At 50.0% G+C, this 115,343-nt stretch carries 91 protein-coding genes and 1 tRNA gene (1 of these 92 cut by a window edge); 46 read left to right on the top strand and 46 right to left on the bottom strand.

The genetic code is table 11. The annotated features are described in order from the left end of the window. On the top strand, window positions 1-235 hold the end of the coding sequence (locus AAA857_RS04745) for an NAD-dependent deacylase (protein ID WP_338173652.1). It extends 479 nt beyond the left edge of the window; the window shows 235 of its 714 coding nt (coding positions 480-714); the start codon falls outside the window, past its left edge; the stop codon is at window positions 233-235. Between the two features lie 4 nt (window positions 236-239). On the opposite strand, the gene pyrG is transcribed toward AAA857_RS04745, so the two are convergent. Continuing rightward, window positions 240-1,877 carry a CTP synthase (glutamine hydrolyzing) gene (pyrG, locus tag AAA857_RS04740; protein WP_338173650.1) on the bottom strand — a complete coding sequence of 546 codons (1,638 nt, stop codon included), beginning with the start codon at window positions 1,875-1,877 and terminating at the stop codon, window positions 240-242. Window positions 1,878-2,027: 150 nt separating this feature from the next. Here pyrG and AAA857_RS04735 point away from each other — a divergent pair, with 150 nt between their 5' ends. Next, the gene (locus tag AAA857_RS04735) at window positions 2,028-3,083 is read left to right on the top strand and encodes an alcohol dehydrogenase catalytic domain-containing protein (protein WP_338173648.1); all 1,056 of its coding nucleotides are present in this window, start codon (window positions 2,028-2,030) and stop codon (window positions 3,081-3,083) included. On the opposite strand, the gene AAA857_RS04730 is transcribed toward AAA857_RS04735, so the two are convergent. The 7 genes from AAA857_RS04730 to AAA857_RS04700 all read right to left on the bottom strand — a co-directional run bounded on the left by AAA857_RS04730 (window position 3,080) and on the right by AAA857_RS04700 (window position 12,554). Beyond that, window positions 3,080-4,651: a hydroxymethylglutaryl-CoA synthase gene (locus tag AAA857_RS04730; RefSeq protein WP_338173646.1), complete on the bottom strand. Its 1,572-nt coding sequence runs from the start codon at window positions 4,649-4,651 to the stop codon at window positions 3,080-3,082. The two genes, AAA857_RS04735 and AAA857_RS04730, sit on opposite strands and share 4 nt — an antisense overlap. Before the next feature lie 66 nt (window positions 4,652-4,717). Continuing rightward, window positions 4,718-6,310 carry a thermosome subunit alpha gene (thsA, locus tag AAA857_RS04725; RefSeq protein ID WP_338173643.1) on the bottom strand — a complete coding sequence of 531 codons (1,593 nt, stop codon included), beginning with the start codon at window positions 6,308-6,310 and terminating at the stop codon, window positions 4,718-4,720. A gap of 59 nt (window positions 6,311-6,369) precedes the next feature. Then, a complete protein-coding gene (gene dnaK, locus AAA857_RS04720; protein WP_338171025.1) occupies window positions 6,370-8,253 on the bottom strand; it encodes a molecular chaperone DnaK in 1,884 nt (627 codons plus the stop codon). A 19-nt stretch (window positions 8,254-8,272) separates the two neighbouring features. Beyond that, the gene (locus AAA857_RS04715; protein WP_338173640.1) at window positions 8,273-8,968 is read right to left on the bottom strand and encodes a hypothetical protein; all 696 of its coding nucleotides are present in this window, start codon (window positions 8,966-8,968) and stop codon (window positions 8,273-8,275) included. Window positions 8,969-9,121: 153 nt separating this feature from the next. Further along, window positions 9,122-10,615: a leucyl aminopeptidase gene (locus tag AAA857_RS04710; RefSeq protein WP_338173637.1), complete on the bottom strand. Its 1,494-nt coding sequence runs from the start codon at window positions 10,613-10,615 to the stop codon at window positions 9,122-9,124. A gap of 108 nt (window positions 10,616-10,723) precedes the next feature. After that, complete coding sequence (locus AAA857_RS04705) at window positions 10,724-12,094, bottom strand: M14 family metallopeptidase (protein WP_338173635.1); 1,371 nt, start codon at window positions 12,092-12,094, stop codon at window positions 10,724-10,726. A 43-nt stretch (window positions 12,095-12,137) separates the two neighbouring features. After that, window positions 12,138-12,554 carry a DUF6015 family protein gene (locus tag AAA857_RS04700; RefSeq protein ID WP_338173633.1) on the bottom strand — a complete coding sequence of 139 codons (417 nt, stop codon included), beginning with the start codon at window positions 12,552-12,554 and terminating at the stop codon, window positions 12,138-12,140. Window positions 12,555-12,739: 185 nt separating this feature from the next. On the opposite strand from AAA857_RS04700, the gene AAA857_RS04695 reads away from it, so the two are divergent. The 5 genes from AAA857_RS04695 to AAA857_RS04675 all read left to right on the top strand — a co-directional run bounded on the left by AAA857_RS04695 (window position 12,740) and on the right by AAA857_RS04675 (window position 20,148). Then, window positions 12,740-13,756, top strand: coding sequence for an arginase family protein (locus tag AAA857_RS04695; protein ID WP_338173631.1), 1,017 nt, complete (start codon window positions 12,740-12,742; stop codon window positions 13,754-13,756). A 36-nt stretch (window positions 13,757-13,792) separates the two neighbouring features. Then, window positions 13,793-14,179 carry an S-adenosylmethionine decarboxylase gene (locus tag AAA857_RS04690; protein ID WP_338173629.1) on the top strand — a complete coding sequence of 129 codons (387 nt, stop codon included), beginning with the start codon at window positions 13,793-13,795 and terminating at the stop codon, window positions 14,177-14,179. A 4-nt stretch (window positions 14,180-14,183) separates the two neighbouring features. Then, a complete protein-coding gene (locus AAA857_RS04685; RefSeq protein ID WP_338173627.1) occupies window positions 14,184-15,140 on the top strand; it encodes a deoxyhypusine synthase family protein in 957 nt (318 codons plus the stop codon). Between the two features lie 50 nt (window positions 15,141-15,190). After that, the gene (locus tag AAA857_RS04680; RefSeq protein WP_338173625.1) at window positions 15,191-18,289 is read left to right on the top strand and encodes a choice-of-anchor X domain-containing protein; all 3,099 of its coding nucleotides are present in this window, start codon (window positions 15,191-15,193) and stop codon (window positions 18,287-18,289) included. Between the two features lie 101 nt (window positions 18,290-18,390). Further along, window positions 18,391-20,148: a hypothetical protein gene (locus AAA857_RS04675; protein WP_338173623.1), complete on the top strand. Its 1,758-nt coding sequence runs from the start codon at window positions 18,391-18,393 to the stop codon at window positions 20,146-20,148. A 58-nt stretch (window positions 20,149-20,206) separates the two neighbouring features. Here AAA857_RS04675 and AAA857_RS04670 read toward each other — a convergent pair whose 3' ends face one another. Both AAA857_RS04670 and AAA857_RS04665 read right to left on the bottom strand, forming a co-directional pair. Then, window positions 20,207-20,677 (bottom strand): deaminase, encoded by a 471-nt coding sequence (locus AAA857_RS04670; protein ID WP_338173621.1) that lies wholly within the window; start codon window positions 20,675-20,677, stop codon window positions 20,207-20,209. Window positions 20,678-20,712: 35 nt separating this feature from the next. Beyond that, on the bottom strand, window positions 20,713-21,996 hold the full coding sequence (locus AAA857_RS04665) for a Mur ligase family protein (RefSeq protein WP_338173619.1): 1,284 nt from the start codon (window positions 21,994-21,996) through the stop codon (window positions 20,713-20,715). Between the two features lie 98 nt (window positions 21,997-22,094). Between AAA857_RS04665 and AAA857_RS04660 the strand changes: the two genes are divergently transcribed. Genes AAA857_RS04660 through AAA857_RS04650 form a run of 3 tightly spaced genes read left to right on the top strand, consistent with a single transcriptional unit; the run spans window position 22,095 to window position 26,939 of the window. Beyond that, on the top strand, window positions 22,095-24,284 hold the full coding sequence (locus AAA857_RS04660) for a presenilin family intramembrane aspartyl protease PSH (RefSeq protein ID WP_338173617.1): 2,190 nt from the start codon (window positions 22,095-22,097) through the stop codon (window positions 24,282-24,284). 14 nt (window positions 24,285-24,298) lie between these two features. Continuing rightward, a complete protein-coding gene (gene serS, locus AAA857_RS04655; RefSeq protein ID WP_338173615.1) occupies window positions 24,299-25,582 on the top strand; it encodes a serine--tRNA ligase in 1,284 nt (427 codons plus the stop codon). Window positions 25,583-25,586: 4 nt separating this feature from the next. Beyond that, a complete protein-coding gene (locus AAA857_RS04650; protein WP_338173613.1) occupies window positions 25,587-26,939 on the top strand; it encodes a M28 family peptidase in 1,353 nt (450 codons plus the stop codon). Here AAA857_RS04650 and AAA857_RS04645 read toward each other — a convergent pair whose 3' ends face one another. The 4 genes from AAA857_RS04645 to AAA857_RS04630 are packed head-to-tail and all read right to left on the bottom strand — an operon-like array spanning window position 26,940 to window position 31,370. Beyond that, complete coding sequence (locus AAA857_RS04645) at window positions 26,940-27,380, bottom strand: ABA4-like family protein (RefSeq protein ID WP_338173611.1); 441 nt, start codon at window positions 27,378-27,380, stop codon at window positions 26,940-26,942. Next, window positions 27,377-28,003, bottom strand: a complete 627-nt coding sequence (locus AAA857_RS04640; protein WP_338173608.1) for a hypothetical protein — start codon at window positions 28,001-28,003, stop codon at window positions 27,377-27,379. The genes AAA857_RS04645 and AAA857_RS04640 overlap by 4 nt, the downstream gene beginning before the upstream one ends. Before the next feature lie 38 nt (window positions 28,004-28,041). Further along, complete coding sequence (locus AAA857_RS04635) at window positions 28,042-28,584, bottom strand: hypothetical protein (RefSeq protein ID WP_338173605.1); 543 nt, start codon at window positions 28,582-28,584, stop codon at window positions 28,042-28,044. Next, window positions 28,581-31,370 carry an MMPL family transporter gene (locus AAA857_RS04630; RefSeq protein WP_338173603.1) on the bottom strand — a complete coding sequence of 930 codons (2,790 nt, stop codon included), beginning with the start codon at window positions 31,368-31,370 and terminating at the stop codon, window positions 28,581-28,583. The genes AAA857_RS04635 and AAA857_RS04630 overlap by 4 nt, the downstream gene beginning before the upstream one ends. Window positions 31,371-31,487: 117 nt before the next feature. On the opposite strand from AAA857_RS04630, the gene AAA857_RS04625 reads away from it, so the two are divergent. Then, window positions 31,488-32,360, top strand: coding sequence for a gamma-glutamylcyclotransferase (locus tag AAA857_RS04625; RefSeq protein ID WP_338173601.1), 873 nt, complete (start codon window positions 31,488-31,490; stop codon window positions 32,358-32,360). Window positions 32,361-32,365: 5 nt separating this feature from the next. Here the strand turns inward: AAA857_RS04625 and AAA857_RS04620 are convergent, their stop codons facing one another. The 8 genes from AAA857_RS04620 to AAA857_RS04585 all read right to left on the bottom strand — a co-directional run bounded on the left by AAA857_RS04620 (window position 32,366) and on the right by AAA857_RS04585 (window position 43,123). Next, window positions 32,366-32,773 (bottom strand): biotin/lipoyl-containing protein, encoded by a 408-nt coding sequence (locus AAA857_RS04620; RefSeq protein ID WP_338173599.1) that lies wholly within the window; start codon window positions 32,771-32,773, stop codon window positions 32,366-32,368. Window positions 32,774-32,826: 53 nt separating this feature from the next. Further along, window positions 32,827-34,335: a biotin carboxylase N-terminal domain-containing protein gene (locus tag AAA857_RS04615; protein WP_338173597.1), complete on the bottom strand. Its 1,509-nt coding sequence runs from the start codon at window positions 34,333-34,335 to the stop codon at window positions 32,827-32,829. A 9-nt stretch (window positions 34,336-34,344) separates the two neighbouring features. Then, entirely contained in the window at window positions 34,345-35,202 is an 858-nt protein-coding gene (locus AAA857_RS04610; RefSeq protein ID WP_338173595.1) for an enoyl-CoA hydratase-related protein, read from the bottom strand. Window positions 35,203-35,253: 51 nt separating this feature from the next. Further along, window positions 35,254-36,864 carry a carboxyl transferase domain-containing protein gene (locus tag AAA857_RS04605; protein WP_338173592.1) on the bottom strand — a complete coding sequence of 537 codons (1,611 nt, stop codon included), beginning with the start codon at window positions 36,862-36,864 and terminating at the stop codon, window positions 35,254-35,256. 80 nt (window positions 36,865-36,944) lie between these two features. Then, entirely contained in the window at window positions 36,945-38,330 is a 1,386-nt protein-coding gene (locus tag AAA857_RS04600; RefSeq protein ID WP_338173590.1) for a DUF63 family protein, read from the bottom strand. A gap of 37 nt (window positions 38,331-38,367) precedes the next feature. After that, window positions 38,368-39,258, bottom strand: coding sequence for a peptidylprolyl isomerase (locus AAA857_RS04595; RefSeq protein WP_338173588.1), 891 nt, complete (start codon window positions 39,256-39,258; stop codon window positions 38,368-38,370). A 64-nt stretch (window positions 39,259-39,322) separates the two neighbouring features. Beyond that, window positions 39,323-41,851, bottom strand: coding sequence for a cytochrome c biogenesis protein CcsA (gene ccsA, locus AAA857_RS04590; protein WP_338173586.1), 2,529 nt, complete (start codon window positions 41,849-41,851; stop codon window positions 39,323-39,325). Window positions 41,852-41,911: 60 nt separating this feature from the next. After that, the gene (locus tag AAA857_RS04585) at window positions 41,912-43,123 is read right to left on the bottom strand and encodes an NAD(P)/FAD-dependent oxidoreductase (RefSeq protein ID WP_338173584.1); all 1,212 of its coding nucleotides are present in this window, start codon (window positions 43,121-43,123) and stop codon (window positions 41,912-41,914) included. A gap of 150 nt (window positions 43,124-43,273) precedes the next feature. On the opposite strand from AAA857_RS04585, the gene AAA857_RS04580 reads away from it, so the two are divergent. Beyond that, complete coding sequence (locus tag AAA857_RS04580; protein ID WP_338173582.1) at window positions 43,274-45,226, top strand: UbiD family decarboxylase; 1,953 nt, start codon at window positions 43,274-43,276, stop codon at window positions 45,224-45,226. Then, the gene (locus AAA857_RS04575) at window positions 45,226-46,140 is read left to right on the top strand and encodes a 4-hydroxybenzoate octaprenyltransferase (protein ID WP_338173580.1); all 915 of its coding nucleotides are present in this window, start codon (window positions 45,226-45,228) and stop codon (window positions 46,138-46,140) included. Before AAA857_RS04580 ends, AAA857_RS04575 begins: the two co-directional genes overlap by 1 nt. 113 nt (window positions 46,141-46,253) lie before the next feature. Here the strand turns inward: AAA857_RS04575 and AAA857_RS04570 are convergent, their stop codons facing one another. Further along, entirely contained in the window at window positions 46,254-46,631 is a 378-nt protein-coding gene (locus AAA857_RS04570; RefSeq protein WP_338173578.1) for a hypothetical protein, read from the bottom strand. A gap of 1,330 nt (window positions 46,632-47,961) precedes the next feature. Here AAA857_RS04570 and AAA857_RS04565 point away from each other — a divergent pair. From AAA857_RS04565 to AAA857_RS04540, 6 genes are all read left to right on the top strand, one after another. Next, window positions 47,962-48,255 (top strand): hypothetical protein, encoded by a 294-nt coding sequence (locus AAA857_RS04565; protein WP_338173576.1) that lies wholly within the window; start codon window positions 47,962-47,964, stop codon window positions 48,253-48,255. Between the two features lie 66 nt (window positions 48,256-48,321). Next, window positions 48,322-48,690, top strand: coding sequence for a hypothetical protein (locus AAA857_RS04560; protein ID WP_338173574.1), 369 nt, complete (start codon window positions 48,322-48,324; stop codon window positions 48,688-48,690). Between the two features lie 348 nt (window positions 48,691-49,038). Beyond that, window positions 49,039-49,425, top strand: coding sequence for a nucleoside triphosphate pyrophosphohydrolase family protein (locus tag AAA857_RS04555; protein WP_338173572.1), 387 nt, complete (start codon window positions 49,039-49,041; stop codon window positions 49,423-49,425). Window positions 49,426-49,470: 45 nt separating this feature from the next. Continuing rightward, window positions 49,471-50,202: an SDR family oxidoreductase gene (locus AAA857_RS04550; RefSeq protein ID WP_338173570.1), complete on the top strand. Its 732-nt coding sequence runs from the start codon at window positions 49,471-49,473 to the stop codon at window positions 50,200-50,202. A 22-nt stretch (window positions 50,203-50,224) separates the two neighbouring features. Continuing rightward, a complete protein-coding gene (locus AAA857_RS04545) occupies window positions 50,225-52,657 on the top strand; it encodes a helicase-related protein (protein WP_338173568.1) in 2,433 nt (810 codons plus the stop codon). 52 nt (window positions 52,658-52,709) lie between these two features. Next, window positions 52,710-53,729, top strand: a complete 1,020-nt coding sequence (locus AAA857_RS04540; RefSeq protein WP_338173566.1) for a deoxyhypusine synthase — start codon at window positions 52,710-52,712, stop codon at window positions 53,727-53,729. On the opposite strand, the gene AAA857_RS04535 is transcribed toward AAA857_RS04540, so the two are convergent. Beyond that, window positions 53,726-54,532, bottom strand: a complete 807-nt coding sequence (locus tag AAA857_RS04535) for a hypothetical protein (protein ID WP_338173564.1) — start codon at window positions 54,530-54,532, stop codon at window positions 53,726-53,728. The two genes, AAA857_RS04540 and AAA857_RS04535, sit on opposite strands and share 4 nt — an antisense overlap. Before the next feature lie 411 nt (window positions 54,533-54,943). Here AAA857_RS04535 and AAA857_RS04530 point away from each other — a divergent pair, with 411 nt between their 5' ends. From AAA857_RS04530 to AAA857_RS04475, 12 genes are all read left to right on the top strand, one after another. Then, on the top strand, window positions 54,944-55,528 hold the full coding sequence (locus AAA857_RS04530) for a hypothetical protein (RefSeq protein ID WP_338173562.1): 585 nt from the start codon (window positions 54,944-54,946) through the stop codon (window positions 55,526-55,528). Window positions 55,529-55,612: 84 nt separating this feature from the next. After that, window positions 55,613-55,689: transfer RNA gene (locus AAA857_RS04525), tRNA-Ile, on the top strand. A gap of 83 nt (window positions 55,690-55,772) precedes the next feature. After that, window positions 55,773-56,720, top strand: a complete 948-nt coding sequence (gene prs, locus AAA857_RS04520; RefSeq protein WP_338173560.1) for a ribose-phosphate diphosphokinase — start codon at window positions 55,773-55,775, stop codon at window positions 56,718-56,720. 129 nt (window positions 56,721-56,849) lie between these two features. Next, window positions 56,850-57,221 (top strand): ribosomal L7Ae/L30e/S12e/Gadd45 family protein, encoded by a 372-nt coding sequence (locus AAA857_RS04515; RefSeq protein WP_338173558.1) that lies wholly within the window; start codon window positions 56,850-56,852, stop codon window positions 57,219-57,221. 22 nt (window positions 57,222-57,243) lie between these two features. After that, a complete protein-coding gene (locus AAA857_RS04510) occupies window positions 57,244-57,468 on the top strand; it encodes a 30S ribosomal protein S28e (RefSeq protein WP_338173230.1) in 225 nt (74 codons plus the stop codon). 6 nt (window positions 57,469-57,474) lie between these two features. Beyond that, the gene (locus tag AAA857_RS04505) at window positions 57,475-57,666 is read left to right on the top strand and encodes a 50S ribosomal protein L24e (protein WP_338173556.1); all 192 of its coding nucleotides are present in this window, start codon (window positions 57,475-57,477) and stop codon (window positions 57,664-57,666) included. Window positions 57,667-57,749: 83 nt separating this feature from the next. Beyond that, window positions 57,750-58,196: a nucleoside-diphosphate kinase gene (ndk, locus tag AAA857_RS04500; RefSeq protein WP_338173706.1), complete on the top strand. Its 447-nt coding sequence runs from the start codon at window positions 57,750-57,752 to the stop codon at window positions 58,194-58,196. A gap of 31 nt (window positions 58,197-58,227) precedes the next feature. Next, entirely contained in the window at window positions 58,228-60,162 is a 1,935-nt protein-coding gene (locus AAA857_RS04495; RefSeq protein WP_338173554.1) for a GTP-binding protein, read from the top strand. A gap of 102 nt (window positions 60,163-60,264) precedes the next feature. Further along, window positions 60,265-61,266, top strand: a complete 1,002-nt coding sequence (locus AAA857_RS04490) for a MoxR family ATPase (protein ID WP_338173552.1) — start codon at window positions 60,265-60,267, stop codon at window positions 61,264-61,266. A 54-nt stretch (window positions 61,267-61,320) separates the two neighbouring features. Further along, entirely contained in the window at window positions 61,321-62,298 is a 978-nt protein-coding gene (locus AAA857_RS04485) for an AAA family ATPase (protein ID WP_338173550.1), read from the top strand. Window positions 62,299-62,405: 107 nt separating this feature from the next. Further along, window positions 62,406-62,648, top strand: a complete 243-nt coding sequence (locus tag AAA857_RS04480; RefSeq protein ID WP_338173548.1) for a hypothetical protein — start codon at window positions 62,406-62,408, stop codon at window positions 62,646-62,648. A 5-nt stretch (window positions 62,649-62,653) separates the two neighbouring features. Further along, window positions 62,654-62,908: a hypothetical protein gene (locus AAA857_RS04475; RefSeq protein WP_338173546.1), complete on the top strand. Its 255-nt coding sequence runs from the start codon at window positions 62,654-62,656 to the stop codon at window positions 62,906-62,908. Here the strand turns inward: AAA857_RS04475 and AAA857_RS04470 are convergent. From AAA857_RS04470 to AAA857_RS04450, 5 genes are all read right to left on the bottom strand, one after another. Next, window positions 62,905-65,337 carry a hypothetical protein gene (locus AAA857_RS04470; RefSeq protein WP_338173543.1) on the bottom strand — a complete coding sequence of 811 codons (2,433 nt, stop codon included), beginning with the start codon at window positions 65,335-65,337 and terminating at the stop codon, window positions 62,905-62,907. The genes AAA857_RS04475 and AAA857_RS04470 overlap by 4 nt on opposite strands. 63 nt (window positions 65,338-65,400) lie before the next feature. Continuing rightward, window positions 65,401-67,986 carry a hypothetical protein gene (locus tag AAA857_RS04465; protein ID WP_338173541.1) on the bottom strand — a complete coding sequence of 862 codons (2,586 nt, stop codon included), beginning with the start codon at window positions 67,984-67,986 and terminating at the stop codon, window positions 65,401-65,403. A gap of 117 nt (window positions 67,987-68,103) precedes the next feature. Further along, window positions 68,104-68,496: a hypothetical protein gene (locus AAA857_RS04460; RefSeq protein WP_338173539.1), complete on the bottom strand. Its 393-nt coding sequence runs from the start codon at window positions 68,494-68,496 to the stop codon at window positions 68,104-68,106. A 16-nt stretch (window positions 68,497-68,512) separates the two neighbouring features. Next, on the bottom strand, window positions 68,513-69,022 hold the full coding sequence (locus tag AAA857_RS04455) for a helix-turn-helix domain-containing protein (protein ID WP_338173537.1): 510 nt from the start codon (window positions 69,020-69,022) through the stop codon (window positions 68,513-68,515). 52 nt (window positions 69,023-69,074) lie between these two features. Next, a complete protein-coding gene (locus tag AAA857_RS04450; protein WP_338173535.1) occupies window positions 69,075-71,777 on the bottom strand; it encodes a heavy metal translocating P-type ATPase in 2,703 nt (900 codons plus the stop codon). 104 nt (window positions 71,778-71,881) lie between these two features. On the opposite strand from AAA857_RS04450, the gene AAA857_RS04445 reads away from it, so the two are divergent. Next, entirely contained in the window at window positions 71,882-72,613 is a 732-nt protein-coding gene (locus tag AAA857_RS04445; RefSeq protein ID WP_338173533.1) for a phosphoglycolate phosphatase, read from the top strand. Window positions 72,614-72,617: 4 nt separating this feature from the next. Continuing rightward, complete coding sequence (locus AAA857_RS04440) at window positions 72,618-73,376, top strand: ROK family protein (RefSeq protein ID WP_338173531.1); 759 nt, start codon at window positions 72,618-72,620, stop codon at window positions 73,374-73,376. Here AAA857_RS04440 and AAA857_RS04435 read toward each other — a convergent pair. From AAA857_RS04435 to AAA857_RS04425, 3 genes are read right to left on the bottom strand one after another with little or no spacing between them, the layout of a single operon-like run. Further along, the gene (locus tag AAA857_RS04435; RefSeq protein ID WP_338173529.1) at window positions 73,365-74,258 is read right to left on the bottom strand and encodes a hypothetical protein; all 894 of its coding nucleotides are present in this window, start codon (window positions 74,256-74,258) and stop codon (window positions 73,365-73,367) included. The two genes, AAA857_RS04440 and AAA857_RS04435, sit on opposite strands and share 12 nt — an antisense overlap. Before the next feature lie 46 nt (window positions 74,259-74,304). Then, entirely contained in the window at window positions 74,305-75,351 is a 1,047-nt protein-coding gene (locus AAA857_RS04430; protein ID WP_338171167.1) for a 2-oxoacid:ferredoxin oxidoreductase subunit beta, read from the bottom strand. Continuing rightward, window positions 75,348-77,138 (bottom strand): 2-oxoacid:acceptor oxidoreductase subunit alpha, encoded by a 1,791-nt coding sequence (locus AAA857_RS04425; protein ID WP_338173527.1) that lies wholly within the window; start codon window positions 77,136-77,138, stop codon window positions 75,348-75,350. Before AAA857_RS04425 ends, AAA857_RS04430 begins: the two co-directional genes overlap by 4 nt. 174 nt (window positions 77,139-77,312) lie before the next feature. Between AAA857_RS04425 and AAA857_RS04420 the strand changes: the two genes are divergently transcribed. The 4 genes from AAA857_RS04420 to AAA857_RS04405 all read left to right on the top strand — a co-directional run bounded on the left by AAA857_RS04420 (window position 77,313) and on the right by AAA857_RS04405 (window position 88,693). Then, window positions 77,313-78,362: a peptidylprolyl isomerase gene (locus AAA857_RS04420; RefSeq protein WP_338173525.1), complete on the top strand. Its 1,050-nt coding sequence runs from the start codon at window positions 77,313-77,315 to the stop codon at window positions 78,360-78,362. A 77-nt stretch (window positions 78,363-78,439) separates the two neighbouring features. After that, window positions 78,440-81,109, top strand: a complete 2,670-nt coding sequence (acnA, locus tag AAA857_RS04415; RefSeq protein ID WP_338173523.1) for an aconitate hydratase AcnA — start codon at window positions 78,440-78,442, stop codon at window positions 81,107-81,109. 41 nt (window positions 81,110-81,150) lie between these two features. Next, a complete protein-coding gene (locus AAA857_RS04410; protein WP_338173521.1) occupies window positions 81,151-81,828 on the top strand; it encodes a hypothetical protein in 678 nt (225 codons plus the stop codon). A gap of 190 nt (window positions 81,829-82,018) precedes the next feature. Then, window positions 82,019-88,693, top strand: coding sequence for a VCBS repeat-containing protein (locus tag AAA857_RS04405; RefSeq protein ID WP_338173519.1), 6,675 nt, complete (start codon window positions 82,019-82,021; stop codon window positions 88,691-88,693). A 469-nt stretch (window positions 88,694-89,162) separates the two neighbouring features. Here AAA857_RS04405 and AAA857_RS04400 read toward each other — a convergent pair whose 3' ends face one another. The 5 genes from AAA857_RS04400 to AAA857_RS04380 are packed head-to-tail and all read right to left on the bottom strand — an operon-like array spanning window position 89,163 to window position 95,368. After that, a complete protein-coding gene (locus AAA857_RS04400; RefSeq protein ID WP_338173517.1) occupies window positions 89,163-90,200 on the bottom strand; it encodes a hypothetical protein in 1,038 nt (345 codons plus the stop codon). Window positions 90,201-90,215: 15 nt separating this feature from the next. Then, on the bottom strand, window positions 90,216-91,475 hold the full coding sequence (locus tag AAA857_RS04395) for a zinc finger protein (RefSeq protein ID WP_338173515.1): 1,260 nt from the start codon (window positions 91,473-91,475) through the stop codon (window positions 90,216-90,218). Window positions 91,476-91,523: 48 nt separating this feature from the next. After that, window positions 91,524-93,473, bottom strand: a complete 1,950-nt coding sequence (locus AAA857_RS04390; protein WP_338173513.1) for a hypothetical protein — start codon at window positions 93,471-93,473, stop codon at window positions 91,524-91,526. Between the two features lie 46 nt (window positions 93,474-93,519). Beyond that, window positions 93,520-94,350, bottom strand: coding sequence for an ABC transporter permease subunit (locus tag AAA857_RS04385; protein WP_338173512.1), 831 nt, complete (start codon window positions 94,348-94,350; stop codon window positions 93,520-93,522). Beyond that, on the bottom strand, window positions 94,343-95,368 hold the full coding sequence (locus AAA857_RS04380; RefSeq protein WP_338173510.1) for an ABC transporter ATP-binding protein: 1,026 nt from the start codon (window positions 95,366-95,368) through the stop codon (window positions 94,343-94,345). Before AAA857_RS04380 ends, AAA857_RS04385 begins: the two co-directional genes overlap by 8 nt. Before the next feature lie 85 nt (window positions 95,369-95,453). On the opposite strand from AAA857_RS04380, the gene AAA857_RS04375 reads away from it, so the two are divergent. The 6 genes from AAA857_RS04375 (at window position 95,454) to AAA857_RS04350 (ending at window position 102,566) form a co-directional block, all read left to right on the top strand. Beyond that, window positions 95,454-96,326, top strand: coding sequence for a hypothetical protein (locus AAA857_RS04375; protein WP_338173508.1), 873 nt, complete (start codon window positions 95,454-95,456; stop codon window positions 96,324-96,326). A 239-nt stretch (window positions 96,327-96,565) separates the two neighbouring features. Continuing rightward, complete coding sequence (locus AAA857_RS04370) at window positions 96,566-97,438, top strand: hypothetical protein (RefSeq protein WP_338173506.1); 873 nt, start codon at window positions 96,566-96,568, stop codon at window positions 97,436-97,438. A gap of 369 nt (window positions 97,439-97,807) precedes the next feature. Further along, on the top strand, window positions 97,808-99,919 hold the full coding sequence (locus AAA857_RS04365) for a hypothetical protein (protein WP_338173504.1): 2,112 nt from the start codon (window positions 97,808-97,810) through the stop codon (window positions 99,917-99,919). A gap of 267 nt (window positions 99,920-100,186) precedes the next feature. Beyond that, window positions 100,187-101,020: a hypothetical protein gene (locus AAA857_RS04360; protein WP_338173502.1), complete on the top strand. Its 834-nt coding sequence runs from the start codon at window positions 100,187-100,189 to the stop codon at window positions 101,018-101,020. A gap of 201 nt (window positions 101,021-101,221) precedes the next feature. Beyond that, complete coding sequence (locus tag AAA857_RS04355) at window positions 101,222-101,833, top strand: hypothetical protein (protein WP_338173500.1); 612 nt, start codon at window positions 101,222-101,224, stop codon at window positions 101,831-101,833. Between the two features lie 205 nt (window positions 101,834-102,038). Next, window positions 102,039-102,566, top strand: a complete 528-nt coding sequence (locus tag AAA857_RS04350) for a hypothetical protein (RefSeq protein WP_338173498.1) — start codon at window positions 102,039-102,041, stop codon at window positions 102,564-102,566. Between the two features lie 216 nt (window positions 102,567-102,782). Here the strand turns inward: AAA857_RS04350 and AAA857_RS04345 are convergent, their stop codons facing one another. Further along, entirely contained in the window at window positions 102,783-103,073 is a 291-nt protein-coding gene (locus AAA857_RS04345) for an MGMT family protein (protein WP_338173495.1), read from the bottom strand. 149 nt (window positions 103,074-103,222) lie between these two features. On the opposite strand from AAA857_RS04345, the gene AAA857_RS04340 reads away from it, so the two are divergent. Both AAA857_RS04340 and AAA857_RS04335 read left to right on the top strand, forming a co-directional pair. Beyond that, window positions 103,223-103,480: a hypothetical protein gene (locus AAA857_RS04340; protein WP_338173493.1), complete on the top strand. Its 258-nt coding sequence runs from the start codon at window positions 103,223-103,225 to the stop codon at window positions 103,478-103,480. Between the two features lie 4 nt (window positions 103,481-103,484). After that, window positions 103,485-105,923: a DNA polymerase domain-containing protein gene (locus AAA857_RS04335; protein WP_338173491.1), complete on the top strand. Its 2,439-nt coding sequence runs from the start codon at window positions 103,485-103,487 to the stop codon at window positions 105,921-105,923. Here the strand turns inward: AAA857_RS04335 and AAA857_RS04330 are convergent. The 3 genes from AAA857_RS04330 to AAA857_RS04320 form a co-directional block, all read right to left on the bottom strand. Next, window positions 105,907-106,665, bottom strand: a complete 759-nt coding sequence (locus tag AAA857_RS04330) for a hypothetical protein (protein ID WP_338173489.1) — start codon at window positions 106,663-106,665, stop codon at window positions 105,907-105,909. The two genes, AAA857_RS04335 and AAA857_RS04330, sit on opposite strands and share 17 nt — an antisense overlap. A gap of 87 nt (window positions 106,666-106,752) precedes the next feature. After that, on the bottom strand, window positions 106,753-107,454 hold the full coding sequence (locus tag AAA857_RS04325; RefSeq protein ID WP_338173487.1) for a histidine phosphatase family protein: 702 nt from the start codon (window positions 107,452-107,454) through the stop codon (window positions 106,753-106,755). 48 nt (window positions 107,455-107,502) lie between these two features. Then, window positions 107,503-108,324 (bottom strand): hypothetical protein, encoded by an 822-nt coding sequence (locus tag AAA857_RS04320; protein WP_338173485.1) that lies wholly within the window; start codon window positions 108,322-108,324, stop codon window positions 107,503-107,505. A gap of 118 nt (window positions 108,325-108,442) precedes the next feature. On the opposite strand from AAA857_RS04320, the gene AAA857_RS04315 reads away from it, so the two are divergent. Further along, window positions 108,443-108,805 carry a cupin domain-containing protein gene (locus AAA857_RS04315; RefSeq protein ID WP_338173483.1) on the top strand — a complete coding sequence of 121 codons (363 nt, stop codon included), beginning with the start codon at window positions 108,443-108,445 and terminating at the stop codon, window positions 108,803-108,805. Window positions 108,806-108,835: 30 nt separating this feature from the next. Here AAA857_RS04315 and AAA857_RS04310 read toward each other — a convergent pair whose 3' ends face one another. Genes AAA857_RS04310 through AAA857_RS04290 form a run of 5 tightly spaced genes read right to left on the bottom strand, consistent with a single transcriptional unit; the run spans window position 108,836 to window position 115,265 of the window. Beyond that, window positions 108,836-109,120 carry a DUF3817 domain-containing protein gene (locus AAA857_RS04310; protein WP_338173481.1) on the bottom strand — a complete coding sequence of 95 codons (285 nt, stop codon included), beginning with the start codon at window positions 109,118-109,120 and terminating at the stop codon, window positions 108,836-108,838. Beyond that, window positions 109,117-110,103: an ABC transporter ATP-binding protein gene (locus AAA857_RS04305; protein ID WP_338173479.1), complete on the bottom strand. Its 987-nt coding sequence runs from the start codon at window positions 110,101-110,103 to the stop codon at window positions 109,117-109,119. Before AAA857_RS04305 ends, AAA857_RS04310 begins: the two co-directional genes overlap by 4 nt. Then, window positions 110,100-113,750, bottom strand: coding sequence for an FtsX-like permease family protein (locus AAA857_RS04300; RefSeq protein WP_338173477.1), 3,651 nt, complete (start codon window positions 113,748-113,750; stop codon window positions 110,100-110,102). The genes AAA857_RS04305 and AAA857_RS04300 overlap by 4 nt, the downstream gene beginning before the upstream one ends. Next, a complete protein-coding gene (locus AAA857_RS04295) occupies window positions 113,747-114,565 on the bottom strand; it encodes an ABC transporter ATP-binding protein (protein WP_338173475.1) in 819 nt (272 codons plus the stop codon). The genes AAA857_RS04300 and AAA857_RS04295 overlap by 4 nt, the downstream gene beginning before the upstream one ends. A 55-nt stretch (window positions 114,566-114,620) precedes the next feature. Then, complete coding sequence (locus AAA857_RS04290) at window positions 114,621-115,265, bottom strand: TetR/AcrR family transcriptional regulator (protein WP_338173473.1); 645 nt, start codon at window positions 115,263-115,265, stop codon at window positions 114,621-114,623. Window positions 115,266-115,343: the final 78 nt, after the last annotated feature.

The following is a 115,343-nucleotide window of genomic DNA, read 5'->3' as shown; positions in this document are numbered from 1 at the left end:
GGAAGCGATCATGAATGCAGTAAATACGTGTGACATTTTCCTTGTTGTTGGAAGTTCGGGCCATGTGTATCCAGCTGCGGGCCTTGTTGACCAGGCAAATAACGCCGGCGCTCGCACCATTTTAGTGAATCTAGAAGCCCCAGTAAATGCATCAGCATTTGATGAAATTCATCTCGGTCCTGCTGGAGAATTGCTCCCTGGACTCGTAACCAGGCTGCTCAACAACAACGGTTGAGGTTTCAAGTCCGTTTTGCTGCTGCTTGGAGAAGCCCCAAGAACGGTGGACTGGGACGGTTAGGTCGGGACTTGAATTCCGGATGGTACTGAACACCGACGTAATATGGATGACCCGTGAGTTCAAAGATTTCACAACGTTGACCGGATTCATCTTTTCCAACAAAGACCAAGCCTGCGGCTTCAATTCGCTCAATTAAGTCAGGGTTGACCTCATACCGGTGACGATGTCGTTCATCAACAGCATCTCCTGGGCCGTAGAGGCTTCGAATGGCGCATTCCTCGACCTGCCAGAGTGTAGGGCGGCTTCCTAGCCTCATGGTACCCCCGAGGTGTGTTTTCGAAATCTCTGGCATAAAAACTACAGCGGCATGCTCGGGGTTGTCTTCAAACTCCGTTGAGTTGGCCCCTTCCAATGAAAGGACATTGCGACAAAATTCAATGGTTGCAACCTGCAGACCAAGGCAAATTCCAAGATAGGGTATCTCTTTGGTACGAGCGTGATGAGCAGCGAGGATTTTGCCTTCTACACCTCGGTCACCAAACCCACCGGGTACAAGAATGCCGTGAGCACCCTTGAGCAAATCCCATGCTGCACTGTGTTCTTCTGAGGATTCTTTGGCCCATGAAGATTCAAGATGACTCGCTTCGATCCAATCAATGACCAATTTACGGTTAACCGCCATTGAAGCATGTTGCAGACTCTTGATTACGGAGAGATAAGCATCTGAGAGGTCGGTGTATTTCCCAACCATTGCAATGTGTACTTCTTCTGAAAGGGTGTCAACATGATGAGCCATTTGGCTCCATTCACTCAACAGATTTGTTTTCTTGCAATCAACACCGAGGATTTCGCAAAGTCCCTGCTCTTGAAGCATGAGCGGAACGTGGTAGATGTTGGGGACATCATGAGTCGACATGACTGCTTCAGGCTTCACATGGCAGAAGGCAGCAAGTTTGTTACGGGTTTCGTCGTTCAAGGGTTGTGAAGAACGGCACACCAAGATGTCGGGGGTGATCCCGAGGCCACGAAGCTCCTTCACCGTGTGTTGTGTAGGTTTTGTCTTTTGTTCGCCAACAGGGCCGAGAACGGGAACCAACGAAACGTGGACGAAACTAACGTTTTCTCGACCGACACGAAATTGGAATTGGCGCAGAGCCTCTACGTATGGGGCTGATTCAATGTCGCCAACGGTTCCGCCCAATTCGATAATGCAAGCATCTGGAACGTCCCCACTACCGTCTGAAGGGCGCGATGCAACGTCCTCGATCCAGTCTTGTACAGCATCGGTCACATGGGGAATAACTTGGACTGTTTTGCCGAGGTAATCGCCGCGCCGTTCGGCTTCGATGACCTTGGAATAGATTTTTCCAGTGGTGAGGTTGTTATCTTTTGAGAGGTTGATGTCAAGGAACCGTTCATAATTCCCGAGGTCCAGGTCCACTTCGCCGCCATCATTGAGGACGAAAACTTCGCCGTGTTCAAACGGTGACATGGTGCCAGCATCGCTGTTGAGATAGGGGTCAATCTTGATGGAAGTGACCTTGAGGCCTGCGCTTTTGAGCAGAACACCGATGCTGCTTGCGGTAACGCCCTTTCCTAATCCAGAAAGCACACCTCCGCTAACAACTACGTATTTCATGCACCATCAACGGGCTTTTAGGCCGTCGCGCCTCCCTAATCAACATACCTCTACATCGGCGTTGTTTTGCAATCCGGGTGAAGATTTGTGGAAAACCGTTTGAGCGAAGGATGAAAAGGTGTCCGATGTAAACAGAAACGAGGGCGAGACATGAATCTTCTACCGGATACCATGGTCGCCTGGACAAAAACTCAAGATGAGGTCGGTGGATTTTCCCTTGAAGAGCACCCTGTGCCCGCTCCCGCAGCTGGGGAAGTTTTGGTGAAGACCCTGTCGACCTCAGTTTGTGGAACCGACCTCCACATCTGGAAATGGGATGCTTGGAGCAGGGACAACGTCCCTCTAGGAACGGTAACAGGCCATGAGACGAGTGGAACCGTCGTTGCTTTGGGTGAAGGCGTGACAACACATGCTCTAGGTGACAATGTAGCCATTGAATGCCATCTGGCCTGCTGGAATTGCCCCCGTTGTGATGAAGGGAATGCTCATATTTGTGAAAACGGCTCAATTTTCGGCGTCCATGGGAATGGGGCATTTGCACCGTATTTCACCGTACCAGCGGTCAATGCACGTCATGTTCCTGCTGGACTTGACCCGGGCCACGCATCCATCCAAGACCCTTTGGGAAATGCCATTCACACACTCACAGGAGGACCTATCGAGGGTGCGACGGTTGCGGTTCACGGCCTTGGTCCGATTGGGCTCTTTGCAGTTAATGCAGCCAAAGCAATGGGAGCAGCCATGGTCATTGGTATTGATTGGGACAACCAATACCGCATGAATCTCGCAAAGGAACTGGGGGCAGATTTGGTGCTTGGTAAGGACGACGATGTAGTAAAAACGATTCTTGCGGCCACGGATGGCCGAGGTGTGGACAACTCATGCGAGTTTTCAGGCTCGCCTGCTGCTTTATCCAATGCCATTCATTCAACCAGAATGGGTGGGTACGTGAACATCCTCTCCGTTTACGGGCACACAATGACAGAGATTCCAATGAATGAAGTTGTCTTCCGCTACCTCCACTTAAAGGGAATCAACGGCAGAAAAATGTGGTCTACCTGGGACAAAATGCATGTTCTTCTGGAACAGGGCAGCATTGATGTTGACCGAATCCTTACTCATCGCATGCCTGTTTCTGATTTTAAGCAGGGAATTGCACTGGCCCTTTCGGGAGAATGCGGCAAAGTGGTATTGGATTTTGATTAAGCCCCGATCCACCGGTATCTTCGGACGCCTTCATCAATACCTTCGTCCCCGATTTCAACCAAAGCGAATTCACCCTGTGGTTCAACAACGCTGTTGTCTTGAACGCCTTTGTGGAGGTTTTCATAGGTCGTATGGTCGATGGCAATTCTGCCAGCAAGGCGTTCAAAAAGATGCCAGCGTGAAACAACTTCCCTCCATCTTGGATTGACGGTTCCTCCAAATACCTTGGCTTTAGCACCAGAACCGTAACCACACAAACCGAATTTGGTATTGTCCAAGTTACAATTTTCTTCCAAGTCGGATTCAAAGGTTGACATCAAAGCAAGGAAAATTGAACCCGTATATTGATTCCCAATCAAACTGCTCGCACGTTGACCCTTTTCGATTCTACTCGCATGGAATTCAATGTATTCCGGTGTTTTGGAGATTGCACGACGGTAAGCGTCCATTTCTTGCTCCCAATTCGCAACGATGGCCTCTTCGTCAGACTGGGGCAATTCGGGTGTGAGTCCAATCTTTTCTGTAATATTAGCCCACATCTCGCTGTCTTGGCGGTCATGGCGGAAGACATCTGGGAACATTCGCTTAGCTTGGAAAGCATAGGGGAGATGCATGATAATCCGCGACCACTGTTCGGTCAGTTTTTCGTCCTTTTCAGGGTCAAAGTCTCCTTGACGGGTTGCTTTCTTGGCATAATCATGGAAGGCTTGTCGAACGGCAGTTTGGTAGCATCGATTGGAGAACTGGCCATCAAAAATCGGGTCATCTCGATGGACGCTAACGGATTCCTCACCGTGAGCAAAGATACCCAGTTTTCTTACGGTGGATTCTGGAAGATGACGAATCATGCGTTCAATGAGCCCTTTCTTCACGGATTGACCGGTTTCTTGAGCCAATTGAAGGACGTTTGTGATCACCGAACGAAGGGTTACCTTGCGACGAGGCTTGAAGAAATCGTGTACGGGAGTGGTAGAAACACCGATGCAATCAGGAATCTCCAGCAAGCGAGGGTTTCTGCGAATCAAGAGAGCGCCGCCTCCAGCACCTTGCGTGTACTCACCTGAAGATTCCAAAGCATACTTAGCATTGTCAGAGAAGATGACGACGCCCAAACGCTCATCGCTTTCATTGGAGCGAGCGACCCAATCAAGTGTGGTATGCATCGCATCAACGGCACCAATGCATGCAAAGGTCATATCAACGACGTCACAGGTTTGAAAACAATCTTTTCCAAATCGTTCCGAATACCGTTGAGTCAGCATGTCGAGAATGTATGTAGCCGTTGGTTTGGCTCCATCAAGAGCGGATTCAGTTCCAAGATACATCCGACCGATGTCCCTTGGATTAATCCCATTACGGTCGATCAATTGCATTACAGCCATCGCTCCCATTGTAGCGGTATCTTCGTGAGCATCAGGTATGGCCATGGCCTCAAGTCCGAGTCCTTTACTCAATTTGCCATAATCGGCACCTCGTAAAGTTGCGAAGTCCTTCATGTCCATGTACAGACGAGGAAAGTGAATGGCAATGTCATCAATGCCCACCGGTGGCTCACTGCTGTGTTCCATGTTGGTCCGGCTTCAGTAGGCTATTTGAAAGGGTGGACTGTATACCCAAACAACGGCTCTATTTGTTCATTCACCGTCCAAACCATCTGGGATGGTTGGATCTTGTTTTGCCCAAAGTACATCGTCAATACGGAGGACGGAGAGCGCCGCCTCTGTTGCTCCAGCAAGCACCTGTCGTGTAATTCGTAAAGGCTCAACAACGCCTGCTTCTTTCATGTTTGCAGGGCCACGGGCAATCACGTCTAAGCCAATACAATGAGCCTCTTTTGATGTCGAAGTGCTTTGCTCCGCTACGACTCGTAGCAAGGTATCAAGCGGGTCTAATCCAGCGTTTTCGGCAAGAACTCGGGGGATGACTTCCAGTGCATCTGCAAAGGCTTCGACCGCAAGTTGTTCTCGACCAGGGATGGTCTCAGCGTGGCGGCGAAGGAAACGGGCGAGAGCAATTTGCGTTGCCCCACCACCGGCAAGCAGTTCGGGCTCCTCAAGAAGTTGACAGGCGACGCCCAAAGCGTCTGCAAAACAGCGTTCTACTTCGCCAACAGCTTCGTTAGTCGAGCCTTTTGCAATGAAGGTAGCACCGCCTTCTTCGGTGTCAACAATCCAGTGCATTACGCCGTTCCATCGCTCGTTTCGGCTCTCGATAAAAACACCTAAATCGTTCTTTTGCAAGCCCTTGATATTGTAACCCAAAACGGCACCTGTCCCACGAGCGAGCAAGTCCAAATCCGAACTTGACACTCTGCGATATGCTTGGATTCCTGCATCGCTTAGCGCTTGATGCATGTCGTCGTCAATTCCTTCCTTGCAGGCGAGTAGGGTCACGCCAAGGTCAACAAGAAGGTCAACTTGGGCGTCCAGCATTTCCTTTTCTTTAGCCCTAAACGATTCAAGAACGCCTGGACCACTGACTTTCAAACTGACATCACTCATCATGTTTCGGCGTTCCAATCCGCCATCAACAAGGGCGACCTTTCCCGCCTTGAGCAATTTCGGCATGCTGTCAATTGCTCTCTTCTTCGCCAAAACCAAGCCAGTTACGAGGTGAGAGTCGGTCATGCTGCCTCCTGTTTTGGTCAAAATCTTCACACGGGTTGGGTCGGCAATCACGCCGTCTGAACCCGTTGATACAATCGCTTTTGCCGCCTCTATGGCTAAGCCTGCAAGATGGACCTGCATGGCTTCGTGAACTTTTCCGGCGAGCGAGGTAACAGCAGCTTGGTGCTGCATGGCCTCGGTCGCATGCAGTGTTAACGAAGAAAAATGACCTCGGCAAGCATCTTCTGCAAACCGATAGCCACGCGCAATGGCGGAGGGGTGTACTCCTTGCAGCACGAGCTCCCATGCGTTCTGAAGCAACTCTGCTGAAAAGAGAACTGCACTCGTGGTACCGTCCCGAGCGATGCGGTCTTGCGTTGTTGATGCGTTGATCAGCATCTTTGCAACCGGATGCTCAACCTTAGCCGATTCAAGAACAGTCACTCCGTCATTGGTAACCATTGTACGACCTTCGTCGTCGATAAGGAGCTTGTCTTGACCCCGAGGGCCTAACGTGGTGCGGACTGCGCCCGCAAGAGCCAAGGCTGCCGTGATGTTGTTCCTGAGGGCTTCACGGCCAGTAGTGCGAGTCGTTTCCTGAAGGATAGGAACTTCGCTCATGCACTGGCCACCTGCCTCTTACCCATAAGCCAAACGCATGGTGCGAGGTTCAGTAGGTTTCAGTCTTCGTCTTCAACGACTTCGAAGTCGGCGTCAACAACACCGTCGTCAACGCTGATGTCTCCATCTTCACCGCTCTCTTGTTGGGCCATCTCTGCGGCTGCTGCTTCGTAAAGTTTGGTTGAAACAGCATGCATGGCTTCTTCAATTTCCTTGACCTTGGCCTGAATTGCTGCATCGTCCATTGCGTCGATGTCAATGGGTTTCCCATCTTCATCCTGAACCATGGTTTCCAACTCATCCAAGTGAGCCTTCACGGGATCGACCTCGCTGTCGTCCAACTTGTCGGCAGACTCGTCAAGGGTACGGCGTGTTTGGTAAACGACTTGGTCAGCCATGTTACGCAACTCAACCTTGCCCTTTCGGCGTTGATCTTCTTCAGCGAATTTTTCTGCTTCAGCAATCTTGCCTTGGATTTCGTCTTCGGTTAGAGATGTTGCTGATTCAATCTTGATGGACTGTTCTTTTCCAGTCCCCATGTCCTTTGCACTGACGTTGACAATTCCATTTGCGTCAATGTCGAAGGTGACTTCAATCTGGGGGATGCCTCGTGGTGCTGGAGGAATTCCAACCAATTGGAACTGTCCAAGGGTCACGTTGTCTTTAGCAAACTCACGCTCACCCTGCAACACATGGATTTCAACCGCTGGTTGATTGTCGGTCGCCGTGGAGTAGATTTCTGAGCGTCGGGATGGAATGGTGGTGTTTCGTTCAATCATTGTCGTCATGACGCCACCGAGGGTTTCAATTCCCAAGGTAAGAGGCGTAACATCGAGAAGAAGGATGTCTGAAACACCTTCGTCTCCGGCAATAATTCCTGCTTGAAGTGCAGCGCCGAGAGCAACTGCCTCATCGGGGTTAATCCCCTTGTAGGGAGGCTTTCCTGCTTCTTTTTCCACAGCGTCCTGAACTGCAGGAACTCGGGTTGAACCACCAACAAGAATCACCTTGTCAACATCGCCCTTCTTGATGCCGGCATCCTTCATGGCTTGGCGGGTAGGGACCATTGTTTTCTCAACGAGTTTTGCAATGAGGTCTTCGAACTTTGCCCGGCTCATGGACATGTCCATGTGCACGGGTTGACCGTCTGCCATTGAGATGAAAGGAAGATTGATCTGTGTTTGTTGTGTTCCAGAAAGTTCAATCTTAGCCTTCTCAGCCGCTTCTTTCAATCGGGACATGGCTTGTTTGTCTTTGGACAAATCAATACCGGTCTCTTTCTTGAACTCGGCGACCATCCATGCGATGATTTTCTCGTCAAAGTCGTCTCCACCAAGCTTGTTGTTTCCGGCTGTGGCCTTGACTTCAATCTGAGGTTGACCGTCAACTTCGTAAATTTCAAGGATGGACACGTCGAATGTTCCTCCACCCAAATCGTAAACCAGGATGGTTTGGTCTTGGGTCTTATCAACACCGTAGGCTAGAGCCGCAGCGGTTGGTTCGTTGATGATTCGGAGAACTTCAAGCCCTGCGATTCGGCCAGCATCCTTGGTGGCTTTTCGCTGTGCATCGGTGAAGTATGCGGGGCAAGTAATGACCGCTTGGGTGACTTCGTGCCCGAGGTATGCTTCTGCTTCGGCCTTGAGCTTTTGGAGAATGAAGGCTGAAACTTCTTGAGGGGTATATTCAGTTCCATCGACTTCTGTTTTCCAGGAAGTGCCCATGTGTCGCTTCACTGAAATCATGGTTCGGTCGGTGTTGGTCACAGCTTGTCGCTTTGCAGTAACACCGATGAGGCGTTCTCCACCGTCTTTGGCAAAAGCCACGACGGAAGGTGTTGTTCGGGCGCCTTCTGCGTTCGGGATGACAACGGGTTCTCCGTTTTCGATTGTTGCTACACAGCTGTTTGTTGTTCCTAGGTCAATTCCAATTACTTTACTCATGTTTTTTCACTTCCTTTTTTCAAAAGATGGGGATCCCACCATCATCCTCGTCGTCATCATCGCTGTTGTCTCCAACGTCAATGTTGACTTCGCTTACAGTGGGAATATCATCGTCATCCAAGGATGACTCAAGGGCTTTCCCTTGGGGGGTAAGTTTGAGCGTGATGTCAAGAATACCGTTGTTTAACGTCCAATCCACAACATCATCACAAGGGTGGGGCAACTGGACCAAAGCCAATGGGGCCGGTTGTGTTGAGCGCATGATTTCAATTTGAGAGCCCTCTTTGATGAGTTCAATTTCCAACTGCTCGGTTTCAAGGTCGCCCTTGAGTGTGAAGTCAATGGTTACGGACATGTTCCATCCGTCGAGGTAAATGTCTTCAGTAGGGAGTTTGAGCGTTTCTTCCGTACTCTCAAGAGCGCTTGGGTCGAGTTCAACCGGCGTTGCATCCACTCGGACATCAACACCAAAATTCTTGAGCATGTCTTCCAATGAGCCTCCGGAAGTAAACAGTTTTGCGATATCAGACATGTCGAGATTGAAATTTGCATCACCTTTGGCGAGCTGTTCAGGGTCCAAGCCAAGAGCCTCAACCTGGTCACGAATTTGGTTCAAAAGACCTCGCAGTTGGTCTCGCTTGAAGGGTATCCCCATGCTTGAAAGCATCTCCTCGAGTTTGTTGAGCAAGTCTTCTTCCCACTTGTCGTCTGCCATTCACTTCACCACTACTTAACCATCGGTTGTATAGTGTCCACTTTGGCACTCCATATAAATCTAATGAAAACAAAATCCTTCAAAACAGCCAGGCTCAAGCCCATATCCATTCAATTTAGAACCCGTTATCAGGGATTCTTTAACCAAGTCCGTTCATTCGCCAGTGATGAATTTCACCAGTGTTCGCACGTGAACTCCGGTAGCGCCGTGGTTGACCATCTTGTTGGTCTTAGCACCCCAATACGTACCTGCAATGTCCATGTGAGCCCATGGAATGTCCTCTGCGTCGTCGCCTTCGCCACGTTGAGGGACGAATTGCTTGAGGAATGCCGCAGCAGTGTTTGCGCCCCCGTAGCGTCCTGCTCCGAGGTTACGAGTATCGGCAATCTTAGAATTGGTCATTTCCTTTTCAAACGCAGGTAGAAGAGGCATGGGCCAAGCAAGTTCGCCAACTTCCTTACTGGTTTCGTGGATCCGAGTTCGGAAGTCATCATCGTTTGACCATAGGCCGGTCGCTTCATGTCCAAGCGCAACGACACATGCCCCTGTGAGGGTTGCAAAGTCGATGATGTATTCAGCATCGAAGTCCGTCCCTGCCTTCCAAAGTCCATCTGAAAGAACAAGACGGCCTTCGGCATCGGTGTTGAGAATTTCAATGGTTTTCCCCGATAGCGTTTTGATGACGTCTCCTGGGCGTTGAGCATTGGCGGCAGGCATGTTTTCAGCCATGCAAGTGATTCCAACGACCTTCTTGTCGTACGCTATGGCTGCAAGGGCTTGCATGGTTCCAAATACGGTTGCGGAGCCGCCCATATCGTACTTCATTTCGTCCATGTTTGCACCAGGCTTGAGGGAGATTCCTCCGGTGTCAAAGGTAATTCCCTTTCCAACCAACACGGGGTGCCGACCTTTCTGGTCCCCATTGAGAGTGAAGATGACCATGCACGGTTTACGGGACGAACCCATACCAACGGCAACAAGTCCACCCATTCCGTGGCGCTTTGCCGTTTCGTAATCAATGACTTCGACCTTGACATTATCGTATTCATCAGCCCACTTCTCCGCCATTTCAGCGAAGGCCATAGGATACATATCGTTTGGAGGGCAGTTTCCTAAGTCACGGGAAAGGTGAACTCCGGACACGACAGCGCTAGCACGATCAATGGCGAGAGAGAGTGCGGATGCGTCCCCTTCATTGCAGTTAATTCGGGCAGTCAAAGGTGTTTTTTCGTCATCTTCATCGGTCTTCTTGTACACGTCGTACTTGTAATCCCTCATCATCATTCCTTCTGAGAAGGCGATGATTTCGGTTGCATCAGAGGCATGAAACACAACAGTCAGCTCCGAATCGTGAGATTTCTTGTGCTGTGCGACGACGGTAGCGCCGGCGTCTCTGTAGGTTTGAGATGTGCTCTTATCTTCCTTTCCTAGGCCAACGAGAATGGCTTTTCCGCCTTCGGTACCGTACAACGACATGAGGCTGTTTGCTTTACCTTTGAAATCGCCTTGGCTCAGCACGCGGTTGATTTGGCTCTTGAGGTCTGCTGGGACGCCTTCTGCGTTATCCGTAATCGTTTCTGCGCCCTCAAAAAGAGGAAGAACAAGGGTGCCGTTGATGTTGTTTCCTGAACTCACTGTTACTTGCATGGTGTTCACCTAAAACTCCGACTCTCTTTTCCCTCTTGAAACCTCGTCCTCAATTCAATGAAGATTCCGTCGCAAGAGGAGGCCTTCAATGGGTGAAAACAGAGGACATCAACCGATTTCATTCGTTTCGGTTTTCTTATGGGACTCCGATGGGCGTTGATTGAGAACATTCGCCACGGCAATGAATCCGACGATGATGCTGAGCGGATGGAAGATCCCGTATCCAATCAAGAAGGAGCCTTCCTCTTCCCCTGGGAGAAGAAGTGAGTTCGGAGTAATGGTTTCATTCACCCATTGAGATGATTCAATGATTCGTTTTTGATAATTGAAATTCCATTTCCCGTCCTTGGAGAAATCAATGCCTTTCACATCAAAGGTCTGGACGGTACTGTTGGTTGCATTGACGCTGAATAATGGAGAAGCCCATACCATGTCCCCATTACTGTCTAAATATTGCAAACTTGCATTGTTGGTAGTGGCGTGGCCATGATTCTGAACATCGACGGTCAGTTGACTATCAGACACATCAATACTACGAACATCCAGTCGCGCCCTCCAATACCATACGTTCGAGATGAGATATTCCATAACGTCCAGTTCTTCTCCAAGACGGCTGGAAAGTTGTTCTACTGTGCCGAGAAGCCATTGTTCATCGTCGGTTTCAAAGGTAAAGGTTGGGAATCCCATGATTCCATAGCCGTAGTCTCGGCTGGTACCCGAGTTTGGATACAATCCCTGATTTGCATTACGAATGGGAATTTCAGAAATGTTGGTATTGACATCCTCACGGATGTGATGAAACAATTCCCAGTCGATGGGTTGGTCAGGAATATAGCCCCATGGATAGAGCATAATCCACACACCTGTGTGCATCGTCACATAGAGGTCTGCGTCAGGGACAACGGTGTTCATGTAAATCGAATTAGCAAGTGTTTCGGCTTCACTGAACGGGCCACTTCCAGGTTGTGTCTCATCCTGTTCGTTCCAGTGATGGTCATAATTACGGTTCAAGTCAACTTGGTTAATGTTCCAACGCGTGTCCAAATCGTTACCGTCGGCATTGAGCATGATGAGAATATGAAGTTCAGTATTGGTGAGGACATTCACAACTTCTTCGTCGCCTTCAACCCAGCCCTCAATGTAGTGTTCAGCCGTCAAAAAGGCTAATTCTGTTCCGAGATGTTCGTTCCCGTGATGACCACCGTCAATGTATACCACTTCTTTCGCAGAGCCATCGGGTTTGGTTTCGTTACTCCAGTCCGAAATTCGTACGACCCAGAGGTTCTTGCCCAATTCGGTTTGACCAGCAACGGTCAAGTCAACAATTTCGGGATGGTCGTCCGCCCATGCATTGACGTCGACGGTGAGCGTTGCATAGGAGTGGTACCAGTGCTCTTGAACAAGGTCAGGTTGCTGTGCAGCCGCCAACGGAACGAAACTTCCTGCAAGGAAAAGGACACAAAGACCCCACACTCGCATAGCCTACCCTCGTCCCCGTGATTCAAGTAGTTAACCAAAATTATCAATCGGATGTGAATGCGTTGGGATTTGAAATCCTCTCCGCCTCACGAGTCCAGATGCTCGGTCCGTCAGTACTGTAAATATCAGCGAATGGATCGATGTCTTCTTCCTGAAGATTGCGTTGCATGTAAGCTTCCACACGCTCTCGAAGGTCGGGTTTGAACTTCCAGTAGTGAATCCTCCATTCTCGGCCATCCCACAGGGTTGTTTCTTCGGATTCGGTAGTGAGTAGGTCGTAGTCTTGGAACATGTAAAACAGGTTACGGTCGGTAGGCTCAAGGGCATTGTCGATAATACGATTGTAGAAGCCAAAGAAGCCGAGGGCGTGTTCAGCCATCCCTTGGGCCACCTCTGTATCCATATCCAAATCGATATGTTGTTGAATTGCTTTTGTTAATTCTGGTAATGTCATTCCCATATTTTCACCCCGCCCGAGGAGCCTTAAGCGGCCCACACAGTACTCCCCGTTGCTATTTAATATTGTACTCCGACCCATATTAAATGTTCTACTCATATTCATGAAAACTGGATTTTCAACAGGCAAACCCGTAGATGTTGCTGAATCGGCAACATCATGAAGGTGTCGTTTCCCCCTCGGGTTCAATGGATGAAGTCTTTGTGGAGGGGCAATTCCTTGGTTTGCCTCCAACCGACGAGGAGGCGGACGTCGTAATCCTCCCATTGGCTTTTGAACTTACCACGTCGTACGGCACGGGAACCGCAGAAGGCCCTCTGGCATGCATAGAAGCAAGCGGGCAGGTGGAATTGTACGACCCCTTGCTTTCCACTGATTTACCGGCAGGCGTCATCATCCGCACAGAGGGTGCATGGGAAGGAACTGCTGGGAACTTGATGGGCCAGTTGGACGAATTGGTTGACCATGCGAAACCATGGTTCTCCGGACACCATTTTCCGCTGTTTTTAGGTGGAGAGCACGGCATCTTGCCTCCAATCGTACAGGCTGCACGGCACCACCCGTTGGTCAACGGAGACCTGAGTAAACTGACCATCGTCCAAATTGACGCCCATGCCGACCTGCGTGAATCGCTGGATGGAGAGCCGTTTTCACATGCGTGTGCGGCATCTCGCAGCCTGGACCTTGGTGTTGGGGCTCTCCTCCAAGCAGGAATTCGGGCCTGTTCCCGCCAAGAAATCGCTTTGATCAATTCTGATGAGCGCATCACCACGTTTTTCGCCAAAGACACCCAACACCCACACACCGGTGCCGCATCTTGGAAAAAATGGCTTGATTCCCTGAACGACCTCTCGGGGCCGGTTCACCTCACTCTGGACATTGATGGATTGGATGGATCACTGGTCCCTGCAACAGGAACTCCCGTCCCAGGTGGGCTTTCATTCTGGCAGGTTATCGAAACGATCGAGGCGGTTTTTGCAGCACCAAACGCTACGGTCATCAGTGCTGACGTCAACGAAATCGTTGCTCAAGAAGATACGCCTCTTACGCAATTTACCGCTGCCTGTTTGGCTACCAAAGCGGTTGCAAGCCACATTCTCGCACGGCAAGAAGGACGCTGGACGCCATCAAATGGTGAACCACAAGAGCATTTTAAATCTACATTTTTCAAGGATTGGAGTAAAACCCTTCCTTCATCAAATTGAAGAACGGAAGGCCGGAGCACACACAAGGTGGGACCGATGGAAGAGCACGAGTCCCATGGAACCCATGTCTTCCTCGACTACACGGGCTATGCATACGATGAACCGGAGCAAGGAGGGTGGATGCTTCGTCTCTTACAAGACGCCGTAGCCAAAGCCGACGCAAGGGAGGTTCATGCCCATGTGGCTCCTTTTGATGGGAGCGTATCCCCTCTTGGATTTGCAGCAGTAGTCCTCGTTGACGAAAGCCATGTGACTGCGCACTGTTACTCTGACCGCGGTTGGCTCGCCATCGATTGTTTCACATGTGGCGAAAGCGATCCCAATGTCATGGCCGATTACATCCATGAACGGTTGGCTGAAGCTATGCCTAACCTTGAACTCAAGCAGCGAAATGAAGTTCGGCGATTTTTACACGGAGCCTGATGTTATGTCAGTCCGAGCATTTGTTGACGAACATTTTCACCATTTTAACGCAGGTATTTTGCAACGAACATCCCATTCACTCACCCAATTCCTGCATCAGGGCGGCAGCATGTTCCTCACGCTCGCCGGAGCCATGAGTACCGCTGAAATTGGACGGAGCCTGGCTCAGATGATCCGTCAAGGGAACGTGGCTGCAATCTCGTGTACGGGGGCCAACTTGGAGGAAGATGTCTTCCATCTCGTTGCACGTTCACACTACGAGCGCATTGAAAACGTTGACAATTTGAGCCCCGAGGATGAAGTTAACCTTCACGAGCGCCACTTGAACCGCGTTACTGACACGTGCATACCTGAAGAACAAGCGATTCGAAACATCGAGCACCATGTCCTCGCCTTGTGGAAGGAAGCAAGTCAGGAGGGGACTTCTCGACTTCCCCATGAATACCTCTATGAATTGCTCAACAGCGGTTGCTTGGAGGAAGTTTACGACGCAAACCCAAGCCATTCTTGGCTGCTAGCTGCTGCAGAGGTCAACTTACCACTCTTCGTACCCGGTTGGGAGGATTCAACGCTTGGAAACATCTTCGCTGCACGATGCACCGAAGGAATCGTCAAGGCTTCGGCCGTGCAAAGCGGCATTGAATACATGACAAAACTGATTGAATTCTACCGCTCCACAGCAACCCCGCTGGCCTTCCTACAAGTTGGCGGAGGAATCGCTGGTGACTTCCCCATTTGTGTCGTACCCCTCTTGAATCAAGATTTACAAGAGGCTGTGCCACTGTGGTCTTGGTTTGCACAAATTACCGATGCGTCTCCTTCCTATGGAGGATACTCGGGCGCCCCCCCAAATGAGAAGATTACTTGGGGCAAACTCGGGCCGGAAACTCCCCGCTTCAACATCAAGAGCGATGCTACAATCGTACTTCCATTGATTTTTGGATACGTCTTGGACCTTTGACCAAACAAAGGTCCCAAAGTTTTGAAGAGGAGCAGCACTCCGTTTTGACCATGAACCGGAATCGGCGCAGCCTCTCCATCGGTATGTTGCTTCTGTTTTTATTCTCAACGGTGCCCATACAAGCTCAGGCTCCAATGGCGCCTTCGGTCACCATCGCAACCCATTGGATAGAGGGGGGGTCGGAAGCAAACGACCATGCGTATTTGTTGACATTTTCCGACAACGGCTCGTATGACTTCCAACTCGATATCGAGCATGAGCGAAACGATTCTCTCTTGGAGGTTAGTTGGTCACTTGAGTGGGGGTATGAGAGCGATCAACGAACAGCCTTGGTCGAATTGAATACGTCGGTTGAATGGGCAGATATCATCGGTTTGACAGTGAGCATCACCGAACACAACGGCCAAACGCTCGTCCAGCCAATTTCTGTAGAACGGCAGTTTGAGGTCGGTATTTGGAACCAACCGATGGACGACCATGAAATCATGCTGTCTACAACGTGGGGTCTCGATCAAGCCTACGAAAACGATGAGGGTGAACAACGCTTCATGCTCACGTTTGATGGACAAGGATGGCAGGAGCGCTCTGGCCAGCAACTTGAATCCTGGGAACTTGGTAACGGAACCTTCAGAACCTTAGAATCTTCAGATGGGACTCAAACGGACCTTGACCTTGTTTTCACCCAATTGTGGAAGAATGAAACCGTTGTTGGAGGCATATTGACGCACCAACTTTTCGATGCGCAGGGATACGGGAAACTGAACATTACAACCGAGGACGATGGAACCGTTACCCAAGTTCGTGCTAACGTGTCGAAAGCCCACCTCAACCGTTCCCTAACGATGGGAATTGTCGAAGAAATTCTCTCTGTGGAGGCTACCGGGTCCCTTGACATCATGGAAGAAGACGATGAGAATTCATCGCTTGACATCACCGGTGAACTTTCTGTATTCTTCTTTGAATACCACGATGTTGATGGAATTCGAGTCTTACAACATAACCAACTGGAAGCCATGGCTGATTTTGTATTGATTGATGAAGGCACTCGCATGGATGTATCCTTGGACGGGTTCGTCCAAGTTGAGCGATGGGAAGAAGGCATCCGTGTTCTCCAAAAAGAAGAGTTGTGGGGCTCGGGTACGTTCGGGTTTGATGATGCTGAAGAAAATTCAACGCTTGTTGTCAACGGTACCATTCTTGAAATTCGCTCAAAGGTAGTCAACGGAACAACACTGACCGATAACCTCCACGTGGACGGAACCCTCTCTGGTGATGTCCAAGGAACATTCGGTATCGTCCGAGGCATTGAAGAAACGGGAGAACAAGCCAATGCAAGTGGACAACTTTTCCCTGTGAATGTCATTCATCAGGATTCCTGGTTCAACATCACCGGCGTCAACGGTGGTAATTTCTTTGACGGTGCCGGCGTTGGAGCAACTCATAACGAGACTTGGGATTATCAAGTCGTCCACTCCGAATGGGACAACAAGACCGTTCGTTTTGTCTGGAGAGAGACCGGCCCTGACCCTTCTGAAGGGGATGAACGACCCGAACGTAGCCCTCAACAGGTCAATGCGACCGCTCCCGTTGCAGAAAGTGGCCTTGGTGACTTAACCGTAGGGAGAGAAACCGGGTTCATGCCGATTCCACTTCAACCAGGGGACGTGCTGCGCTTGAACGGCCAAGAGGGGCTGCCGATGATCCTGACAGCAGGATCGACCAGGATAGATGTCCGGGACGGGCACAATTTGACCGTCATCGATTGGACGGGAGTCTACGGCGATGATGGGTCGTTGGGAACTGCTCAGGGAGCACTCGTTTCGGCCGGCCCCCTGCAAGGTTTGGTTTCCAGCGTGTCTCGCTCCCTCGCCATTCCATTTGGAGAATCGGGAGAAGTGGCGTTCATGAACGAAACGCAATATCTCGAGCGTGTTCTCTCTCCTGAAATCGTCAGTGAAGACGACAACACTCCCCCCAACATCGGCACACTGGAGCTCCGAGAAGGCCTGGTTTTAGGCGAAGGTGGAAGCACTGCCCACATTGAAATTCCAGTCCCAGATGCAGAATGGAACGTCATCTCAGTTCATGTTGACCTAACGCCTCTTGGAGGCGCCATTACAGAACTCAACGACCGTGGACTCAACGGAGATTCTAACATTGGTGATGATGTTTACACCGCTTCGTTCAATGTTCCAGGATTGGAAACGGGGTTGCATGAAGTGAACATCACCGCTGAAGACAGCTTTGGAGCCGTGAGTCAAGCGACGGGACAGATCATGGTCGCTAATCAAGCACCTCGGCTCACCCAAGTCGAAATTGCCCCATCCAGCCTTCAACGAGGGCAATCCGTTGTGATCAATGTCCAAGCCTACGACGGACATGGAGTTACCTCAGTGCAACTGGACCTCCGGGAATACGGAGGGGAACTCACTCTTCTCACGCTCTCTGAACCTGCTCAATCAGGAAGTTGGGCTGGGATGTTCGTTATGCCAGATGGAATGACGCCAGGGGAACGATCCCTCCTCTTCCGATCAAATGATACCTTGGGGGCAATCGCTCAACACCGTGTTTGGACCCCTGTTGATGGCTCTGTCGGCCATCCCGTATTTGGCCCGCACTACGTTCAATCAACCTCATCCATACCCATTGCCGTTACGATTCAAAACGATCGGCCAACCATAACAACTCAGTCAGCAATAATCGAGAAGAACGGCGTGGAGCAAATTCCCTATTCCGTTCAAATTTACGACCCAGACGGCATTGAGAGGGTCCAAATTGACATGGGGGTGTTTTCTCCGGTGGGCGAAACTTCTTGGATACGGATGTACGATGACGGAACCAACGGTGGCGATGAGGTTGCAAACGACGGGGTGTTCACAGCCCTTCTATCGGTTCGCACAGGAACGCCTCTCGGAACCCATGAAGTCCAACTTCGTGCCATTGACCAATTCGGAGAATTGAACACAACATCGTCAGCGATCGTCCTCAATGAGGCCAACGCTGGAACAGACGCCTCAGAAGGACTGAGTACAACGGTACTCACGGCTCTTGGCGCGACACTCTTACTCGGCGCAGGACTGGTTCTGTTCTTCATGACGAAAAATCAAGGGAAAGACGGTGACAAAGAAGACCGATTCGGCATGCAATAACAACCTAAGAAATAAGTCTCTGTAACTAATTACTTTCATTTAATATCAAACTCGTGGAACAGAGGCAGAGTGCTTATACCTTTCACAAAATAGGGCTCATCATGTCACTTGCACCAACCGATTATGACTTCGGCGACGCGTCGAATTATTTCTTTGCAACAACCATTACCTGCGCCAATGAAGAAGCACGGGCCATGTACGTCCGAGGTCATGGGCACATGCTCAATTACAACCATGAACAAGCGATTGCATGCTTCATGAACGTTACCGAACTCGACCCGACCTGCGCTATGGGATGGTGGGGAATTGCCTACTGCCTGTCTTCCAGTTACAATTGGAGCCCCGGGCTTGGGTCCGGCCACGACCCAATTCAACAAGCAGTCGCCCTCAAAGGAAACTGTACTGAACTTGAGCAAGACCTCATTGATGCATTGGCCCAGCGCCACTCAGCCGAAGCTCGTGATGCTGCAGATCCAACCGTCCTCAACATGGGCAACAGCCCTGAACTCAATGCTGCCTTTGCAGAAGCAATGGAGCCCCTGTACCGAAAGTACAACGGGAATCTGGACGTCGCTGCAGTTTACGTTGAAGCCCTCATGAATTTGAAGGCGTGGCAGCTGTGGGACAAGAACACCACCACGGGAGAAATCACTCCTGCTGACGACAACACACTGCTGTTGATCAAGGTCATGGAAGATTCGTTTGAAAACATAGAAGGAGCCAAACAACACATTGCTTTGTGCCACCTCTACTGCCACGCATTGGAACTCTCTCCATTCCCAGAGCGCGCCCTCCCTGCAGCAGATGTATTGCGCACCGCCATGCCTGGAATGGGCCATCTCGTCCACATGCCCTCTCACATCGATGCTTGGGTCGGACAGTGGAAAGAGGCTGTAGAATGCAACATTGCAGCGGTTGAAGCCGATGACCGTTATGTTGAACTGAGTGGAAATGAATCTCAATTCTACAAGTTCTACCGAATGCACAACCACCACTTTGTGGTTTGGTGTGCCATGTTTGAGGGGCAATACGAAGTGGCCATGAAATATGCACGTAAGGCAGTGGATACGCTACCTGCTGGCGATGAGAACTCTGGCGTGCAGTTCATGCTCGCTGGCGTCATTCCAATGGGCGCCATATTCCTCGAGTCCTATGTCACCATGCCTTGGCACGTGATGATTCGCTTCGGAAAGTGGGACGAAATCCTTGCTGAACCAATGTACAGCGACAAGGGTGTTTTCCCAGCCACTATTGCAACCCAGCATTATGCAAGAGGCGTTGCCTATGCATCCAAAGGAATGGTTCCCGAGGCAGAAGCAGAACAGGTCCTCTTTGATGAGGCTCTTCAGAACCCTGCCCTTGCTGGACGTGTACTTCACAACAATTTGATGTACCAAGATCCAAGCGATGGGCCTTGTATTCTGCTTGTAAATGCAGCTGTATTGGCTGGTGAAATCGAATACCGCAAACAATTCCTCGCAAAAGAACGTGGAGAAGATTCCGACTTTACCGTAGCCTTTGACCACCTTCGCCGTGGCGTTGACCTTTCACTCAACCTTGCCTACAACGAACCTTGGGGCCAAATGCAACCTGTGCGACATATTCTTGGTGCACTCCTGCACGAACAAGGTGAGTTTGAAGAAGCTGAAGCGGTTTATCGTGCTGACATTAAACTCTGGAAAGACAACATGTGGGGCCTCTTGGGCCTCAAACTCTGTCTGGAAGCACGCGGCGATGCTCCCGAAGAACTCGCTGAGGTCACTGCATTGTTCAACGAACGCAGTTCTCGTGCTGACATCGTTCCTGCAAAGACCTGTTTCTGCGCCCAAAACAGCATCGAAAAGAGCTGCTGTGACTGAACCAACATTCGTTGTTTACAAAACGAACCGTGTCAGCATATGCTTGGCTGGTTGACGATTAAGCACGTGGGTCTTGAGGTCCTTCTGTTCGTTGGATGACGACGCCATGGTCTTCCAGATACCCGACCCCGTTCTCACCCATGAAACCGCCATCGACAATAACGACCTGAGAAATTCCTGCATGATGGATCAGTTTTGCGCACATCATACAAGGTTCACCTGTTACGATAAGCCATGCCTTGTTGGTTGAAACACCGTTAGCAGCAGCATTGCAAATCAAATTCATTTCAGCATGATGGCATCCAATCTCAACCCGAGTACCCGATGTGATGTTCATGGTGTCGCGTAAACATTCTTCGCCACCGCACAAGCGCCCACCGCCACGAGGGCCGCCGTTGTACCCGTCCATGAGAACGACGTTGCGCTCAGGGTCAACCAACAGAGCACCAAAGGTACGCCGAGGGCAATTTGAGGCTTCAGCAAGGGCAAGACATTGTTGAATTCTAATAGCTAGATGCTTGTCCTTCATTGGCTCACCAACTCCTCACACCAGCCGCACTTCTATCAGTGCTTCGCTACAAAACTCAAGTCCTCGTTTGTGTCCACACCCAAGGAGGTCAAGACGTTCCCTTGCATGTAAAGCGACCCAATCGAAACCACCAGAATCGATTGATCATATACCGCTTGAGCATGCTCTACCGCATCCTTGGGCATCGGATGCAACGACGGTTGAATTCCAAGGGAAGAAAACAAACTGTTGAGTTCAATCACCGGAACTGCAGGGTAGCGTCCCCCTTGAGGTTCGCTTAGAATAATGCCTGAAGGTGGATTTGATGTGCAAAGTTGAATGATGTGTGATACTGCCTCTTCCAAATCAACCTGTGGAGAGGTGCCAAACAAAAGAACCCAATCTCCCCTTTGAATTTCAGGCCGGTGATGGAGTTCTTCTACAGCTCGCTCCAGACCGCTTGGATTATGCGCTCCATCAAGGAGAAAATGGGGTTCAAAGGAACGTTGTGATTCAACAAACTGCATTCGAGCAGGCCAAATGCAATTGCTGGTATCCGGCTCCAACTGGGTGTTGACGCCGGCGAGGCAGGGCCAAACGGCATTGACCAGTAGTTTTGCTTCCTCACGATACGTCGTCCCTGTTGGAATGTTGACCATAACGAGGTCGGCAGGGCCGACTTCTTCGCCAAGAAGTTTCATTCCAGCATTTGACGCTGTTTCCTCTATGGCTTCCAAAACCTCTTGATCGTCTGGGGCGCGAACAACCAAGGGTCGGAAGGCCCGAGCGATTGCAGCCTTTTCACGAGCAATCTTGGTTGGTTGGCTTCCGAGAATATCGGTATGTTCCAGAGCGATTGAGGTCAAGATGCAAACATCGGCCTTGGAAACACGCGTTGCGTCCAAGCGGCCGCCTAAGCCAGTTTCAAGAATCATCATCTCAACTCCCGCTTCATTTGCAATAACCAGGGAGGCAAGAAAAGTCACCTCAAAGAAGGTGACTGTGATGTTGTTTGCCGAAGTTGCCCTCCTGACTGCTTCAAGAGCGCGATTCATGACATCGGCGTGAATCGGAACACCGTTCAATCGAATCCGTTCTTCAACACGAACCAAGTGCGGGGATGAGAACAAAAGATTCGAAACCCCTTGATTGGTAAGCGCAGTACAAAGCATTGCACAAGTGGTCCCTTTGCCGTTGCTTCCTGCGACGTGAACCGTCGTGAATGAAGATGCTGGGAGTTGAAGCGCTTCAACAGCCTTCGCCGTATTGGTTAAGCCAAGAGCCATTCCGAGATGTTTGGTTTCTTCAAGCCAAATCCGAACTGGTTTTTGGCCCACCATGGTCCTTGCAGCCGGTTGTCTTCCATAGCCTCTTTCCTTCGCATTCTTGAGTGTCCTACAAACGCGAGGCTGATATGAGAGAGAGCACTCGCAGAGGCATGACCGATGAGGCTAACGTGAAAGGCACGCCTCGCCAAAACGACCGGTTCGCTCAAGTTGAGGACGAACTCAGAAGGGAAGATACCCTCGTTGAACTCCTCAAAGAGCAGTGGGTTGGAATGACCGCAATGGCGGGTATGTTCGTTGTAACCATCGCCCTGGCCAGCTTCATGCGACCGTATTATGACGTTGGTGAACTCAAGGCATTTGGCTCATCTGGAGCAAGCCAAGTTCGTTATGTCGCCATCGAACTCTTCGCAATTTTCATGTTCACAGCACTCATCATCTTGCTTGCCAAATACAAGAAGGATTACATCATCAAATACGGTATGATGGTTGTTTTAACGCTTGCTTTGTTGTACAGCACCATTCCTCTCGCTCACGTTGCACTTCTCGATTTTGACCCTGAGCCTTTCGAGATGGACCGACAGGGTTCCATCGAAGGAGATTATCTCGGAGCTTGGGGTGATGACGGGTTCATCACCTCCGTAACCGTCTTCGGAGAAGACCGCATCAATGCTACTGTATCTGCATGGAGTGCCTCGTCGGGCATGGAAGAGCCCGTATGGACGATGACACACAACCACTCCTTCAGCGAGCCAGATTCCAGAGTCAGAATGGCAACATCAGGCGGAATACTCACCTTCACCAGCGGCCCTTGGGCCTGGACCGTTGATTCCCTAACAGGTGAACTCATACAGTCCTATGCTTGCTTTGAGGCTGGAGAAGGCGGAATGGAACAACCCCTCTCAACATTGATCACGGGGTGCGCCCTTGCAGTGAAAACAGACGAAGCATTGTATTTGTTTAACACAGCATCTGAAATGGTACGCTACAACACCTTCGACGATTATCCGGGAAACCTGACATTCCAAGCCAAATGGGCCGTCCCATACATCGATTTCAAAGATGGAATATTGCATGCGGAACTTCTCAATGACACCTTGCTGTTCCTCGCCACGCCATCGGCCTCGGGTGTCCTCCATCTGGACGAATATGGCTCGGTCAACGACCCACTTGCACCTCGCCTTGATGGAGAAGTACGAATGGCCTACCTCCAAAACAGCACTTCAGCATTCACATCAACTGCTGTTGGAATCTCTCCATTTGCTACCTCAAACGCTTCATCACTGCCTGATGACCAACGCATGCTCCTGCTCGGAGAGGAGAGTGGAGACATTACTGGGATTGAATGGAACGGTTCTGCTGCCTACAGCGAGAAATTTACCGTTCAAAACAGGATGATGCTCGATACCTTGGTCGAGACCGTATCGTCGGTTCAAATCATCGACTGGGACGGTAACGGTTACTCTGACTTGGTGGTTACAGGAGAAAGCGAGGCTTACCTCCTCTACGGAACCTCTCTGGCCAATGTGGGTTCGTTCCCGGTTGTTGCTGACTCTACCTTGACCTTGCTCAGCGTAGAGGGCAACTCCGATCAATTGCTCTCCATCAAATTGGACGTTACAACATTGATGATCGACCTACAATCCGGCTCGTTGGAAGAAGACATGTTCCCGTTAATTGGCCTTCAATTGAGAACTGGCCCGACCATGATTGGACTCGCCGTAACCGCAATCCTCATGATTTTACTTTACGTCCACAGTGAATGGTACGTGGTCAATACCACTGGTGTCCTCTTGGGAGCTGGTGTTTGTGCTTTGCTTGGTGTCAGTTTCGAGCCACCAATGGCCATACTTTTCATGATTCTTGCAGCCGTTTACGATGCATGGGCGGTTTACAAGTCCAAACACATGCTCGACCTTGCAGATACGATGATCGGCTTGCGTTTGCCGATTCTTCTCGTCGCACCTCAAGATACCAACTACTCGTTGATTGAAGAAACAGAAAACGCTCCAACGAAGCGGGTACTCTCGGATAAGGTTCAGGCCAAGCGCAAGAAAAAGCCTTCAACAGAAGCTATGTTTATGGGTCTTGGAGACATTATTTTCCCAGGTATGCTCGTTCTTTCAGCACTGCAATACCTGGCCCCTAGTGCAGCAACTCAAGTTGCAGTATCAACCCTCATCGGGGGCTTACTCGGCTACTTCGCTCTGATGACCTATGTTGCTCGTGGGAAAGCCCAAGCTGGACTTCCACTGCTCAACGGTGGAGCCATTCTCGGTTACTTCGTAGGCGGCTTCCTGTTTTTGGGTAGTGAAATTCTTCAATTCAATATCTCCTGGTGATCAACATGTTGGACATGCAACTCTTTCGCGAACATCCGGAACGAATCCGAGCAGACCACACCAAGCGAGGAATTCCACAAGACAACATCGACAAAGTCATTCAACTCGACCAAGAATGGCGAAACGCTCTTCACGAAACCGACCAGTTACGCAGAGAGAAAAATGAAGCAGCCCGTGGGATCGGTGCGGCAAAAAAAGCAGGAGATAATGAGGCTGCTCAAGCGATTCTTGCTCAAGTAGCGGATTTGGGCAGCAGGATTGCCGCAATGGAAGCCAAAACAAACGAGGCCATGGCCCAGCGTGACAATATCCGAATGTCAATTCCCAACATTCTCCACACTGACGTACCCGAGGGAGCCGATGAGTCAGGCAACACAGTTCACGCTGTCCACGGTACGAAGCCTGAGTTTGATTTCGACGTCCGAACCCATAATGAGCTGATTGAGATGAACCGTTGGGTGGACCTCAAACGGGCGGCAAAAATCACAGGAAGCCGTTTCTTTTTCCTCAAGGGAGACCTTGCCCGACTGGAGTTTGCCCTCCAGCATTATGCTGTGGAATTCTTACAGCAACGTGACTTCACCTTCGTTCAACCTCCCGTAATGATGAACCGTGAAGCCTACGAAGGGGTCACGGACCTCGCAGATTTTGAAACCGTGATGTATGGCGTCGAGCCCGACCAATTCTACATGATCGCAACTTCTGAGCACCCGCTCACCGCTATGTACATGGACGAAACCATCCACGAGGACATGCTTCCGTTGCGCATGGTGGGAGTTTCATCCTGCTTCCGAAGAGAAGTCGGAAGTCACGGCCAATCCGACCTCGGTATATGGAGAGTTCATCAATTCACAAAAATTGAACAAGTCATCATCGCAAAGCCCGAAGACTCTTGGGCCCTCCACGAAGAACTGCTCACCAATTGTGTTGACTTATGGAACAGTTTGGACATTCATTATGAAATCGTCAACATCTGTACTGGAGATATGGGTACAGTGGCTGCAAAGAAATACGATTTGGAGGCATGGATTCCAGGAGCAGACCAGTACAAAGAAATCGTCTCTTGCTCGAATTGCACCGATTATCAAGCCAACCGCTTGTCCATTCGTTACGGGCAACCTGGGCATCCAAATCAACCGGTTGCTCACACGCTTAATTCAACCGCAGTCGCAACATCTCGTGCATTGGTGGCCATCATGGAACAAAATCAACTTGAAGACGGCAGGGTGCGTATACCTGAAGTTCTCCAACCCTTTATGGGAGGCCAAACGGTTTTGGAGCCGTGCACATGGGGCTGAACCAATGAAACAATCAATTCAAATCTTTTTTGTCCTAACGTTGTTCCTTCTTGCACCGCTTTCGGGTTGTTTTGGTGAAGACGGCGATGCAAAGGTCGTTGCAACATTAGAAATTGATGACACGCAATCCATGACGGCTGCAAGAGGACAATTCTACACTCTATCCGTTGACAGTACCGTTGATTGGACCATCAGTCGTTCTCCTGGAGCATTTTTCCAGGATGAGTTTGGGGTGCTGAGAGATGATGTGAACTACACGCTTCCTGCCTCCCAAACCGAAATCACCATGCTGATTCTGGACTCCGAAAGGGATACTGTCGAACTGAATATTTCCGCAGGCGACCAAGCATGGAACGCGACTCTTGTGCTAGAAGACAGTCAAGAGTTGATGTTGGTTGATGGGCGCAGGGCCTATGACACCATCGACATGCTCACTTCATCTTACAACAACCGTTGGTGTGGCTCAGCTTCAGTTCACGAAGGAGGCGCAGCATACGAAGCCGCAGCAGAAGCCATGGCCGAAAACATGAGAGGAATGGGCTTTGACTTTGTTGAAGTAACACGCTACGATGACGACCCTGACCAACTCAACGTTGTTGGATACAACTGGGGACGCGTTAATCCAGACGAGTACATTGTCGTAGGGGGGCATTTTGACATCGCCTACATGTTCACTCCTCCAGGCGGTGGAACCAATGAAGGGGCCAACGACGATACCTCAGGCTCTACCGTTTCTCTTGAGATGGCCCAAGCCCTTGCACAGATGGAATTTGACCACACTGTGGTTGCCGGACTCTGGGCTTGTGAAGAAGAGGGCCTCTTGGGCTCCCTTGCTTATGTAGCCCACCTGCCCGAGAACGTCTCGGTCAAAGCATACATGAATTTTGACATGGTTTCTCTCAACTATCCAATCGTACCCCGAACCGAACCTCTCATTGGACCTGGAGGGGAAATATTCTCAGCAACTCGGTACGATTGGAGCATCGATATTGCTGGGGCAAGTGACGAGAACATGAATCGGATGCATGATTGGGTTGGACAGACCATTGAGGACGACCTCGCCTATGAACCAACTGAAGGGAATCCGATCATGTGGAACATTGCTGAATCGTGTGCCTCAGACCACTGTGCATTCTTCTCCGAAGGTTACCCCACCTTCAATTTCTTCAGCCCAGGTGGGGAAATCTCATTCTGGCAGGAGTGGCACTCTCCATCTGACACCCTTGAATTCATGACGGCTAAAGCAGGCGGTGAAGAGGAAATGGCGAGCGGATTTAACAGCCTTGTATGGTCATCGCTGGACCTCTTCATTCGGGTTGACAATGCAGAAGATTTCCACGGTACGTGGAAGGAATAATCATTCCGTTGTTATCGCAACACGGTTGACAAAGAGCCCGACTAAACAACCTAACGGTGCGACCATCATGCTGAGGAACAAGACGGGCATGCTTACAAAAATTGGTTGCTTTGCCTCCACCAAACGCTCCCATGTCCATCGCCCTGCCAGCAGGTCAAAGGCAAGAAAGTGAAGCCATCCGATGAGGATGACTCTTTCGTCGGAGAACATATCAATCACTGATTCAGGAGTCGGCATTTCGCTGCTCAAAGCCAAGAGAATGGATGGGAGGTTTGGTATGACGGCTATCGTGTATGCGAGCAAAAGGGGAGCCAAAAAGAGCCACTCGTTGCTCATCATCTGTTTCGTTCGCTCATGTTGAGGAGCAAACCACATCATCAGCCAAAACGGCAGTATATACAGGCTGGAAAACCAAAAAAGGGCGTTGATCATTGTCGTCATTGTATCCCTTCTTGTTGGGCCATGATGTTCAATGCTTCCTCTAATACGGTGGTGTTGGCCCAGTATTTACTGGATGTCCATGCGATTCCGCCTTCACTGTCAATGACTTGCAAGGTTGGGGTCACCGGCTCCCCAAAGGCGGTGACCAGACCAACGTCCGTCATGCGCCCGGTTTCGCGGTCGATCACCGTGGTTGAAGCGTCTGGAAGAAGCACTGGCCATGGAGCATAATGTTCGCTGGAGTCGTTCCCGTACCGAAGCTCCATGTCTTCCTTCGTTTCAAACTCAGGATAACGATGGACAGAAATGATGGTGGTTGTGTTTGAAATGTTTCCAGCGTTCATTTCACTGCGTATGAGGTCTGTCCAGTCGTGACATCCACTGCATCCGGATGCTACCCATAGCATCAGAATGGGTCCATCAAAACTGTTGCGTAAATCATGCTGACTTCCGAGGTCTTCTGCTCGGTCCAACGTTGGTGCAATAAACGATAATTTTGAGGGGATTGGGGTGGATTCTTCTGATTCTGTGGACTCCATTGCATCGATTTCTACAGGAGCAGTACAACCCGCAAGAACGATGATGCTGACCACACATAGAACTAGGACAACGAGGTTCTTCATGGGTCTAACTCGGTCATTGACTATTTGAATCGCTGTTCTCACCAGGGAAACATGACGACCCAATAGATTCCGTCCCAAAAGGTGCATTGAATCGAGAGCATAACAGAACCAATGACCACACGGTTAGCATGGGGCAGAGTCTCCCGAGACGACCAAGCAAGGACTCCGAATCCAACGGATGCTACGCCTGCAGTAAGGAGCAGACCAATGGTCACAACCGTCAACAGAAGACTTGGTCCCTCAAGGTGCATTCGGGTCGCATCGATCCAAAGCATGGATGGTATGAGAAATGCTGCATAGAGCAAGAACAACCGTTGCGCTCCCTTTCCATCAACTTCTCGTCCAGGCCACTGTAGGCTTGCTGCTTCGTCTTCAGTCCAGCCAAAGAAGAACTGGTACCACATCAGAAGGTACCCCACGGCTGCTACAAACATCCACGGCACGATGAATTGCTGCATTGAGGGAGATACACCTCCCCAGTAGTCCAGTGGGTCATTGACAGCATTAACTCCGCGAATGTAGGAGAGTAAGATCAGCGGCCCCACAAAAAATGAAAACCAAAACACATTTTTTCGGTTCATTCTTCACTGGCTCCTTGATGTTGTGCGGACAGTGCGGCGGTCCGGCGGAGGAAGGGGCTGTAAAGAGCGGGTAGGATGAGCAAGCTCGTAAGCAATGCAAGGGTGATGGCGACCACGAAGGCTTGGCCAAACAAACGCAAGGGCAGCAAGGCAGACAAGTTGAGAACTGCAAATCCTCCCGCGGTCGTCAAGGCAGCGCCTCCCATGGCGCGCCCTGTCGTGGCGGTTGACCGAGCGACCCATTCGTGGGGTGTACCAAACGGAGCATGTGCGGCTTCTTCCTCTAACCGAGTCGTGAAGTGAACTGCATAATCTACTCCAAGACCGAGCGATAAAGCGCCGATGGTAACGGTTTGAGAATTGATGTTGTAGCCTGTATAGCCCATTAAGCCGTACACCCAAACAACGACCATCATCAAAGGAATCCAAGAGACGAACCCTCGTTGCATACCCTCCTTGAGGTTGTTCTGGTTACGAACGGTGTGAATTCCTGTGAGCATCAGAAGAATAACCACCGCAACGATTGCAGTAGACTGAATCGAAGCATTCGCCACATCAGAAGTGGTTTGAGCATTGATGAGGCTGCGTCCACTCAGGCGCAATGTGAAACTCTCATCGATATCTCCCGACATCACGACGAGGGCTGCTTCCATTCGTTCAGCAAAGGCAACTGTTGCAGCCCAATCCAGGGTTTCAGCTTGGAAGGAGATGACGGTTTGGCCCCCGTCCCGTGCGAGAAGGCTCTTTGTCATCTCAATGCCGGTAGTATTTTCCAGGGCCCATGTTTCAAGAGCCAGCCATGCATTATCGTTACCGTCGTCGATTGATGTGAGAAGACTGTCGAGGCCACTGTCCTGCAATCTTGCTTGTTCAAGAACATCCCACAACCCGTTGGGAACGCCGTTAACGTCTGGATTTGAACTGAGATCTTCCGAAGCGACCCGCCAGGCATTCCTGCCTGATTCGGACATAATATCGCCATCAAGAACGATGTAAAGCGGTGAACGGCTTGTCCCAAATTCGTCACTAATCAGCAAAAAGTCACCCACTACCGGAACGGAGGTGTCGAGTTGGTCCCGTTGTTCGAAGGCTACTTCCAATTGCTGGAAGCCAAAGAACATCGGAACAAGCAAAATGACGGCGATCACTCCGACCATTTTGGGTCGTTGAGAAAGGGTTGCAATATTGTTGCTGATAGGCCCGATTTTTACCTTGCTGGCTTTGGTGAGAGGAAGCCGCTTTGGAGGCAAAATAAGCATCAAAGCAGGGAGTGCTGATATGCTCAAGAGATAGATGAAAAATAGACCGATAGCGATGACTGTTCCAAACACTTGCAAAAATGCTAGGCTGGATAGCCGGAAGGAAAGGAAACCTACGATATCGGTAAAGATAGCAATAAGAAGGGCAATGGATGTGAGAATGGTCCCCTGACGAATGGCTTTTTGGCGAATGGCGAAATCAAAATCCCTGAGGGTTTCACGACCCATGGGGTTTCGCTGTTCTTCATCGTGGAGTTCCTCTCGAATCCGTATAACGACGTGGAGGCCGTAATCCACACCGATGGCAAGCAGCAGTACTGGTATGGAATTCATGGCGGCATTGAACGTCATTGGAACGCCCGCAAACTGCAGCCATCCGGACAACCCATAGGTGGCGAGGATGGCCGTCACTGTAAGGCTTAGAACATAGGCGGTTTCACGTACGCTGCGGAAATTGAACCAGAGAATAATACCCAAAAGCAGCAGTGCAGCGCTGGTAAGAATACCGATTTCCTTCCCTACTGTTGCAGAGGAGTTCTCAGCAAATTGTGCAAACGAAAAGGTACGTAATTCCTCATCTCCAGTCTCCTCAGCGAGGGTGATTTCGAGAGCTTCTGCCCATGCGGTAAGGTCGGTTTGAACGTTATCAAGCACGTCGTAGCCAAAGTCAGCAGGTTCGCTGGAAACCACCAACGTAACGAGAATTGGTCCGTCGCTCACCCACGGGTTGCTCGAATCCTCACCGGGCAGGGAGGATAGGATACCGGTCCGGAAGTCAACGCTCTGAAGGCCCAAGAGCGGTCCAATTTGTCCTTGAATGGGTCCGATGACTGCCATTATTTGTCCTGTTTCAGCAGATTCCCGTCCGACAGATGCGCTCTGCAGTTGGCCCGTCAAAAGTCCCAATTCATCGGAGAGGTTAGCACCTGAGTCAAGTCGAGGGAGCCATTCAGCCGGTGTTCCTGCATCCCAATCGGTGAGCCGTTGGGCAGTTACAGGCTCAACAGCAGGTATGTTAAGGGCTGAGGCGGAGAGGTTGGAAAGTGCTGCTGTGAGGTTCTCTTGTCCCTGTGCGCTGAGAACCTCAACAATGGCATTTTGGAGCGGTACCAACCATTCTGATGCGGTAGTTTCGTCTTGAAGCATCTGCCATTGCATGGCGTTGCTTGCTGGGCCGTTGTTCGCCTGAGTGCCGAACAGCGGGAAATGATAGGGCTGGAAATTTGTATCGTTCAACATGATCGCTTCGATCGCAGCGAGATGCGTCCACGTATCCCCTACCAGGAGGTCGTTTTCCTCAATTTCATCAATGACACGGATGAAATCAATGTTTGAGCGGTATTCGCCCTCGACTTCGTTGAGCAGGTCAACGCTTGGATCGTCGGGGAAAAAACCGTCTTCACTGTTATCAAATTGAAGGTGCATTGCACCTGAGGCAAGCAGGAAAACGGCCAGCATAATGGCTCCAAAGGCCTTCTTTGGATGTTCGACACTGACTTCGGTTAACATCATGAAAGGATTTCGCATGATTTTCGCACATCTTCTTTCCTTATAACCGCCTGTTTGAAACTTCTACACATCGGGTTGAATGTCCAAGTCATCAAGATGCCGTGGGTTGAAATATCGTCATCGTAATAACGGATTATGAGCAACAAACAACTGTACTTTGGCTACGGGTCAAACATGGACCGCAAGGATTGGGTGCGATGGTGCTCAGATCACGGCGCTGAACCTTCAGGATTGATTGAACTCGGAACCGCTTGGCTTCCCGACTATACGCTTCAATTTCATTATTTTTCCACAAGCAGAAAGGCGGGTGCTGCAGATGTTGTTCCGGCTGGACGTGGTTCGGTTGTACCTGGATTGTTGTTTGAAGTGGACGAAAAAACCCTCACTGCAATCGATGAAAAGGAAGGGCTGCCCTACGCCTACGAGCGAAGAAACGTGACCGTGGTTGATGGTAGCGGTAGATTGAGACAAGCAATTACCTACACCGTTCAGAAACACCGATGTTCTGAGGATTATGAACAACCTGATGCCTCGTATGTTGAGTTGATACAACGGAATTTATCAAGGAATAAATTACCAATTGAACATTTAAATTATGCAATTGATGATATGCATGATAAAAAGTTTCTGAATGGAGTGTTTGTCTACGGTACGCTCCGCCAAGGAGAATCCCGTTCAAGCATCATGGCTGAGGCTGCGGATGGTAACATGGAACCTGCTACTGTTCGCGGCACACTCTATGACCATGGAGCATACCCTGGATTACGGGTGCAAGGAAAAGGAAACGTCGTTGGAGAGTTCTACCGTTGTAAAGACATCGCTAACACGCTGAAACGACTCGATGAAATCGAAGGATTCGCGTCGTATGACGACCATGAGGGGCTGTATCATCGTGCGGTGTTGAGCATCACGACCGAGGGAGGAGAGCGATGGGCATGGGCGTACATCACCAACCTCCCAACCTCAGAAGAAATCATTATCGAGAGCGGCGATTGGAGAAACCGTTGAGGCATTTACTCGTTAAGTTCCAACAAAACAGCACCTTGAGTCACCTGATCTCCTGCTTCAAAGTGAATTGCGGCAACAACTCCGTCTTTTGCTGCAACGATACGATGCTCCATTTTCATCGCTTCGAGAACCATCAAGGGAGTACCTGCTTGAACTTCTTGACCTGTTTTCACAAGAACGTCCAGGACTTTCCCCGGCATGGGGGCTACCAAACCGCCTTCGTGTTGCGAAGAGGTTGAGCCCGGTTCTATCCGCTCCCAACGATAGGTCTGGCCGGCGAGGTGGACCCACCACACGTCCCCGACTTTAGCCACGTGTGCGTATGCGGTTCGGCCATCGGATAGGCGAATCTTTAGACGCCCATCTCCCGTTGGTTCAAGAGTGTGACCAGCGAGTGAAAAGCCGGAATCCATGCGAGTTAAGGTCACCTCTATTGGACCGTTTGAAGAGGAGAACTGATGTTGCATCAAGGATACCTCCGATTCAAGGTTGAAAATGGGCTCGGCAAACCTTGTGATTCGCCATCAAGGCTGGAGGTGCTTGTTCGGTGCAAACCCATGGTCTCTCCTGCCGCAGCTGCTAGCAAAGATGCGTCTTCAAGGAGGGAGGCGACGGCTGGAGTCCACCCGTTAGGCCAATGTTCGTCGATGGTCGTTGTTGTGGTCGTCCCGTCGACAATGGGTTGGGCATCACACAGTTCCCGAAGGAAGCGCACGTTTGTGGTCGTGCCTAAAATGACAAAATCGTCCAAAGCGCGGCGCATCCGTTGCAGTGCCTCTTCACGCGATGGTGCCCAAACGATGAGTTTTGCGAGCATTGGGTCGTAATTTGGCGTTACGTTATCTCCTTCTCGAACACCGGTATCAAGGCGTATTCCTGGCCCTTCAGGAGGCCTAAATACTGCAAGAGGGCCAATGGATGGTAGGAAATTATTGGCTGCATCTTCCGCATAAAGTCGAACCTCAATAGCGTGCCCTCGAATGCTCAAGTCTCCGCACGACATGGGTAGCCCTGAAGCAATTCTCAACTGTTCTCGTACAATGTCGGTTCCTGTGACGAGTTCCGTTACCGGATGTTCCACCTGAATCCTTGTGTTCATCTCCAAAAAGAAAAACTCACCGGAGGGTGCTAAGAGGAATTCCACTGTTCCTGCCCCCTCATAGGAGACGGCTTGCGCTGCCTGAATGGCAGCTTGCCCCATCGCCTCTCTTAGTTCGCCTGTCATCGTGGGCCCAGGGGCCTCTTCAAACACCTTTTGATGGCGGCGTTGAACGCTGCATTCTCGTTCCCCAAGATGGATTGTTCTGCCGTGGCGGTCAGCGAGAACCTGAATCTCAATGTGCTTTGAGCCGTTCAAAAGCCGCTCAATGTAAATTCGGCCGTCACCAAATGCAGCCAAGGCCTCACGACGCGCCCCTTCTGCGGATTGGAGGAAATCGGAGGGGTCGTAAACAGCACGCATACCCTTTCCTCCGCCGCCGCTTGATGCTTTGAGTAGCAGTGGATAACCAACCCGTTCTGAAGCTTCGAGAAGAGCGTCCATGGCTTCATTTTCATCCTCGCTTTCAACTTCTTCACCTGGAATCACAGGGACGCCAGCACTACGCATTGTTTGGCGTGCAGTCATTTTGTCGCCCATCTGTTCAATGGCTTCGGGTGAGGGTCCAATCCAAATGATACCGGACTGTTTGACCGAACGTGCAAACGGTGCTCGTTCGGAAAGGAATCCGAATCCAGGATGTATGGCGTCCGAGCCGGTTGAAAGCGCAGCTTGGATGATTTGTTCTTGGTCAAGATAGGTCGTGGCGATGGTGTCCCCATCCAACACAACAAGTTCATCAGCCATTTCGGTGAATAAAGTTCCTTGGTCGTTTGGAGCGCAAACCGCTACGGTTTGAATTCCAGCTTCTCGGCATGCCCGAAGAATACGGCACGCAATTTCACCTCGGTTGGCGACGAGAACTTTGGCGATCATGGTCAAACCTCATTCGTTTTCTTCAGGCTTCCAGTTAGGTTGGCGCTTTTCAAGGAATGAAGACAAGCCTTCTTGTCCTTCATGTGAGCCACGCATTTTACTGGTGAAATCAAGGGTGTAATCGCGTAATCCGTCGTCACTTCCAGTCCATCGGTCGAAGTTTAGCGTCAGTTCTTTGGCCAGAGAAACTGCACATGGGCCAGTGGAAAGTACTTCTTTGGCCAGACTGTCAATTGCTGCAGGCAACGCATCGGTGTCGTCAACAACTTGTTCGATGAAACCAGTGCGCAACGCTTCTTCTGAACCAATTCGACTTGCCTGCATGGCTAGGCGCCGAAAGCAGGCAGAACCCAGGCGACGGTAGACATAGGGGCCAATAACTGCTGGGAGAATTCCGAGTTTACCCTCTGAAAGTGCTATTTTGACATTTGAAGTGGCGATGACATGGTCAAGGCAGGCAACAAGACCAGCCCCTCCGCCAAGAGCCACGCCTTGCACGGCTCCGATGGTAAAGCATGGATGAGCCCAAAGTCCGTTGAACAAGCGATCCAACCGTTCTGAATCCCTACGATTCTCTTCGGCGGTATTTGCTCCCGCATCTCGCATCATGTTGATGTCTGCACCAGCGCAGAAATGGCGCCCAGCGCCTGACAGGACGATGATGCGTAAGAAGGGGTTCCCGTTGCTATCGTGCAAGTCGCCCTGACGCCCAACGCTTCGTTCCGCAGTCCAATCAAACAAGGTACAAAGTTCGGTAATGAGTTGAACGTTGAGGGCGTTAAATTTCGCCTCACGATTGAGTTTTAAGTGACAAATGGCCTCATTGATTTCGATTGATACCAATTCGGTTTCGGGGGGTTGTTCCATTGAAATCATCTAAAATTCTCCAATTGCATTTTTGAATATTATATTGAAAACTTACATCCTGAAAATCCCGTACCGGTTGTCGGGGAGGGGGGCATTACGGGCAGAAGCCAAGCAGAGCCCGAGTACGTCTCGTGTATCCCTTGGATCAATGATGCCATCGTCCCAAAGACGGGCGGTTGAATAATACGGGCTGCCTTCGGTTTCGTATTTGTCGAGAATGGGTTGGCGGAATGCTTGGAGTTCATCGCCCTCCAGTGGAGGCAATCCTTCTCGCTGCCGTTGGTCTTGTTTGACCGTGGCGAGGACATCGGCTGCTTGAGGTCCGCCCATAACGGAGATTCGGCTGTTGGGCCACATAAAGAGGAAACGTGGGTCATAAGCCCGGCCGCACATACCGTAATTTCCAGCGCCGTGAGAACCACCGATGATGACGGTGAATTTGGGTACGCTCACGCAGGATACTGCAGTAACGAGTTTAGCACCATCTTTTGCAATTCCTCCAGCCTCATACGCTTGGCCAACCATGAAACCGGTGATGTTCTGAAGGAAGATGAGAGGGATGCCTCTTTGTCCGCACAATTCAACAAAATGCGCTCCTTTGAGGGATGACTCGGAGAAGAGAATGCCGTTGTTGGCGACAATACCAACCTTGTGGCCGTGAATGTGTGCGAATCCACAGACCAATGTGGTCCCGTACCGTGCCTTAAATTCATGGAATCGCGAACCATCAACGATTCGAGCGATGAGTTCACGAATATCAACTGGAGTTCTGTTGTCCGATGGAATCAACCCCAGGAGGTCTTCAACATCATGTGCCGGTTCCTCGGGCTCGCTGCTGGCTGCAGCAGCAAGGGAACGAGGGCCAAGGTTTTCAACAACGTTTCGAACCATGCGTAAGGCCTCATCCTCATCCTCAGCAAAATGGTCAGCAACACCGGATTGAACCGTGTGAACCTCTGCGCCTCCGAGGTCTTCAGCAGTAACTTCCTCCCCGGTAGCGGCTTTGACCAGAGGGGGGCCTGCAAGAAAAATAGTTCCGTTTCCTTTGACGATGATGGATTCATCCGACATAGCAGGGACATAAGCCCCACCTGCCGTACACGAGCCCAAGACGGCTGCAACCTGAGGAATCCCATCCCCTGACATGCGAGCCTGGTTGCGGAAAATGCGTCCGAAATGACCAATATCAGGAAATACCTCGTCTTGCATGGGCAAAAAGGCACCGCCAGAGTCAACGAGGTAGATGCAGGGCAGGTTGTTCTCGTGAGCTACGGTTTGTGCTCGGATGTGTTTCTTGACCGTCATTGGATAATATGAGCCGCCTTTGACGGTTGCATCGTTGGCTACGAAGAGGCACTCACGTCCGTGAACCATTCCAATACCCGTCACGATGCCCGCAGAGTGGGCTCTACCGTCGTAAAGTTCGTGAGCCGCAAGGGGAGAGAGTTCCAAAAATGCCGTTCCTGGGTCAATGATACGCTCGATTCGCTCCCTCGGCAGATGTTTCCCCCGTGAACGATGTCGATCGACGTATTTCCCACCGCCTCCGTTCGAAGCGGTAGCAAGGCGTTCACGCAATTGAGCAATCAACGCTTCATTGTGCTTCTTGCGTTCGGAAAATTCAGGGTCTGCACGATTCACCCGACTTGGTAAACGGTCCATCTCAACGCCTCACTTTCAGCCAAGGCAGTGTCGCATTTAATTGCATGGAATCCAATTGAAGCGGAGAGAACACCCTGAGTTCAAACCCCAAGCATCAACCGACCAATGTCTCTGAGGCCTGGAGCCAACCCGACAATCAACACTGCAAGGACGATTAAGAGTCTGAAATGTTGTTGTCGCTGTTCAACCCGCATCTGGACGAAAAGCCAGACGATAAGACCGACCAAAACGCCCTTTATGATGGCAAAGAACCAGGCTCCTTCGCCCCATGAGATTCCAATCACGTCATTGATTCGCCCACCGAATTGTATCACTGCATCACTCACTGGGTGCTTTTCTCCGTATCCAAAGAAATCAATCCCCATCATCGTAGCAAACCCATCGGACAATTGCCCAAAGACCATACCGAGGACCATTGGGTGTGCAAGAAGCGCTTTGTTTGACAGAAATTCAACGGGATGTGATGCCCACTTTTCGGGTTGACTTTCCCATTCTTTCAGGCCAATGCCTTGTGGGAGTACACCCGCAGTATACCCGGTTAACTTGAGTTGGAGCGCATCTTCCCTCCCTGCCCGATACATGAACCAGCAAATCAAGGCAGGTAGCCCCAGCACGATGAAAACAGGCCACAACGTGACATCATTGGAAACACGACCGCTCTCCTGTGCCCAAGGTGTCGATATGAATTGACCCCAATGGCCAAGCCCGAGGACAATCGCTCCAACTGCAAAGGACAACATCCCTCGTGTGATGGCTTCCCATCCACGCGTTTGTGCCATCGTGAACCACATCATCAAACAGGCAACAATCAGTCCTGCGAGTGCGACGGAAAAGGAAGATTCTGGATGGTCAAGGTATGCAGGCCTGTAAAGCCAATACCACTGTACCATCAGCGCAAGGAAGAGGAACCCAAGAATAAGCGTTGATTGACGTTCTTCAGCCTCGTCCCCATGGACGCCGTTCCAAGCCCGCCCCAGCAAATGACTGATCACCGCAATACCAACCAACCATCCTGCTAAATGAAGATGAATCAGAGGTGAAATGAACAGCACGTCTTGGGAAGAGGAAAAGAAGTCTGCATCTTCCAACACACGCATGACTGGTGCAAGACAGACCCATGCAATGAGGGCAAGCGTCATCTTCTCGTCACTGGGCAGGTTCCATTTTCGGAACATCGCCTGCAGTAAGACGACCGATGAAAGCATGCTCAGGGTGTAAATGGCCGTATTTTGTGGGGTATATCCCGCATCCCCCGCAACACCAGCATCTTTGACAACGGGGTCCCAAATGATCGGCTTTAGGGTATCCGTCCACACGGTGTCGAATGCGAGAATCAGGCCAGCCATGGCAATGAGGCCAATTCCAATCGCACCCCAAATGACAACTTTCTCGCCCGGAGAATACTCATTATCGGGCAGTGGAGCATCCCAAACAACATCTTCGTATTCGTCTTCATCAACGTCCATTGTCCGACCTCTGTAACCATGGGGGAATCGTACCCCCCTATCGTTGTAACTCTAAGGAGAACTGATCAGCATTCATTCCTCTTCTTGCGAGAGGCGAGCGATCAAGTCTGCTTTCTTTCCACCAACTGGAAGTCCTGCAGCCTTGAGGCGTTCTTTGAGTTCTGCAACGGAAAGCTTGGACAGGTCTTCGCTGTGAGTCGTGGTCGTGGTCGTGGTCGTGGTCGTGGTCGTCTTCGTCCTCAACACCAAATCCACGGGGTTCGTGAACTTCAATGAATGAGACCTTGCCACATTCGACTGCATCACGAATAATGGTGACCAATCGGAACTTGAGCATGGCTGCGTTGGTGTCAAACAGCATGGTTTGAGGGATGACGATATTCAAATCATCTCCATCAAAGGAGACCTTGAATTCGCTGTGTCCAGTGTTGGCTTCAAGAAGAGCCATGACTTGGTCTTCCTTTCCTTCAACGACCTTGACAATCTTGAACGTGTACTTGAGGGTCTTACCAGCCATAGGGTGGTTGTAATCGATTCGAGCACGTCCAGCAGCAAGGTAAGACAAGTGTCCTTGTTTGTTGTTGATGTTGACGGGGGCGCCGATGTAAAGTGAATTTGGGTCTTGAACAGCACGGATGAGTTTGTCGATGCTGATGGTTTCAATCTGGGTGATGTCTTTCTCTCCATAGGCTTCAGCAGGAGCGATAAGAACCTCAATTTCCTTGTTGGCTTTTGCTTCTCCCAATGCGGCTTCAAAGCCAGGGATGAGCTGACCGCCACCGACGACACAGACCATTGGTTGGTAGGTTCGACTTTCTTGGTGTGATTCGTGCTCTTTTGCAACTTTTTCACGAGTGGTTTCGATGAGTTCACCGGTTTCACCGTTATACAATTCATAATCAACGTGGACAATAGTTCCTTCTTCCATGGTAATGCCTCCAAAGGGGATGTTTCGGCGACCGACCTCCCCTTCATAATTCCATTGGAAGAATTCATTCTTCTTCTGAAGGGATTAATTCGCCATTATTGGTTGTCAGTGTATCGTTTTTGCCCTGTGAAAGAGCGACCAATGTCATGCCTCCAATCATCAGGCCCCAGCCCGCCCAAACAGCATGGGAGTGGGGGAGGACGTAAATGGTGACCCGCACCAACTCGACGGATTCAAGTCCGTCTTGTTGAACCGTCTGCATCAACGCATTGGACTGACTGCCGTCAAAAATAAACACAATATCGCCGGTTAATCGAGTCAATGTATCAACCTCAGAACGCGGGAGGTCTTGAGCGTCAAACCGGAGCATTCCCGGCCGAACTTCACCGATTTCCTTTGCCGTACCATCGGAAAGGATGTCATAGATTCGGATGTTAACACCAACAAAGCCGTCACCAACTTCCAACCCTTCATCTTCCAATAGAAGTTCAGTAAACTCATACCCTATCCCTTCATGGACAATCATTTCGTTCTTGACCAAAGATAGACGGTGACTCGCGTCTCCTCGGTCAACCAATGTCGTGGTTGAAAGATGACCGAGGAGCAACAGAAGCAATCCGAAGTGGACAATATGAGCGCCTAATGGAATTCTCCGGAGCGTCCCTTTTTTCTTGGCCACTGCGATTTGCCGAACCACTTCTCGTCCAACAGGCGCCCCAGCAAGCAGTAAGAATGGGAGGCTGAACCAGACGATATGGCCACGTTGAAGTTGTTGGGAAATCGGAGTGCTTGAATCTGCACCGAGTGAATCGGGGAAGAGAAGGGCGCCGATTAAAGCGACTGCTGTTGCACCACCAAGGAGGTACAAATTTTGAGTGGAGTCATCTTTTCTTCTCATGTACAAGAATAAACAAACACCGATGGCCGTCAGAAATGGAGCCCCGTAGAGTTCATGCGCATCAAAATTGATGGCGTCAATGCTTGAGATCAGCAAAACCCAGGTCAGTACCAAATAGAGGTTGACGACGAGAACGCTGCCCCACAAGGCCAATTTTAATTGCACCTTGCGACTGTTCATCGAAGGTGAATCTTGTTCATCGGTTGGAGCCAGTAACCACGGCAGGACGAACGTGACGAGCATCAGTGCTGCAACAGGCAACTCCAACATTTGCGACCAAGCGAGCGATAATCCCATCACCACGCCTGCAGCCGCCCACGGCCAAGCCACCAAAGCAGAGGGAGCGTAATACAACGGCAAGAAAAGAGCTGCAAAAATCATGATGATGAAGACGTCCTCTGTCAAAGCAAAGAACAAAACCGTGAGAATCGCATGCAATGGCAGCGATGTGAGGGTGGTGTAGGACCAAGCTTCCGTATCCATTGCATCGGGTTTGGAAGCCCTCTTTTGATATGCTAACCCCATGGGAAGCAAGAGAAGTCCTACGAAAAGGGCATCCGGGACCAACGCCCACGTCATTCCATCCAAATCTGAAAAGAAGAGAGCGCCAATCAGCGCAACACAGGCAGGCACAGCAGAAACCCAAACAGCAGATTCTCGAAGGGGTTGATTGCGATATTGCCCCCTCTGTACTGCAAACCAACAACCGATTAAAATCATCATCCAAGCGGTGTAGGTCATGATCTCCGTGGCCGCAGGATTCTCTTTGAGAACCATTAGACGTCCAAACACGTTTTCGGGTAGCGTCCCAGAATCGTCAGTAACAAAGGTGTGAATTGATGATGCCCAAACTCCTCCGGCTCGGGTTACCGTTGTAGCAAAAATGGCTAAGACGCCCGTTAGAATTGCTCCACCGGACCAAATTGAAGGGTGAATGCTCCCCGGTCGGGTCCGCAAGTGTACCAGCCCAACCAATGCCAGCCATGGAAGAAGCGAACCCGTTTCAACGGGGTCCCAGGCCCAGTAACCCCCCCAATCAAGAATGAGATAGGCCCAAAGGCCACCAAGTCCAATTCCAACGGTGGCGATGATGAGAGCCGGTCGGGCTACGGTTAAGGTTCGTTCCTGAAGTGACTCGTTGTTGTTGAGATACGCACTGGAGAGGCCAATGCTGGTTAATTGGAAACAGAGCGCATAGGTCAAGAAGATGAGAGGTGGATGTATCACCATCAAATCGGTTTGCAGCAGAGGGTTCAGTCCACCACCAAAAAACAACTGCGGCGTGGGCTTGAAGGGGTCCAATGAAAAGGAAATGAGCAACAAGGCTAAGGTTGAGATGTGGGAGATTCGAAGTCGGGTGTGGTAAAGTTTGAAATCTCCTTCTTCGCCTTTGAGTGGACGCCTCAAAAGCCACGATAAAAGCCCCATCCAGCCCACCCACATCAGAAGTGGACCTTCCCGAGCGGCCCACGTTGCGGCAAAACGATATTTGAGAGGAAGGGCCTCTCCGCCGAATGCAGCAACATGGTAAATTGAGACGTCATTAACGATGAACAAGCCTGCTAGAACGAAAAACGGCATTCCGAGGAGAAGGTGCAAAGCGGTGGATAACCCAGGGCTGCGTTCGTGAAGCGCTGGGCGCCATATCAGGACACAAAGTGAGATGAGAGACAGCCAAAGTGTCGCCCCCCACATGATACAAGGTGGAAGCCCGCCCCTCATTTGCTTTGCTTATCTGTCACGAAGCGCGGGAATTTACCATCCGAAGAATTTTGCACGAGAATATCCAAAGGAAAGGAGGACCGGTATGACCCGCTTGGTGAACAAAATCGGTTTCCTAACCAAGATTCGTAACCCAATGACCACCTTATCCAAAGGACTCATGTTTCCAAGTTCTTCTGGGAGGCACCGAGCCATGGTTGACATCTCCTCATCGGTCAAATCGTAAAGGGCTGTTTTTCCTTTCAGAATTTTATGGTAAGGAGGAAAACGTTTCTTCCAAGCCTGCTCATACATCATCAAGCGTTTGTTGCTTAGATCGTCTTCTTTAATCGCAGCAGCGATGGTTTGAGCTGCCTCTCTCCCGGACCAAAGCGCAAGGTGGGTGCCTCCTTCAAACAACGGAGAGGTGAACCCTGCAGCATCTCCTACGAGAATAATTCCTTCACCCACCGTCGTTTTACGGGGTCCCGATATTGGAATGGTTCCCCCAAACGGACGGATTTTGATGCCCTCTGCACGCCAGGGGGGATTTGCAGTAGGTTTGTCTGCAAGGTAGGTGTCTTCTATGAACGAGTTGAGGTACTTAATGGCCCCTTTCTTATCGGTCGTAACCAGCCCAACATTGGCCCGTCCGCCCTCTTTCGGAATCATCCAAACGTACCCGTGCGGCGAATACTTTGGCCAGAGGTAGAAATCAAGATACCCGTCGTTGGGAACATCAAGCATCTCGTATTGGAATCCTGCGATGACTTCCACCTCCCCGCCCATGTCCAAGAGTTTTGATGCTGCGCCAGAAACGCCTGAACCGTCAATAACGGCTCGGCATTCGATAGGAAACTCGTCTCCTTTTCCGTCAATTTTCCAATTAGTAAATTGATTTTCGCTATTGTAAACCCTCTCCATTGAGGTCACACGGTGGTGAAGAAGGAGTTCAGCGCCTTGTTTGCTGGCCTCGTCACACAACCAACGCTCAAAAAGATGCTTTTCCAGCACATAACCTTGTTCGGTGAGGAGCTTTTCAGTACCATCGGGGAAAATCACTCGGATTCCTTTGACGTCCAAAGCCTTGACATGATCGGGCAATTCAAGGTCAAGGTTTTGCACCGCTAACTCGGAGAGGCATTCACCGCAATGAACAGGGGTACCAACCTCAGGGTCAGCTTCCAAAATCAGAGTGGAAAGTCCAGCCCTAGCAGCATGTAATGCAGCAGAACCGCCCCCTGGACCAGCGCCAATCACGACCACGTCACACGCTCTCATCCGACCCCTCTGTGTGAGAGAGAGCAGGGGAGGCACATGAAGAAAACGGTTGCTTCCAACGGAGGCGGCTCAACCCTCATCAGCACCATTAGCGCGAATACGGAGGTTCAAAGCCAAGAACGACCACGCAGGTTTGTGGCATGGAGAACCCTCAAGCGTTGGATGACTCACCTCGAAGACCGAGGAGAGTTAATTCGCATTAATCGGCCCGTTGATGTGGTTTACGAAGCCGGCGCCATCGCCGACCTCCTCGTGAAGAACGACGGCCCTGCAGTGGTGTTTGAACAACCACGACTGGCCAACGGAACGATATCAACCATGCCTCTAGCCATGAACCTCTTTGGCTCGCACGACCGGACCCTTCGAGCACTTGGGGCAAAACATGAAACCTCAATTGGAGACCGAATGGTAGCCATGATGAAACCCGATATCGGGGCCATGACCAAACGACCGTGGACGGCCCTACCCCTCGCAAGAGACGCCTTCGCAATGCCTCCCAAAAAGAAAAGAAAGGGCGCAAGTCAGCGTGTCCGCCTTCCTCTTGACCTCACAGCCCTACCCATACCCAAGACATGGCCGATGGACGGAGGGCATTTCGTCACCCTTCCTCTTGTCGTCACCAAAGACCCAACCTCGGGCGAACACAACCTTGGTATGTACAGAGCCCAAGTGTTTGGACCAAAGGAACTCGGTCTTCACTGGCAGATACACAAACATGCTGCTGACCACGCAGCGGCCTTAGGTCCAAAGGGGAAAATGCCGGTTGCCGTCTGCATTGGAGGACCGCCAGAACTGATTTTTTCAGCCATATCGCCACTGCCTGACAACCTTTCAGAGTATCAATTTGCAGGAATTTTAGGTCGCAAGTCGCTTCCGATTACGAAAGCCTTGACCCAAGACCTCATGGTGCCGGCAGAAGCCGACGTCGTCATTGAGGGCTACTGTATTCCCGGAGAAACTCGTACAGAAGGGCCGTTTGGGGATCACTTCGGTTTCTACTCCCTCACAGGACAATATCCCGTGCTCCATGTCACCGCAATTACGTGCCGAAAAGACGCTGTCCTCCCCGCCACCATCGTAGGGCTGCCTCCAATGGAAGACGGCTATCTTGGCGAAGCGATCGGCGGACAGTTCTCGCCAGTACTGCAATTCCAACATCGGGATGTTCGCTCCGTTCACCTGCCTCTCGAGACAGGATTTCACAACCTTGCCATCGCTGCCTCAAAACAGCGCTACCCGAGGCAGGCCAGGAAAACTGGGCTTGGGCTTCTTGGAGCAGGACAAATGATGTTTCTGAAAATCATGGCCATGGTGGACGAACATTCAAACACCAAAGATCTCGAATCATTCTTGGACGCCTTGAATGATAAAGTGGACATCTCGACCGATATCACTGTCCTCGATGGCATGGTAGCCGATTCCCTCGAAGCCGCAAGTCCGTATGAAAATGTACATTCCAAACTCCTCATCGATGCAACGACGCTGGCAGCCGCGGACCCAAGAAGTACACATCAACCTCTTGAGGGCTCTTTTTCTGAAGAAGCACCGGCTTGGAGGCAGGGTTCGGAACAGCCCCCCTCCTTCACGAACATAGAAGCGGTCCGAGCGCTACCAGAAGTCGTACAGGCACGCATGCTCCGAGGAAGCATGCTCGTTGTCACCACCAATGTTGTCGGGACCCCCTCCCCTGAACTCGGCTCAAGCGACTCAGACGATGAGGCAGAAGGTAAACGCAGAGACAAGGTAGCGCAATTGAAAGAATCAATCTGGCAATTGGAAAGTTCTAACAACTTGCGCTGGTTGTTCATCACCAACAGCGATGTTGACTTGGATGGGCCAAAGGCTCGTAGACGGCTGCTTTGGCAGTTGACCTCTCGTTTTGATGTGGGCCGAGGACTGTCATTTGACGCAGCCCGCCAACGGCTCTGCTGGGACGCAACCACTCCGATTCCCTCGTCTGCGTTCGGCGTGCGCAGATGGCCTGCTATCACCCTACACTCCCCTGAGACATTGGAAAAGGTGGCACAGCATCCTGAATTAGAATCATATGAGTGGCCCCCTCACCTTTCCTTTGGGGGACCTGAGTGATGGACGTCAAACAAATCATGACCTTCATCAAAATCGAACATACCTTGTTCTCCCTGCCGTTTGTACTCATTGGATATTTTATCGCCCACGACCAATTCAACAGCTCTCCCGGCATTGACCTTCTGTGGATACTTCTCGCTGCAGTGGGTGCCCGTGGTCTTGCGATGGCACTGAACCGAATCATTGACCGAGACATCGATGCAGCAAACCCCAGGACGCAGGGGCGCCATTTGGCCTCAGGCTCAATGAGCCTACGGACAGCGTGGGGCCTCGCTGGGGGATTCCTTGTTTTGCTGCTTGTAAGCGCAGGCATGCTCAACCAGGTGGCCCTCATGATGGCGTGGTTGCCCGTCCTGACCTTTGTCGTCTATCCGTACATGAAACGGTACACGTGGTTGTGTCACTTTTGGCTCGGCCTGTGTTTGGGTCTTGCCCCTGCAGGTGCTTGGGTCGCCGTTGCAGCGGATGTACACGGGTGGGCTGCCATAACTGGGATGTTTTCTACGGGTACAGAATACCTTTGGGCTCCAACGATCCTACCGATTTCAATTGGAGTGATGCTCTGGATTACAGCCTTTGACATCAATTACGCCCGAATGGATGTTGAGAGCGACCGGGAACAAGGCATTCATTCGTTTCCATCTACCTTTGATGAAGAAGCCACCACTCGTACAACCGTTCAACTCACCTTACTCTGGTTTGCTTGCTTTGCGATCTCCGACCCGATGGACGGGATATGGTTCCTTGGGGCTGCAGGCATCATGGCCGTTGTGAACATCTGGGTCGTGCTGGCCCGTGAGAGGTTTGTTGATTTTCAAACCGTCTTGTTCCGTGCGTCCATGCTTACCGGATGGGTCTTGCTTGGAGCTTTATTGCTTGGCTTCGCTGTTGATGTTCCGGTGGGCACCGATTGAACAAGAAAGTAAGCTGAATTCATTCTGTTTGATTTGCAAAGAGCCCCTTTGCTCACACGGGTAAGCAGACGGTACCGTGACGATTGCGGGTAATCGTAAGGGGGCCCTGACGATTAGACTCTCAAGAGCCTTTGTTTACGGATATCTTTTTGCTTTCCTACAATCCTTACATCGCGCTCTCGGTTTGCTATTTTTCCAGCCGAAACTCTCTGATATGTCACTTCCAACAGCAACATAGTCACAAACTGAACAACGGGCGTGGAAACCCAATTTTCTGCCTGAATCATAACCTCCATCATCATCATCATCATTATCGTCATCATAATCGCCATCGTCATCATTAGGTTCGTCGTGTACAGAACATCCTTGACAACAATTTCCACATTCGTTATTATCACACCGATTGGACCCTTGATTGCCACAATGACACCACAGTGCTTCACCCCTATATTCCGGGCAATCAGTGTTGGCACATCGCCAATTTTTATCATCTGAAGTGTCTAAGATATGTTTACAAGAACGGCAAATCGGGTCCGCATTTCTGAGAGGCCCATCTCGGAATTTTTTATCAAGAAAATTTTTCTGATTCAGAAATTTCTTGACCCCTTTATCACTTGTGTCTTTCTTCCTCCTCGACAACTCCTTCCAACCGGGCCGACCAAATTTTTCATGATCACTATGTCGTAAGCACCTCTCGCCATCGCAGCATTGACCACACATTCCCTTAAAGCAGAGAGGAGTAGGTTGATTTCTACATCTACTGCGAGGATGAAATGCACAATTGCTTGAACATATACATGCACCCTCCTGTCGTTCATCTTCCTCTTCCTCGTCATGTTCACAGTTATCAGTTACACAACTTCCGTTTTCGTCTATGTGGTGCCCACATGTAGAGCAGAACCACTCATCATCTTCATCTGGGCCAATAGTATCCAATGTCCTACAATGCTTGCATTCGATGTGCTTGTTAGCATCTAATTGAGTAGTCGGTGCATTCCAGTCGATGGGTGCGTTCTCATCAATTAATCCCATCCCTGTACTGCCTAGTCTAATTGACCCCCCATACTTGTGATGGCATGCACTGCACAAAGCAACAACAGGTGTTCCACCAAGGCCGAAAATATGTTTCAACACTTCGTTTGTCCAAGAAACTCTGAGATGACATCCCTCAAATTGATGAGTGATTGAGGTGTTTTCACATCCTGAAGCTGGACATGTTATTGTGAAGTCTTTGAGTGGATCTCCATCATCAACCAACCCATGTGCAATTCGGATTTCCTTTATCCACGAATATCTTGAGGTGCTATCAGAAGAGCCCTCATGGTGTTTGTAAACACCTGGATCTGCCTCCCATGCATCATAAGCCATAATTATCGTAAATGTATCACAGATATAGCATTAAAGGGCGTTCTAGAAAATGGAGTAATCCATATTTTTTCCTTTATGTAGTGATTCAAAGGATTCTGCCATAACACCCACGCGCTCACAATTGCTGAATCAATGGGCTCGCAGTGGGCTGCCTCAGACGCTACCGTTAGTATGGATGGTTATGCAAAGGGATTTTTATTATATTTAGAAAGTCTGATTTCTTCTTTCATCCTAAGTGGCGCGTCAAGTATGTCCTCTACATGAGTATAGAATATAGTGAAGTATCAATTTTACAAAGATAGAATACATTCTATCGTCACACGTGGCCCAACCATGACAGAGATTGTCCATTCTATGGCATTGACTGTTGAACTTTTGATTTCTGGACTCCTGATGTTTTGGGGATACAGAATGATGAAGGAAGGTTGGATTAGACAAAGGAAGTTGATTTAAATGGAAACAATGCCTACTTACACAAGGTCTTGGACGGAAATTGAGTGGATGTTAGCAGAAGCTCAAGAACAAGTGCTGGAGCAAAAAGCCAAGTTCAAACATCGCAAACGAGTTCGAGACAAGGAGGGTTGTCGTAGAGCGGCTGCTAAATTTGCCCGTGCCAAAGGTATGGTCGATGTATTGACTTGGGTTATTGGAGGAAAAGCCGCTCCAGATCCAATGGCTGGGTTCGAAGAAGTCGGTGAGAGCCTGTTTCTTGGAGATAGGTTTCGTTCCTACATGGACAGAATCTGATTCCCAAATGCCAACATGCGGCTACGTACGGGTGATTGGAAGGGCCTCATTTGCATAGGGAGAGTTATGATGGTGAAACTTGTGGGCATTATCATGACAAAGACTCCCGAGGAATACTGGTCGAGGTTCGTTCCTGCTGCTGAAGATGCAATTGATAATCAAACTCAGGTTCCATCGCCTTCGGGAAGAGCGACATATCGAATTTGGAAATACAATCACCAAGAAGAGAGGCTTTTCATCGAAAATGAGAACACTGGTAGGAAGAATTCCTCGTTAGGAAAACAAGAGTTTCTTAATTCAATAACAAGATTGTTGGATGCCGGTGGAGTTGTTGATTGTGGAGGTATGAATTCTGTTGGAATACATGAGGCAGTAATGGCAGCAATTCATCCATGGTTGGATACAGACGGAGAAGTAATCCGTTCAACGGTCTAATCTACTAACAAATCAATTCGGATGAGTTGGAAGGGGTTATCCCAAACCACTCTGCATGACTGTTAGCAGTTGGAAGGGTCACAGTTGGCCAGTCGGAACGGTACCTTCTGACAAGACGGCTGAGCAAACAGTCCCGTTGAAAATCAAGTTCTTGAATTTGAAACAACGAATGTACTGTAGCACCGAGAAAGGTGATTAATCCGATGATTTCTGCCCAAGATGCAGCGGTAGAGAGGCCCTTACCTGTAAAAAAAAATATGGGGGTTTAGAATTGCATCCGAGAATATGTTCTGAAAAAGCAAGAAATGGGAGTGGAATGTTCATGTGCTGAACCGTGAACCCAAAAACATGAACCCTATCGTGAAATCTCTACTGGAATTTAATGAAGCCTTTGACATTCCAAAACTTGAATCTCCGGCCTTAGGCCCGAACGAGTTGATTGAACTTCGCATCAAACTTCTAGAAGAAGAAGTCAGAGAATATGCAGAAGCAGCCCGTTCAGGCGATTTAGTTGAGGTTCTCGATGCGCTTGCTGACATTGGATACATTCTTGCTGGAACCATCATCAATCATGGCATGCAACACATTTACGACGATGCTTTCAATGAAGTTCACCGCTCAAACATGGCCAAACTGGTGGATGGAAAGGTCCTACGAAGGGAAGATGGCAAAGTCATGAAACCCGAAGGGTGGCAGCCACCACAACTTGCTCAGTTCCTTCCTTCAGATGACTGAGAAGGTTCACATGGTTTCATGAAAGATGAGGTTCTCGTCTGCGCTATGACGCGACCTGTTGCATTGGTTACTGGCGGAGGCCGCGGCATAGGTGCTGCGATTTCCGATCGGCTCGCTGCAGATGGATACGATGTTTTGTTGACATACAATCAATCCTCAAAACCAGCTGAAATGATCGTTGATGCCATCCGTGAACGTGGAGATGATGCACTCGCAGTCAAGGTTGATTGTGCTGATTCAGGGGAAGTTGGACTTCTCGGACAACATCCGTGGATGGCCCGTAAAATCGAAGTGTTGGTGCTCAATCACGGCATCTACAACCGTATTGAAGGACATAAAATGACCATGGACGACTTGGATAATACGATGAAAACCAATTTCGAAGGTGCAGTAGCAGTTTGGAAGGCGGTCCAGCCCCATCTTTCCGATGACGCTAGAATGGTTGTTGTTGGCTCTCAACTTAGCATTCGAGGCTCCCCTCACGGCGCAGATTACTCTGCGTCAAAGGCGGCTCTTTCAGCGTGGGCACGCTCATTGGCCCAGTCTGTGGGACCAGAAGGGAAGCGAGTGAATATCCTAGCACCCGGATACGTTGACACCGATTTATTGAGTGGCGACTCACGTGAAAAGCGATCGCAACGAGAAGGTGAAGTGCCGCTGCAGCGAGTAGGGACTGCTGAAGATATGGCCTCAACTGTTTCGTTCCTTGTAGGTCCTGATTCATCGTACATCACCGGAGCAATTCTTCATGTTAACGGTGGACTTTATCTCCCCTAATCGTGCCATAAGAGGGATTGCTATGGCTGAACAATGGGACGATGCAGGTGCATTTGAGGATGAGGCTGACCGCTTAGTTGGCGAGGTTGACCTGATCGAACGTAATCCCTTCGACCTTTCAAAAGCACTTGAAGGGGCGGCCTTGGATGAACTAAACCCGTCAGTGAAGAAGTTTGAGTTGCATGCTGAATTCTCGCCCGATGGCGACCAGCCAAAAGCAATTGAAAATTTGATTTCTCAATTGGAAAATGGCCAAGAAAGATGTGTTCTTCTCGGCGTGACCGGTAGCGGCAAAACCTTTGCAATGGCTCACGTCATTCAGAAACTTAACATCCCCACCCTCATCATGAGCCATAACAAAACGCTGGCACGGCAGCTCCATCAAGAGATGGTTGGATATTTTCCCAAGAATGCCGTTGAGTATTTTGTCTCCCACTATGATTACTATCAACCGGAAGCATACCTTGCAAAACGTGATCTTTACATCGACAAAGAATTAAGCATCAACGAGCGAATTGAGCAGGAGCGCTTTGCTGCCGTGGCTTCATTGGTGACCCGCCCTGATTGCGTCGTTGTATCTTCTGTCTCTTGCATTTATGGACTCAATCCCCCGGAAACGTTCCTCGAATATCACGTCCGATGTGCAGTAGGGCAGTTGATTGAGACCAGTGACTTACTAAGAGAACTGATTGAACTTCAATACCGGAGGACGACAACCGATCTCAACCGTGGCGAATGCAGAGTTCGGGGCGAGGTCATCGATGTATGGATGCCAAGCCGAGATGACCCGTTGCGGATTGTGTTTGATTTTGACGGAATAAAGAGCATCCAAATTTGTGACCCCGTCACCTGGGACGTCTTGGATGAGTTGGATGAAGCCTGGATTCATCCAAAGGAATTCTTCATGACGAGCCCAGAACGTTTCGAAGCCGCGCTTGAATCCATTGAAACCGAACTGAATGCTCGCAGTAAATTCTACGCACGAGAAGGGAGAGAACTTGAGCGCTACCGCATTGAACAACGCACTGAATACGACCTTGAAATGCTGCGTGAAATTGGACACTGCCAAGCGATCGAGAATTATTCCCTTCACTTCGACGGGCGAGAACGTGGCCAACGCCCCTACTGCTTGCTGGATTTCTTTGCGGCATGTGCAAATCAATTTCATGGAAACCCCGAAAAGTTTCTTGTGATCATGGACGAATCTCACGTGAGCCTCCCTCAAGTCGGAGGCATGTACCACGGAGACCGCTCAAGAAAGGAGAGCCTCATAGAACACGGATTCCGTTTGCCAACAGCCGCAGACAATCGGCCCCTCAAAATACCCGAGTTCCAAAGTCTCGTCCCACAGATGGTATACGTCTCAGCCACGCCCGGAGAACGTGAACTCCGCCATCTCTGTGAGATTACAGGCCAGTCTCTTCCAAAGGGCCTAGAGCACGCTACAAGTCGGGGAGGAGCAGGACCTGCAGACCGGGATAAAAAACATCCAGAAGCTGAATCAATGTACGATATGCTTCAATCCATTGAGGGAATCGCCAAAATGGAACTGAGACCAACGGGATTGTTGGATCCTGAGATCGAAGTGCGCCCAACTGCCGGTCAGATCAATGACTTGCTCACGGAAATTAATGCTCGAATTGACCGGTCCCAGCGAACCCTTGTAACGGTCCTTACCATCAAATTCGCAGAGGAAGTCGCTGCCTACCTCAATCGCATGGGAGTTAAGGCACATCACCTGCATTCGGAAATTGACACGATTGAGCGTACAGAGATCATCAATGCTCTTCGCCATGGACACATCGATGTTATTGTTGGAATCAATCTCCTTCGTGAGGGTTTGGACATCCCTGAAGTGAGCCTTGTCGCCATCTTTGATGCTGACCGCCAAGGCTTCTTACGAAACGAAAGGAGTTTGCTGCAAACTATTGGACGTGCAGCACGAAACCAAGAAGGGAAAGTGCTTCTCTATGCCGATGGTTTTTCTCCCGCTATGGAGGCAGCCATACGGCAAACTCTGGAACGGAGGCAACGGCAACATGCCAACAACCTAGCCCTAGGGATTACGCCACGGACCATTGTCAAGGCCCTACCCGCCATGGGTGATACGACGGATGAACTCATCGCTGGAACAACCACTGGGGGAGATGGTTCTCGTCGACTCATAGCCAAAAAAGGTGGTCGGAAAGATGGGGATTGGGCACAACGATTGAATTTGGGCGCAGGGTCTTGGGCTTCGGCTAATGAACCTAATAATTCCTCAATAGAAAAATCAAATTTCCAATTGAAATCCTCTGATGACGGCCAATCTCCACCCACGCTATCCCCAAGCGAGCGGTCCGAATTGCTCACTGAACTGCGAGCGGAAATGGAGACGGCAGCGAAGTCCCTCGATTTCGAGCAGGCTGCTCGCCTTCGAGACCGAATTTATGAAATCGAACGCATGAACGAATGAGGCGTAAGTACAGCGTGAACACCTTCATGAAGCGGAGCCGCGAGGTCGGCCCATGGCGATTGACCCCCAGGACTTCGACACCCCTGTTGTAGATTATGACTTCTCCAAGGCCACTACGCCTCAGGAATTGATTCAGCAAATGGCCTCTGCAGGCGGGTTTACCGCTACTAAATTTGCAACGGCAAGGGAAATCCTGTCCCAAATGAAAACAGAGATTGACGCCGTGGATGCTGATCCAGAGCGAGTAACAAACTGGCTTTCATTCCCTGCCTGCCTGTGCGCTACGGGTACGCGCGGGTTCTTTGTTGAGGCCATTAAGCGAAAAATGTTCAACGTTGTTTCAACGACCTGTGGAACGCTGGACCATGATATTGCAAGGGCTTACAAAGACTACTACCACGGTTCGTTTGACTTGGATGATGTTGAACTTGGGGAACATTCCCTCATGCGCCTCGGTAACGTCATCGTCCCCAATGCATCTTATGGAGAGATCATAGAATCTGTAGTTATGCCTGTGCTCGAGGACATCTACAACGACCGCCTTGCATCTACCGGAAAGACCGGGGCAGACGCATGGTTAGGTTTTGGCTCAATTCACCTGGTATGGGAACTTGGTAAGCGCATAGGGACGCCGGACTCACTGATCTATTGGGCTGCTAAAAACAAGATTCCAGTGTGCATCCCCGGCATTACCGACGGCTCCATCGGAGCACAGTTGTTCATGTTCCGACAAAAACATCGCGATTTTCACCTTGATACTCTCGCCGACGAGCAAGTCATGAGTGACCTCACCTGGGACGTCGAGGCATCAAACGCCCTCATGGTTGGGGGAGGAATTTCCAAACATCACGTCATTTGGTGGAATCAATACCGAGGCGGACTTGACAGTGCGGTTTACATCACCACCGCTCCAGAACATGATGGAAGCCTGTCAGGCGCTCGCCTGAGAGAAGCGATTTCATGGGGCAAGATGAGACCAGAGGCACCTCATGTTTGTGTCGAAGGAGATGCGAGTTTGCTCCTCCCCCTTCTCGGTGCTGACCTTTTTAGCCAAGCATTTACCGAAAACTAGCTCATTTCGTAATCACGAGCGAGTTCGGCTACCAGGAGCATGAGGCTTTGCCGAAACGGTGTTCTTGGATTCCAACCCTCATTACTAACCGTTTCAAGGGATTCATGGAGCCTGTCGAGAGATGGACGGGGAAGGCGTTCTTGTGGGGACGCCAGGTCTTCAACTTCAACAACAGGTCCTTCGTCAGCCCTAAGGTGGGACAGATTGAATTGACCTTCACGACCGGCAATCGTTCGAGATACCAACATTTCAAATTCTGTCCACGTTGCCTCCATGGACCAATATCTACGGCCACAGACATTCATGGAACCTCCAACGGGGAATCCGCCTTTTATCAGGCGCAGAAGGCCTTCAGCGGCATCATCACAAGAGCACCAATAAGCGCCATCCAAACCGAGGTTTGGAGTCTCGCCATGAGTTGCACATTCCCACCATTGATGGAACATGGCCCCAGCTTGAGTCGAGGCGTCAGTTGTCAAGAGGTCAAGGATGTGAACTTGAAGGGAATCCCCCTGCATCAAAACATTGCGTGGCGTGAGATGGACGACGGGTACGCCTGTCTGATCATAAGAGCTGAGATCTGTCTGTTGGTCTGTAACATGTACCGATACAGACGCTGAGTCGTTCAATGGGCGTATGGCTCCAGGGAACTGCTCGAGAGCAGAAGCATGCTCTTTACGAACACGTGCAAGGTCAGATTCAGGGACCGAGAATTGGTGAAACTGTGGGATTCCACGCTCCATGAGCGTCCTAGCCAGTGGATGAGCGGCAGCATGAACTGCTATTCTCGCCTCATCGCCCATGCATTCCCCACATGATTCCCGTTCATGAAGGATTCCTTCACCATAATTTTAGCATAATAAATCACTTTCCAATATAAAATTAGTAAATTAAAAACAGATTTTATATTGAAAAAGGGCTCAATTGCATCAACCACTTACTCCATGTTTTCACACCGTTCACTGCCATTCAAATTATGTTAGGTTCAATAAGAAAACAGAACCTTTTTGATTTTCAGTTTTGAATTATTCATATTGGAAATACGCGCGTTATGCGACATTGAAAATTGAATTAAATTCTATATTTCAATTGGTTGAATGTAGTATTATGCGACAAATGCAATTGGAAAAGATATTTTTTTCGGGGAAGAGTATAATAGGCGTCGGTACTGAGCAATGGGTAAGCCGAACAAAATCGGCATGGAGATGGGAAATATGAGAAATACAGAATTTGACATTCAGGAGTTACTCCAACGTGATGTCTATGTGAACGAAAAGAAAGTAGGTACAATCGTTGGTGAGCGCCACCATCCGAATGAAGCACGAGTTCAATCGATGCGAATTCAAGTGGCACCAGAAGTCGCAGATGAATACATGCGGAAGCCAGCCGAACTTGCACCACTACCGAAGGAACTGGTGCACAGCATTCGTGGCGACGGAACCGTGAAACTTTCAAAGTCAATGCGAGAATTGCAACGACGATGGAGAAACACGGTTCGAATTGATGAGAAGCTCTACGCACCTGACGAAATGTTGGATCGTGCAGTCTTGGACAATCAAGGAGAAGAGATAGGCGTCATCACCCGGTTGTTCCGAGTAAAGCGCACTTACAAGGGAGTCATTGTTACAACAAGAATGCGTATCCAAAAGGAATTCGGCGTTGAATCGGAAATCCGTATTCCAATCACAGCATTGGCCCGAACACGAGAACGTTTGGATGAAGTCGTTCTTTCTCGAACCTTTGAGAAAGTCCTTCAGTTGCCGTCATTTGCAGCCATCAACTCGATGGAAGAAGAGTGAAACCAGAACAATCTGACGTTAACGTCTGTTGATTCTTTAGCCGTCATGCTTATGACGGGGGGTCCGGTCGGCGGGTTTACTATTGCGCGGGTGGCTTAGTCGGTTAGAGCACCCGGCTGATAACCGGGAGGTCGCAGGTTCAAGTCCTGCCTCGCGCACCAAACCTCTTCCGGAGATATTTCAATACGTTCTCCCTCGCAAAGAACATGAAGGGTCAGCGTACAGCACGACTTGAGGGGAGCATATGGTCGTTGTATCCGGCAGTAATTCAGGCCCTCTGGCGAGCCAACTTGCTGAATCACTTGGTTGGGAACACCATGTGTTGGAGACTCGACGATTTCCGGATACCGAGGGATACACTCGGATACCCACTGAAACGATCGAAGCCGTTCGGAAGGGTCCCGTTGTCTTGGTATCAAATACCTTCCCGGATTCGGGAATTGTTGAGACACTGCTTATGCTTGAATCTCTAAACGATGTACGGAGAGGCGAATTGCATAATTTGCGAGAAATCGGCCCTCAGACCCTACCAAACGTCGGAAAAGGCATTATTCTTGCAATTCCTTATTTCGGCTATTCCAGGCAAGATAAACGATTCAAACCGGGTGAGGCGATTTCAGCTCGTGCAATAGCCCACCTGCTCGCCACCAAGTGTGATGGAATGGTGGTCTTGGACATACACGCACCTGAAGTGTTGCAAGACCTCCCTGTGCCCATCTCGTTCACATCGGCTATGCCGGAACTTTCTGAACGATTGCAAGGGACGGTTGCTCCAGACTTCATCCTCTCCCCGGACAAAGGCGCCATTGACCGCGCAAGTCAGGTCGCATCGCTGATTGGTTGCGAATTTTCATATCTCGAGAAAACAAGAATTGATGCACACACCATCGTTCACAAAGCAAAGAATCTCGATGTCGCCGGCAAGAAGGTCGCCATCGTGGACGACATGATCGCCACGGGCGGCACCATCTGTCGAGCTGCAGAAGCACTGCGTAACCAAGGAGCCACCCAAGTTCACGCTGCATGTTCCCACGGATTGTTCACCGGAGGGGCGATTGCTCGGCTCCTGAGGTACGTTGATGGAGTCCATGCAACGGGCTCCTTATCCAACGCTGTGGACTCGATTCCAGGTGGCCCGGCTTTGTCTCGGGGCGTTCATGAAATATTGGACACGCTTGGCCTCAAACCATAACAGAACGGTTGACTGCTCACTGTTTCCTTCTATTGTTCAACAACACCGAGACCGATGCGACCTCCGTTGCGTTTATATCCGCGTGGTTCTGCGCATGGTTGCCCTTAACATGAGGAAGGAGATATTCCAATGAGTGTACATATAGCATTTGAAACCCCAGAAGACGTTGCTGACAAGATTTACGAGATGATCCAATCGAACACGAATGGACGCGTCAAGAAAGGCAGTAACGAAGTCACGAAAGCCGCAGAGCGAGGTACCGCCCAATTCATCATTCTTGCAGAAGATGTGAACCCTCCAGAATTGTTGGCTCACCTTCCATTGATTTGTGAAGAAAAAGGAATCCCATACGGATACGTCCCAAGCCAAGAATTCTTGGCTAAGGAAGCCGGACTCGCAAACGGTGTCAAGGCTGCTTCCATCGCAGTGATGGAAATCAACAAAGGCGCCCAAGAAAAATTCAACGAAGTTGTCGAACTCATCAAAGGCCTCAAGGCTTGAGATTTAATCGGAGATGAAGATTATGAGTGAAGAACTCGGTGGATGGCCAGCAGAAGTGGTCGAAATTGTAGGCCGAACCGGTATGACCGGAGAAGCTACTCAAGTCAAGGTGCGTGTTAACGACGCACCCAACCCAAGAGACGTGGGACGTATCATCAGCCGCAACGTGGTAGGACCAGTGCGAGTCGGTGACATTCTCATGCTCAAGGACACGGGACGAGAGGCCCGAAAGTTGAACGCACGGTGATGAACAATGCCAGAACGAAGAATATGCAGTTTTTCCGGAGAGGAAATCGAACCTGGAACCGGCATGATGTTTGTACGCAAGGATGGAAGCATCCTTTGGTTCAAGAGCAGTAAGGCTCGCAAGAACCAACTTCAACTGAAGCGTAACTCTCGCCGAGTGAAGTGGACCCGCCATTACGTCAAAGGCGGAATCCAGTGAACCCCTTCTGGGACCACGACTTCTCTCTTGCCGCACAGCAACGCCCTTAAACAGGTCACTTTTGGGTAGGTTTGGTGAACACCATGCAAACTACCTATGTGATGATTAAACCCGACGGCGTACAACGTGGACTTGTCGGAGAAATATTTGGACGATTTGAACGAAAAGGATTGAAACTCGTCGGTATGAAATCGATGGTTCCAACCGAAGAAATCGCCCGAACGCATTACGATGTTCACAAGGAACGACCCTTTTTCCCAGGCCTCATTAAATTCGTAACTTCCGGGCCCGTCGTCTGCATGGCATGGCAAGGAAAGGATGCTATTTCTGTTGCCCGTAAACTCATTGGAGCAACCAACGGACGAGAAGCTGACCCAGGTACAATACGAGGAGATTTCGGCATGGACATGGGTTACAACATGATCCACGGCTCCGATGCCCCAGAAACCGCAGAGTTTGAACTTGGACTTTGGTTCCCCGAAGGACTCATGGAATGGAACAACACCATGGGCACCTGGGTCTACGAGTGAACTCTCCTCCAATTGAGAGGCGGTGAAACCGATGTCTGACGCAGAAGAACCTGTGGAACATTCGGTTGAGGCTGACGAGGAACCGACTCGAGGCCATAACCGTCAGCCAATTGTTTCTGTCCTTGGTCATGTTGACCACGGTAAGACCAGTGTTTTGGACATGGTGCGGTCTGTTGGAAGTGAGCGACAAGCAAGCGTCATGGACAGAGAAGCCGGCGGTATTACACAACACATCGGCGCTACAGAAGTCCCCGCTGATGTGCTCAACGAAACATGTGCTGCAATGTTGGGCGGCAAGGCCTTCAAATCTCCGGGATTGCTGTTTATTGACACGCCTGGCCATCACTCCTTTGCATCATTACGCAACCGTGGTGGTTCGGTCTCAGATATTGCCGTCTTGGTGGTTGACATCATGGAAGGCCTCCAACCTCAAACGATTGAATCCCTCAATATTTTGAAAGAAACTCGGACGCCTTTCGTGATCGCTGGAAACAAGGTCGATCGCTTGCATGGATGGCGAACCGAACGTGGGCGCTCGTTCATTGAATCCTTTAGCGCACAAAGGGAAGACGTGCAGGCGCTTTTTGAAGACCGATACTGGAAAATCGTTGGACAGTTTTCAGAACATGGATTCAATCTTGAGCGATATGACAAGATCAGTGACTTTCGGCAAAATGTTGCTCTTGTACCCATGTCAGCGAAGGACGGTGAAGGACTTCAAGACCTTCTCGCCGTCACCGTCGGCCTTGCTGAACGTTTCTTGGAAGACCGATTGACCGACACATTGGGTTCTGCCCAAGGAACGGTACTGGAGATGCGAGATGAAGTCGGCATGGGGAAAACCATTGACGTCATCCTCTACCGAGGCCAACTCAAGATTGGTGATTCGATCATGCTCGCTGGTATTGACGGAGCCTTCACCACCCACATCAAGGGACTAAAGCGGCCACAAGGCATGGCGGAAATGAGGGATGCTGGGAAACGATGGGTCAATTTCGATTCTGTCGAGGCTGCATGCGGTGTGAAAATAGTTGCACCGAAACTGGAAGCAACCATTGCTGGTACAACGTTGCATCTTGCAAATACTGCTGAAGAACGCACAATTGCTGAAGAAGCGATACGTGGCGAATGGAGAAATATCTTCGATGCAATGCCAGTTATGTGTTCTTCGTGCAAAGAAATTTTCGCCCGTAAATCATTTCCAGACCATACGTCTACCGGAGAATGCCTTGGAGCAGAAGAAGAACGAAGTGGAGTTGTCATCAAGGCAGACACCGTTGGAGGGTTAGAGGCATTGGCTTTTGAGCTCCATCAACGAAACATACCCGTTCGGCAGGCAACCGTTGGCCCTGTAAACAAAAAGGATATTCTCATGGCCAAATCGGCCAATGACCCGCTTCAAAAGGTCATCCTCGGATTTTCAACCAAAGCTAACAGCGAAGTTTCTCAACAGTTGGACCAAGATGATTCTGAAGTGAAATTCATCGCCGGCCCCATCATCTATCATATTCTCGACGCATTCGAGGCTTGGGTTGAAGAGACCAAGAAGGCCATTGAGGAAGAGCAACGTGAAACCCTCGTATATCCTGGGCGTGTGTTGTATCTCAAAGACCACACGTTCCGGGCGAAAGGCCCTGCCATTGTCGGAATGCGTGTTCTGGGTGGACGGGTCCATCTTGGCCAACGCCTCATCAAATTAGACGGCACACCGGTTGGCCAAATCAAGAGTCTTAGAACTCGTGCGTCTGAAGAGGTCAAAGAAGCCATGCAAGGCGATGAAGTCGCAATGGCCATTCATGGGCCAACTGTCGGACGACACATCGAAGAATTGGATGAATTCTATGTTGATGTTCCTGAGCGCCATGTCAAGCGACTGAAGAAAGCTGATTTAACACCCATTGAAGAAGAAATTCTTGATGAAATCGTGAATTTACATCGTAAAGAGAACCACTTTTGGGGACGTTGAGCGGATTTATCAATAATTTCCTGATGAGCATTTTTGAAGACTGGAGCGCACACATTCATATAAGAAATGAAAAAGTATACAATTATCACTGGAGGTATTCTAATGGAAGCAGGAATTCAAGCAGGCGCTCAGGGAGTACGAACCCAAGATTTGATTGCAACTGTATCATCAATCTCACACAGTTTGATGAATGAAGTGAGCAAAGTGATCATCGGTAAGAACGAAAACCTCCGGAGAGTGACCGTAGGGATTCTTTCCAACGGAAACATGCTCTTGGAAGATTTCCCTGGACTCGCCAAGACCCTTCTCGCCAATACTTTTGCACGAGCACTCGGTTGTAAGTTCAAGCGTGTCCAATTCACCCCGGACTTGCTGCCCTCCGACATCATGGGGACGTACATGTACGACCAAAAGTCAGGAGAATTCAAACTTCGTGCTGGTCCTTTGTTTTCAAACATCCTACTTGCCGACGAGATCAACCGTGCCCCTCCAAAGACACAAGCAGCACTGCTTGAAGCGATGGAAGAAAAACAGGTCACCATCGAAGGAATAACCCACAAGCTTCCAGCGCCTTTCGTTGTTATCGCAACTCAAAACCCAATCGAGCAAGAAGGAACCTATCCACTTCCAGAAGCGCAAATGGACCGCTTCTTGATGAAGATGAGCATGGGATATCCTGACCGTGCTGAAGAAAAGGCCATTCTCGCCCGACGTAAACTTCGAGGAAAGGACGAGCACGAAGTGGAACAAATCACCTCACCAAAGAAAGTAGTCGCCATGCAGAAAGCACTGGAAACGGTTCACGTTGACCCAGCAATTCTATCCTACATCATTGAAATCGTTCAGCGAACTCGTGAGGACCACCGTGTCACAAACGGAGCCTCGCCCCGTGCAAGTCAAGCCCTGTTCAAAACCGGGCGTGCTGCTGCAGCGGTTGCTGGCCGAAATTATGTCATCCCCGATGATATCAAAGGAATCGCCTTACAGATTATTTCCCACCGTATCAACATGAAGCCTGAGGCAAAAATCCGAGGGATTACTGGAATGCACATCGTCCGTAAGATCCTCTCGGAAGTTCCAGTTCCTGTGATTCAACCAGCCTGATACTTGCCTCCTCAGGGCTTGCATTGAAAGAGGAGGGCTTGCCTAGGGTTTACTATGGGAGGTGACCGTGTGATGAACCCTTACAAGATGGTGATGGCTGTCGCCAATCAAAAAGGCGGTTGTGCAAAGACAACGACTGCTGTTAACATCGCAGCAGCCCTCGCTAAAGGGTCCCGTCGTCAAGGACTTCCTCCGGCTAAGGTGCTTCTCATCGACCTTGACCCACAGGGCAACTGTGCGACATCATTTGGCCTGGAGAAGAAGAAAATTAAGAAAACTGTTTATGATTTACTCGCCAACGATTCCGGTGAAGAACTTCCCTTGATGGAAGAATACCTTATTCCGCCTGAAGAGATTACTCGATCGATGAGGGAGGCTTGGTCCAATCGAAACGGGGGCAAAAAAATTCCCGACTCCATCAATGCAGGCCACCTATGGCTCTTGCCAAGCGACATCCATCTCTCTGGCGCAGAAATTGAATTGTCCCACAAGATTGGAAGAGAAACCCGTTTACAAGAAGCCCTTCTCCCAATCGTTGACGATTTTGATTACATTATCATTGATACTCCCCCGTCGCTTGGTCTGCTTTCAATTAACGCCATGTGTGCTGCAAACTGGGTCATGGTCCCCGTTCAAGCCGAGTATTACGCGTTGGAAGGCTTCAGTATGTTGATGAATTCAATCAAGATGATTCAACGGAGAATCAATCGAAATCTGAAAATATTTGGAATCGTCATGACCATGGTCGATGCGCGCTCTAAATTGAGCACATACGTGTGTGACCAAGTGAATAAGAAGATGCCCAATAAGCTGTTCAATACCACGGTTCGTCGCTTGGCAAAGGTTGCAGAAGCACCTTGGAGTGGAGCGCCCACCGTTATTCTCAACAAACCTACAAACTCGGGTGCCGGTGCTGGAAGTTTAGAATATTGGACCCTTGCAAAAGAAGTTCATCAGCGAGTCCAATCCATGCGACGAGAATTCGGGGTTGTTGAGGAATCCCGGCTTCGTCAAGAACGTAGCCTTCGTTAATCTTCTGCTCGACGCAAAGAAAATGCCGCCCAAATCACGCTTGTACCCTTCCATGCCTTCGCACAGGTTAAGTAGGCAGCCAAGTCAAGGGTTCATTGGGTATCTGTATGACAGGCGAAGGGATGACTTCAGTCAGTGTGAGCTATGAGATTCGTAGGCAATTGAACACCATACGAACGACAGGAGGACACCGTAGTGTTAACGAACTCCTTAACGAGATGATTCGGACGCATAAAATGCTCAAGATGAAGGGTGAAATTGACACGCTGCGAGAACGAATGAAGATGGCGGTTGATGTCGATGTGGACCACCTAGCTGAACGTTTGAACTTGGCTCCCTACAAGGTGTGATCTCCATGATGCTATGGCGCCCACCTGGTTATCGCTTTACGGCGAAAGAATTGGTTAAAGGCCTCTGTGGTGAAGATACTGACGAATCTAAATTACTGATGGCAGCCATCTATGGAAAAGTCGAGTTGTTCGCTGACTCTACTGCATGGAATGGATTTCTCTGGCTCGTTATGAGCACGTTCAAGGTTGATGGCAAGCCAATTTATTCTGGCGCTGAACTGGGTTCATTGAAGGAAAGTCTACCCATTGTCTGGGTCTAATTATCCCCGTACTTTGCTAACCACTCGTGACCGTACCAACGCCATTGGTCAGCAGTCCAACCGTCCGGCAGCCCACCCTCCGGGAGAGGAGGGGCTTCGTCGGGAATGGTTGCGTCCGGTGTTGCTTCAGGTTCAGATGGAGCGACTTGAGAAGGCATACCTGCAATGGATTCGATGCTTTCTTCATCGTAGGTCATGCTCGATGGCTCTGCAGCGTTGTCGCCGCCCTTGAGTTCCATATCATCAAAGCCATTCTTTTCAGGTTGGAAGTCAAGTTGTTTAACATCGTCATCCCAGATATCATCTGATATGATTCCGCCATCTGCAGACATTCCACCTTTCCCTTCGAGAGCCTCTTTGGAAGCATTTGTTGATTGAGAAGCGGTAACACCTCCGTACACCTTCTGTGTGCTGGTTTGCTTTCGCTTGTTAACGAGGAACGCAACGAGAAGAATGATTGCAGTTAATCCACCGAACACAGCAAGGCCGATTTTGATCACTTGATTCAAGGTATCCTCATCAACATCCAGGGGGGAATCGCCACGTGCTTCATCTTGTAGCGAGGCGTTCCATGCATAGAATCCGAGGGCTGTTTCGTTAACTAAGCCGTTCCTGTATGCTTGGTATGCAGGATTGTTCCAGCCAATGCATCCTTCAGAGGTGTCGTTTTTATTGTTCAAGCAGTAATCTTGCTCTGTTGCAATGTTTGGACTTGTATCGTCGTAATCGGCATTTGAACCGACTCCATCACCGTCTCCATCATAATGCTCGTTTGGATCTTTATCCATAAGGGGAGATTCTGTACGGTCAACCCATCCATCTCCGTCGACATCCAGGCATCCATAGGATGGAGTCTCAACGTAACCAATGGTACTGTTAGCATCAATTTCCCAAGCCTTCGTTGAAGTCCCATATTCCCAAGGACATGTATCAGGGGCTTCACCATCTGCATTATCCCCATACCCGTCACCGTCTTGGTCTTCCCATTGAGTTGCTTGTGATGGCAGGGCGTCTGCTCCGTCGATGGCTACCCAATCTGTATCTGGGTCGGAATAACCATCGAAATCCCCGTCAGGACAACCGAAGCGGTCTATGGTGGAGAAACCATTCACCGTCGGGCAACTGTCAGGTCTAAATCCCTCTGGATTGTCACCGTAATTGTCGAGGTCTGTATCGTTCCATTGAGTTGCTTCCTCTGGGAAAACATCTCCCTCTTGGCCGTTTGAATTGTCACCGTAACCATCTCCGTCCAAATCGCTCCATTGGTCTACGTTATTTGGGAACAGATCCGGGTTTGTTCCCGTGGGGTTGTCACCGTATCCATCACCATCAACGTCCTCCCATTGCGTAGCATCAGCAGGGAATGTATCCGGATTGAAGCCGTTGGCGTTGTCTCCATAACCGTCTCCATCGGCATCACTGGATTGAGTGGAGTCGTTTGGAAAATCATCGTTGAGGTCGTTGACTCCGTCCAGATCAGAATCCAAGTCATAGAACCGGATGGCAGAAGAGGTTGGAGAAGTTCCGGCGATGAAGAGTTGGCCAGAAAAGGTGCCTTTGAAACCGATAACATCACCAGTTCCAACATAGGTTTCCAATTCCGTGAATTCGGTAGAATTTACCAACGAGAATTGACCCTGTTTAGCGCCAATAGCAAACATTTCCCCATATACTCCCATGAACGTAATTTGCTTGGTATGGGGAAGATTGAGCGTGTCAACACTCCATGAATCGGTATCGAATTTGTAGACAGTCCCTCCAGTTGTTCCAGCAAGAAGCGTGCCGTTCGAAGTTTCTACAAGCGAGGAGATAATTCCCGTTGAATCCGTGATGGTATTGAGGAGGGCGCCCCCATTATCGTGAATGTAGATTTTCTTATCGTAAGATGCAATGGCAAGGCGTCCATCTGTTAAAATTTCGAACGCACTGATTCCAGATGAAATGGTTGTAGAACCGATACCGGTTGCCATGGACGCAGTATATTCCTCTGCTTTTCTTTTTCCAGCATATTGAGCGATCCATAAGTCACCTTGATGGTCCCATTCAACATCGTTAACGGGGTCTGGGAGGGTGATGTTTTCTGTAATTGATTCCGTACTCAACTGAACAACGTAAGCTCCTCCTTGGTGGGCAATTGCGACGAGCTCTTTAGCGTCATCAAGACGGGCATTCTGCGCATCTACCTCAAGGAAAAGTGTCCACTGCGCTGAAAGTATTCCATTGTTAAGGGCATTGATGCTGACGTTGCCATACGCATCAACGGTCAAGATTTTACCGTCATCAAGGACAGACCACAAGACCAATGCGCGGTCGAGTTCGTCGGTTTCGCCAGCATCAGTAATGTTGGGTAACTCAGCGCTTGCAAGGCCCATCGTTGCACTTTGAAGGCACAAAATTAAGATTGCAACCACAGTATATGCGCGCTTCATGATGTTACGGAAGTCACCGTATGATATGAAAAGCGCGTATGATTGTGAACGCCTCGGATGAGGTCATTCCTCATCTTCATCGTCTTTTGGGACCATTTTCTTTACCGGTTTTTTGGTAACCGGTGTCAATGTTCCTTTGACTGGACGCAATGCTGCAGTAGGTCGCCCTACCGATGAAGAAGGTGGCCCTCCTCGTTTCTTTGCCGGCATGAGCATATGGCCAACTGGTGTTAGAGTCGCTGATTCTACTGCATCTTCTACTGGAGAGAGAACGCCGCGAATTGGGCGGAGGGATGCTGATGGTTCAGGCTCTTCCACCTCTTCCGAGAGGTCGGATGGATGCTCGGTCTCGGACTCCACTTCCGGCATTATTTCGGGAATGGAATCCTCAGGAGGGAGTTCAGTTTCAGGCTCAACGACTGAAATTGGCTCCTCAACAACTGCTGGTTCTTCAACAACTGCTGGTTCTTCAACAACTGCTGGTTCTTCAACAACTGCTGGTTCTTCAACTGAAACAGGTTCAACCAATGGCTGGACTAAATCTTGCTCTACCTGGGCATCTTCCATTGCAATGTCTTCTTGTGGCGTAATCGTAGCAGGAGATTGTCCAATGGGCTGACGGATGCTGCGAACGGGTTGAGCCAGTGGCTGGCGTACATTGCGAATCGGTTGAACAACGGGTTGAGCGCTCACCAAAGGCTTCGCACTGGTTGACGGTGCTCTCATTCCGCTAAGACCCAAGCGGGCTTCAGGTTGATTTTGCTGGCCCATAATTCCACGCAAAGGTCGACCTGCTGCTGCACCAAGACCATCTGGCCGAGCTCCAAGTGCTGAAGGGTCCATGGCTCCTGAGCCAAATGCTGCTGGTGCTTGGCCTGATATTGATTGCATCCATTTTTGGCGCTTTTCGGCACGTGTATCGGTGGATTGCAACGCATTGAATTCCTTTTCTCTGCTTTGGAGTTCGGTTTCATCCATTTCAATCTCGGACTGAATTTGCTGACTGACTGCATCACGCATCTTTTCTTCAGCCATTTCCTTGAAGGAGTCCATCTTCTCTGAGAGTCCCTTCAAGCGGTCACGGATTTCAGCACGCTTCAAGCCAAGTTGGCCTTCAATTTCAGCACGAATTTGAGATTCACGCTTACGGACATCGATGAGAGCCTTGTTTCGCATGATTTCTTCACGCTTGTCAAGTTGGCGCTCAAGTTGAGTTGCAACTTCTTCTTCCTTGCGGGTCTTGAAGTCACGAAGGCGCTCTTCCATTTCAACTTCCAACTCAAGGGTGGTTTCTTCCTTGAGAAGGTCCAAGTCGGTCTCGTGAGTGAGGCGCTCGTTGCGCAGTTGTGCATCCACCTCAGACATGATCGCCTTCCTGGCCGCTGCTTCTCTGGATTGATATTCGAGATCAAGACGCTCTGTCCAATCGTTCTTATTGGCTCCATATTGGGCCTCCAGTTGGTCTCTGAGTTCTGCTTCCCGTTCGTATCGGTACCTTGAGAGGCGGTTTTGAATCTCGGCTTCTCGGGCATTGCGGTAGGTTTGGAATTCATGCTCCATGCGGTGTTCGAGTTCCGCTTCGATCTCATCTTGTAGGGAACGAGATATGTCATCCACTGCTTTGCTGAAGGTCAAGTCATACTTGGCCTTAAGTCGGGATTTTCGCTCGGCGAGTTTCGCCGATTGTTGTCCATCAAGCTCCTTCTCAATTTCAACACGTAGATCGCCCCTGCGCTTTGCAATGGCCAGTTCTACGTCTTCACGCATGCGCTCTTCGAGATTGTCGGTTTCCTTGCGAAGTTGATGCTCAATGTCGGATTGAAGCTGTTGAGCGATGTCTTCCTCAAGTCGCAAACTGCGTCGTTCAAATTCAACCTTTAAACGAGCTTCACGTTGCTTCAGCCGTTGACGAAGTTGTTGTTCGAGTCGTGTTCGAATACCTCGGCGTAATTGATCTTCTCGTTCAGAAAGAAGAGCAGCATGTCCTTCTTCTAGACGGGAAATCTCTCGCTCTTCCATTTCAACGAAACGCTCTTCCATCTCTTGTGTTAGCGTTGCTTCGATATCGCGGAGACGGTGTTGTAGTTCTTGGTTGTATTCAAGAGAAAGGCGTTCTTTTTGAATTGAAAGCCTGCGTTCGTGTTCTTCATGAAGTTGAGTTTCAATCGTTGACTTGATCTCATGCTTCCTTTCTTCGAGGAGTTTGTCCTGTTCAACTTCATGTTGATCCCTCAGAGAACCTACCTGTCGGTGGAGGCGGAGATCCAATTCCTGACGCATTCTGGATTCTTCTTGGGCCAATGCATCTCGTTCCAGTTGCTCAAGTTCCATTTCCATGTTGCTCCGCAACTCTTGTTCAAGGGCATCGAGGGTCATTTCATGTTGAGTTGCAAGGTCTTTGCTCACCGCCTCTTGCATGGCGTTGACTCGCTCTGTAATCGCTTGTTGACGAAGACGACGTTCTCGGCGCAAATCAGCCCGCAGTCGCTCTTCTTGTCGGAACCGAGCCTGGGTCCCCAACGCCTCGTCGAGGCTTGAAGTTGAACTTGATGTGAATTGGGAACGAAGCGAAGCAAGCGTGACGCGTTCCGTGTTCTCTCGACGCATCTGCGCAGCCTTCACGGCCTCGTTGTCGTGGCTTTCGCTCACTGTCATTGGAATCCCATCCACTTCTTCATGGACTTCTCTTCATAGATAAGGAGCGCGACGGAACCGGTGCATGAAGGAGCCCTTTCAACACCTAATTTTACCGCGCCGAACCTCAAATCAGAAGCGGACGGTGAATTCTGTGTCGCATGCTGGGCACTCTATCTCTCGCTGACCGGGTCGGCGCTTCATACGAAGCTGGCGATTGCATCCGGGGCAGGAGATCTCGACTCTTGGCGTCTGCTCTGCAAGCGTGAAGTATGTATCACACATGCCGCACTTCAATTCTGCGGGTCGTGAATCAACGCCTGCTACGAGGACTTTGGAACATTCTGGACAACTGACTTTTTCTTCCATCCATTTGCGGCGTGTGACAGGGTGCTCAATACGGACTTTAGCATCACAAAGGGTACAACTGATTTCTCCCAGTTTCATCGGGAGCATTCCGTCGCATTTGGGACATGAAAGCGGAGGAGGCGAAACTTTGGATTCAATTACGTGCTCGTCGGACATGTAAACACCTTGATGGTCAGCGTTTCTTGGAATACAATACCAAGCGTTCTGGGATGAAATTCCAAGGGATGTCCATTGTCAAACCGAATTCATCGGAGAGGCGAGCAATCAATTGTTTTGCACTCACTTGGTCTCGTGAACCTTCGAGGTCAAGGACGATGACTTCCCTTCCTTCTTCATCGATGGCCAGCGATGCCATGGTGGCAACGGGTGATGCAGCGATTGGTGCCGCAGGAGCCGGTGTTGGAGTTGGCGCAGTTCCTTCTGTGATGTTGAGCAATTCAGGAAGGTCGACTCGTTGGTTGATTCGCCACCATCGGGCCCTTCCTTGGTCACGATGATTCTCCACCAATTCAAGAGAGGCCAATTTCTTCAGATGGTGATAGAGGTTGTAACGGTCAACACCAACCGCCTTTTGCAATTGGACGGTACTGCGTTCTTCCGCAGAGGCCAACTCAATGTAGACCGCCCTGCGTGTAGGGTGGGCTAGGGCAGTCGTAATTGGGTCCCCTCGTACTCGTCCCATCGTCCCACCTAATGTGCAGATTGGCTCTTAGGGTTTGAAGATGTCGCGTCGGTCAAACCGAAGGGACGTCGGATTTGGGGCTCAAATACCGTTGCTTGAAGCAAGAAAAGGCTTCCTTTGTATCGTCAATCATCGTGCGGAGCGTCTCCTTGAGAAGAACCAATGCTTCTCCGTTTTGGGCAAGCCGAGCCCCGTTGAGGATGACGAGGATGACTGAGGCTTCGTGGATGAGCACACCAACCCAAAGTTGGTCGTACCATTGTTGTACAACCGCAAAGACCAGCGTCAAGGTGATGGCCACGGAGAAAAAGAGATTCTGCATCAATGTTCTCTGTGCCTTTCGAGCGAGGTCAATCATTTCTGTAAGCATGCTGGGGTCATCTCCAGGAATAAGGATGTCTGCAGCTTCAAGGTTTACGGATTCCCCAGTCCCTACGGCAACCCCAACATCTGCAACAGCAAGGGCTGCTGCATCATTGAATCCATCTCCGACCATCATCGTCACGTTCGACTTCGAACGATTACGAACCCACTTAACCTTCTCTTCCGGGCTGAGACCTCCGTGGGCAGCAGATTCTGGAAGACCGACTGAACGAGCAAACTGGGATACGGCCTCTTGGTGGTCGCCGGACAAAATTTCCACACGAATGTTTCGACTGTTCAACGACGCAATGAGCCGATCCGAACCATGCCGAGTATCATCATGAACGAATGTCGCAAGAGCGATGGCGACACCGTCTTTGGCGAGGAGGCTCGCCCCATGGCCTTCGGATTGTGCTGCTTTGAAGGCTGCAGCCAGGGAGGCCTCGACCTCAATCCCCATGTTCTTTGCCTTATCGGGCCGGATGAACGCAACCTTTGCCCCGTTGTGCACGCCTTCAACGCCCGCATCAATATCGTTTAATTGGCTGAGACTTGCTGCCTTAGCACCTTCTGCTTCGCAGTGGGCCACAATAGCAAGAGCATACGGGTGAGACGAGCGAGCTTCAAGGCCCATCATCAACTGCAATGCTGAGTTCTTGCGGCGGTTTTTCCCCATGACAATGGAGCCAATGGTTGGGCGGCCTGAGGTGAGGGTTCCGGTTTTATCCAACAGAACTGAATTCACTCGAGCCATTCGTTCAAGTGCATCTCCACCCCGAACGATAACACCCTTGTGTGCTGCGCTTGATAGTGCCGCTGCATGAGGCACTGGAGTAGCAAGAAGAAGGGCGCAAGGACATGAAACAACCCAAAGCAAGAGGATGATTTTCCAATCATCTGGATAGATGAAATACCATACGGCAAAGGCTCCGAACAAGACGAAGGGAACCCATATCGCAGTGAATTTTTCAATCCCGCTCTGCAAACGCGGAGGTGCTTCACGGAAGGAGTGGACTGCATCAATCAAACCAGAGAGTCGGGTTTCAGTCCCTACTGCGATGACTTCGCAAACAACGGGCCCGCGAGCCAATACCAGACCTGCTTCAATTTCGTCGCCTACGGTCACATCAACTGGAACGGATTCACCCGTAAGTGGGGCCTTGTCCAAAGCGCCTTTTCCTTCAATGATTCGACCGTCAGCAGGAATCAATTCCCCGCTTCGAATCTCGATTCTATCGCCTGGGTGGACCAAATCAATGGGAACGACCTCGGTATCTTGACCGACTTGATTTGAAGGGGCGGCCATTGCAAGCGATAATCCTTGATTCGCCATCGGTAGGGAGAAGCCTATGGAGGGGGTAATGGCTGCTGGGTCAATACACACCTTGTCTGAGGTTAGTTTACGAGCCGTGCGAGGCAGTCGGTCTAAACCGCCTTGCATCGCCTCTCGGGCCTTCAGTAAGGCATCTCCTTCGAGATGTGCGGTAAATGCAACAAGGATGGCAACGATCAGAGCCTCTTCCCACATGCCGAGAATGCCTGCTCCAATGACGGCTAAACTCGTGAGGACTTGGAAGCCCATTTGACGATTTTTCAGTGAGGCGAGGGCTTCTTTGAACATTTGAAGGCCGCCTACAAAGACTCCAGGAAGTGCAATGGCGCCCACAATGAAGTGATTCAGCCCCATAAATTCAGCCAAAATCACCAAAAAAAGAACGGGGAGAGCAATACCTCCTCCAATCAGCCTCCACTGGTCTGGACGGAGGCGGTTTGAACGGGCAGCAGCAAAACGCGGCTCAATCCCTGTGACGTGATTGAGCGCGCGGTCTCTGGCCTCAACCAGTTCTTTTGATGCATTGGCAACAAGTTGGATTAAAATTCGGTCGTCGTCACTTACTTCCACATCAAGAACGCCCGGTTGTTGTCTGAAGAGGCGCACCAATTTTTGCACTGGAACAGCGTTTCGATGAGCGACAGATTTTCCGCGGACGCCAACCAACTCATGATGCTCAACATCTGGCGCGTGGCCGAGTGAGCGCAGTACTGAGGAGACATCGGCAAGAGGGCCGTGCTCCAACTGAACATCAAAGCGAACCTCTCCGGAGGTCGCAGATACATGCGGCGAACTTACTTGTTTCATGTGCGAGAGTGCGCCCATAGCTTTTGAGGCACAATCTGGGCAATCCATTCCAAGCAGTGGCCAACTGACAGAGAAACTTCCTGAAAGGCTCTCAACGATGGTTGAATCAACGATTTCAGCCATTAAGAAGGGTTCGTCTTGTTCAACTTTCACGGGTTTCGCCCCTTCTTTTTTTGAAGGGATAACGGCATTCGAAACTGGTTCATCATCCTCGAGGGACATGAAGACTTCATCTTTGGAGTCTCCCGCCATAAAAAATACCAACCGCTCTGCATTCATCAATGCTCCCATTGACCCCAACCAAACCATCCATTTTAGGGCGAATCTTCTTTCCACTGGATTCCTTCGCCTCATTCATGCAATGGTTACCCGACGGCTGGTACCCCCGTGTTGTGGCTGTTGATATCGACGGTACGCTTACCGATGAAAACAAACAATTGTCAACGGTTGCAATCAATGCTTTGCGTCGATTGGAAGAGAACGGAATCCCTGTTGTCTTGTCGACAGGAAATGTTCGCCCTGTCGCATACGGCCTCTGGAGGTTTTTAGGACTCAGTGGACCGATTTGTTGTGAAAACGGTGGAGTGATTTGGCATTCCAAATGGGATGAGCCATCGGTTCGTGCATCGGGTGAAGAAGCTCATGATGCAGCACTATGGTTGGCAACGCAGATTGACGGCCTCGACCCAGAAGGCATCGAATCAAACAAATGGAGGGAAAGTGAATGGTGTCTTTTCCCCTACGAAAACCTCGAGAAGATCGAGATGGCGATTCAGAACAGTGAATGGTCTCATCTATCGGTCGTTCGCACTGGATTCGCAATCCATCTGATGGATCCGGTGGTGAGCAAAGGCCAAGGCTTGGATGAAATGTGCCGGAAGGTCAATTGGGACAAGGAACAGATGCTGTGTGTTGGCGATGCTCCCAACGACCTCTCAATGTTTGAATTCTGTCATTGGTCGGTAGCAGTCGGGGGAGCTTTTGACGTTGTCAAGGACGCTGCCGATGTGATTTCACCCCTCCTTCATGGCGAGACCTTCGGACCGCTTGTCGATGCCATCATTGAAGCGAAAATCGCATTGAGTTGATGTCATGGACAACCGTGAAATGCTGGGGATTGACCTCGGTGGAAGCGGATTTCGAGTGGGTGTTTTTGATTCAGTAAGCGGGATGAGCATCGGAGATTTCATTCAGATGAACCATGGTGACTCTCGCCATCCCGATGCCGTCATCCCCGCCATATGCTCAGTGTTGGATACCTTGCAGTGGAACGGACCGATCGGTCTTGGTTTTCCCGGTGTTGTCGAAGGTCGCGACCTCCTCAGCGCCCCAAATATTGGTAGAGAATGGCTTGATGCAGCGGTTGTCCAAACCCTTGAGCAATGTTGTGGCGGTCCGGTTACGCTGGTTAATGACGCCGATGCTGTCGCCATAGCAGAAGTTCAATTCGGAGCAGGTCACGGCGAGAACGGCACATTGCTCACCTTGACCATAGGCACGGGTTTGGGAACGACGGTTCATGAAAATGGGACACTCATCCCGAATCTAGAGTATGGATTGAGCCCTCATCCGACTCGGGAAGGTACGCTGGAAGACCATGTTTCAGGGCGTGCAAGAAGGGTCTTTGACCTCACGTTAATTGAGTGGGCTGAACGGTTTCAAGAGGTGCTCGACCACTTGTGCGAACAACTGACACCAAACCGTATCGTTCTTTACGGTGGAATTATGGAGCATTGGGATGAATTAAAGTCCCTCATCAGGGCACCTTGTCTTCTTCAACCTGCAATTCACACCGATACGGCTGGAGCCTTAGGGGCTGCATTTTGTTCAACGGAATCTTCAGAACCCTGAGCTTTCTTTGGTTAACTCAGAAAGGGTGAATGAAGTAACCATCTGCATGGCTTGACCGTATTTTATACTACCAACATATTCTTTGGTTTTTCCGTGCGTGATGACCCTTAACCGGAATTTACACTTTTTCTTCGTCCTCCGCTTGCGGTGGTGTTTGTAGAAATGGACCCCAATCTTGTAGGTGCCAAGCGGTGCAATATCTTTCCATACCACATTTTCAACCGGTGTGTTTGAAACCGGGCGGACGTTCATGTCAACGTCGAGTATGCCCTCACAATCACTGATTTTGTTGTTGAAATAGATTCGTTCTCCAGAGGGAGTAAACACGTGAAGGTCAAGGTCATTGTAATCGTCCCAAGCAAGTGAAATCTGAACCACACCGGATTCGCCACCTTCCCGTTCAAGGCGTTCATCGATGTCAACCTCGTGTTCTTCATGGTCTTCAACTGCTACAATACCGCTCCCAATGTGCTCTTCTGAGACCAAAGCAGCATGTTCTACAAGAGGAGAGGCATGCGCCTGAATCCACTCGTTTCGTTGTTCGATTTCATTGACGCGTCCCTGCTCCTCGTCTGCATCAGGGGCCGGCTCGGGAACATCCGGTTGAATCAAACCAAGCTCCATGTGATTTTGATCTCGTTGGTTATCGCGAACCCTCCAGGAATCTTGTTCGTGCAGAGGCATCTGCGCAATTTGAGGCAGGTTAACCACCAAACGCATGCCTCCACCTGTGACATTGCGAAGGCGGGTTGAAGTGCTGTACTTTTCAGCCAGGGCCATGGCTCGGAGCCGCGCATTTCGTCGTTTCCAAGCACGAAAGCCATAGAGCATTCCACCAGAGCCCAGAACGATTCCAGTCCCTATTGTGATTGGTTCAACCATTGATTGAACACACTCCTACTCCTATATGGGAGATGCGGTGGGATACTCACGCTAAAAATTCAGCATTAAGAGCATCCAAAGATGCTTGAGAGGGCCGCAGGGATTCGTCTGGAACGTCCAACAGCGGCATGTCCACCAATCCTAAGTCTTCAGCGAGCGATGGTTTGCTTGCATCGAAGTAGAGAAGGCCAGTAACGTGCTTAGCGTTGACTTCAGCATCATGGAGGGCGGTGAGGGCAGCCATTGGACTTGACGGGTCATGCTGTTCGGATATGGTCTCAAGTCGAATGGTGGACCCATCATGCAGTGTAATATCACGGAAGTGACCTTCTGGGACATCTACCTCTTCAACGGGGTTGAAGTGAGGAATGTAATCGGCCATGTGCAAGGTGATTTCGTTTTCTTTGACGTAACCGTATGAACGCATGGATTCGTCGTTGTTGTTGAAGGTCACGCAAGGTGAAATGACGTCGATAAGAGCGAAGCCTTTGTGGGACATTGCGGCTTTAATCAGAGACCCGAGTTGCTTCTTAGAACCCGAAAACGAACGTGCTACAAAGGTGCATCCCAAATTGATGGCGAGAGCGCACAGATCAATCGGTTGGGTTTCGTTCACCGTTCCTTTCTTCTTTTTGGAACCGACATCTGCGGTTGCAGAATACTGACCCTTGGTCAGTCCGTAAACACCGTTGTTCTCGACGATGTAGACCATGTCCATGTTCCGGCGAATGGCGTGAATCAGTTGACCAATACCAATGGACGCTGAATCCCCGTCTCCCGAAACACCGAGGTAAAGGAGATCCTTGTTGATGGCGTATGCTCCAGTTGTCACGGAGGGCATTCGTCCGTGGACGGTGTTGAACCCGTGCGACTGTCCAAGATAGTATGCTGGTGTTTTGGATGAGCAGCCGATACCTGACATCTTAGCGATGCGATGAGGCTGAATCCCATTTTCCCACGCTGCGGTGATGATGACGCTTGAAATTTGGTCGTGGCCACAACCAGGGCACAGCGAAGATGGTCCGCCGGTGTAACTGTCTTTTGGCTCATTAAGAACGTTCAATTTGACCGCTCGTGCTGGTTTGTCGCTCATTGTGAAACCTCCTTGAGTTTCTCTTGGATGAGTTCCGCGTAGATTCTGGCTCTTGGTGGCATTCCGTCGCTGTAGGCAACCGAATGAACCTTCGTGACCAAATCGTTGGGGAGTTCTCGGCGAAGAATACCGTAGAGTTGACCGTCTCGGTTGATTTCCAAAACAATAACGGTCTCATGTCGGCTAATAAAGTTCTCAACTTCGGAGTGAAGCGGAAGGGCTCTGATGCGGCATTGGCTGACCTTCATTCCGGTCTGTTCAAGGATGTCGTCAATTTCTTGGATGGAGTTTTCCATGCTCCCAAGGAATACGATACCCACTTCGCATTCTTCTTCTTCACGCAACAGTGGAGCGGGTAATTCGTCACGGGCGCTTTCGATTTTCATTTTGAGGCGAGCCATGAGATTGAAATAATCTTCTGGCTTTTCGGAATATACGCCCATGGGATTGTGTCCGGTTCCTCGATAGAGAATCGGTGCCATCCCTGAGCCAGGTAAAGTTCGGTAAGGGATACCGTCTCCATCAACATCGAGGTATCGCCCAAAGGTTTCAAAGGATTCGAAGACCTCTCGCTCACGTACAACTTTGCCTCGGTCCATTGGGGTATCTGGGTAGGTGAATCCTTCGCATGCCCAACGGTTCATCCCAAGGTCAAGGTCGCTCATACCAAAGACCGGGGTCTGGAATCGCTCCGAGTAATCGAATGCACGCCAGCCGTACTCAAAGCACTCCTCAACCGTTCCAGGAATGAGGACAATGTGTTGTGTGTCTCCGTGGCTTCCTTCGTAAAGCATAGCAATGTCGGATTGTTGAGTGCGGGTAGGCAATCCCGTTGACGGGCCAACACGAGTAACATCCCAGAAGACAGATGGAACTTCAGCAAAGTAAGCCAATCCAATGAATTCCTGCATGAGCGAAATACCAGGACCTGATGTGGCGGTCATTCCTCGTCCGCCGGCCCAGCCAGCGCCAAGAACCATACCGGCTGCGGCGAGTTCATCTTCTGCTTGAATGACTGCACAGGTTGCTTCGCCTTCGTCGTTCGAACGAAGACGTGGGATGTAAGCAATGATGCTTTCAGCCATAGAAGATGATGGTGTGATCGGATACCAGGCAAGGAGTTGGACTCCTCCGTAATGGGCCCCAAGAGCTGCTGCTTCGTTTCCTTCAATGAAAAATTGAGGGCGGTCAACTTCGCGGGATTCAGTGGTGTAAGGGTCGGTCTTGGTGAGGTTCTCTTTGCAGTAATCCCGTCCAAGGCCCAGCGCTGTAATGTTGAGTTCAATGGCACTTTCTTTCCCTTTAAATTGGCGTGCGACTGCGGATTCCAAACAGGTTTGGTCAATGCCCAAAAGTTCGGCCAAAACACCGACATAGATGATGTTGGTTACGAGCTTTGCAATCTTTGGATTGATCTTTCGCGCCAGTGAACTCATCGGTACGGGATACGAAATAATGTCTTCCCGCTCCACGGTTTTCTTTTTGGTATCGCTGTTCCAAATGATAACGGTTCCAGGTTCGGCTGATGCAAGGTCTTCATCCCAAGTAGCGGGATTGACGAGAATTTGGATGTGGGTGCGATCACCAGGTGCTTGATACCCCAAGTCCGATAATCGGACAATGTACCAGGTCGGAAGACCCGAGATGTTTGATGGAAACAGATTTTTTCCGCTCACTGGGACCCCCATGTCGAAGAGAGACTGGAGTAAAATGAGGTTCGCAGACTGGGAACCTGTCCCGTTTGCTGTGGCGATGTTGATGGTGAAATCGTTGATGATTTTGTCCATGGTTGTTCTTCCCCTGTGAGGTATGGAGTCGGAGACCCGTCCCTCTTGGTTGCTCCGGGTTGTCACGCACTCTTTCAACATGTTGCCTTCTCATTCCGCTAAATCCAATGTTGGGGCATGAACATTTACCCCTTGAGGGTGATGCTCAAAACAGGGAGGCCCTTCGCAGGAGCCATGGCGGACGAAGCACTAACGACTGCATGGCAGAAAGCCGAGAAAGCAATTCTAAAGGGAAAAGGAGAGGCTGCGCTCAAGATTCTAAGGGAATTGGACGCCGATGGTAACGAACCTACCACCCTTCGTCTCGCCGGCCATGCCACCTGGTTAAACGCCAAAGCACGCAACAGCCGCTCCGAATACCGTAAGGCCGCCACACTGTTGCGGGAGGCAGTAAAAAAAGCACCACGCGACAAAAAAGCAGACAGCACCTACAACGATTTACTCAATGAGATGCAAGAGAAGGGATTTCGTGAGACAACCATCCCCCGTCTCCTCAACGACGGTACGCCGACTCCGGCGGGCATTGCAGCGATTTTCATTGCCGGGTTGTTGCTTCTAGCGGGCATTAACGTCGCCTCCAGCACATCCCAAGAAGGCCTACCAACTGAAGCCACGCTCTCGTTCACATGGACCAACAACGACGGCAGTGCGGGAAGTGGAGATGTGGTGGTTGAACTCTTCGCTGCTGACGCACCTATACACGTTGAAAACTTCGCACTCCTGGCTCAAGATGAAAAGTATGACGGCGTCATCTTCCATCGCGTCATAAAGGATTTCATGATGCAAGGTGGAGACTTTACCAACGGCGATGGGACCGGCGGCCATGCCGGTAAATTCTTTGGATATTGCAACGGGCAAGAATCAAACTCCGCAGGTGACTGCGATAAGAACTCATACACGATTGAAGATGAGGCAGATAACGGGCGAGTTCACAACCCGTACCACCTTTCAATGGCTAAGACATCTGCTCCCCACACCGGTGGCTCACAATTCTTCATCGTCGACCCCGATGCTGAATCTCCGGACGGAACCCCAGGGACACCTCATCTTGATGGCGTACACACCGTCTTTGGACAAGTAACCGATGGCTTTGAGCACATCGATGCCATGTCAAGTATCTGCGATGCTCCTACTGCCTGCCAAAACGACAAACCAAACAACGACATCACCTTGGTCACCGTTGAAGTCGCTGGCGAGTACTCCCCCTGGTACAAATTCTGGTGAAATCGCGCTCTTCCCGGAAAGGGGCGGCAGATGATGCGAGGGATTTCTTCATAGACGCGTGCGTTTTGGAAGGAATCATGGCCACTTTGGACCCCTTCAACGCTCGACGCCCTCTTGAAGTAGGCGGAGAATATTTTGCTCTGGACGCCCTTGACGCTAACGGCCTACCCACCAAGCATCTCCCCTATTCCATTCGCATCCTCCTCGAGGGAGCGCTTCGCGCCCACGATGGGTTTCTGATCACCGAGGATGATGTCCGCTCGATTGCATCATGGTCGCCCAACGGAGAGCGCAAGGAAATTCCTTTTCGCCCTTCACGAGTGATTCTCCAAGATTTCACCGGCGTGCCTGCTGTTGTTGACCTCGCTGCACTTCGTGACGCCATGGTAGAGATGGGCGGCGACCCCGAAAAGGTCAATCCGCAGGTACCTGTTGACTTGGTCATCGATCACTCGGTTCAGGTCGATGTCTCGGGAGCACATAGCGATGCACTGAGCATGAACCTCGACATCGAATACCACCGAAACATGGAGCGTTATACGTTCCTCAAATGGGGACAACAATCCCTTGCAAATTTCCAAGCTGTACCTCCATCAAGAGGAATCGTTCACCAAGTGAATCTTGAATTCCTTGCGAGCGTTGCTCGTCAAGAAGACGGCGTTTGGCTCGCCGACACTTTGGTTGGAACGGACTCCCACACAACCATGGTCAACGGATTAGGCGTTTTAGGCTGGGGTGTTGGCGGAATTGAAGCAGAAGCCGTGATGCTTGGCCAACCGATATACATGCTTGCACCCGACGTAATTGGTGTCCGCCTTACTGGAAACCTCCAGTCAGGCGTCACTGCAACCGACATGACCCTGCGCATTGTAGAGATGTTGCGTGAACACGGCGTTGTTGGAAAATTCGTAGAATTCTTTGGCCCTGGAATGAAAGCACTCACTCTTGCTGACCGCGCTACCATCGCTAACATGGCTCCAGAGTATGGAGCAACATGTGGATTTTTCCCTGTGGACGAGCGAACACTGGACTACCTCCGCCTCACCGGCAGAGAAGATGACGCCATCGCCGGAGTCGAAGCATACGCTAAGGCACAAGGCATGTGGTACGGCGACCAAGTTGAAGAAAAGTCTTACACCGCTGTGCTGGAACTCAATCTTGATGCAGTCCTGCCTGCACTTGCAGGCCCTAAGCGACCTCAAGACCGCGTGGATCTTCACAGCATGAAGGAGCATTTCATTGAAAGCCTCACCCACGAATTAGGCCACCAAGGTCACGGTTTGGAACACAAAGACTTGTCCAAGAGTTCAATTGTTGAAATGGACGGAAAGCGTTACGATTTGAACCACGGTGATGTCGTCATCGCCGCCATTACGTCGTGCACGAACACATCCAATCCAGGCGTTATGCTCGCAGCTGGACTCCTGGCTCGGAATGCTCGAAGCCGTGGACTTACGGTCAAGCCCTGGGTCAAGACATCTCTTGCACCAGGCAGCCGTGTCGTGACCGAGTACTACGAGGCAACCGGCCTCCAAGAGGACTTGAACGCCATGGGATTCCACGTCGTTGGATACGGCTGCACAACGTGCATCGGAAATTCTGGTCCACTGCCTGTACCTGTTGAAGCAGCAATCGATGATGCCGACCTCATCGTTGGATCTGTGATTTCGGGAAACCGTAATTTTGAGGGACGTGTTCACGGGAAAGTCAAGGCTTCCTATCTTGCAAGCCCGCCGTTGGTTGTTGCCTACGCCATTGCAGGAACCTTGGAAATCGATTTGGCGACCGAGCCTCTCGGCCATGACAGGGACGGGAACCCCGTCATGCTTCAGGACGTTTGGCCCTCCGATGAAGAACTGGCCAAAGCAATGAGCGTCATCACTCCCGACATGTTCCGGCAACGCTACGCGGACGCCATGAATGAACCTCGTTGGAACAGCATTCCTGCCGCACCAAGTCCTCTCTACCCGTGGGAGGATGCTTCCACCTACATCCGACTGCCCACATTCTTTTCTGGCCTATCAGCCAAGGCTGACCCGATTGAATCGATTAAGGATGCTCGCGTCCTGCTGAAACTTGGAGATTCGATTACGACCGACCACATATCTCCTGCAGGCTCGTTCCCAGAAGACGGCCCTGCTGGAGTTTGGTTGAGTGAACGCAATGTCGCAAAAGGTGACTTCAACTCATTCGGCAGTCGCCGAGGCAACCATGAAATCATGATGCGTGGAACCTTTGCAAACGTTCGGATTCGTAATGAGATGGCCCCTGGGACAGAAGGTGGCTTTGCACTGAACCACGAAAATGGACAAATTGAATCCGTTTACGATGCAGCGCAAATTGAGGCTCCTAAGATTGTCCTCGCAGGCAGTCAATACGGCACAGGCTCTTCGCGTGACTGGGCTGCAAAAGGCACTTACCTCCTCGGAGTCAAAGCCGTTATTGCGACATCTTTTGAGCGCATCCACCGCTCAAACCTTGTAGGAATGGGAGTGCTACCGCTCACGTTCAGGGAAGGAGAAAGCCACGAGACGCTCGGCCTGACTGGTCATGAACAATTTTCCATTGGAGTTACCGATGAAGTGGAACCTCTCCAGATGATGACGGTTGAAGCAACCTCCCCTGAAGGCGAAGTCAAATCCTTCACGGTTCAGGTTCGCCTCGACACACCCGTGGAAGTCGAATACTATCGCAACGGTGGTATCTTGCACACCGTCCTAAGGCAGATGGCTGGAGAAGGCCAATAGAGCCACTATCTTCAAGTCAAAGAAGGACTGAGGTTGAAACAATGAGCAAACTCCGGGGAAACGTTCGCTACCGGTTCCGCTCCGACGACCACGATGTCAATGTCGTGATTGAAGGGGATGTTGACTGGGTGAGTAACCACGTTGACAAACTCGGACTTGCGGGCGTGGGGTGGACCATGCCGATCGGAACTCAAGTTAAGCCCGTTGACCTTTCTAAGGTCAGTAAAGCGAGACAAAAGGCAGGCATGAACATCGAAATGGAGGAGGCTCCTGTCGATGAAAAGCCCGCTGATATGGGGCCTACACCGGACCCTTCACGAATTCCAATTGTTCGTCGCCCGATTGGTGAACTTGACCTTGATGCGAAAATTGCAGAAGTGGGCCTTGAGCCACCGGCACAGACCGACACCATTGAACTCATGGAAATACTTGAGGACATGGACCCCCCTCATCCCGTACAAGGAGCCACAAGCGTTGACCCGATGGCCGAAGCATGGCTAAGGGAATTGCTTCAGCTTGTCGTTCGCGAACATGGAAGGACCGCACTCAAGACAGAAGACATCGAAGAAATCGCCAGCAAACGACTCGGAAACCGTGAAGGGACCGCGCTAGAAGTCTGGCTGGAATCCTTGTTTGCTGCCGGAAAACTGGTCAAAATCCACGGTGGAGACGCCATTGGATGGGGCCCCTCTCCGAAGTGGCTGGCCGGTCGGTTTTGAAGTTCGAAACACCACAGTGCTTTTTTTGCTGATTTTTGAACAAAAAGGGCGCCCTGCGCCATGGTTCATTCGGAACCAGATTACAAAGGCATTATATTGAAACAGGGCTTGGGTCGGACAAGTGATGTCTATGCTATCAAAAAATGACCTCTCTAGAGCCCGAGCCCGCAGCCTATTCCTTTCATTGCTAATGATATTGAGTACGACCGCTGCACTCGCAACTACAGCCAGCGCCTCAGTTTCCCGAACCTATACGACCAACCGCGATCCTGTGGATGTCGCCATTGGTGATTTCGATTGTGACGGACACAACGATCTTGCCATTGCAACCGAAGGAACCCACACCTTGAGTATTCTTTGGAACGACGGCAACGGCGACTTTAGCGAGCGCCAAGACGTATGGGTCACCGGCAACCAAAGCCGCAATGCAGAATGGGACTCATTTGCCAATGTAGAACAGGTCGAGGTCGGTGAATTTACCGGAGATAGCGCCCCAGACATTGTCATCTATCAGAAAAACAATCCATTCAAAACCGACGACCAAGGCCAACCTGCGGGGGAACCTGGTAACATCACCATCATCGAAAACGGTGGATGCGGCCAAAAAGACTGGACCGTTGGAGAGCGATTTACTCACTTTTGGGTATGGGATATGACGGTCGGGAATGCTGACCAATCAGGCGGAGACGACATCTACGTCCTGGACATTACCGATGTCACGCCCGGAAACCAACGAGTGGTCACCTACTCTGGACCGATTACCTCAAACTCGCAAGGATTGGTAACCACCCTCGGCACCTCATCCCAGAACACCTACCGGAACATCGAAGTCGGCGATTGGGGTGAAAGCCAAAGCAGTTTCTCCGGATCGTGCACGGACGATGACATCTTCCTCCTCCGAAGCGAAGGACTTGACTACGCATCCGGCACCGTCACAAACCCTGGAAACGACGATAACGTCACCATTATCGAATACGATTGTACTGCTTCTGGTGTAGCCCCGGGCTACCCGATCTCTTACACCTACGGCACCAACCAGGCCAACACCAATATCGTCAACATGCAGACAACCACTACCGATGATTTTGCAATCGCCGATGTTGCTGCAAACGGCTACATTGACACCATCGCAGTCATGGACGGCAACCTCGAGAACGTCTCATACTCTCGAACAACATCACAAGGCACCTTTGGTTCGCCACAAAAGGCATACTTTGGCCCGTACATTTCGTGGTCCATCGCAGTTGATGACCTCAATGGAGACAGCGAGCCGGATTTCGTCAACCCAACCATCGCCTACCAGCTAAACACAACTGACTCCGCTGGCGGAAGTACCTCGAATTTCTTCCTCTCGTTCCCCACAACCGTCCAAGTAACACTTTCTGATGGAAACGGTGGGCACGTTAGCCCACTCTCATACGTTACAGGCCGTCGGCCATCATCGGTTGACATCGGACAATTGTCCGGAGGACCGAACTCAGCTGATGATTTGGTCATTGGCCACACCCAGTACAATTTCGGTGGATGGCGAGACAATTTCGGATGGGAAGGGCAGTATGATACCCTCACCATCGTCGAAATGGACAACAAAGACCTGGCGGTCACCGATTTAGAAATTTCACCTGTAGACCGCTTCTTTGGCGTGGTCGGCGAAGGTGCCCGTGACATCAACGTCACCGTCACCAACACCGGAATGGACACCTTGAACGGCCAAAGTGCCGACTTGGAAGTCACGTTGAAGGTCGTTGATGAATTGAACTCTTCGAACGCCACGGTGTATTCCAACGATTGGGACACACCTGAGGTCAAAACAGGATGTGGAGCAGGGTGCAACTGGGCCTTCGAGGAATACGTTGACGGCTTAACGAACTGGCATCTTGAGACCAATCACTCAACAGGAGCGTCCACGGGGAACAACGACCCGAACGTTTCTGCAAACTACCTCAACCCTACCGACTTTATGTGGGCAGGCAACATGAAAACCAACCAATCTGGAGACGCATGGTCTGGATATGGAAGGAACTGGGACGATGCAATGGTCCTCACGGACGTCGACCTCACTGGCGCAGACCGTGCCTTCATGAGCGTTGAATTGTTCCAACATCTTGGACTCGGGGCTCTTGGTAATGCCGACCAAAACGGTTTCATTGTCGGCGATGTTTGGGACGACCTGGCCATTATTGAAGTGGGCAGTGAAGAAACTGGATGGAGCCTCATCGGATGTCCACAACAAGCAGCACTCCAAGGTGCATGTGCATCTGGAGAGTCCATGTGGGGCGGCTTTGACATGGACCGCATGTACAAACAGAACTTCTGGGGAGCTGATGAAAATCAGATCGTCTACTACGGTCTTTACTCATCAGGAACCTACTACGGATGGAACAACTTTACCGAAGAAGGATTGGGTTCCTTTGACCTGTCCGATTGGGCCGGTGAAACGGTGGATGTTCGATTCCGCTTCCGAACTGGATTCGAAGGGTCAACTGCTGATGATAACGAAAGCCGTTGGTCTGGACGAGATGGATTCGCTGTTGATAACCTCACCATCTGGAAACAGAACACAGCGTTCCTCCCCAACCCACAGACTCAAACCACCACAATTGGCCCGCTCACCAACCTTGAACCTGGCCAAGAATACACAACTTCAATTCAGGCAAACCTGCTCAACGATACAACCTACAGAATTTCCGCTACAATCTCTAACAATGCCTGGGACGAACAGTCCGTCAATGACGACGCGGTCGGTTATGTTACCCCGTTCAACCTGTATGACCCAGCTGTGGAAGGAATTGAAGGATTCCTTCCCGGAGGCTTGTACGCTGAGGGTATCTTTGACATTGGAGTAACAACGAACAATTGGGGTAACACGCCAGTTGACTTTGATATTGAAGCAACCGTCTACTCCGCAACGCCTTCAGACGTGATCTGTGGTGCGAGCAACGCTGTTTGTGAAGAAGACTTCACCTCTGACAGCGACGGATACCTGCATCAAGAAAACCAAAACCCGAAGGGTGTTATCTACGGCGAAAACTCATGTTCAACCAAGATTTTCAACAGCAATGCCTACTGGTTCGGCCATCCCTGTGATACCTCAACCAACGGTTACGACGACGCATGGGCAAACGAGACCTTGAAAATTCCAAACATCGACCTCACCAGCATGTCTGGGGATTTCGTCTCGTTGAATTTCGAATACTATGCTGATACATTCTACACCACCGACCAAAGTGGAAACATTGATCCAAGCGATTACGCATTGATGATGGTGGATTATGAAAAGGCGTCAGCAAGTGGTAGTGGTTCAGACAATTACTCCGGGCTTATCTTTGCTCAATGGAACGACTACAACGAAGACGGAACCTGTCAGAATGACGACGATGGAAACGGAATCGTGAATGCAACCGAATCGATTGACTTCACAGAATTGGATTACATCGGTGATGCGGCCAATGAAGAAGGGTCTGGCAATTACAACGTATTCTTCAACTCCGAGGAACTCGTGAAGACAACCAGCATAGATTTGACTCACTTGTACATCCAGAACCGCTCTTCCCCAGATTCAACCCAATGGTTCTCAGAGTGTATTTCCCTACAAGGATCCACCGTAGACATCAACTTTGAATTCCAATCCGATGAGGACGGAAGAAACGGTATTAACGACGGATTTAGAGGCGTTGGTTTCAACAACATCACGTTGCAGGAATACACCTTCGTTGAAGATGCAACCTACACCACGACCCGAACTGGTGTCGATGCTGAAGACGTGGACACGAGTGTTATTGCATCACACGATTTCGTTTCAGGAGTCTATCGGCTTGATGTCAAGACCATCTTTGACAACGGAACCGTGGGCACCAATTGGTACAACAACAACGAGTTATCCACATCCAACAACATTGAACGTGTTATTTTCAACGTTGAATCGGTAGATATTGGAATCAAACCCCCGAAGAAACTGAAATGTCTAACCCACCAAACGCTCCCATGTGTTCTTCCAATAGATAGCGCCTTGACCCACTCATGGGATCTCGTGGCCGAAAACGGAGTGCTCGCAGGCGAGTATGTGTTCTTCATGGAAGTCGTTGACATGGCTGACGGTACGAGGGCCCATCTGGTTGATTCTGGAGCGCCTGTAAGCCTGCAAAGCCAAGAAAAGGTTGACGTAACATTCACGCCATGGAACGGATGGCTCGATGGACACACGTACAACATCAGTTTCTACGGAGAACTTACCGATGGAACAAAGAAAGGAACTCCACGTTTCTTCGAAGCAACCTTCGCTGAGAACATTGACATCGCTATTCTCTCAGACACCTCAACGGAAACAGGCATCATCAAGCAAGACCTCGCTCTTCTTGGAATGACCTACACTCAATTTGAGATTGGAGACTGGGACAAGTACTTCGATGCCGGATGGTTTACACATTACGATAAAATCATTCTACCAATGCAGGACTTGAATGCTGCAAAAGATACCGATCAAGGTGGAGATGGCTACTATCAATCCCTTGCTGACCCTGTTCAGCGAAAGACGGTACTGACCAACTTCATGTCGGCCGGTGGAACCATTCAGGCCCACCTTGCGCCGCATGGTGAGCAAGTCTATGGTAAGGACTCGACATCCCGACTTCCGTTCAACTTGGACATCAAGGAGAAAACCGATGAAGACAAGCGAATTACCTACGCAAAGATGGACTTAGCAGACCCTTACCATCCAATCATGGATAACGTATTGCCGACTTCGTTCCAAGGTTTCACTGCCCTTGGCGACACTGTCGTTGCAAACGGTGTCATCAGCACGTCCAGCGTGAGCCCCAACGAAGTCCCAACCACTTGTGGCGGAGGTTACATGGAAAACGGCGGAGAATTCCAGCGACTTATTCGCTCGAATGACAACATCCAGGATACTCTACTCGGAGTCTGCAGTTATCAAAGTGGAGGACTTATCGCCACAACCATTGACGTCGCAGGCAACTCAAACCGTGCAAATGACACAACCTTCCCGTTGCTTGGAAACCTCTTGAAGTACCAAGTCACGCCTTATCCATCTGGATTTGATAACGAGGACATCACCATCAACGGAGAGGTCCCTGATAACGACCCCAATACCAACGGTTACAAGGTGCGCTACATGAAGAGCAATGCTACACTCACCTTTGATTTCCTTAGCGACACAGAAGCATCCTTGGACGCAGACTGGGTCATTGACGGACCAAACAACTGGGATGGAACTTCCTTGGCGACTGGAGTCACCGGCCACACCAGTGAACAGATGCCTACAATGACATTCTGTAAGACCGATCTGTCATCCTTAACAGGCTGTGCTCAGGGAGAAGAATGGCACATTACCCTCTACCTTCATGATGATGCAGGACACGCACGTCAGTTGGAAGTCACCGTACAAACCAACGATGCAGAGGCTGATGAATTCATCCCAATAGCAGATGGTGAAGTCGACATTCGGGAAACATATTCTGACCTTATCACCATGGGAGATCCTCAAACCTTCCAGGGTGTGGATTACGATGAATACCGAATCGTCCTCGAAGAGGACAGCGGAGAGTTGGTTGTTCACTTTGATGCAAGCAATTCATCTGACGCCGATGCACTTACTGGAAACGGTATTGAAACCTACGAATGGAAGGTGCTTTACGACGCCAAATACGGTGACGACGACTACCGCTTGCTCGGTGACACTTACACCCAAACTGCTGCAAGCGGCGGTTTGTGGTCCTATAAGTTCCAAAACGTCACTGTTGACGACACAGGTTCGATTGAAAATCAAATCAAGATTGAACTCACTGTTACAGACAGCGCCGGACGTGTTTCAGATGAATACCGCATGTACTTCGTGATTCTTGCTGAAGGCATGGGAGACGAACCTGTGGACTTCACATGGACCCAAGAAACGTTCGACAACAAACAAATCACCGATGATCAAATCACTCTGAGCGGTCAAGTCTTGAGCGGTTCAGAAGATGATGACGTTTACATCGAAGTCGCCTTCAGCAACAGTGATTTCAATCTAGAAGGTCTTGAGAAGTACAACTTGAGCAGTGATGCTCTCGGTGAAGGAAAGCAACTCTGGGACCGAACCAGCAAACTCTCCGACGGAGACAACTGGGAACTCACTCTGAACTTGAAGAGCCTCTATGACAACGAATCATCCCAAGCAGTGACCATTTACCTCCTGGTGTACGAAGGTGACGATGCAGATAACGACGACGACCGTATTTACCGTCAAATTACCATCACCCTCCCGGTCTGCCAAGGCACTCAAATTGACCCTGCTGCTGAAGCAGCTGGTGGACAGTGGATCATGAACGACAATGACGAATGTGAATGGTCCGGAGATTGGACTTATGACGCAACTACCGGTCTATGGGCTGATGCTACTCCATCCGGCGACGGCACTGAAGGCGACTCGGAAGGACTTGACTCAACAATGTTGATCGCTGCAGTAGGTCTTCTACTGCTCATCATCGTTGGAACCTTAATGTTCATGCGCCGTGGTGGCGAAAAGGAAGACGCATTTGGAGACATGGGCGGCGCCTTTGGTACCAATGCACTCGACCCTACAGAGCAATACGTCCAGCAACTCATCGCTCAGGGCTACCCTGAAGAGACCGCTCGTGCATTTGCCGCTCAGTATGTTGGTGGAGATGCTGCTGGAGCAGCAGCACAACCAGCAGCAGCGCAACCAGCAGCAGCTCAGCCTGCAGCAGCACAACCAGCGGCTGGTGGGTTCGACCAAGCGATTTACGAACAGTACTACCAGCAGTTTGTAGGCCAAGGCTACGATGCCGCAACAGCGGCTGCCTATGCTCAGCAATACGCTGTCCAGTACGCTCAATCACAGCAGTGATGCGCACAAGCCGAAGAGGAAAGGAAGCATCAGCATTGGCTGATCTTTTCTGCACTGCTACCGGCATGATGGACGTCATCGTTCAGCGTCATTTGAATCCATGAACAACGGTGCTATCGATGCCACACGGGCTCCTGTGATGGTAAAGGTAACCCTGCAGGCGGTTTTAACGCGAATCTAAACCGTTCAAGACAATAACGACGAATGCATCAGAAAGATTGACAGCGCATCTTCTTGCTTGCCGACGGTTGCCGATGAACCTTGCACCGGCAGGGAGACACCCATGGAAGTCATGGACATGTCCTTCGCCAATCAATATCCCGCACCGGTTCGCCTTGCTGAAGATGCCGCTACGATGGACCCCCCTCCATGACCCTCTAAGGAACATGAGGCGCATTGAGCTTGAGCATTGATTCGCTATCGCCGCAACAAAGCGCCTATCTTGTCGATGGCACCGCTGGAACGTGATTCACTCTTCTTCGTAAGGCCGCAATCCCTCGTCCTCGTATTCCTCATCGAGGTCTTCAACGTAAGACAAGTGGGCCTCAAAATCGGGAAGGCGTTGCTTCCAGTTCTTTGGAAGGCCAGAACCTCTATCGATGATTTTTAGCGTGCGTTCCTGCCATGGCCTTGGTTTTCGTTGCATGATGTACATGTAAAGAACGGACGTCCGAATGTCCTCTTGGAGGACGGTATGGCCGGTGGAGGCTTCAAAATTCATAGCCCTAAGCAGGTTGAATGCGGGCCGATTGATCAGTTGGAACCAACGCTTTGCGGTTCGCATGGAAAACAGAACAATGAACAGGATGACCAAAGATGTCAAACAGAATGAGCCCCATCCTTGTCCAGCGAATTGTTGTGAGAAATAAATTACCCCCAATAGAAGTGGTACAGATATCATCAGGAAAATGAAATTCTCCGACATGGGTGGCTTCTTCATTTTTTGTCGAATGGCTTCCCATCCATTGTGGTGCTTCTCATAAGGTCGGAAAATTTCTTTTGAGTCTTGCAGAGCGGCAGCCCGAACGAGATTCAATAGCCCGTTGATTCGAGTGAATTGTGATGTGGGAACATCCATGTTCTCTTCGAGGATGGATTCTAACCTGCGTTGCGCTTCTTCATATTCCCCCATATCGGCAAGAATTGAAGCCATTTCAACAAGCGGTGTGGCCTCATCAGGCGTGAAGTTTCGGCATTTCTGCCACCAATGCAAGGCATCGTGAAGCAAACCAAGGTCGTCCGCCATAAGGCGGCCACCGCGAACCCACATGTCCAACCTTGACGGGTCAATCGCAACGATTTTTTTTACGCCAGCCAATGCTTGGGCAGCATCGAGCATGGTCATTTGTTCTCCACGGGCAGGAACGGTGGCTTCAACATAGATTGACCATGCTTCAGTATGTTCGGGATCAAGGGAAGTGGCCAGTTTAGCCTCTTCTAGGGCCTTCACCCGGTCTCCTTCATCAAGAGCTTCCAGGGCATTGAGATAATGCGTTTCTGCACTCAAGTTGTTAACCTCCAATCAATCGTCGTATCGGTCGGGCTTCCTCGGTTGAAGGTCGTTTGGTCCCCGGTTGTGAGCGTGTCCTGGGCGTTTGCCCTTTGCATGGCGAAAATTTGAGTCGGTGCTCTGTGGACGGCGATTGTTATCACGACGGTCCCCGCCGCTGCTGCGTCGGTCTCCACCTCGGTCTCCGCCACCGTATCCACGGCCACCATCACGGCTTCCGCCGCTGCTGCGTCGGTCTCCACCTCGGTCTCCTCCACCGTATCCACGGCCACCATCACGGCTTCCGCCGCTGCTGCGTCGGTCTCCACCTCGGTCTCCGCCACCGTATCCACGGCCACCATCACGGCTTCCGCCGCTGCTGCGTCGGTCTCCACCTCGGTCTCCGCCACCGTATCCACGGCCACCATCACGGCTTCCGCCGCTGCTGCGTCGGTCTCCACCTCGGCCTCCGCCACCGTATCCCCGGCCACCATCACGGCTTCCGCCGCTGCTGCGTCGGTCTCCACCTCGGCCTCCGCCACCGTATCCACGGCCACCATCACGGCTTCCGCCGCTGCTGCGTCGGTCTCCACCTCGGCCTCCGCCAGATCGACCTCCACCGCCGCCAGGGCGAGGTGCTTCACATCGGTTGCAGGCTTGTCGGAATGCGAAATTCGAGTTGTTGCATTCTCTGCATGTCCAGTCGTTATCGTTGTAGATTTCTTGCCGGTTGTTTCCGCCACGTTGCTCGTAACGTCCACCATCTCGTTGTGGTCGTCGGTCTGAACGACCGCCGTTGTCACGGGAACCTCCACCGCCACCAGGACGGGGTGCTTCACATCGGTTGCACGCCTGGCGGAAGGCAAAGTTAGAATTTTTACATTCTGGGCATGTCCAGTCGTTATCGTTGAATGAAGAGCGTTGTTCTCTCCTGTCGCCACGGTCGCCACGGTCGCCTCGATGATCCCGTTGTGAATCGTTTCTACGGTCGCTACCACCGGAGCGGTCTCTTGAGTCCCGAGAATCTCGGCGGAACTTTTCACGGTCTTGCCGTGGTTTTTTGGCGCGAATGGTCACATGAGAGCCCAAGAGATCGTCAAGTTTGAGTTCACGGTCAATGTGGCCGATGTGGGCCATTGGTTGATTGGTTGAACCCAAGACTCCGTCCACTTTTCCGACATATGTTCCGTTCTCTGCGAGAACGAGAATTGCGTCAAGTGATGGGGATGAACCCTCAAAGCGAACAAGCAGGCCACCTTCGTGACTTTGTGATTCAATCGTACCGGTGAACATGGTCTCCCCGTCCAAAACCCACAGCCTTCCCCTTTTGGTTGTGCCGGTTCATTCATCGATACGACGACCCCGAAGGGCAGCAATACCAATCATCGACAAAACAGCGAGCATTGAGAGGGAAGGTAGAGCACTGTCTTCGGCTGTATCAACGATAATTATTGGGGCCTCTTCAACGTCTGGAGGGTTCACGCCAACGTTAAGACTTGTACTGGCTCCGGATTCGTCGGTTGCAGTGATAATGACGTCGTATGTTTCCAATTCGTACGCCATACAGATGGCGATGGAAACGTCAACACGCCAGTTGATGTCGTTTTGGATGAATCCGGAGGTTTCTGCTCCACAGATGGTGAGGGTCAACGTCACGGCTTCCGAGTCAGGGTCATTTGCAAGTCCAATCAATTCAAACTCAATACCATTTGCGTCCCAAGTTGCATTGTTTCCATCGAAGTTAACGGCAATTGAAATCTGAGGTGGGGAATTTGGTTTGAACACACCAAGGTCAACAATGAAACTGTACGGTAGCATGTTTGTAGCTTGCACTTCTCCAGCGATGGAGAAACTTCCCGGTCGGATTCCTACCAGTGATAGGGTGATGTCGGTTGGAGCACCTGCGACGGTGGCTGATGCATCGTCTGACACTTCAAAAGTTCCTTGCATTGCATAAGGATAAACGATGAATTGGTCGATGAAATCTGTGGGAGTTACGGTCATTACTGCGGTTTTACCGTCCTCGCTTACGACTGCGGTTGATGTAAAGAGGGTTCCAAAGGTCCACGTTCGCGTGTTGTTTTCGTCAGCTGCCCCCAACGGGTCGAAGGGGTGACATGTTGCTGTTGAACTCGTTGAATCCATGGGTTGTGTCACGAAGAAATCCCCCAATACATTGGTGGACATACTCCAGCCCTCGGCATCAAAGGTGCAATCCAGAGACCATCCGTCATCATCACTGGCCCACTGATTCCCGACCTCTGCAGTGGCGAACATCGTCGTCCCACCGTTGGTTCCAATACGCGTCCCGTTTTCTAGAACTGAACTGGTCCATACTGGGACGTCGTTCACCTCAGGCACCTCGGTTGTGAAGTCCATGAATACATTACAAATCAAATCCCATTGAGTTCGATCAAAAGTCACCAATTGTGTCAGTTGAAGGGCGCCATCGGGCAAATATGCGGAGGAAGGTCTACCGATGTTGTCACAGGTATCTCCGCTTTCTGGGGCGTTGTCTGTTGTTCGGAAATCGTACATTCGCAATCCGGACAATACTGGGAACGTGACGACCAGTGCCGCATTGCTCATGTTGGTGATGTTAAGGCTAATGGTGAAATTCGAAACTCCTTGATTGTTGAGTTGGTCCCAACGAACGTTGTTGCTCTGGTCGTCCGCCAAATCAAGACTGATTTCCATGTCGTCGGTAACCGAAACCGGGACTTCCTTACAATCCTGGGCAGCACCGAAATTGGTACATGTACGGGCCTCTTGGTGTTCTTCTGGAACAAGGTTCACCTCATCCAAGCCAATTCCGTCTTCAACGAATTCAAAATCATTCCAGTCAACTCCACCGGAGTGGGGTGTTCCTTCACGCATTCCGAGACGGGTTTCCATATCAGCAATGCATTTTGGGCCGATGCTACGTACGGCATCTCGCTCATCGGTACTGATCCAATCGTTTCCACCACCGGGAAGGCCTTCAAACAATCCGTCGAGGTTGTCTCGGACGATGGGGGAGTTGGAGCCGTTGACCCACGCATTTGCGAACATGTCACCGGTAGCCCAGTCATCAAAGATTTCGAGTTCAAACAAAGCAAAATCATATTCAAAGAGGTCTTCGAAGGTGTATCCGCTGCAATCCACATCCAACGTGTCTTGTCGTCCTTCTGTATTCATTGGGTCCGAATCATCGCTAAGAGATGTGCTCATTGCTGGACCCATCACGCTGGAAATCATCAGGAAAACAAGCGTTAGGGAAGTCAGATGAAGCGCTGAGAATAGGCGTGTCATGGTCTGCCGTATACTTTGGACTTCATAGACAATTGCCTTTCATCCATCACGGAACGAGGCCTTCCATGCGTCGATGGAGCACCCACCAGGGCAAAATCGTCCATATCGCAGCTCCACACCAAGCCTGCCCTGCCGACACGCCCCGGTCAACAGATGTGAGTTGCGTCTCAAGCAAATGATGGTAAACGCCGTTGGGAGATAGAAGGTCGAGTGCACCCTCAAGTGCCACCCATGCTGGGTCGTTTGCTTCGCCAATGGCCACTCCTGAAGCGTAGGCCACCATCGTGGTCACCAGTGCCCAAAGGAACGTGAAGAAAAACCAAACGCCGATTCCGAAGGCAACCGCCGTTCCCTGCTCTTTAGCAGAGGTGGATGCGAGCAAAGCGAAAAGCGTGTACCAGAGAAGAATAAGACCAGTGGAGAGGAAATACACCAGCGTTTCAACTGCACTCGGCCATTCTGACATCCGGTATCTAACGATCATAAGGCAGACCAACATCAAAGCATAAACCGGTAGGGCAATGGCTTGCCAGTGTCCTAAAATCAGTGCAGTTGCTTGGTGCTTGCGCGGCATGGGTTGGGCAAGTCGAATCTCAAGCATCCCGCTTGAGCGGTCACGGCTAATACCGTCAAAAGAAAGCAATACGGCACACATGGTTGCGCCAAATACCACCCCTAGGGATGCATAAAACAGAACCTCCATTGGAGTCGAAGGTTGGTGGCCCCCGGGCAGAATGATTTCAGGGTCAGAGAACCCCCAAGCCATTCCAGGAAGGAAAAGAATGAGGATGGGAAGCATGATCTTCAAGCGGATACCAAACAATTGTCGGTCACGAATCCGTTGACTCATGCGCCATATTCGGCCCCAATCACTCATCTTCACTCACCTCTGAAGTTCGCATTGGAAGCATTGCCGACGACCCTACTTCCAAAGAAATGTCCTCAACTTCCATGCCGGTTGCAGCGCAGAGCAATTCGACAAGATTTGGGGCCACTGGTGACCATGATGTGACGGTTGCAGAATTCATGAGTGCATTCAAAACGGCTTTTTCTTGGCCGCGGAAAATGAAGTTCCATTCGTCATTATTCATTTCAAAGCCAAGGGGTTCATGGTCAATATCGGATAGTGAGGAAGCGAGGTCTACAATGCCCTTGCCTTTGATTCGGTACCGATTTGAAAGGTCGAGGCGGCCCTCAACTTCTTCCAAGTTTCCCTCGTCCAGCAATTGACCTCGATGCAACAGAGCGATTCGGTCAATGAGTTGGTCCAATTGAGCCACCATGTGCGAGGAAATCACCACGGCCACCCCTTTGCTCGCTAGGCGTTTGACAAGTTGAGTAAAGGCTTCAGCAGCCACGGGATCTAGGCCGTTAAACGGTTCATCCAAAAGGAGCACTTTTGGTGAACCAAGAAGGGCTGCAGCAATTGACAGGCGCTGGCGCATACCCTGGCTCAAATTGTCCAGGCGCTCATCTTTGCGCAGGCTAAGACCGACCAAATCAAGCAACCCATCAATTCGCTTACTTGGAGTATTTCGCATGTCTCCGATGGCTTCCAGCGCCTCACGAACGGTTTGCCCACCCTGCCAGCGCACTTGCTCGGGCATGTGACCAACCCATTGGCGCAAATCATCCACGTGTTCTGGTTCAGTGGATGAAAAACAAGCCGTGACCGTACCTCCTTGCAGAGGGAGAATCCCCGCCATCATTCTAAGCAAGGTCGTTTTTCCCGCCCCATTTGGTCCAACAAGGCCTAGAACGCATCCGGCATAGACGTCCAAATTAAGCCCAACAATCCCCGGGCCCTTCATTTTCTTCCAAGGACGGGCGAGGGTAGGTGCTGAGATCATGTGGCGATGCTCAGCGTTGGCGAAGGTGAGAAGTGGTTCCGCCATGGTTCGTCTTAAGGGAAACCCTCGCATCAACCTTGGGACGACCCAAACCCTCATGGTACTCTGTTGAATCATGAAAGCGAAGTGCATGGTCTGGCAAGGTTTGGTTCATTCGCTGCTTCCGCTTTTAGGTGGAGGGCTTCTTCTCTATTTGTTGAATCGAAGGGCACCTCAAGAACCACCCGTGCACTGGACCCATCCTGTTGGCCGTAACGGTATCATCATGGCTGTCGTGTTTACGATTTTACTATGGATTGTACCGTACGGAATTCTCCTGCTTCTGCCGGCGATGCTGGTTCTCTCTGCCTTAAGCCCTGCTGGAAGGGAGGAGTGGCGTGAACATCGTAGAACGCGCCTTGCGGCGCTCTTACTCAGCGTTTTGATGTTTGCAGGAGGCGGAATGCTTCCTGTTTCAACTCCGTCCGCCCCTGAAGAATGGGGGCAACCAGCCTTCCTTGAGAACCCCGATGCTCCTTTGTACCCGGCAAGTGAACAGTACACTTGGTTGATGCCATCGCTTGAAATCGTTCAATCTCTTAGCGTTCGTATGCCACACCAAACGGGGAGTTATGGTGGAGAAGCATCGACATTTAACATCGCCTTTGCCCTTGGCGTAGAGTCCTCTCGAATGCAGCAATCCATTGCCTTACTGGATGAACAGATCCCCTTCGTCCGCTTGGACCCGAGTGAGGTACAATTGGAGCCCGTTGCGGCCCCTAACACCCATCGGTATGTCGGGGGAGATGAGGACGTGACACTTGAGGTCCGCTTGTTTACCGTTAAATCCCTAATTTCAACCTCTAAGGAAGGGACTAAAGTTGGTGAAGTCGTTTGCGTGGGTTCTGCATCAGCTGGCGGGCAGATGGATATGTTGGTCGTTGTTCGCCCCTTAGGGCACAGTTCTATTGCCAACGATCGGTACGCCGAAACCTACACCCTTGCGTGGTATCAAAACTTGTAACATGCCTAAACTTTCTTTCCATTCATCATACAAATCGGCCTTTGATGCAGGAAAATGGACCTTTGGGACTTGAGAAATACCCGTCGCGTGGGTACCGACGCGTGGACTGTATGTATGGAGGGCGTACAGAGGGTTGCAGTAAGTTGGGTTCAGACTCTATTTGTAAAATGAATGTACCTCGAATCCCATAACAGATTTGTTATCAACATTACTAAAACAAATCAAGTATTGAAATGTCTATGTCGGGGAATGAATTGTTTGTATGGTTGGGTTTCTTGACCCTTTTCGCTTCAATGGTATTATTGTGGTACATTAAGAAAAAGCGTGATGGATATTTTTCAGACCTTTCTCAACGGGAATTAGGGGCTATGGAACAATATAGCACCATAATTTACATTTTATTTCTGATCTTCATCTCTGGGATTTTGTTAATCGAGATGATATTAGTGAGTGATACCAAGGAAAGTATTTCTGGTTTATACAGATTCAACGGTGCTACGAAAGGTTGGGCGCCAAACAATGTTTCCGGACTAATATGGCCCTACATCGGACTCTGTTTTACGGTTATGTGTTTTGCACTGTTCGCATCATCCAATGAGATATCACTCTCCAAGCGAATGAGCGATGCTAGACGGAAACTACTCCTTGGAGAACTTCCTGAGGAGAATGAATTTTCCGATACAGTAGTAACACCAACTTCGTCACCAATGCCCCCTTCATCCGGAGTTGAAAGTAATGAACCTGCCACCTTTGCGGCTGTACTTCAAGCGATGGATTTACAACTGAAACAAGCAGAACAAGCTGCTGAAGATTTGAAATCTGAATTAGATGAAACTAAAGAAAAGGTCGTGACGCTAGAAATTGAAGTTCAAGAAAGAGATTCTGAAATAAAACAAATCAAGGAATCCAAATCCCATTTTGATAAAATGATACAAGAGAGCTTACAATCCAAAGATGAAGAAATTGGAAAGTCACTGTCCTTAACAGATTCCGTTATGGTTGGAGATTTTGTAATGGAGGGCGTAAAAATTGACAAACAGATTAACAACGACCCTGAAGCAATAGCAAGAGCAGTAATCGATGCTTATCGTATGGGTCAAAATGACAAGTAATTACTTGTTCAACTAATTGACCATCTGTCCTTATGGTCGGCATATGACTTAGGCTGTTATGTGATTTTCGTGTAAGTTAAGGACAGGGAAAAATACACACAGCCTGTTTAGGGCTGATACACATAAGCGACATATCATTTCCAAGAAATCGCAAGGGTTCTGTTCAAACCCCTCAAGACATTATGGAGGAGTACAATGGGTGTTCAGTCCCCCAGTACACTGCCTACCGACACGTGGACTGTATGTACAGAGGGTGTCGCAACCGAAAGAAATCCAAAGCAGTGTCTAATTGACTTCGTATACGTGATGCAGATTTGTCAAAACAATGTACCAATAATGGTATATCACCCCTCCACCGGAACAGAAGATATGTGGACAGACGAACAGTTGCGCGAACAAGGTTGGACCGATGAGCAAATTGCAATCCGCAAAGTGGAACAAGCCGCCGAAATCGCAACCACCCAGACGGAACTACCAGAAGTTAGTACCTCAATCCCAATTGTGGAGGAAAAAATTGAGGCTCTAGGTAACCCCCTTGGATCATCTGGATTCGCTTCGTCCATGCCAGCGCCAATGTCTGCCATCCTTTTGGTAGCCATGCTTGTCTTGGTGCCTTTTTCCATCTATTCAATCTCCAATGCAGAAGGCATTGAAGGCGCTTCTGGCAACGATGGCATGAATGGTTCGAACGGGACCGACGGGTCAAGCTTCCATCTTGTTATCACCGCAGCTGAACTTGAAACGTGCAATGAAGATCTCAACAACCAAATTTTCTTTATTGCTTCTCAAACAATGTTCCAAGTGTGTCAAAACAATGCCTGGCAAGAAATTGACCTCACTGGACAAGCAGGACTCAACGGTACTGACGGCATCGATGGCGTGAACGGAACCAACGGGGACGATGGAGTCAACGGTAGTGATGGTAATGATGGACAAAACGGCGCCAATGGTGCTGATGGCTCAGATGGACAAACGTCACTGATCGTTTCAAGTGTTGCAGCGCTCGCAAACTGTCCATCTGGAGGAACGCGTATCGAGACAGGAATCGATGACGATCGAGACGGATTCTTAGCGCCCTCAGAAATTGATTCGACGCTCTTAGTTTGCAACGGTGAAGATGGAAGCGATGGGACGAACGGTGCGGATGGTTCGGATGGAGCCGACGGTTCGGATGGAGCCGATGGGAGTTCAACGACAACCATGATGGTCGCAAGTTTGGAACCTGCTCCGACGTATCTTACATGCAATGGTTCGAGTCAATTGTTGAAGCAAGGATTGGACGATGGTTCTGGAGGCGGCATCGCCCAGAATGGAATTCTGGAATCGGGTGAAATCATTACCACTTCGCTGATTTGTACGACGTTTGATGTCGCTCAAGTCGATGACATCAATGTGGGTGCTGGACATAGCACGCCTTCGGATTTTGCCTCCATCAATTCAACGATGTACTTCACAGCAACGAGCGGAGGTTCGGGTGGAATTTGGTCAATGGATGTCAATGAAACCATTTCAAGCGTTTATTCTGGTACGGCTATGAGCCTGCGAGCAGTTGGCGATGTACTGATGTTCCTTGGAAGCGATCCAACAAACGGTCTTGAACCTTGGATTTACTATCCTTCGAATGGAACGGCATCATTGATTTCCGATGTCTTACCAGGAACGTCTGGCAGCTTTGCTGGAGAATTTACACTTCTTGGAACGACCGTGTTTTTCCCTGCACGAGATACTGCAGGCGTGTTTGATTTGTGGGCATACGATTTGGCAAACGGGTCCATATGGAATGAGGTGGCGAATGTTCAACCAACAAGCTTGATTGTTGTTGGTTCTGATCTCTATTTCTCAGCAGGTCCAAACAATGCAAACGTCGAATTGTGGAAGCATGATTCTACGACAAAAACAACATTCATGGTCAAAGACATCAATCCGGGAATTCTTTCATCAGATCCTTCTCATCTCACAGCGATGGGTACGACCATCTATTTCGCAGCAAACGATGGAAATGGAGCAGGAACGGAGCTGCACGCCTATGAGACAACGAACAACTCGACATGGCTTGTAGCAGACATTCGCCCGAGTTTTGCAACCAGTATGCCCTCCAATCTTGCTGTCATGAATACACGCGTCTATTTCCAAGCCACCTCAGGCACACATTTCGAGATGTGGGCATATGAATCAACGAACCATTCGTACTGGGAAGTCACCAATCTCCAATCCACCTCTGGTACTGGCGCCCCACATGAACTCACAGTCGGCGGATACACTGTGTATTTCGCCGCTGATGATGGAACCACTGGAGAAGAATTGTGGGCACACAATTCGGTTAATGGGACAACATGGCAAGTCATCGATTTGAAGCCGACAGGCGGAAACATCGGTGGAATGCATCACCATAACGGCAATTTGTACTTTGCTGGTGAAGACAATTGGGACGGTATTGAATTGTGGCGTCTTCTCTTCTCAAGAGAAGTGACCTACGTCTGAACGAAATCGTTGATGATGAAACAATCATCTCAGCTATTCCATGATTCAATCGATAATACTGCGAATCAGAGGGTGACTGCACAAACCCCTCTAGACATTATGGAGGAGTACAATGGGTGTTCAGTCCCCCAGTACAGTCACTACGCAACAAAATGTAATGACCCAGTGAAGTGGATATCATGAGAGGCGGGTGTGTGGGCTGTCAAACGGGCTAAACACTCCGAAAAATGGTTTAATTTGATAATGGAGATGTCCTGTGGTATATTTATGAGCAGGAATGAGAAACCTTCTGAGACGTTTCAAAATCGGCCGATTCGAAATTTCTTCAAACTCGTTCCCATACTCGAATGGTTCTACCCCATTGACCATCGCCGTCTGTGGAAAGATGCTTACAACGAAGCCTATCCGAGTGGAAAAACGCTCAAAGAGAGCTACAAAGCGGTATGGGAAGTCAATACTCTAGCAGCGGTTTTGGTGTTGGCCATGAATGCATCTTTGTTCTTCAATCTGCTAACAGGGGAATCCAAAGACTTCTACTGGGCCTCTACTCCCTACACGAGTTTGGCTTGGTGGACCATGATTATGGGGGGTATCATCGTCGTCATCAATTTCGTTCACCTCAACTGCCTCCTAGTGGTTCACGGCGTATATTCGGCGGTGGACGATGACAACTTTCGGGCCATCGTCAGTGCGAGAGGGCCAACTGGCCGCTTGGCAATGATACCCGATTATCTCGTGGTCTGTTCTATGTATGGCATGGCGATGTGGTGGTGCATGCTTCTTCTCGTGCACATCAAAACCATCGTTGGTTCGGCCATAATTATCGGTCTATTGTTGGCTATCGTGACATTCTTGGTATCGTACTCGAGTTATGCGGCTCGTATCATTTACCACAGCGGGGCACACAAACCAGAGAGTATTTTCCAAGAAATCGCCGCCGACAATCTCCCTCAAACCCACGAAGAATTGGGCGAGGCCATCATGCAGCGAGCGTTGAACGATATGCGACAAACGATGGAGCCGCTTAACATCGGGTCGCAAATCCGAAAAGATTTGGAGAATACCGAAGGATGGTCGCAAACGAAAAGCGATCAAGAATGAACCCTTGCAGACGTATACGAGCATGAGGGTAGCCTATGAAAGGACGGACTGCAATCCCATTAATTCAGTAAATGCTAACTCATCGGTCTAAGCAGAAACCCATTGATGTATCTGTTAATCGATTGCATGATGCTCTGATTATACTCGTAATTGTCATCAAACTAATAATAGTTTATATCTTTTAACTTAATCAACAGGCCTATGAAGATTGGTTTAGAGGTTCTAGCAATTTGGTTTTTTGGAGGGATCTTGGTTTTGTTTTCAATTGGAGGAATTGTCGCTGATTATATTGAAAATTCCGATCGAGAATCATGGGTAGAAACAAGAGGAAACGTAAATCAATTCGATTTAAATCATGAATGTTGGGAAGAATCACGGAGTGAAGATGATACAGGTTTTGGCAATACCGATAATAACGATCTTACTTATTGCGATCCTGTTATATCGATTACATATTCATTCTATCCTATTTCCGAAAATAGTACTGTTGAAAATACTGAAACCTATCCCCTGGGAGATTCCCTAGAGTTGATAGAAAATCTATCCTCAAGCCAGTGGAATTCAATCGTGAGTGAGTGTACTGGAAAAGAAGTATATTTAGATTTTGAAGAATGTGAAAGAAAAGTAAACAACACATTTCTGATACTTGAAAACGTGACAGTGTTTTATGACCCAGACAATCCAATGAAAAATGATTTGTTCAATTACGTTTCTCAACCTGATGATTTTCTTTTCTTGATTCTAGGTATTGCTATTATTCTTTTTGGTTTCAAATGGCATTATGGAAATATGAAATCTTCAGATAGCCCTTGATCTAATTGTACTTCATCTACTAGGGCTAGCGAAGTTGACGGATAGCACTACAACGGTTACATTGTTACATATCCGTCAATATGGGTATCTACCTCAGACCGATTATGATACGACCTATCTACAACGGGTTGTATCTATACTCATGCATAAATCTGGTCAAAGTAGTCGGGGAAAAGTATTTGTTCTATTGATTTGTAATTTGTATATGGCAAGTAAGACGATTTCAAACAAATCTGGTTTAATAGGTCTATTTGGACTATTTATTGGTCAAGGATTCCTTATCGGACTGGTCTTAATTGTACTCGGATTAACAAAAACGATAGAACCATTTGTACTAATTTCATATGAATATGGGCTTGTTATAGAAGGGCTGGTAGTAACCGTTCTCGGTACGCTAGGAGGCGTATTCGCGCCAATGGTTATTGGTCTGATTATGAAAGACCCTATTAGATTCATAATCGATGACGATTATATTGAAGCTGTCCAATTCGGAGCATTATTGATAAAATCTCCCAGCTTTATAGAAAGGCACCCTAGGGAGGGAATAACAAGTATCGAACTGAGCGAAGTAGTGAAAACAAATGATGAGGGCACGGAGACTACTACTTACTCTGCCAAACTTATCGGGAATGAGGGAGTAGTTATCGGGACTTTAAGAGGCATATCCAGCACTGGTGTTGCCGAGGAGATAGCCGAGACTATCAAAGTCGAATTGTCTAGGAATTTCGACTAATTTTTCTAATCTTGTCAAAGTCCCACCCATACTATACTCGAAAGGGTACGCTATCTACTACTGAACGCATGGGCTCCCCTTACGCTCGTATGTGAATCAAAGGGTAGCGTCTGTATCGACCCACTGAACCTTTTGTGCCGGAAAACAAAACTCAAACGGTTTCTGATTCTTGTGTGAGAAAGCTATACGGTTGCAATCTTTGGACAAGGTCTTTTCTTACTCGAGGTCAACGCCTTCTTCGAGCAACAATTTACGTTTGGCCTCAATACCACCCGCTCCGCTGTATCCACCCAAACCGCCATCGGTTCGTATCACGCGGTGGCATGGGATGGTCACCAAATAGGGGTTCTTGCCGCACGCATTGGCCACTGCACGCACTGAACCAGGCCGCCCAATCATGGTGGCGAGTTCCTTGTACGTGCGAACTTCGCCTTTTGGAATCGTCTTCAAGGCATTCCACACCAGAAGTTGAAACGGGGTCCCAATCAGTTTTGGATGATGGCTCATGGCGGTCTACTGAAGGCTTAGACATTAGAATTTTCCCGCAAACGGTGAACGATTTGCAAGGCCACCGCAGCAAGTTCACTTTCACTTTCATCGCTCATCGGAGTAGGGTCTAAGAAAACATACTCGGCCTTATCGGCTGATTGAAAGAGATGGGTCGAACCGTTCCAACATGGCGCAACAGAATTGAATCTGAAATGACATCGCTTGAACCCTTTAGAAGGGCGCTAAATTCTGGTGATAAACTCGTCTTTGATGAACTGCTAAACGGGGTGCGCAAGCGGCGTACTGCTGGTGGAATGCTGCCTGCACATGATGCTTGGAAGCCGATGTTAATGTCCATGCTCATTGAATGCCATTCTCGTATCGCAGAATTGGAACAGCGGATTGAAAATCTCTCAGAAGCGTGATGCTGTGAACGGTTGGATTATTGACGCACAACTCGGTGATGATGGCATCACCATGGACATCTGGATGTTCGTAGAACCGAGCGGAGTCCAACGGGTCATCGTACCGTGGGCGGCTGCAATTCATGTCCATGCGACAAAACAACGGCTTGAACACCTCATGAACTGGCTTGAATGCGCTGAGATTGCACAACGGTTTGCTGTGGGTTCAATGCAATACATTCGGAGCCGACTTTCTCTTGACCAGTATGAAATGCACGATGTTTTGGAAATTGAGATGGTGGACAACCGATTGATTCGTAGCCTTGCGGAACACATTGAATCAAGAGGAGATTACCATCGCTACACACTCTACTCGGTTGATGCACATCTTGCTCAACGCTTCTTTGTGGAACATCAGGTTGCCCCGTTCCAGTATGTACGATGGGACGGTGTTGGTTTTAGTCCGCTTGAAGAGAATGGAACCTGGCCAGAATTGAAACAGATGGAAATGGAATTCTGCTACGAGGACTCGAACGGCTTTGACACCTTGGATTCACGGCTTGAAGAAGTCGTGTTGAACACTGCAATCGTGGGAGATGCATCCGATGAAGTTCACAGCACTCGTATCAAAAACAACGCATCAGAGGGTGCTTTTGTTCAAGCATTGCAGCACGCAATTGAGAACATCAATCCCGACCTTGTTCTAACACAAGGCGGTGATTCGCTCCATCTCTCGGTCCTTCAACGACTCAGTGATGCTGCTGGAGTTCCTTTGACAATGAGTAGAAAACCTTCTCGATTGGAAGCACGTACCGCTTCTCGAACCGTTCACTCCTACGGCCAAGTGAAGCGAAAGGACAGTTATTTCCCGATGCATGGTCGTATGCACATTGACCTACGTTCCAGTTTCATTGTTCGCGAAGGCGGTCTTCTCGGATTGTTTGAACTGGCTCGCCATTCACGCCAATCACCTCAAGATATTTCTCGGCTTTCACCCGGTTCGGTAATCAGTGCGATACAAATACGAACGGCGATGGAAGATGGCGTCTTGGTTCCATGGAAGAAAAATCGTCCTGAAGATACGAAAACGGCATGGGAATTGATGATGGCCGACCGTGGAGGGTTGTATCTGGACAGTAAGCCTGGGCTCTATACCGATGTTGTGGAACTTGATTTTGCAAGCCTCTTTCCAAACATCATTGCGACGCGAAACATCTCGCCAGAAACCCTCAACTGCGCCTGCTGCCAACCTTCAAAGGTGGACCTCAGGGCCGATCATTTGCTTCCACTCAACGTTGAATCGGCCCGCAAAGAGTTTAGACGGCGGCGTCTCAATGAAAACATCGGAACCGGCCTCTTTCCTGTCACGCATTCATGGGCTCTTCCAGTTCCTGGCCTGAGTTCTCACACCTGCGGTCGTATTCACGGTTTTCTCGGTCGGGTTGTGGCTCCTATCATCGAACGACGGATGCAATTGAAAGAACACGTCACCACCAAAGGTGACGCCATTGACAAGCAACAAAATGCGTTGAAGTGGCTGCTTGTAACATGTTTTGGCTACACGGGTTACAAGAATGCACGGTTCGGCAGAATTGAAGCCCACGAGGCAATATGCGCATGGTCAAGAGAAATTCTTCTGAAAACAATAGCCATGGCCGAAGACGAAGGCTGGACGGTGCTTCATGCCATTGTTGATTGCGTTTGGATTGAAAACAAAGCCATTACCAACCGCGAAGAAAAGCGCCGTCTTGCTCTTCAGTTCGCGCAACGGGTGACCCAAGAAATCGGCATCCCACTGGAATACGAAGACATGTACCACTTCATTGGCTTCCTTCCCAGCCGAATGCACGGTGCGGGTTCTCTTACCAAATACTGGGCCTATGGGGACAAAGGATTGAAAATGCGAGGCATTGAATCGCGCCAACATTCAACTTGCCTGTGGGTTAAATCTCTTCAAAACATGGCCTTTGAGATTCTTATTGACTGCATCCGTGACGGCATTAACGTCCAAAGTCGGCCCGTTCAAAATTCTATTTCAAGCATGTTGCACAAAGAATTAGGAAGGCTTGAACGAAACGGCATTGATATGGAAGAGTTGGTGGTCAAGCGCAGAGTGAGCAAGACCATTGAACAGTTCACCGTGTCAACATTAACGCATGCTGCACTGCTACGCGCCGCTCAACTCGGGCATGAAATACCTCCTGGAGGCAAAGTCAAATTTGTGGTACTAAGGACACGAGATGAAGATCCCGCTGCGCGGGTGATTCTGCTGGAAGAACTGCCTCGAGCTGCAAGGTCAGAAGTCAACGTTGACCATAACCACTACAGAGAACTTGCACGAAGAGCAATATGGGCCATTCTCGCTCCTTTCGGATGGACCGATGAGGAAATCCGCGTTGGACTCAAAGCCGCTACTCTATTTGACTACTCCTCAGCGGATAAACCGTTCAATTCAACAATGTAAACCGGTCTTTTTCCTCTTCAACGCCTCGATTGTGTACGAGCTCATGGTGCAAAATTCGACTGAACGATTCCTCAAGCGTTTCCTGCTCAACGGCTTCCTTACGAAAGCCTGAACTTCCACTGGGGAGATGTAAAAGCCACATCTTCTTTGACCCACGAACACGTTCCATTCGACCAAGAAGGCGTTGATTGCACCGCCTTTCTACTGCTTGAAGCAACGTTGAATGACGTTTTGAATTGGGCTTTGATTCCGTGATCACAATGACTGAAATGTTGTGCTTAACCGCGACAAGGTTGAGATGGTCCATGCATCTTCGAAGCAAAGTACGAGCCTCTCGTTCCTTGACCTGTGAGTCGAGATGCATCGTAATCGGTCCGTCAACGACAACAAGACGTGCTCCAGTGATGTTCAATTCGCCGTCGAGTCGTTCAATCAATGATGCGAATTGATGAACGGTGAATCCGCGGCCCACGAACAAATTTCGGAGCAAGTTATTCGACTCGGGTACGCCCTCTGGAATGCATCGCAGTACACGGGCTGGGTTGAAGCGAGTGGCCCCGTCAATCCAGTGAACGAATTCCCCCGCCATGAGAGCGAGAGCGGCCCATGCTTCTGCGTAAACACGCATGGATTTTCCTGACCTTCCTGCGCCACTCAACTGATAGACGCCCCCACTGCGAGGAGCAATACGAGTTTCATCGATTTCAGTATCAAGTCTTCTCAGTGCTCGTTTACTGCTCATGCCGTTGTTCTCGCGGGCAGCACCTCTATCTTTGAGGAGACACGCTAATTGAAAGTGAAAATGATGAAGGTACAGAGCCCCTTCCATTCACGCTCGCTTCCACGAACCGGCGGAGTAGCGGTAGACGATGGGGGCGCCTGTTGGGACTTCAAGACCCAGAACTTCTTCTTTAGAAAGGCCATCAAGATGCATGATGATGCTGCGAAGGGAATTACCGTGTGCTGCAACAAAGAGGTTTTTTCCAGCTTCAATCGATGGCATCAGCGTATTCTCAAGGTAAGGGATGGTACGCTCTGCAGTCAATTCAAGCGATTCACCGTTGGGTGGAGGCACATCAAACGAACGACGCCAAACGTGCACCTGTTCTGCGCCGTATTGCTCTCGCGTCTCATCTTTGTCAAGGCCTTGGAGGTCACCGTACATGCGCTCGTTCAACTGCCATGCAGCGTGAACGGGAAGGATACTGTCTTTGGCTGCGTCGCCTCGAATTTGTGACCATTGGCGCATGCGTGCCTCGTTCTCTGAAAGTCCCTCTTCCATTTCTTGGCTGTATTGGAATACGGGGGTTCGGCCGCTGTTGTGTTCAGACATAGCGATCATAGCGGTCATCTGAGCCCGAATGAGCATGGAGACATGGACTTCATCGATGGGAAGGTGAGCGATCGCTTTGCCGCCTTCGCGGGCTTCATCGATCCCTTTGACCGAAAGTGGAACATCAACCCAGCCGGTAAAAAAACCAGCAGCGTTCCACATGGATTGGCCGTGACGCATCAGAATGAGCAATGACATGGAGGTGCCTCAGTTCGTCCACGAGTAGGCAGGGCATGAAGGTGGCGCTTAACCAAGCAGCCATGGAACGAATGCGAGAACAACCAGTGGGAATACGCCCATGATGAGATCTCTTGTGAAAAGGACAAGAAGGGTCTTTGACTGTGTATTAGTCCGCTCCTCGAATTCCTTTTGCAGTCGTTTGTCAACGACATCTGAGAACTTTCCAGCGCTAATTTTTCCAACCTCAATCGCTGCGCCCATCGCCACACTGCTCAGCAAACCTGCCGGAGTTAATTTACGGGTTAGAAAGGCTCTTCCAGCCCAAACCTTGAGCGAACTCTTCGCCACTTCCATTCCAGTCTCATTCACTTCTTTCTTTGTTACTGGTTTGTTTTTCTGACGACCTGAGATTTTGCGAAGCCAATTTCTAGCTTTAAGTCCAGTATCTGCAACCTTGCGCAACTTTGAGACATCTTGACGAAGCACAGCTGTCAGCATGCGACGAACCCGTGCTACGCGATAAAAATCCATGACAATCCAGAAGAAAAGGGCCATGAGCAGAAGCGTTCCACCAAGATTTGTCACTTCAGACCAAGACTGCCATCCAATAGGGTCAATGAAGAGACGTAGGCCCAAGACGAGCATCGGTGGAATCATGAAGGCAAAAATCTCGTTGAACACCAGAAGACCCATACCTTTGACCGGAAGGGTTCGTAATTGTTTGAGCGCCCATCCTGCATGAGGTGAAAGTTTGTTGATGACTTGGCGCATCGGCTTTGCAAGTATGACGAGACGGAATACAAACGGGAGCCAGAGGATGAACAATACATAGGCATCCCACGGACCTGCTGGTGGGATTTCTGGGATTTGAATAGGGCCTGCTGACATCCTGCCTCATAGGGACATCACGGCTTAGGACTTGAACCAAACGCAAAGATTGTATTGAACCCTAGGAATTTGACAGGTTCACCGAAGCGCTCATGTCCCACCGGCATCTCGGCCAACCATGGTCTTCACACACAACATGGCAGAATGGCTCGGATTTTCAGTCGACAAAGAATGGTTGGAGGAAAACGTCCGATGGAAGGATTTTGGAACTGGTGTTCGCTTGGGACGCCTCTTGCGTGAAGATCAAACCTCACTTGTTCTCTACGAAGCAGACTCCGAGGTTACCGTTGATGCATTCATGCCTCATAGCCACCCTGGTGGTGAATGCTATCTTGTCCTCGAAGGAGAGGTGTGGGATGAAGACGGTTCGTACCCCACCGGATCCATCGTTTGGATGAACCGTGAAACCACGCACACACCCAAGACTCGAGGAAAGACATTGATTCTTGTGCTTTGGCCTGAAGGCGTTAAGTCGGTTTGAATAATGCTTCATTCAAAATGCATAAGCGCATTATAGGTCGTATTCGCCCGAAGCCATCAATCCCTCAAAGAGGAAGGGACCTGCAGGTACAACTGCTGCAATGAATCCGTGAATGAGGGCAGTGAAGGACCAATGCTTGCCCACGCCGAGGAAAAGAAGGCCGATGTAGGCCACGAACAGGCCTCCATGCAGAGTACCAAACAGGGAGACCATCTCTGGCTCTCCTGCAAAATACTTCAACGGCATGGCGTAAAACATCAACGTGAGAAAGGAAAAACCTTCCAAGTAACCTACAAACGCCACCCACTGCTTCATGCTTTGACCTCAACCATCGGCCTACTTGAACCGCACGAAGGGCAAAGTTGGTCGTCGGTATCAGCGTAATCGTGCTTGCATGCGGGGCAGGTTGCAGAGAGTTCCATCTTGCCCATTGATTCCACGGCTTCACCTTGCAATGAAAGATAGCCACTGGCGACGTTGCCTACAGTGTAGCGTCCTGCACCGCCCAAACGAACCAACAAGTCCGGGGGAAGTGTAACGGTCCCCGTTTCGTCGATGATCAGTTCTCGGTCTTTGCTGAGGTCTTCAACGTCAATCGTCTCACCGTGTTCAGCGACAAATCGTCCATCCCGCAATTCAAGCGAACGGTTAGCAAATGCTGCGACTTCTTTCGAGTGAGTCACGATAAGGAACGATACACCATCGTTTAGATGCAAGTCCTTGAACAACGCCAATACTTCACGGCTGGTTATAGGATCCAATGCCCCCGTAGGCTCATCGGCTAAAATCAAGCGAGGCTTGGTAATCAGTGCACGGGAAATGGCGACACGTTGTTGCTCACCACCGCTGAGCATTGCCGGCAATGCATTGATTCGGTGACCCATACCCAAACGGGTAAGCATTGCATCGGCGAGTTGAAGCGCTTTCTTTGAAGATACACCTTGGTGACGAAGGGGTTGAGCGACATTGTCTCTGGCGTTGAGGTTGGGCAGCAAGTTACCTTCTTGGAAGATGAAGGACACCGTTTTCTGGCGCAGCTCAACCAATTCTTGTCCGGAGAGGCGCGTCATGTTCCTTCCGTCTAGACTAACGGACCCTGCACTGGCTTTCATCAGTCCACCAAGACATTTCATCAACGTCGACTTTCCTGATCCCGAAGGGCCAACAACAGCGATTGCTTCGCCGGCTTTCATGTTGATGTGAAGCCCCCGAAGGGCCACAACGTTGCCGTCTTCAGCCTTGGATTCGTACACGTGATAAAGGCCGTCTGCTTCTAAAATCGTATCTACCAACTTCATTCCCCCTTGAGCACACTGGCTAGGTCCGACTTCAATGCACGCCGAGTGGTAACGAGAAGCGCCACGACCACAGCTGCAAACACAGCCAGAGAAACCAAAATGATCTGCGTCCATGGATAGACCAGCGTCCGATTTATCGTCGTCGATGAACCTCCGAAGATTTGGAAGATGAACCCGAAGATGTCGAAGAACCCGTTAAACGAGAGTGCAACGCCAACTCCGAGGATGATTCCGAGAATCATGGATACCATGACAATCGAGAGAATCTCAAAGAGGACCAACCGAATGATCTGATTTGGTGATGCACCAATGGCTTGGAGAACTGCTAACTCTTTTTGGCGTTGACTCAAGACAAGCGAAAGGAACACGAAACTCGAAGCCACTGCGGCTACGCTGGCGACAACAAATTGCAAGGAGAGAAGTCCTGGTGTTCCGAAAATCAACCCGCCGTTTCGCTCGACGTCCTTGTGAGTGCTTGACCAATCAACCACGTTTGATACGCGCGCATCAGCTTGTAATTTTGAACCTAAGGACTCGAGTTCTTCCCCTGAAACACCGTTAACACGTACGATCCAGTCTGTTGAGGTGTAATTGTTAACAGCATCATCGCCTACAAACGAACGCCACGAACTTTCACCGATGATGAGTGATGATGCAATCGTAGGGGCACTAACACCAGGGATGTATTCGTGAGTGCCCATGTAGTACAGCTCATCATTGAACGGAGTGATGTCAATGCGAACAACTGAATTGGCCAAGAAAAATTGAGCCACTAAAGCCGGAGGATTTGTTGCAAACCCACTTGCACAATTCGTCACGTTGGAGTTGGTTCCGTCTGGACAGGTCGTGTTGCTTAGAATTGCTGTTGAAAGATCAAGGGTGCCACTTGACCAGGCCCCCGTCAAATCGGCGTCAGTGAAATCCGTAGATTCCAAGCTACCCGCACCGAACAATTTCAGAAGAACGGCGTTACTTAAGTCCGCTCCAGTAAGGTCAGCCCCACTCATGTCCACGTTGTAGAGGAGCGACTGGCTGAGGTTTACATCTTCAAGGTTTGAATTCGAGAGGTTTGAATTGGTGAAGTCCGCGTAACTGAGGTTTCGGCTGTTGAGGTTTTGATCGGATAGGTCAAGCCCCGACCAGTCACGTTGCATGAGGAAAACATACCTTTCGAACACATCATCAAGTGTCAAATTGGTATCGGCTAAACCGCCTTGAGAGAAATTAAATTCAGCTTGTTCCCAGACGAAATCAATGTTCACCGATTTACCGCTCTTATCGTCTTCCTTGAGAAGGACGTCGTCCAGTCTATTCTCGTCGCCTCCTCGGTCCGAACCTGCAATGTCCAACGAATAGGCTGCATCCTCCCCAGCAGAGAATCCTCCCCCGGCATAGGCAGATAGAGCCGGAGAAACCTCTGTGCCAGGAAGAGCCTGCTCACTCCATTTGAGAACCTCTTTGCTGTTATCAAGCAAGACATAGGTTTGCAATTTATCTCCACCTTGAGAATCGGCCAGCATTAATTCTGGGACACTTGTGATGAGAGGTGTAACCGTTCCATCTGTGAATTCCCCGATAAGGGACGTGAGGGTGGAACTGTTGGTCCCCTCCTCCATTGTAATCTGAAGGTCAGACCCGACGGTTGCGTCGACGGTTTTCTCGTCGACCAAGGTCCCTGTGTAACCTTGTACAGCAGCAAGGGTGACGATGGAGAGCGTGAGAAGCATAATGACTGCAAGGCGGTTCACTGATTCTGCAGAACCTGAACCTTTCAGTCCTCGCTTAACATCGTTCAGCAGAGGAGTCCTACCGAAAACCATCTGCATGATTTGCGGTCCTTTTGCTCCGATTCTTCCAAGCAACAATGCGCCTCCAATCCACAAAGCAAAGGGACCGAAGATACCAATGAGGCCCTCGATGAAGAAATTCGAGACAATTCCGTCTTCGTTCACGTTCATCTCAAGCCAAGTATCGATGACTGCGAGCATACCGAACAAGAACGCAGTCCAGTGCAACCAACGCTTTGGTTGTGCTTTTGCTGTGGTATTGCGAACACCTTCTTCGATTTCAAGTTCGATGAATTCTCTTGCTCGACTACGTCCAAAGATCAAGGCAAGCCCAAGTGTGGTTACGGCTGTGAAGATGGTTGCTCCAACACTGAGGGTCGGAGTAACATCGAAATCACCGGTTCGGAATTCCATAAAGCCAACCGCAGAAAGGACAATCGGAACCGAAACTAAGGCGAGGAGATACCCTGCAAGCCATGCGACTGAAGACATGACAAAGAGTTCAAGCAAGACCATTCCTTGCAAACTTTGAGCATCCGCCCCGATGACGCGATGGATACTCACTTCTCTTCGCCGTTGTTCAAGAGAAAGAACAAGTCCGTAAATCAAAACCGCGAGGGAAAGAATGACAATAGGAATCATAATGATGTAATCAAAGATTTGAATTAAACCAAGGAAAATGTTCAGGAAGGTGATGGTCCCACTGACGATGTCAGTGTAAAACAATTCAACGCCTTCATCGGTGTAGTTTCCGGCCTGTACTCTGGTGCCAAGGTCTTCAAGCCAATCTGCAGCATCCGCTGTTGATGAGGTCGGCAACTGACCGCGGTCGATGGTGACGCCAAGGTACATGTGGTCGTAATCCATCAACGTACCACGTTCAGATTCCTCCAACACTTCCCAGGTGGTGAAAATCGGGTTAAATGGCAGTGTTGGATTTCCAAAGTCCCAAGGTTCGTAGATGCCCATTACCGTCAGGTTCTCAATGGTCATCGACATTCGACAGTAGATCATTTCGTTCTCTTCAGGAGTGACTTCACCTGCACAGTTTTCTTCATTTACGGTCCCCTCAAAGATGGTTGATTCATCAACAACATAGGCAAACGTGAGGCTATCAAGCACATCACCAACGCTGGCTTGTGCCTGGCTTGCAACAGTGGATGGTAGGATTATTCCCCGCTGGCCACTCATGTTTTCAGGACTGGGCCATTCACCCAGGCCTGCGATGATGTTGCCTCCAAGGCGGTCAGCCAATTCACCATCAAAAGCCTCGGGACCGAGGAAACGAATGGCGCGTTTGTCTGAGATCGGTGGTCCGGCGTCAGCAGCTTCGGGGTAGTCAAAAGTGACGTTGCCCCAATAAGGGTTGGCATCGTCGGTAATCGCTTGCATCTCGAGAGGTTGGGCCACAACAAACTCCAAATTGAAAAATCCACCACTGTGAATTCCTTGCCTGCCCAGAACCAAGGTACAATCATTGAATTCGGTGAATTCAGACAACAATTCGTCGCAGACATTGGTCATGGTCGTGGTGTTGTTTGACCACCCGGTACTGTTCTCATTTCCCGGCAGTGGAGTGCGGGCGTACTCAATTTTGGCGTCAAATGGTTCTGAATCCAATGATTCCTCAAAAAAGAGTTGTGAGAGGCCAACACCGTAAGCAAGTACGGTCGTGATGACCAACGAAGCGAGAAACACACCTGCGATGACTGCGAGGCCGCGTTCCTTACCACGCCATGCACCTTGGGCGGCAAGGCGGAGGCGGCTTGGTGCCTCCATGAGGCGATGGGTCGCACGGCCCATTTTTGAGCGACTTTCGGGGAAATCCGTTTCTTTGAGCTCGTGTCCTTTATCGCTCATATCGCTTCACCTCCGATTTCATCTGCATCTTCATCCGTGTTTGCACCCGTATCTGCATTCACATCATCGTCTTCATCTGCATCTTCCGCTTCACCTTCGGGTTCATCGGTATCATCGTCCAAGCCCCAGGCTGAACGAATATCCGAGGCTTCGGTTTTCCCATCGTTGAGAAGAAGCATTCGGTCGGCATTTGATGCGAGATCCGGGTCGTGGGTGACCATGAGGATGGAAATGGGGTTGTCTTTGTCGTGGCACAGTTCTTTAAACAACGCAAGGACTTCTTTTCCGCTTGCAATGTCAAGATTTCCTGTGGGTTCATCCGCGAGAAGAATCGGACGGTTTCCTGCGATTGCACGAGCGATGGCGACACGTTGCTGTTGGCCACCAGATAATTGGTCAGGAATATGGTCCATGCGGTCACCAAGACCTACCTTTTTCAGAGCAACTTCAGCTGCTTTTTCTGCCTCTTCAGCTGGCATACCCGACAGTTCGAGGGCCATGGCAACGTTGTCGGTTGCAGTTAGATTGTCAAGAAGGTGGAAGTCTTGGAAAATCCAACCAACGAGTTCCCTGCGAACGTCAACGACGCCTGACGGTCCTTTCAGGCCGTAGGTTCGCTCACCGAGGGTAATGGAGCCTGCATCTCCAGCGAGAAGACCTCCAATGATGTTGAGGAGCGTTGACTTACCTGAACCTGAAGGGCCCATAAGAGCAACCATTTCCCCTTGTTTGATGCTCATATCCACGCCTTTGAGGACATGCAGTTTGTTTGAACCGGACCCGAAAGCCTTCGTGAGTTTAGTTACTTCTAGCATTTTCATTTCCTCCTAATCTTTGATTTATGGAATTTAATATTTCAAGACCTGTTTCTCAATCGTACACATTTACCCTTTGGGGGCTCTCAAGCAAACCACGCAACGTTGAGCCGAGAATGGTATGCAAGGCTTGAATTTCAGTTGGCGTAGGTGAAGCGCCGGAGGCTCCTAGCATGATGCCATAGAATGAATCAGAGACATTGTTGAGCAATTTGAGGAGGATTTCAAGAGAGAGATCTGTACGCACGAGCGCCCACTCCTGCCCTTGCTTGAGTTGGTTTAACCAATAACGATTCAGTGGTGCTGCTTTCGCTCCCAATCCTTCGGCCAATGGGTGATTTGACGGCATTTGTTCGCCAATCATAACTCCAATCTCAATGCAGTCGAGTTCCTTCCAGCACTGTTCCTGGATGAGGCGACCTTGTCTCAGGTGAACCCAGTAATCTTCTATTGAAGGCGCAGCGCCGTGCTCTTCCAACTTCATGGTAATGAAATTGCAGTATTGGCCAATGATGCTCAAAAACAAATCGCCTTTGTCTTCGAACCAGTAGTAGAATTGGCCCTTCGAGATGTCAAGCTCCTTGAGCAAGAGGTTCAACGACATGGCGTCGTAGCCATGAACAGCAAACTGCTTCTTAGCGACGCTCAGCACCCTTTCCTGTTCCTCTAAAGGAAGTTTGAGAAAACGCTTGAGCGGCATGGAATTCAACTTCAGACCGCCGGTCTGACCATTGGTTTATGTACCTTTGTCTGAATATCCCACAGGAACGTTCGACAC

Source organism: Candidatus Poseidonia alphae, assembly GCF_943787815.1.
Classification (GTDB): Archaea; Thermoplasmatota; Poseidoniia; order Poseidoniales; family Poseidoniaceae; genus Poseidonia; species Poseidonia alphae.
Note: the sequence above shows the minus strand (reverse complement) of the source record. Positions and strands in the feature narration are given on the sequence as shown.

What these genes read in the sequence shown, in the direction of transcription:
- AAA857_RS04430 (WP_338171167.1), bottom strand. Translation starts at nt 75,351, where the DNA reads ATGAGCGACAAACCAGCACGAGCGGTCAAATTGAACGTTCTTAATGAG.
- AAA857_RS04730 (WP_338173646.1), bottom strand. Translation starts at nt 4,651, where the DNA reads ATGGAACACAGCAGTGAGCCACCGGTGGGCATTGATGACATTGCCATT.
- AAA857_RS04470 (WP_338173543.1), bottom strand. Translation starts at nt 65,337, where the DNA reads ATGAAGCGCGCATATACTGTGGTTGCAATCTTAATTTTGTGCCTTCAA.
- prs (WP_338173560.1), top strand. Translation starts at nt 55,773, where the DNA reads ATGGTCGTTGTATCCGGCAGTAATTCAGGCCCTCTGGCGAGCCAACTT.
- AAA857_RS04360 (WP_338173502.1), top strand. Translation starts at nt 100,187, where the DNA reads ATGAGCAGGAATGAGAAACCTTCTGAGACGTTTCAAAATCGGCCGATT.
- AAA857_RS04315 (WP_338173483.1), top strand. Translation starts at nt 108,443, where the DNA reads ATGGTCTTCACACACAACATGGCAGAATGGCTCGGATTTTCAGTCGAC.
- AAA857_RS04435 (WP_338173529.1), bottom strand. Translation starts at nt 74,258, where the DNA reads ATGGTTGAACCAATCACAATAGGGACTGGAATCGTTCTGGGCTCTGGT.
- AAA857_RS04660 (WP_338173617.1), top strand. Translation starts at nt 22,095, where the DNA reads ATGACCGATGAGGCTAACGTGAAAGGCACGCCTCGCCAAAACGACCGG.
- AAA857_RS04570 (WP_338173578.1), bottom strand. Translation starts at nt 46,631, where the DNA reads ATGATAAAAATTGGCGATGTGCCAACACTGATTGCCCGGAATATAGGG.
- AAA857_RS04670 (WP_338173621.1), bottom strand. Translation starts at nt 20,677, where the DNA reads ATGAAGGACAAGCATCTAGCTATTAGAATTCAACAATGTCTTGCCCTT.
- AAA857_RS04485 (WP_338173550.1), top strand. Translation starts at nt 61,321, where the DNA reads ATGGGAGGTGACCGTGTGATGAACCCTTACAAGATGGTGATGGCTGTC.
- AAA857_RS04355 (WP_338173500.1), top strand. Translation starts at nt 101,222, where the DNA reads ATGAAGATTGGTTTAGAGGTTCTAGCAATTTGGTTTTTTGGAGGGATC.
- ccsA (WP_338173586.1), bottom strand. Translation starts at nt 41,851, where the DNA reads ATGTGGGGGGCGACACTTTGGCTGTCTCTCATCTCACTTTGTGTCCTG.
- AAA857_RS04425 (WP_338173527.1), bottom strand. Translation starts at nt 77,138, where the DNA reads ATGGACAAAATCATCAACGATTTCACCATCAACATCGCCACAGCAAAC.
- AAA857_RS04685 (WP_338173627.1), top strand. Translation starts at nt 14,184, where the DNA reads ATGTCAGTCCGAGCATTTGTTGACGAACATTTTCACCATTTTAACGCA.
- AAA857_RS04305 (WP_338173479.1), bottom strand. Translation starts at nt 110,103, where the DNA reads ATGAAGTTGGTAGATACGATTTTAGAAGCAGACGGCCTTTATCACGTG.
- AAA857_RS04455 (WP_338173537.1), bottom strand. Translation starts at nt 69,022, where the DNA reads ATGGGACGAGTACGAGGGGACCCAATTACGACTGCCCTAGCCCACCCT.
- AAA857_RS04735 (WP_338173648.1), top strand. Translation starts at nt 2,028, where the DNA reads ATGAATCTTCTACCGGATACCATGGTCGCCTGGACAAAAACTCAAGAT.
- AAA857_RS04375 (WP_338173508.1), top strand. Translation starts at nt 95,454, where the DNA reads ATGGTCTGGCAAGGTTTGGTTCATTCGCTGCTTCCGCTTTTAGGTGGA.
- AAA857_RS04340 (WP_338173493.1), top strand. Translation starts at nt 103,223, where the DNA reads ATGGGTCGAACCGTTCCAACATGGCGCAACAGAATTGAATCTGAAATG.
- AAA857_RS04650 (WP_338173613.1), top strand. Translation starts at nt 25,587, where the DNA reads ATGAAACAATCAATTCAAATCTTTTTTGTCCTAACGTTGTTCCTTCTT.
- AAA857_RS04635 (WP_338173605.1), bottom strand. Translation starts at nt 28,584, where the DNA reads ATGAACCGAAAAAATGTGTTTTGGTTTTCATTTTTTGTGGGGCCGCTG.
- AAA857_RS04450 (WP_338173535.1), bottom strand. Translation starts at nt 71,777, where the DNA reads ATGGCGGGAGACTCCAAAGATGAAGTCTTCATGTCCCTCGAGGATGAT.
- AAA857_RS04550 (WP_338173570.1), top strand. Translation starts at nt 49,471, where the DNA reads ATGACGCGACCTGTTGCATTGGTTACTGGCGGAGGCCGCGGCATAGGT.
- AAA857_RS04395 (WP_338173515.1), bottom strand. Translation starts at nt 91,475, where the DNA reads ATGTTCACCGGTACGATTGAATCACAAAGTCACGAAGGTGGCCTGCTT.
- AAA857_RS04475 (WP_338173546.1), top strand. Translation starts at nt 62,654, where the DNA reads ATGATGCTATGGCGCCCACCTGGTTATCGCTTTACGGCGAAAGAATTG.
- AAA857_RS04645 (WP_338173611.1), bottom strand. Translation starts at nt 27,380, where the DNA reads ATGACGACAATGATCAACGCCCTTTTTTGGTTTTCCAGCCTGTATATA.
- AAA857_RS04630 (WP_338173603.1), bottom strand. Translation starts at nt 31,370, where the DNA reads ATGCGAAATCCTTTCATGATGTTAACCGAAGTCAGTGTCGAACATCCA.
- AAA857_RS04545 (WP_338173568.1), top strand. Translation starts at nt 50,225, where the DNA reads ATGGCTGAACAATGGGACGATGCAGGTGCATTTGAGGATGAGGCTGAC.
- AAA857_RS04625 (WP_338173601.1), top strand. Translation starts at nt 31,488, where the DNA reads ATGAGCAACAAACAACTGTACTTTGGCTACGGGTCAAACATGGACCGC.
- AAA857_RS04420 (WP_338173525.1), top strand. Translation starts at nt 77,313, where the DNA reads ATGGCGGACGAAGCACTAACGACTGCATGGCAGAAAGCCGAGAAAGCA.
- AAA857_RS04460 (WP_338173539.1), bottom strand. Translation starts at nt 68,496, where the DNA reads ATGTCCGACGAGCACGTAATTGAATCCAAAGTTTCGCCTCCTCCGCTT.
- AAA857_RS04325 (WP_338173487.1), bottom strand. Translation starts at nt 107,454, where the DNA reads ATGTCATTGCTCATTCTGATGCGTCACGGCCAATCCATGTGGAACGCT.
- AAA857_RS04605 (WP_338173592.1), bottom strand. Translation starts at nt 36,864, where the DNA reads ATGGACCGTTTACCAAGTCGGGTGAATCGTGCAGACCCTGAATTTTCC.
- AAA857_RS04595 (WP_338173588.1), bottom strand. Translation starts at nt 39,258, where the DNA reads ATGGAAGAAGGAACTATTGTCCACGTTGATTATGAATTGTATAACGGT.
- AAA857_RS04350 (WP_338173498.1), top strand. Translation starts at nt 102,039, where the DNA reads ATGGCAAGTAAGACGATTTCAAACAAATCTGGTTTAATAGGTCTATTT.
- AAA857_RS04615 (WP_338173597.1), bottom strand. Translation starts at nt 34,335, where the DNA reads ATGATCGCCAAAGTTCTCGTCGCCAACCGAGGTGAAATTGCGTGCCGT.
- AAA857_RS04490 (WP_338173552.1), top strand. Translation starts at nt 60,265, where the DNA reads ATGGAAGCAGGAATTCAAGCAGGCGCTCAGGGAGTACGAACCCAAGAT.
- AAA857_RS04300 (WP_338173477.1), bottom strand. Translation starts at nt 113,750, where the DNA reads ATGAGCGATAAAGGACACGAGCTCAAAGAAACGGATTTCCCCGAAAGT.
- dnaK (WP_338171025.1), bottom strand. Translation starts at nt 8,253, where the DNA reads ATGAGTAAAGTAATTGGAATTGACCTAGGAACAACAAACAGCTGTGTA.
- acnA (WP_338173523.1), top strand. Translation starts at nt 78,440, where the DNA reads ATGGCCACTTTGGACCCCTTCAACGCTCGACGCCCTCTTGAAGTAGGC.
- AAA857_RS04560 (WP_338173574.1), top strand. Translation starts at nt 48,322, where the DNA reads ATGATGGTGAAACTTGTGGGCATTATCATGACAAAGACTCCCGAGGAA.
- AAA857_RS04530 (WP_338173562.1), top strand. Translation starts at nt 54,944, where the DNA reads ATGAGAAATACAGAATTTGACATTCAGGAGTTACTCCAACGTGATGTC.
- AAA857_RS04710 (WP_338173637.1), bottom strand. Translation starts at nt 10,615, where the DNA reads ATGCAAGTAACAGTGAGTTCAGGAAACAACATCAACGGCACCCTTGTT.
- AAA857_RS04600 (WP_338173590.1), bottom strand. Translation starts at nt 38,330, where the DNA reads ATGGACGTTGATGAAGACGAATACGAAGATGTTGTTTGGGATGCTCCA.
- AAA857_RS04385 (WP_338173512.1), bottom strand. Translation starts at nt 94,350, where the DNA reads ATGAGTGATTGGGGCCGAATATGGCGCATGAGTCAACGGATTCGTGAC.
- AAA857_RS04680 (WP_338173625.1), top strand. Translation starts at nt 15,191, where the DNA reads ATGAACCGGAATCGGCGCAGCCTCTCCATCGGTATGTTGCTTCTGTTT.
- AAA857_RS04535 (WP_338173564.1), bottom strand. Translation starts at nt 54,532, where the DNA reads ATGGGCGATGAGGCGAGAATAGCAGTTCATGCTGCCGCTCATCCACTG.
- AAA857_RS04665 (WP_338173619.1), bottom strand. Translation starts at nt 21,996, where the DNA reads ATGGTGGGCCAAAAACCAGTTCGGATTTGGCTTGAAGAAACCAAACAT.
- AAA857_RS04715 (WP_338173640.1), bottom strand. Translation starts at nt 8,968, where the DNA reads ATGGCAGACGACAAGTGGGAAGAAGACTTGCTCAACAAACTCGAGGAG.
- AAA857_RS04540 (WP_338173566.1), top strand. Translation starts at nt 52,710, where the DNA reads ATGGCGATTGACCCCCAGGACTTCGACACCCCTGTTGTAGATTATGAC.
- AAA857_RS04555 (WP_338173572.1), top strand. Translation starts at nt 49,039, where the DNA reads ATGAACCCTATCGTGAAATCTCTACTGGAATTTAATGAAGCCTTTGAC.
- AAA857_RS04345 (WP_338173495.1), bottom strand. Translation starts at nt 103,073, where the DNA reads ATGAGCCATCATCCAAAACTGATTGGGACCCCGTTTCAACTTCTGGTG.
- AAA857_RS04405 (WP_338173519.1), top strand. Translation starts at nt 82,019, where the DNA reads ATGATATTGAGTACGACCGCTGCACTCGCAACTACAGCCAGCGCCTCA.
- AAA857_RS04705 (WP_338173635.1), bottom strand. Translation starts at nt 12,094, where the DNA reads ATGCGAGTGTGGGGTCTTTGTGTCCTTTTCCTTGCAGGAAGTTTCGTT.
- AAA857_RS04575 (WP_338173580.1), top strand. Translation starts at nt 45,226, where the DNA reads ATGGACGTCAAACAAATCATGACCTTCATCAAAATCGAACATACCTTG.
- AAA857_RS04320 (WP_338173485.1), bottom strand. Translation starts at nt 108,324, where the DNA reads ATGTCAGCAGGCCCTATTCAAATCCCAGAAATCCCACCAGCAGGTCCG.
- AAA857_RS04620 (WP_338173599.1), bottom strand. Translation starts at nt 32,773, where the DNA reads ATGGATTCCGGCTTTTCACTCGCTGGTCACACTCTTGAACCAACGGGA.
- AAA857_RS04610 (WP_338173595.1), bottom strand. Translation starts at nt 35,202, where the DNA reads ATGGAACAACCCCCCGAAACCGAATTGGTATCAATCGAAATCAATGAG.
- AAA857_RS04695 (WP_338173631.1), top strand. Translation starts at nt 12,740, where the DNA reads ATGGATGAAGTCTTTGTGGAGGGGCAATTCCTTGGTTTGCCTCCAACC.
- AAA857_RS04295 (WP_338173475.1), bottom strand. Translation starts at nt 114,565, where the DNA reads ATGCTAGAAGTAACTAAACTCACGAAGGCTTTCGGGTCCGGTTCAAAC.
- AAA857_RS04370 (WP_338173506.1), top strand. Translation starts at nt 96,566, where the DNA reads ATGTCGGGGAATGAATTGTTTGTATGGTTGGGTTTCTTGACCCTTTTC.
- AAA857_RS04445 (WP_338173533.1), top strand. Translation starts at nt 71,882, where the DNA reads ATGCAATGGTTACCCGACGGCTGGTACCCCCGTGTTGTGGCTGTTGAT.
- thsA (WP_338173643.1), bottom strand. Translation starts at nt 6,310, where the DNA reads ATGAGCGAAGTTCCTATCCTTCAGGAAACGACTCGCACTACTGGCCGT.
- AAA857_RS04480 (WP_338173548.1), top strand. Translation starts at nt 62,406, where the DNA reads ATGACAGGCGAAGGGATGACTTCAGTCAGTGTGAGCTATGAGATTCGT.
- AAA857_RS04690 (WP_338173629.1), top strand. Translation starts at nt 13,793, where the DNA reads ATGGAAGAGCACGAGTCCCATGGAACCCATGTCTTCCTCGACTACACG.
- ndk (WP_338173706.1), top strand. Translation starts at nt 57,750, where the DNA reads ATGCAAACTACCTATGTGATGATTAAACCCGACGGCGTACAACGTGGA.
- AAA857_RS04365 (WP_338173504.1), top strand. Translation starts at nt 97,808, where the DNA reads ATGTGGACAGACGAACAGTTGCGCGAACAAGGTTGGACCGATGAGCAA.
- AAA857_RS04510 (WP_338173230.1), top strand. Translation starts at nt 57,244, where the DNA reads ATGAGTGAAGAACTCGGTGGATGGCCAGCAGAAGTGGTCGAAATTGTA.
- AAA857_RS04675 (WP_338173623.1), top strand. Translation starts at nt 18,391, where the DNA reads ATGTCACTTGCACCAACCGATTATGACTTCGGCGACGCGTCGAATTAT.
- AAA857_RS04440 (WP_338173531.1), top strand. Translation starts at nt 72,618, where the DNA reads ATGGACAACCGTGAAATGCTGGGGATTGACCTCGGTGGAAGCGGATTT.
- AAA857_RS04330 (WP_338173489.1), bottom strand. Translation starts at nt 106,665, where the DNA reads ATGAGCAGTAAACGAGCACTGAGAAGACTTGATACTGAAATCGATGAA.
- AAA857_RS04515 (WP_338173558.1), top strand. Translation starts at nt 56,850, where the DNA reads ATGAGTGTACATATAGCATTTGAAACCCCAGAAGACGTTGCTGACAAG.
- AAA857_RS04410 (WP_338173521.1), top strand. Translation starts at nt 81,151, where the DNA reads ATGAGCAAACTCCGGGGAAACGTTCGCTACCGGTTCCGCTCCGACGAC.
- AAA857_RS04505 (WP_338173556.1), top strand. Translation starts at nt 57,475, where the DNA reads ATGCCAGAACGAAGAATATGCAGTTTTTCCGGAGAGGAAATCGAACCT.
- AAA857_RS04290 (WP_338173473.1), bottom strand. Translation starts at nt 115,265, where the DNA reads ATGCCGCTCAAGCGTTTTCTCAAACTTCCTTTAGAGGAACAGGAAAGG.
- AAA857_RS04310 (WP_338173481.1), bottom strand. Translation starts at nt 109,120, where the DNA reads ATGAAGCAGTGGGTGGCGTTTGTAGGTTACTTGGAAGGTTTTTCCTTT.
- AAA857_RS04495 (WP_338173554.1), top strand. Translation starts at nt 58,228, where the DNA reads ATGTCTGACGCAGAAGAACCTGTGGAACATTCGGTTGAGGCTGACGAG.
- AAA857_RS04390 (WP_338173513.1), bottom strand. Translation starts at nt 93,473, where the DNA reads ATGACACGCCTATTCTCAGCGCTTCATCTGACTTCCCTAACGCTTGTT.
- serS (WP_338173615.1), top strand. Translation starts at nt 24,299, where the DNA reads ATGCAACTCTTTCGCGAACATCCGGAACGAATCCGAGCAGACCACACC.
- AAA857_RS04700 (WP_338173633.1), bottom strand. Translation starts at nt 12,554, where the DNA reads ATGGGAATGACATTACCAGAATTAACAAAAGCAATTCAACAACATATC.
- AAA857_RS04565 (WP_338173576.1), top strand. Translation starts at nt 47,962, where the DNA reads ATGGAAACAATGCCTACTTACACAAGGTCTTGGACGGAAATTGAGTGG.
- AAA857_RS04640 (WP_338173608.1), bottom strand. Translation starts at nt 28,003, where the DNA reads ATGAAGAACCTCGTTGTCCTAGTTCTATGTGTGGTCAGCATCATCGTT.
- AAA857_RS04380 (WP_338173510.1), bottom strand. Translation starts at nt 95,368, where the DNA reads ATGGCGGAACCACTTCTCACCTTCGCCAACGCTGAGCATCGCCACATG.
- pyrG (WP_338173650.1), bottom strand. Translation starts at nt 1,877, where the DNA reads ATGAAATACGTAGTTGTTAGCGGAGGTGTGCTTTCTGGATTAGGAAAG.